111 protein-coding genes and 2 tRNA genes (2 of these 113 cut by a window edge) are annotated in these 113269 nt (G+C 61.6%); 62 read left to right on the top strand and 51 right to left on the bottom strand.

Going from position 1 to position 113269, the window contains the following annotated elements; all coding sequences use genetic code 11:
- The 3 genes from GJR99_RS12700 to GJR99_RS12710 form a co-directional block, all read right to left on the bottom strand.
- On the bottom strand, window positions 1-71 hold the 5' end (the start) of the coding sequence (locus GJR99_RS12700; protein ID WP_151112715.1) for a precorrin-2 dehydrogenase/sirohydrochlorin ferrochelatase family protein. It extends 574 nt beyond the left edge of the window; 71 of the gene's 645 nt are visible here — the first part of the coding sequence; it begins with the start codon at window positions 69-71; its stop codon lies off the left edge, out of view.
- A 1-nt stretch (window position 72) separates the two neighbouring features.
- Window positions 73-1134: a siroheme decarboxylase subunit beta gene (gene ahbB / locus GJR99_RS12705; protein WP_151112717.1), complete on the bottom strand. Its 1062-nt coding sequence runs from the start codon at window positions 1132-1134 to the stop codon at window positions 73-75.
- Between the two features lie 139 nt (window positions 1135-1273).
- A complete protein-coding gene (locus tag GJR99_RS12710) occupies window positions 1274-1672 on the bottom strand; it encodes a DUF5778 family protein (RefSeq protein ID WP_151112719.1) in 399 nt (132 codons plus the stop codon).
- Between the two features lie 211 nt (window positions 1673-1883).
- Here GJR99_RS12710 and uppS point away from each other — a divergent pair, with 211 nt between their 5' ends.
- Complete coding sequence (gene uppS / locus GJR99_RS12715; protein ID WP_151112721.1) at window positions 1884-2813, top strand: polyprenyl diphosphate synthase; 930 nt, start codon at window positions 1884-1886, stop codon at window positions 2811-2813.
- A gap of 23 nt (window positions 2814-2836) precedes the next feature.
- Here the strand turns inward: uppS and GJR99_RS12720 are convergent, their stop codons facing one another.
- Window positions 2837-4177, bottom strand: coding sequence for a serpin family protein (locus GJR99_RS12720; RefSeq protein ID WP_151112723.1), 1341 nt, complete (start codon window positions 4175-4177; stop codon window positions 2837-2839).
- Window positions 4178-4323: 146 nt separating this feature from the next.
- Between GJR99_RS12720 and GJR99_RS12725 the strand changes: the two genes are divergently transcribed.
- The gene (locus GJR99_RS12725) at window positions 4324-4512 is read left to right on the top strand and encodes a hypothetical protein (protein WP_151112725.1); all 189 of its coding nucleotides are present in this window, start codon (window positions 4324-4326) and stop codon (window positions 4510-4512) included.
- A 120-nt stretch (window positions 4513-4632) separates the two neighbouring features.
- Here the strand turns inward: GJR99_RS12725 and GJR99_RS12730 are convergent, their stop codons facing one another.
- Entirely contained in the window at window positions 4633-5241 is a 609-nt protein-coding gene (locus tag GJR99_RS12730; protein WP_151112727.1) for an undecaprenyl diphosphate synthase family protein, read from the bottom strand.
- Between the two features lie 177 nt (window positions 5242-5418).
- Here GJR99_RS12730 and GJR99_RS12735 point away from each other — a divergent pair, with 177 nt between their 5' ends.
- Window positions 5419-6732, top strand: coding sequence for a DUF92 domain-containing protein (locus tag GJR99_RS12735; RefSeq protein ID WP_151112729.1), 1314 nt, complete (start codon window positions 5419-5421; stop codon window positions 6730-6732).
- Between the two features lie 44 nt (window positions 6733-6776).
- Window positions 6777-7136 carry a GNAT family N-acetyltransferase gene (locus tag GJR99_RS12740; protein WP_154326106.1) on the top strand — a complete coding sequence of 120 codons (360 nt, stop codon included), beginning with the start codon at window positions 6777-6779 and terminating at the stop codon, window positions 7134-7136.
- A gap of 76 nt (window positions 7137-7212) precedes the next feature.
- Here GJR99_RS12740 and dnaG read toward each other — a convergent pair whose 3' ends face one another.
- Both dnaG and GJR99_RS12750 read right to left on the bottom strand, forming a co-directional pair.
- Complete coding sequence (gene dnaG, locus GJR99_RS12745; protein ID WP_151112733.1) at window positions 7213-8589, bottom strand: DNA primase DnaG; 1377 nt, start codon at window positions 8587-8589, stop codon at window positions 7213-7215.
- A 170-nt stretch (window positions 8590-8759) separates the two neighbouring features.
- Complete coding sequence (locus GJR99_RS12750; protein ID WP_151112735.1) at window positions 8760-9503, bottom strand: sugar phosphate isomerase/epimerase family protein; 744 nt, start codon at window positions 9501-9503, stop codon at window positions 8760-8762.
- Between the two features lie 220 nt (window positions 9504-9723).
- On the opposite strand from GJR99_RS12750, the gene GJR99_RS12755 reads away from it, so the two are divergent.
- The 7 genes from GJR99_RS12755 (at window position 9724) to GJR99_RS12785 (ending at window position 15164) form a co-directional block, all read left to right on the top strand.
- A complete protein-coding gene (locus GJR99_RS12755; protein ID WP_151112737.1) occupies window positions 9724-9939 on the top strand; it encodes a DUF3311 domain-containing protein in 216 nt (71 codons plus the stop codon).
- A complete protein-coding gene (locus GJR99_RS12760; protein WP_151112739.1) occupies window positions 9939-11438 on the top strand; it encodes a sodium:solute symporter family protein in 1500 nt (499 codons plus the stop codon). Before GJR99_RS12755 ends, GJR99_RS12760 begins: the two co-directional genes overlap by 1 nt.
- 71 nt (window positions 11439-11509) lie before the next feature.
- Complete coding sequence (locus GJR99_RS12765) at window positions 11510-11794, top strand: amphi-Trp domain-containing protein (protein ID WP_151112742.1); 285 nt, start codon at window positions 11510-11512, stop codon at window positions 11792-11794.
- Window positions 11795-11863: 69 nt separating this feature from the next.
- Window positions 11864-12337, top strand: coding sequence for a GNAT family N-acetyltransferase (locus tag GJR99_RS12770; protein ID WP_151112744.1), 474 nt, complete (start codon window positions 11864-11866; stop codon window positions 12335-12337).
- A 109-nt stretch (window positions 12338-12446) separates the two neighbouring features.
- Window positions 12447-13265, top strand: coding sequence for a YqcI/YcgG family protein (locus GJR99_RS12775; protein ID WP_151112746.1), 819 nt, complete (start codon window positions 12447-12449; stop codon window positions 13263-13265).
- On the top strand, window positions 13265-13837 hold the full coding sequence (locus tag GJR99_RS12780) for a cysteine hydrolase family protein (RefSeq protein WP_151112748.1): 573 nt from the start codon (window positions 13265-13267) through the stop codon (window positions 13835-13837). Before GJR99_RS12775 ends, GJR99_RS12780 begins: the two co-directional genes overlap by 1 nt.
- Window positions 13838-14039: 202 nt before the next feature.
- Window positions 14040-15164 (top strand): putative sulfate/molybdate transporter, encoded by a 1125-nt coding sequence (locus GJR99_RS12785; protein WP_151112751.1) that lies wholly within the window; start codon window positions 14040-14042, stop codon window positions 15162-15164.
- A 172-nt stretch (window positions 15165-15336) separates the two neighbouring features.
- Here GJR99_RS12785 and GJR99_RS12790 read toward each other — a convergent pair whose 3' ends face one another.
- Window positions 15337-15531, bottom strand: a complete 195-nt coding sequence (locus tag GJR99_RS12790; protein ID WP_151112753.1) for a hypothetical protein — start codon at window positions 15529-15531, stop codon at window positions 15337-15339.
- A gap of 130 nt (window positions 15532-15661) precedes the next feature.
- Here GJR99_RS12790 and GJR99_RS12795 point away from each other — a divergent pair, with 130 nt between their 5' ends.
- On the top strand, window positions 15662-16588 hold the full coding sequence (locus GJR99_RS12795) for an HFX_2341 family transcriptional regulator (protein ID WP_151112755.1): 927 nt from the start codon (window positions 15662-15664) through the stop codon (window positions 16586-16588).
- Window positions 16589-16837: 249 nt separating this feature from the next.
- On the opposite strand, the gene GJR99_RS12800 is transcribed toward GJR99_RS12795, so the two are convergent.
- Together GJR99_RS12800 and GJR99_RS12805 are read right to left on the bottom strand one after the other, a co-directional pair.
- Window positions 16838-17893: an enolase-like domain-containing protein gene (locus GJR99_RS12800; protein WP_151112757.1), complete on the bottom strand. Its 1056-nt coding sequence runs from the start codon at window positions 17891-17893 to the stop codon at window positions 16838-16840.
- A gap of 53 nt (window positions 17894-17946) precedes the next feature.
- Window positions 17947-18684: a DUF1405 domain-containing protein gene (locus tag GJR99_RS12805; RefSeq protein WP_151112759.1), complete on the bottom strand. Its 738-nt coding sequence runs from the start codon at window positions 18682-18684 to the stop codon at window positions 17947-17949.
- 123 nt (window positions 18685-18807) lie between these two features.
- Between GJR99_RS12805 and pdxS the strand changes: the two genes are divergently transcribed.
- Window positions 18808-19716, top strand: a complete 909-nt coding sequence (gene pdxS, locus GJR99_RS12810; protein ID WP_151112761.1) for a pyridoxal 5'-phosphate synthase lyase subunit PdxS — start codon at window positions 18808-18810, stop codon at window positions 19714-19716.
- A 271-nt stretch (window positions 19717-19987) separates the two neighbouring features.
- Here the strand turns inward: pdxS and GJR99_RS12815 are convergent, their stop codons facing one another.
- The 3 genes from GJR99_RS12815 to GJR99_RS12825 all read right to left on the bottom strand — a co-directional run bounded on the left by GJR99_RS12815 (window position 19988) and on the right by GJR99_RS12825 (window position 23348).
- On the bottom strand, window positions 19988-20497 hold the full coding sequence (locus GJR99_RS12815; RefSeq protein WP_151112763.1) for a universal stress protein: 510 nt from the start codon (window positions 20495-20497) through the stop codon (window positions 19988-19990).
- A 133-nt stretch (window positions 20498-20630) separates the two neighbouring features.
- Window positions 20631-21512: a homoserine kinase gene (locus GJR99_RS12820; protein WP_151112765.1), complete on the bottom strand. Its 882-nt coding sequence runs from the start codon at window positions 21510-21512 to the stop codon at window positions 20631-20633.
- A gap of 57 nt (window positions 21513-21569) precedes the next feature.
- The gene (locus GJR99_RS12825; RefSeq protein WP_151112767.1) at window positions 21570-23348 is read right to left on the bottom strand and encodes a sensor histidine kinase; all 1779 of its coding nucleotides are present in this window, start codon (window positions 23346-23348) and stop codon (window positions 21570-21572) included.
- Between the two features lie 96 nt (window positions 23349-23444).
- Between GJR99_RS12825 and GJR99_RS12830 the strand changes: the two genes are divergently transcribed.
- The 3 genes from GJR99_RS12830 to GJR99_RS12840 all read left to right on the top strand — a co-directional run bounded on the left by GJR99_RS12830 (window position 23445) and on the right by GJR99_RS12840 (window position 27067).
- Entirely contained in the window at window positions 23445-24764 is a 1320-nt protein-coding gene (locus tag GJR99_RS12830; RefSeq protein WP_151112769.1) for an NAD(P)/FAD-dependent oxidoreductase, read from the top strand.
- Between the two features lie 162 nt (window positions 24765-24926).
- On the top strand, window positions 24927-25592 hold the full coding sequence (locus GJR99_RS12835; protein WP_191967124.1) for a TetR/AcrR family transcriptional regulator: 666 nt from the start codon (window positions 24927-24929) through the stop codon (window positions 25590-25592).
- The gene (locus GJR99_RS12840; protein WP_151112771.1) at window positions 25589-27067 is read left to right on the top strand and encodes an MATE family efflux transporter; all 1479 of its coding nucleotides are present in this window, start codon (window positions 25589-25591) and stop codon (window positions 27065-27067) included. The genes GJR99_RS12835 and GJR99_RS12840 overlap by 4 nt, the downstream gene beginning before the upstream one ends.
- 20 nt (window positions 27068-27087) lie before the next feature.
- Here the strand turns inward: GJR99_RS12840 and GJR99_RS12845 are convergent, their stop codons facing one another.
- The gene (locus GJR99_RS12845) at window positions 27088-27681 is read right to left on the bottom strand and encodes a DUF6149 family protein (RefSeq protein ID WP_151112773.1); all 594 of its coding nucleotides are present in this window, start codon (window positions 27679-27681) and stop codon (window positions 27088-27090) included.
- 309 nt (window positions 27682-27990) lie between these two features.
- On the opposite strand from GJR99_RS12845, the gene GJR99_RS12850 reads away from it, so the two are divergent.
- The 5 genes from GJR99_RS12850 to mptA all read left to right on the top strand — a co-directional run bounded on the left by GJR99_RS12850 (window position 27991) and on the right by mptA (window position 31862).
- Window positions 27991-28344 carry a hypothetical protein gene (locus GJR99_RS12850; protein ID WP_151112775.1) on the top strand — a complete coding sequence of 118 codons (354 nt, stop codon included), beginning with the start codon at window positions 27991-27993 and terminating at the stop codon, window positions 28342-28344.
- Window positions 28345-28453: 109 nt separating this feature from the next.
- On the top strand, window positions 28454-29695 hold the full coding sequence (locus GJR99_RS12855; RefSeq protein WP_151112777.1) for an NAD(P)/FAD-dependent oxidoreductase: 1242 nt from the start codon (window positions 28454-28456) through the stop codon (window positions 29693-29695).
- Between the two features lie 219 nt (window positions 29696-29914).
- On the top strand, window positions 29915-30154 hold the full coding sequence (locus GJR99_RS12860; RefSeq protein ID WP_154325995.1) for a hypothetical protein: 240 nt from the start codon (window positions 29915-29917) through the stop codon (window positions 30152-30154).
- A gap of 156 nt (window positions 30155-30310) precedes the next feature.
- Window positions 30311-30706, top strand: a complete 396-nt coding sequence (locus tag GJR99_RS12865) for a DUF7124 domain-containing protein (RefSeq protein WP_191967152.1) — start codon at window positions 30311-30313, stop codon at window positions 30704-30706.
- Between the two features lie 229 nt (window positions 30707-30935).
- Complete coding sequence (gene mptA / locus GJR99_RS12870; protein ID WP_151112781.1) at window positions 30936-31862, top strand: GTP cyclohydrolase MptA; 927 nt, start codon at window positions 30936-30938, stop codon at window positions 31860-31862.
- Window positions 31863-31924: 62 nt separating this feature from the next.
- On the opposite strand, the gene GJR99_RS12875 is transcribed toward mptA, so the two are convergent.
- Together GJR99_RS12875 and GJR99_RS12880 are read right to left on the bottom strand one after the other, a co-directional pair.
- Window positions 31925-32728, bottom strand: coding sequence for a TrmB family transcriptional regulator (locus GJR99_RS12875; RefSeq protein WP_151112783.1), 804 nt, complete (start codon window positions 32726-32728; stop codon window positions 31925-31927).
- Window positions 32729-32811: 83 nt separating this feature from the next.
- Window positions 32812-34452, bottom strand: coding sequence for a DUF255 domain-containing protein (locus GJR99_RS12880; protein WP_151112785.1), 1641 nt, complete (start codon window positions 34450-34452; stop codon window positions 32812-32814).
- A gap of 134 nt (window positions 34453-34586) precedes the next feature.
- Between GJR99_RS12880 and GJR99_RS12885 the strand changes: the two genes are divergently transcribed.
- From GJR99_RS12885 to yciH, 6 genes are all read left to right on the top strand, one after another.
- Window positions 34587-35108: an FxsA family protein gene (locus tag GJR99_RS12885; RefSeq protein WP_191967125.1), complete on the top strand. Its 522-nt coding sequence runs from the start codon at window positions 34587-34589 to the stop codon at window positions 35106-35108.
- Window positions 35109-35335: 227 nt separating this feature from the next.
- A tRNA-Ile gene (locus GJR99_RS12890) sits at window positions 35336-35409 on the top strand.
- Between the two features lie 206 nt (window positions 35410-35615).
- Complete coding sequence (locus GJR99_RS12895; protein ID WP_151112789.1) at window positions 35616-36230, top strand: hypothetical protein; 615 nt, start codon at window positions 35616-35618, stop codon at window positions 36228-36230.
- Between the two features lie 580 nt (window positions 36231-36810).
- The gene (locus GJR99_RS12900; RefSeq protein WP_151112791.1) at window positions 36811-36996 is read left to right on the top strand and encodes a DUF1059 domain-containing protein; all 186 of its coding nucleotides are present in this window, start codon (window positions 36811-36813) and stop codon (window positions 36994-36996) included.
- A 173-nt stretch (window positions 36997-37169) separates the two neighbouring features.
- Window positions 37170-37298, top strand: coding sequence for a hypothetical protein (locus GJR99_RS17730; protein WP_255518306.1), 129 nt, complete (start codon window positions 37170-37172; stop codon window positions 37296-37298).
- 188 nt (window positions 37299-37486) lie between these two features.
- Window positions 37487-37792, top strand: a complete 306-nt coding sequence (gene yciH, locus GJR99_RS12905; RefSeq protein ID WP_225317639.1) for a stress response translation initiation inhibitor YciH — start codon at window positions 37487-37489, stop codon at window positions 37790-37792.
- Between the two features lie 73 nt (window positions 37793-37865).
- On the opposite strand, the gene GJR99_RS12910 is transcribed toward yciH, so the two are convergent.
- Both GJR99_RS12910 and GJR99_RS12915 read right to left on the bottom strand, forming a co-directional pair.
- Entirely contained in the window at window positions 37866-38888 is a 1023-nt protein-coding gene (locus tag GJR99_RS12910) for a sodium:calcium antiporter (RefSeq protein ID WP_151112795.1), read from the bottom strand.
- Window positions 38889-39006: 118 nt separating this feature from the next.
- Window positions 39007-40224: a GNAT family N-acetyltransferase gene (locus tag GJR99_RS12915; protein ID WP_151112797.1), complete on the bottom strand. Its 1218-nt coding sequence runs from the start codon at window positions 40222-40224 to the stop codon at window positions 39007-39009.
- Window positions 40225-40347: 123 nt separating this feature from the next.
- On the opposite strand from GJR99_RS12915, the gene GJR99_RS12920 reads away from it, so the two are divergent.
- From GJR99_RS12920 to GJR99_RS12930, 3 genes are all read left to right on the top strand, one after another.
- Entirely contained in the window at window positions 40348-40569 is a 222-nt protein-coding gene (locus GJR99_RS12920; protein WP_151112799.1) for a hypothetical protein, read from the top strand.
- 116 nt (window positions 40570-40685) lie between these two features.
- The gene (locus GJR99_RS12925) at window positions 40686-40937 is read left to right on the top strand and encodes a hypothetical protein (protein WP_151112801.1); all 252 of its coding nucleotides are present in this window, start codon (window positions 40686-40688) and stop codon (window positions 40935-40937) included.
- 84 nt (window positions 40938-41021) lie between these two features.
- Entirely contained in the window at window positions 41022-41552 is a 531-nt protein-coding gene (locus GJR99_RS12930; protein ID WP_151112803.1) for a DUF5815 family protein, read from the top strand.
- 44 nt (window positions 41553-41596) lie between these two features.
- Here GJR99_RS12930 and GJR99_RS12935 read toward each other — a convergent pair whose 3' ends face one another.
- Window positions 41597-42619, bottom strand: coding sequence for a S66 family peptidase (locus GJR99_RS12935; RefSeq protein ID WP_151112805.1), 1023 nt, complete (start codon window positions 42617-42619; stop codon window positions 41597-41599).
- A 144-nt stretch (window positions 42620-42763) separates the two neighbouring features.
- Between GJR99_RS12935 and carB the strand changes: the two genes are divergently transcribed.
- Window positions 42764-45997, top strand: a complete 3234-nt coding sequence (gene carB / locus GJR99_RS12940) for a carbamoyl-phosphate synthase large subunit (protein WP_151112807.1) — start codon at window positions 42764-42766, stop codon at window positions 45995-45997.
- Between the two features lie 95 nt (window positions 45998-46092).
- Here the strand turns inward: carB and GJR99_RS12945 are convergent, their stop codons facing one another.
- Complete coding sequence (locus GJR99_RS12945; RefSeq protein ID WP_154325996.1) at window positions 46093-46239, bottom strand: hypothetical protein; 147 nt, start codon at window positions 46237-46239, stop codon at window positions 46093-46095.
- A gap of 67 nt (window positions 46240-46306) precedes the next feature.
- Here GJR99_RS12945 and GJR99_RS12950 point away from each other — a divergent pair, with 67 nt between their 5' ends.
- Window positions 46307-47032, top strand: coding sequence for an SDR family oxidoreductase (locus GJR99_RS12950; protein ID WP_151112809.1), 726 nt, complete (start codon window positions 46307-46309; stop codon window positions 47030-47032).
- On the opposite strand, the gene GJR99_RS12955 is transcribed toward GJR99_RS12950, so the two are convergent.
- Complete coding sequence (locus GJR99_RS12955; RefSeq protein WP_151112811.1) at window positions 47029-47850, bottom strand: NAD(+)/NADH kinase; 822 nt, start codon at window positions 47848-47850, stop codon at window positions 47029-47031. The genes GJR99_RS12950 and GJR99_RS12955 overlap by 4 nt on opposite strands.
- Window positions 47851-47997: 147 nt before the next feature.
- Here GJR99_RS12955 and GJR99_RS12960 point away from each other — a divergent pair, with 147 nt between their 5' ends.
- Window positions 47998-49068, top strand: coding sequence for a KaiC domain-containing protein (locus tag GJR99_RS12960; RefSeq protein WP_151112813.1), 1071 nt, complete (start codon window positions 47998-48000; stop codon window positions 49066-49068).
- 224 nt (window positions 49069-49292) lie between these two features.
- Here the strand turns inward: GJR99_RS12960 and GJR99_RS12965 are convergent, their stop codons facing one another.
- The 3 genes from GJR99_RS12965 to GJR99_RS12975 all read right to left on the bottom strand — a co-directional run bounded on the left by GJR99_RS12965 (window position 49293) and on the right by GJR99_RS12975 (window position 52481).
- Complete coding sequence (locus tag GJR99_RS12965; RefSeq protein ID WP_151112815.1) at window positions 49293-49964, bottom strand: nitroreductase family protein; 672 nt, start codon at window positions 49962-49964, stop codon at window positions 49293-49295.
- Between the two features lie 133 nt (window positions 49965-50097).
- Window positions 50098-50532 carry a universal stress protein gene (locus GJR99_RS12970; protein ID WP_151112817.1) on the bottom strand — a complete coding sequence of 145 codons (435 nt, stop codon included), beginning with the start codon at window positions 50530-50532 and terminating at the stop codon, window positions 50098-50100.
- 56 nt (window positions 50533-50588) lie between these two features.
- Window positions 50589-52481 (bottom strand): ATP-binding protein, encoded by a 1893-nt coding sequence (locus tag GJR99_RS12975; RefSeq protein WP_151112819.1) that lies wholly within the window; start codon window positions 52479-52481, stop codon window positions 50589-50591.
- A gap of 116 nt (window positions 52482-52597) precedes the next feature.
- Here GJR99_RS12975 and GJR99_RS12980 point away from each other — a divergent pair, with 116 nt between their 5' ends.
- Entirely contained in the window at window positions 52598-52954 is a 357-nt protein-coding gene (locus GJR99_RS12980; protein WP_151112821.1) for a DUF7113 family protein, read from the top strand.
- 1 nt (window position 52955) lies between these two features.
- On the opposite strand, the gene GJR99_RS12985 is transcribed toward GJR99_RS12980, so the two are convergent.
- Complete coding sequence (locus tag GJR99_RS12985; protein WP_151112823.1) at window positions 52956-54230, bottom strand: DNA double-strand break repair nuclease NurA; 1275 nt, start codon at window positions 54228-54230, stop codon at window positions 52956-52958.
- A 109-nt stretch (window positions 54231-54339) separates the two neighbouring features.
- On the opposite strand from GJR99_RS12985, the gene GJR99_RS12990 reads away from it, so the two are divergent.
- Window positions 54340-54999, top strand: coding sequence for an HAD family hydrolase (locus GJR99_RS12990; protein WP_151112825.1), 660 nt, complete (start codon window positions 54340-54342; stop codon window positions 54997-54999).
- Between the two features lie 86 nt (window positions 55000-55085).
- Here the strand turns inward: GJR99_RS12990 and GJR99_RS12995 are convergent, their stop codons facing one another.
- Together GJR99_RS12995 and GJR99_RS13000 are read right to left on the bottom strand one after the other, a co-directional pair.
- Window positions 55086-55493: a hypothetical protein gene (locus GJR99_RS12995; RefSeq protein WP_151112827.1), complete on the bottom strand. Its 408-nt coding sequence runs from the start codon at window positions 55491-55493 to the stop codon at window positions 55086-55088.
- Window positions 55494-55593: 100 nt separating this feature from the next.
- Window positions 55594-56040, bottom strand: coding sequence for a DUF2240 family protein (locus GJR99_RS13000; RefSeq protein WP_151112829.1), 447 nt, complete (start codon window positions 56038-56040; stop codon window positions 55594-55596).
- Window positions 56041-56168: 128 nt separating this feature from the next.
- On the opposite strand from GJR99_RS13000, the gene GJR99_RS13005 reads away from it, so the two are divergent.
- A complete protein-coding gene (locus GJR99_RS13005) occupies window positions 56169-56546 on the top strand; it encodes a 30S ribosomal protein S8e (protein ID WP_151112831.1) in 378 nt (125 codons plus the stop codon).
- A gap of 231 nt (window positions 56547-56777) precedes the next feature.
- On the opposite strand, the gene GJR99_RS13010 is transcribed toward GJR99_RS13005, so the two are convergent.
- The gene (locus tag GJR99_RS13010; RefSeq protein WP_151112833.1) at window positions 56778-57779 is read right to left on the bottom strand and encodes a phosphate uptake regulator PhoU; all 1002 of its coding nucleotides are present in this window, start codon (window positions 57777-57779) and stop codon (window positions 56778-56780) included.
- Between the two features lie 340 nt (window positions 57780-58119).
- Here GJR99_RS13010 and GJR99_RS13015 point away from each other — a divergent pair, with 340 nt between their 5' ends.
- The 5 genes from GJR99_RS13015 (at window position 58120) to phoU (ending at window position 63479) form a co-directional block, all read left to right on the top strand.
- Entirely contained in the window at window positions 58120-59151 is a 1032-nt protein-coding gene (locus GJR99_RS13015) for a PstS family phosphate ABC transporter substrate-binding protein (RefSeq protein WP_151112835.1), read from the top strand.
- A gap of 62 nt (window positions 59152-59213) precedes the next feature.
- Window positions 59214-60173, top strand: a complete 960-nt coding sequence (gene pstC / locus GJR99_RS13020) for a phosphate ABC transporter permease subunit PstC (protein ID WP_151112837.1) — start codon at window positions 59214-59216, stop codon at window positions 60171-60173.
- Window position 60174: 1 nt separating this feature from the next.
- Complete coding sequence (gene pstA, locus GJR99_RS13025; protein WP_151112839.1) at window positions 60175-61797, top strand: phosphate ABC transporter permease PstA; 1623 nt, start codon at window positions 60175-60177, stop codon at window positions 61795-61797.
- A 51-nt stretch (window positions 61798-61848) separates the two neighbouring features.
- A complete protein-coding gene (pstB, locus tag GJR99_RS13030) occupies window positions 61849-62697 on the top strand; it encodes a phosphate ABC transporter ATP-binding protein PstB (protein WP_151112841.1) in 849 nt (282 codons plus the stop codon).
- Window positions 62698-62798: 101 nt separating this feature from the next.
- A complete protein-coding gene (phoU, locus tag GJR99_RS13035) occupies window positions 62799-63479 on the top strand; it encodes a phosphate signaling complex protein PhoU (protein ID WP_151112843.1) in 681 nt (226 codons plus the stop codon).
- 106 nt (window positions 63480-63585) lie between these two features.
- Here phoU and GJR99_RS13040 read toward each other — a convergent pair whose 3' ends face one another.
- Window positions 63586-65814: a CDC48 family AAA ATPase gene (locus GJR99_RS13040; RefSeq protein WP_151112845.1), complete on the bottom strand. Its 2229-nt coding sequence runs from the start codon at window positions 65812-65814 to the stop codon at window positions 63586-63588.
- Window positions 65815-66011: 197 nt separating this feature from the next.
- Here GJR99_RS13040 and larC point away from each other — a divergent pair, with 197 nt between their 5' ends.
- Window positions 66012-67454, top strand: a complete 1443-nt coding sequence (gene larC / locus GJR99_RS13045) for a nickel pincer cofactor biosynthesis protein LarC (RefSeq protein ID WP_151112847.1) — start codon at window positions 66012-66014, stop codon at window positions 67452-67454.
- 41 nt (window positions 67455-67495) lie between these two features.
- Here larC and GJR99_RS13050 read toward each other — a convergent pair whose 3' ends face one another.
- The 4 genes from GJR99_RS13050 to GJR99_RS13065 all read right to left on the bottom strand — a co-directional run bounded on the left by GJR99_RS13050 (window position 67496) and on the right by GJR99_RS13065 (window position 70567).
- The gene (locus tag GJR99_RS13050; RefSeq protein ID WP_151112848.1) at window positions 67496-67900 is read right to left on the bottom strand and encodes a VOC family protein; all 405 of its coding nucleotides are present in this window, start codon (window positions 67898-67900) and stop codon (window positions 67496-67498) included.
- Between the two features lie 179 nt (window positions 67901-68079).
- Window positions 68080-68541, bottom strand: coding sequence for a hypothetical protein (locus tag GJR99_RS13055; RefSeq protein ID WP_225317640.1), 462 nt, complete (start codon window positions 68539-68541; stop codon window positions 68080-68082).
- Between the two features lie 200 nt (window positions 68542-68741).
- The gene (locus GJR99_RS13060; RefSeq protein WP_151112850.1) at window positions 68742-69677 is read right to left on the bottom strand and encodes an alpha/beta fold hydrolase; all 936 of its coding nucleotides are present in this window, start codon (window positions 69675-69677) and stop codon (window positions 68742-68744) included.
- Between the two features lie 152 nt (window positions 69678-69829).
- Entirely contained in the window at window positions 69830-70567 is a 738-nt protein-coding gene (locus GJR99_RS13065; RefSeq protein WP_151112851.1) for a hypothetical protein, read from the bottom strand.
- A gap of 105 nt (window positions 70568-70672) precedes the next feature.
- On the opposite strand from GJR99_RS13065, the gene radB reads away from it, so the two are divergent.
- Window positions 70673-71362: a DNA repair and recombination protein RadB gene (radB, locus tag GJR99_RS13070; RefSeq protein ID WP_151112852.1), complete on the top strand. Its 690-nt coding sequence runs from the start codon at window positions 70673-70675 to the stop codon at window positions 71360-71362.
- A 78-nt stretch (window positions 71363-71440) separates the two neighbouring features.
- Here radB and GJR99_RS13075 read toward each other — a convergent pair whose 3' ends face one another.
- On the bottom strand, window positions 71441-72583 hold the full coding sequence (locus tag GJR99_RS13075) for a CBS domain-containing protein (protein WP_151112854.1): 1143 nt from the start codon (window positions 72581-72583) through the stop codon (window positions 71441-71443).
- Between the two features lie 378 nt (window positions 72584-72961).
- On the opposite strand from GJR99_RS13075, the gene GJR99_RS13080 reads away from it, so the two are divergent.
- The 6 genes from GJR99_RS13080 to GJR99_RS13105 all read left to right on the top strand — a co-directional run bounded on the left by GJR99_RS13080 (window position 72962) and on the right by GJR99_RS13105 (window position 81949).
- Entirely contained in the window at window positions 72962-75103 is a 2142-nt protein-coding gene (locus tag GJR99_RS13080; protein WP_151112856.1) for a type II/IV secretion system ATPase subunit, read from the top strand.
- Entirely contained in the window at window positions 75093-77228 is a 2136-nt protein-coding gene (locus GJR99_RS13085) for a type II secretion system F family protein (RefSeq protein WP_151112858.1), read from the top strand. Before GJR99_RS13080 ends, GJR99_RS13085 begins: the two co-directional genes overlap by 11 nt.
- Window positions 77229-77231: 3 nt before the next feature.
- On the top strand, window positions 77232-79508 hold the full coding sequence (locus GJR99_RS13090) for an Ig-like domain-containing protein (RefSeq protein ID WP_191967126.1): 2277 nt from the start codon (window positions 77232-77234) through the stop codon (window positions 79506-79508).
- The gene (locus GJR99_RS13095; RefSeq protein ID WP_151112860.1) at window positions 79505-80749 is read left to right on the top strand and encodes a hypothetical protein; all 1245 of its coding nucleotides are present in this window, start codon (window positions 79505-79507) and stop codon (window positions 80747-80749) included. Before GJR99_RS13090 ends, GJR99_RS13095 begins: the two co-directional genes overlap by 4 nt.
- A gap of 75 nt (window positions 80750-80824) precedes the next feature.
- Complete coding sequence (locus tag GJR99_RS13100) at window positions 80825-81508, top strand: haloacid dehalogenase type II (protein WP_151112862.1); 684 nt, start codon at window positions 80825-80827, stop codon at window positions 81506-81508.
- Window positions 81509-81577: 69 nt separating this feature from the next.
- The gene (locus GJR99_RS13105) at window positions 81578-81949 is read left to right on the top strand and encodes a hypothetical protein (protein WP_151112864.1); all 372 of its coding nucleotides are present in this window, start codon (window positions 81578-81580) and stop codon (window positions 81947-81949) included.
- 128 nt (window positions 81950-82077) lie between these two features.
- Here the strand turns inward: GJR99_RS13105 and GJR99_RS13110 are convergent, their stop codons facing one another.
- The 6 genes from GJR99_RS13110 to GJR99_RS13135 all read right to left on the bottom strand — a co-directional run bounded on the left by GJR99_RS13110 (window position 82078) and on the right by GJR99_RS13135 (window position 89224).
- Window positions 82078-83742, bottom strand: a complete 1665-nt coding sequence (locus GJR99_RS13110) for a DUF7282 domain-containing protein (RefSeq protein ID WP_151112866.1) — start codon at window positions 83740-83742, stop codon at window positions 82078-82080.
- Between the two features lie 438 nt (window positions 83743-84180).
- Window positions 84181-84255 (bottom strand) — tRNA-Val (locus GJR99_RS13115).
- Between the two features lie 77 nt (window positions 84256-84332).
- The gene (locus GJR99_RS13120) at window positions 84333-84587 is read right to left on the bottom strand and encodes a hypothetical protein (protein ID WP_151112868.1); all 255 of its coding nucleotides are present in this window, start codon (window positions 84585-84587) and stop codon (window positions 84333-84335) included.
- A gap of 267 nt (window positions 84588-84854) precedes the next feature.
- Complete coding sequence (locus tag GJR99_RS13125) at window positions 84855-85388, bottom strand: cob(I)yrinic acid a,c-diamide adenosyltransferase (RefSeq protein WP_151112870.1); 534 nt, start codon at window positions 85386-85388, stop codon at window positions 84855-84857.
- Window positions 85385-85627 (bottom strand): glutaredoxin family protein, encoded by a 243-nt coding sequence (locus tag GJR99_RS13130; RefSeq protein ID WP_151112872.1) that lies wholly within the window; start codon window positions 85625-85627, stop codon window positions 85385-85387. Before GJR99_RS13130 ends, GJR99_RS13125 begins: the two co-directional genes overlap by 4 nt.
- A gap of 81 nt (window positions 85628-85708) precedes the next feature.
- Entirely contained in the window at window positions 85709-89224 is a 3516-nt protein-coding gene (locus GJR99_RS13135) for an Eco57I restriction-modification methylase domain-containing protein (protein ID WP_151112874.1), read from the bottom strand.
- A 264-nt stretch (window positions 89225-89488) separates the two neighbouring features.
- Between GJR99_RS13135 and GJR99_RS13140 the strand changes: the two genes are divergently transcribed.
- The 4 genes from GJR99_RS13140 to GJR99_RS17500 all read left to right on the top strand — a co-directional run bounded on the left by GJR99_RS13140 (window position 89489) and on the right by GJR99_RS17500 (window position 92740).
- A complete protein-coding gene (locus GJR99_RS13140) occupies window positions 89489-90574 on the top strand; it encodes a metal ABC transporter substrate-binding protein (RefSeq protein ID WP_151112876.1) in 1086 nt (361 codons plus the stop codon).
- Between the two features lie 5 nt (window positions 90575-90579).
- Window positions 90580-91365 (top strand): metal ABC transporter ATP-binding protein, encoded by a 786-nt coding sequence (locus GJR99_RS13145; RefSeq protein ID WP_151112878.1) that lies wholly within the window; start codon window positions 90580-90582, stop codon window positions 91363-91365.
- Window positions 91362-92375: a metal ABC transporter permease gene (locus tag GJR99_RS13150; RefSeq protein ID WP_151112880.1), complete on the top strand. Its 1014-nt coding sequence runs from the start codon at window positions 91362-91364 to the stop codon at window positions 92373-92375. Before GJR99_RS13145 ends, GJR99_RS13150 begins: the two co-directional genes overlap by 4 nt.
- A 194-nt stretch (window positions 92376-92569) precedes the next feature.
- Window positions 92570-92740 carry a DUF7838 family putative zinc beta-ribbon protein gene (locus GJR99_RS17500; protein WP_191967127.1) on the top strand — a complete coding sequence of 57 codons (171 nt, stop codon included), beginning with the start codon at window positions 92570-92572 and terminating at the stop codon, window positions 92738-92740.
- Window positions 92741-92762: 22 nt separating this feature from the next.
- Here the strand turns inward: GJR99_RS17500 and gcvPB are convergent, their stop codons facing one another.
- From gcvPB to GJR99_RS13175, 5 genes are all read right to left on the bottom strand, one after another.
- The gene (gcvPB, locus tag GJR99_RS13155) at window positions 92763-94184 is read right to left on the bottom strand and encodes an aminomethyl-transferring glycine dehydrogenase subunit GcvPB (protein ID WP_151112882.1); all 1422 of its coding nucleotides are present in this window, start codon (window positions 94182-94184) and stop codon (window positions 92763-92765) included.
- Window positions 94184-95527 (bottom strand): aminomethyl-transferring glycine dehydrogenase subunit GcvPA, encoded by a 1344-nt coding sequence (gcvPA, locus tag GJR99_RS13160; RefSeq protein WP_151112884.1) that lies wholly within the window; start codon window positions 95525-95527, stop codon window positions 94184-94186. Before gcvPA ends, gcvPB begins: the two co-directional genes overlap by 1 nt.
- 1 nt (window position 95528) lies before the next feature.
- A complete protein-coding gene (gene gcvH / locus GJR99_RS13165) occupies window positions 95529-95909 on the bottom strand; it encodes a glycine cleavage system protein GcvH (RefSeq protein ID WP_151112886.1) in 381 nt (126 codons plus the stop codon).
- Window positions 95909-97003, bottom strand: a complete 1095-nt coding sequence (gene gcvT, locus GJR99_RS13170; protein WP_151112888.1) for a glycine cleavage system aminomethyltransferase GcvT — start codon at window positions 97001-97003, stop codon at window positions 95909-95911. Before gcvT ends, gcvH begins: the two co-directional genes overlap by 1 nt.
- A gap of 363 nt (window positions 97004-97366) precedes the next feature.
- Complete coding sequence (locus tag GJR99_RS13175) at window positions 97367-98632, bottom strand: aminoacyl--tRNA ligase-related protein (protein WP_151112890.1); 1266 nt, start codon at window positions 98630-98632, stop codon at window positions 97367-97369.
- A 677-nt stretch (window positions 98633-99309) separates the two neighbouring features.
- On the opposite strand from GJR99_RS13175, the gene tuf reads away from it, so the two are divergent.
- Complete coding sequence (tuf, locus tag GJR99_RS13180) at window positions 99310-100572, top strand: translation elongation factor EF-1 subunit alpha (protein ID WP_151112893.1); 1263 nt, start codon at window positions 99310-99312, stop codon at window positions 100570-100572.
- A 37-nt stretch (window positions 100573-100609) separates the two neighbouring features.
- On the opposite strand, the gene GJR99_RS13185 is transcribed toward tuf, so the two are convergent.
- Window positions 100610-100867 carry a hypothetical protein gene (locus GJR99_RS13185; protein ID WP_151112895.1) on the bottom strand — a complete coding sequence of 86 codons (258 nt, stop codon included), beginning with the start codon at window positions 100865-100867 and terminating at the stop codon, window positions 100610-100612.
- Window positions 100868-101225: 358 nt separating this feature from the next.
- Complete coding sequence (locus GJR99_RS13190; protein WP_151112897.1) at window positions 101226-102518, bottom strand: ATP-grasp domain-containing protein; 1293 nt, start codon at window positions 102516-102518, stop codon at window positions 101226-101228.
- 182 nt (window positions 102519-102700) lie between these two features.
- Here GJR99_RS13190 and GJR99_RS13195 point away from each other — a divergent pair, with 182 nt between their 5' ends.
- From GJR99_RS13195 to GJR99_RS13210, 4 genes are all read left to right on the top strand, one after another.
- Window positions 102701-102904, top strand: a complete 204-nt coding sequence (locus GJR99_RS13195; RefSeq protein WP_151112899.1) for a hypothetical protein — start codon at window positions 102701-102703, stop codon at window positions 102902-102904.
- A gap of 418 nt (window positions 102905-103322) precedes the next feature.
- Window positions 103323-103802, top strand: a complete 480-nt coding sequence (locus tag GJR99_RS13200; protein WP_151112901.1) for an NYN domain-containing protein — start codon at window positions 103323-103325, stop codon at window positions 103800-103802.
- Between the two features lie 75 nt (window positions 103803-103877).
- Window positions 103878-104726, top strand: coding sequence for a TatD family hydrolase (locus tag GJR99_RS13205; RefSeq protein WP_151112903.1), 849 nt, complete (start codon window positions 103878-103880; stop codon window positions 104724-104726).
- A 177-nt stretch (window positions 104727-104903) separates the two neighbouring features.
- Entirely contained in the window at window positions 104904-105491 is a 588-nt protein-coding gene (locus GJR99_RS13210; RefSeq protein WP_151112905.1) for a DUF2150 family protein, read from the top strand.
- Window positions 105492-105635: 144 nt separating this feature from the next.
- Here GJR99_RS13210 and GJR99_RS13215 read toward each other — a convergent pair whose 3' ends face one another.
- Window positions 105636-107333, bottom strand: a complete 1698-nt coding sequence (locus GJR99_RS13215) for an Ig-like domain-containing protein (protein WP_191967128.1) — start codon at window positions 107331-107333, stop codon at window positions 105636-105638.
- 230 nt (window positions 107334-107563) lie between these two features.
- Between GJR99_RS13215 and hmgB the strand changes: the two genes are divergently transcribed.
- Window positions 107564-108901, top strand: a complete 1338-nt coding sequence (gene hmgB / locus GJR99_RS13220) for a hydroxymethylglutaryl-CoA synthase (RefSeq protein ID WP_151112907.1) — start codon at window positions 107564-107566, stop codon at window positions 108899-108901.
- 72 nt (window positions 108902-108973) lie between these two features.
- Here the strand turns inward: hmgB and GJR99_RS13225 are convergent, their stop codons facing one another.
- Window positions 108974-109276: a DUF5789 family protein gene (locus tag GJR99_RS13225; RefSeq protein ID WP_151112909.1), complete on the bottom strand. Its 303-nt coding sequence runs from the start codon at window positions 109274-109276 to the stop codon at window positions 108974-108976.
- Between the two features lie 91 nt (window positions 109277-109367).
- Window positions 109368-110075, bottom strand: a complete 708-nt coding sequence (locus GJR99_RS13230; RefSeq protein WP_151112911.1) for a helix-turn-helix domain-containing protein — start codon at window positions 110073-110075, stop codon at window positions 109368-109370.
- 164 nt (window positions 110076-110239) lie between these two features.
- Here GJR99_RS13230 and GJR99_RS13235 point away from each other — a divergent pair, with 164 nt between their 5' ends.
- Both GJR99_RS13235 and GJR99_RS13240 read left to right on the top strand, forming a co-directional pair.
- Window positions 110240-110878, top strand: coding sequence for a metal-dependent hydrolase (locus tag GJR99_RS13235; RefSeq protein WP_151112913.1), 639 nt, complete (start codon window positions 110240-110242; stop codon window positions 110876-110878).
- 111 nt (window positions 110879-110989) lie between these two features.
- Window positions 110990-111511: a GNAT family N-acetyltransferase gene (locus tag GJR99_RS13240; protein WP_151112915.1), complete on the top strand. Its 522-nt coding sequence runs from the start codon at window positions 110990-110992 to the stop codon at window positions 111509-111511.
- Between the two features lie 73 nt (window positions 111512-111584).
- Here GJR99_RS13240 and GJR99_RS13245 read toward each other — a convergent pair whose 3' ends face one another.
- Window positions 111585-112166: a transporter gene (locus GJR99_RS13245; RefSeq protein ID WP_151112917.1), complete on the bottom strand. Its 582-nt coding sequence runs from the start codon at window positions 112164-112166 to the stop codon at window positions 111585-111587.
- Between the two features lie 131 nt (window positions 112167-112297).
- On the opposite strand from GJR99_RS13245, the gene GJR99_RS13250 reads away from it, so the two are divergent.
- A protein-coding gene (locus tag GJR99_RS13250; RefSeq protein ID WP_151112920.1) for a metal-dependent hydrolase family protein crosses the window boundary here: on the top strand, window positions 112298-113269 show its 5' portion. Its footprint extends 201 nt past the window's final position; the window shows 972 of its 1173 coding nt (coding positions 1-972); it begins with the start codon at window positions 112298-112300; its stop codon lies beyond the right edge, outside the window.

A 113269-nucleotide genomic window follows, 5' to 3' on the forward strand; every position in this document is an offset into this window, starting at 1 on the left:
CGTGCCCCGACGGGACCGCCCCCAAACACGAGGACCGTCTCGCCGGACAGGTCGTGAACTAGTGGAACCATCTCACTCTGTGTGTGCGTCTGCTCGCTCGTCCAGTCGGATTCCAGTCTTCTTCAAGATTCGCGTCGAAAACAGCGAATCCCAGTCGTCGTCGTCCACATCCCAGTACTCGCTCATGACCTCGCGGACACGCTCGATTCGAGCGTCGCTCTCTTCTTTCGACCGGCCGTGGGTCATCGCGAAGAAGTTGTACGGCCACACGCCCTCGTGCCGTGGTCGGCGATAACAGTGGGTGACGAAGTCGAGTGCGGCGATTTTCGGGCCGACGTCCATCACGATGTCGTCGGGGATGTTCCAGACGGTCATGCCGTTTTCCGAGTAGCCGAGGGCGTAGTGGTTCGGGATGACGCCGACGCGACGCACCTTCCCCTCGAGATTGAACCGCTTGATGGTCTCGACGACCCACGCGGTCTCCTGCCCGAGTGCCTCGGCCACGTCGGCGTAGGGCGTCTCCGTTATCGGAAGCCCACCCTGTATCTCCAAGACGAGGTCACGTTCGTCGGGCGTGAGTAGTCGTTCGCCCGACGGTTCGACGTCTGGGCCGAGGTGCGAGAGGTCGAGGTCGCCGTCCGAGACGGGGCTGTCGAGGAGGAACTTCGCACCGACGTGGAACTCGTGGATTTTGGGCATGTTGTACGTCGGTTGCCCGGTCTCGTCTTCTATCGCCGCGAGCACTTCGTCTACACGTGACTCTGTGGCGACAGAGACGACGAACCACATGTTGAGGTGTGGATGTTCGCGCTCGTAGTTGTGTGCGACTTCCCGGTGTGCGTTCACCTGTTCTGCGACCTCGTCGAAGCGCTCAGGTGGCGCGTGCATGGCGACGAGCGTCGCCGTGCCACCGATTTCTTCTGCGTTGACGAGTGCACCGAACCGTGAGAGTGTTCCCTCTTCGTCGAGGCTCCGAACACGTTCACAGAGTTCCGACGCCGTCACGTCCACGCCGCGTTCCCGGAGCGCGGCAGCAGCAGGTTCGAACGGACGTTCGACGACGGGAAACCCGCCCTGAAAGGCGTTGACGATGGCGCGGTCGAGACGAGAGAAGTCCGCGTCCGCCTGTATCATGGGCGTGAGTCAGGATGCGAAGGCAATAAGCACCTCGCTTGTTCTCGCTCCGAGAACGCACTGGTGTCGGCCATCGAAAGACCCGAACGTCGGTGATTCGAGCAGTGTGCCGCGTCGGATAGGTGGAGAAAAAGACCGTTCAGGGAACGGGCGTGACTTTCTCGACGTTGTCGAGTGCTTCGAGGTCTGCGACGATGGCGTCGTGGTCGGCGGTCGCCTCGTAGTAGAACACGAGGTCGAACGTGCCGTCACGGACGAGTTGCTGACACTCCCAGACGAACTCGTCGTCGTCGACGCTGAGTCCCTGGAACTGGTTCGACGAGAAGTCCGTGTCGTCGTTGCCGGCGTAAATCCACGCGTCTCCTTTCCCGGCGTGGTCGGCGATGATTTCGTTTATCGCCACCGTCATCTCCTGCATCTCGAGGTCCTCACGACCGCTGAGGTCCGTGTGAACGATAGCGCCGACTAGCTCGATGTCGCCCGGTTCGAGCAGTGCGAGCGTTCGCTGGTAGAGGTCGTCGTCGATGGTCTCGCTCATGTCCACACCTTCTCGGCGAAGTACAAACGGATGGCGATTCGTCTGTGGGATTCCAGGCACACTCGTTTCCCTCGTTCACTCCCGCGACGACTTTCGACTCGCATTGCTCGTGGGGAACCGGTTCACACCGGCTCGGTCGGGTCGACACGGCGGCGACCCGCACCGATACGAACCCACAAGACACATAGGCTGTCCATGCCACCCACGATACATGTTCGGGTGGTTCCGCCGTGGGTTCAGACGCGCCTACGAGCGTGTGCTCCGCCGCGAGATTGGCGAGGGGCCGACACACGTCGCAATCATCCAAGACGGGAACCGCCGCTACGCGAAAAAGCGCGGCGACGACGCGCCCGACGGCCACCGTGCGGGTGCGCAGACGACCGAGAACGTCCTCGAATGGTGTGAAGAACTCGGCATCGAGGAGTTGACGCTCTACGCCTTTTCCACCGAGAACTTCGAGCGCCCGCCTCACGAGCGAGAACCGCTGTTCGACCTCTTCGAGAACAAACTGTACGAGTTCGCCGACGCCGAACGCGTCCACGAACGAGAAGTCGCCGTCCGCGCGATTGGCGAGGTGGATATGCTCCCGGAGCGTGTCCGCGACGCCATCGACTACGCCGAATCGGAGACCGCCGACTACGACACGTTCACACTCAACATCGCCCTCGCGTACGGCGGCCGAGCGGAACTCCTCAGCGCCGCCCGTGACGTCTGTCGCGAAGTCCACAGTGGCGACCTCTCGCCCGAGGACGTCGACGTCGAAGCGGTCGACTCCCACCTCTCTCGACAACCCGTCCGCGACGTAGACCTCATCATCCGCACCGGCGGCGACGAGCGAACCTCGAACTTCCTGCCGTGGCACGCCAACGGCAACGAAGCGGCCGTCTACTTCTGTGCGCCCTACTGGCCGGAGTTCTCGAAGATAGACCTGCTTCGCGGGATTCGAACCTACGAGTCACGCGAGAAATCGTGGCAACGGACGCGAACCGAGCGGGCCGTCGCCCTCGTCCGCGCCGTCGCAGAAGTCGAGTTCGAAGACGCGAGAACTGTCGCCGGCCGACTCCGTGAACAACTGCCGTCGTCGGGTGCCGACGAAGTCTCCGCCGAGTTGGCGAAGCGGACCGACGAGACGGCGGACTGAGGCCAGTACCGCGGTTCTGCGACCTACTCCGACCCTTGTGCAGCGCCGGCGTCGGTGACGCGACCCAAGAAGAGAATCGCGTCGGTCGGCCGGTCACGAATACAGAACAGGAACGGCCGGTCGAACCGGAGTTCGCCCCACGAGGGTGGTAACGATTCCAGCATGACGACGGCCGTCGCCGCCGCCGCTTCGGTTCCATCTTCGTCCACTGACACGAACGACTTGTGGAACACCTCGTCGATGAAGAGGCCGCCCTGTCCCCCTTCGACCATCCCGCCGAAGTCGGCACCCCCGCCGAACGCGATGGGCATCCCGAGTTCCGAGAGCGCCTTCGACAACTGCACCTCTGTCTCGAACTCGAACCGCGGGAACACGAGCGACCCCGTCGCATCGCTCATCTCCTCGAAGATGCCGAACAACTGCGCTGCGGTGAGATTCTGCTCGAACTCTTCGAAGGTGCCTTCGTCGGGGAGGATGAGCACCATCGACACGTCTTCGCCGATATACGGGAGTTCGACGGCCTGTGCCCCCGGAATCGACGCGTAGTTCACACGGTCCATCTCCTGGTGCATGAGCGGAACCGTCGATTCGGTCCCGTCCAGCGCGGTAAACGTCCCGTCTTCGGTGTTTTCGGGGTCGAACTTGTGCAACCAACTCGCCATGAAGTAGATGGCGTTGGTGAGGACGAGCACCGTCTGTGGGGTGATAGAGCCTGCTGGGAGCAGGTCTTCGATTCGGTCTTCGGTCTGGTCGGCGACCCAGTCGTTGATTCGCTCGCGTTCGCCATCTGGGTCGCCCGCGAAGTCTGCTTCTCGGAGGCCTGCACCGTAGTGTTCCTCCAGCAGTCCGAGGTAGTCGTCGGAGAACGGGTAGCCATCTGCTCCCCACAGCGTGTTCGCCACAGACAGTTGGAAGGCGTCGACTTCGGAGTCGTCGACGGGGTCGGTGGCCGTCTGCCGACTGTCGAGTTCGGCTTGCAGGTCGGCGAAGGCGGAGTGAATCTCCTCGCCCAGCGTGTAGTGGAGCACGTCTTCCATCTGCTGGCGCGTGTCGCCACGAGCGCCGGCGTAGGTCATCGCCAGTGCCACCGAGATGCTGTACGGCGAGAGGAACTGGTTACCGCCCGTGTTAGCCGCCAGATGGTTGTGGAGTTCGAGGGCGAACTCGGCGTTTCCAGCGGCGAGTGCAGCGAGTCGTTCGTCGTCGACACCGGGTTCGCCAGTCGGCGGTTCGTCGGTCGGTGTGTCTGTGGAGGGCGGTGCTGTCGTGTCCGTCTCGGACGGGGGGTCCTCGGTGCCCGTGCATCCGGCCACCGTTGCGGCGGCGAGTGCACCCGAGAGCGCGAGCAGTTCGCGACGGTTCATGTCGGACGATTCACACAGCGAGGAATAGGTCTTCTGTAGACCCAAGCGGGTCTTTGTGTTATTTTCGCCGCCGCCAGTGAAGTAGAAGAAGCTGGAGACTCGCTGTCACGAATACGAATAAGAGCTCACCTGGCGTACACGTGGGCATGAACGCCCTGATAAAATTCGTCGGAAGTGCCCTCGTCGCATCCGTCCTCGCCGCCTTCCTCTCACTCTTCATCTTCCAGATGCCCGTGAGTTCGGCAATCCAGACGGCATTGCTCGCAGCGGTGGTCGCATTCGTCATCGTCTACCTGAACACCCGTCAGTCGGACTCACCGACAGAGGCGAGATAGCAGACTGGGTTCCTATCGCCCGAACTTCTGTTGCGCCCGAAGGGTGCAACAGCGTTTGGACGGTGAGCGTCAGCGAACCGTCCAAACCTCCGTGTCGGCATAGCCGCCACGTGATTCGGCCTATCGGCCGAACCGCCTCTGTCTGTCCTGATAGTCCCGCAACGCCCGCAGATAGTCGCGCCGTCTGAAGTCTCGCCAGTTCACGTCGGTAAAGTAGAGTTCTGCGTAGACGGACTGCCAAATCATGAAGTCCGAGAGTCGCTCGGCACCCGTCTTGACGACGAAGTCGGGTTCGTCGGGAAACACCAGTCGCTCTTCGATGTCGGTGCCGTCGATGTCGTCGGGGTCCAACTCCCCTGCGTCGACTTCTTCGGCGAGCGACCGAACGACGGCGGCGAACTCGCGTTTTCCGCCGAGACCGATGTTCACCTGGACGGGGGCGTCTGCCGGTTCGGTGTCACCGGGTTCACGAACGGCGATTTGGTACGGGGTGTCGAGGTCGCGGAGTTCGCGGGAGAGCGTCGGGACGACTGCCTCGTCGAGGACGCTCACCGAGACAGTGACGCGTTCGCTCCCGTACTCGAAGGCCCAGCGGATGACGTCTTCGAGCGTGGCGTACGCGCCCTGTTCTAACAGGTCGCGCTCGGTGATGACGAGTGCGACGTGTTCGGGTGCGTCCGCGTCGTCGAGGCGGAATCGGAGGGCGAGATAGTAGTCGTACAGTCCCACGGGAGTTCGTACTCGCGCCGGGGGCCCTAACGCTTCGGATTCGACGAGATGGCAATCGATTCGAGGAGATGACCGGATTCGACGAGGCGGCACAGATGTGGAACCCCCGCATTGTGTGGGACCGCGTGGGTCACCGATGTCGGGAGGGTTAAGTGCGAGTCGGGGATACCGAACGATGTGACTTCCACGCTACGGCGAGCGGGTGGATTCGCGGTCGTCGGGACGTTGGCCCTCGCGGCCCCCAGTCTCGGTACGGCCGCGTTCGCCCCGTTCGCCGCAGTCGCGCTCTTGGCGGCGTTCGTCATCGACGACGGGCCGCTCTTCGAGTTATTCGCGCGACCCGGAGACCGCAAGGATGGCCGCCTCAACGGGTTGGCTGGATTCTCCCTTGCGGCGACGGGCTTAGCACTCTTAGCGACGGTTCCGCGGGCCAGAATGCCGATTACCGTCTTCGTCGCTTCCGTGCTGATACTCGCGTACGGCAACCTCGGGGCGCGACTGGTGGACACTCGTGCCGACGACGAATTCCTCCGGGCCGCTGGATTCGTCAGCGTCGGCGTTCTCGCCGGCACAGTTGGACAGGCGGCCGTCGTCAGCCTAACCGACGAACCATTCGCACTCTCTCGGTTCATCTTCATCGCCGCACTCGGTGCGCTCGTCGCCGCACTCTTGCGGTCTGCGCTCTACGAACGTGACGACCCTGTCGTCATGCTCACCGTCGGCATCGCACTCTGGGGTGTCGACGGGTTGGTCGGTCCCGTTACTCCTGCACAGACGGGCGTCGCCATCGCGATGACCGTCGCACTCGGCTATGCCGCCTACGCCCTCGGAACGGCCTCTGTCGCCGGCATGATTACCGGCGTCCTTCTCTTGCTCGTCGCCGTCGGATTCGGCGGGTTCGGGTGGGCTGTCGTCCTCGCTTCGTTCTTCGGCATCGGCGCACTGGCGACCAAATTCCGGTACGAGCGCAAAGCAGAACGCGGCGTCGCCGAGGACAACGAAGGCGCTCGCGGCACTGGCAACGTTCTCGGAAACTCGGCCGTCTCACTCCTCGCAGTCGTCGGGTACGCCACCATGGAGACCGTCGGCCAACCACTCGGAAGCGACCTCTTCGTCCTCGCGTTCGCCGGGTCCGTCGCGGCCGCGATGAGTGACACACTCTCCAGTGAAATCGGAGGGCTGTTCGACAACCCTCGACTCATCACGTCGCTCAAGCCAGTCCCCGCGGGGACCGACGGAGCGGTCACGTGGCAAGGCGAAGTCGCCGGTGTCGCTGGGGCGGCGCTCGTCGCAGGCAGTGCGATCGTGTTGCTCCCGCTCCCCGACACGGCCGCCGCGGTCGCCATCCTCGTCGGCGGCGTCGTCGGGATGACCGTCGATAGTCTCCTCGGTGCGACAGTCGAAGGTGACCGTCTCGGCAATCAGGCGGTCAACTTCCTCATGACGCTCGGCGGCGCACTGGGTGCTGTGGTCGTCTGGCTTCCGCTGTGACAGTCCGAGTGGCCCGACCGGCCGACGAGACTGCCATCGAGTCGATGCAATCGCTCGTCTCGCACCCGTCTCCAGAACTGTTCGACGCCTGGCCGGCAGTCGGGACGCTTCTCGTCTCTGTCGACGACGACGACCAGCCAGTCGGATACGTCCTCGGTGTCGGAACCCACCTCGCCGAACTCGCAGTTTCGCCCGACGCCCGTCGAGAAGGCCGTGCGACTGCCCTCGTCGAAGCGTATCACGACCGACACCCTGGGTCGTCACTCACGCTGTTGGTCCATCCAGAAAACGAGGGCGCACGAGCGTGTTACGACGCGTTGGGGTTCCGTCACGACGACCGAATCGGCGGCGCGTTCGACGGTGAAGACGCGATTCGACTCGTCCGCAGCACCGACTGCGTGTGAAACACGAGTGAAAAATACGGGCGAGCGTGTCGAGTATGTGGGCGAGTGTGCCGATTATGTGGGCGAGTGTGCCGAGTTACGTCAGCAGTTGGTCAGCGGTCCTGACGCGCACACTGACGGGTTTCTTCACGTACTCGCCGGTCGAGCGGGCGACCACGTCTCCGACACCGCGTTGGGCCGCGATGTCGATGAGTTTCTGGCTCGCTTCGCCATCGACGACGACGAGTCGCGGAACCGGGTCGGCGTCTTCGAGCGTGTCGTATATCTTCTCGACTGCGACTTCGTCCAGCAGGCCGAAGTCGGCATCCAGTAATCGTGCAAGCCCACTTCCGTCGGAGATGGTCTCACGGACGTGGTCCGAAAGTGACCGCGTCTGTTGGACCGGTTCGACCGTTTCCGCGACGGCCTCGACGGTCGAATCACTGAACACGTCGGCCTCGGCAGTCGGGTCGCTACCGGTGTCTGCTTCGACCGTCTTCTCGACGGTGACTGTTCCGTTGTTGTCCGAACTCGTCTCGCCGACCGCGTCGGTGGTGACGTCTGCGGGTGGAGTCGACGACGTGTCAGTCGTCGGCGACTCCGGACGAGGGTCCGGCGCAACACCACCGGTGTCGTTGGCGTCGGCGACGGCCGACCGGAAGTCGCCTTCGTCCGGCAGTCTGGAGAGCGGGACTTTGTTGCGGAGCGCGCGGATAACCGCTCCTCGGTCGAGGTCCTCGACGGACTGGCCTTCGGGCGCGAAGGCGACGTAATCGACGTCACCGACCTGCGAGAGTTCGCGGAGGATGAGTTCGCCGCCACGGTCGCCGTCGAGGAACGCCGTCACGGTTCGTTCCTGTGTGAGCGTCGCGACGTCGTCGGGAACGTTCGTCCCCTCGACGGCGATGGCGTTCTTGATGCCGTATCGGAGGAGTGTCAGCACGTCGGCGCGGCCTTCGACGACGATAATCGCGTCGGAGTCGGTCACACGGGGTCCTGCCGGGAGGCCGTGATACTCGGTGATGTCTTCGACGCGGACGCTCTCTTTGACCTCTTCGAGAATCTCGGTCGAGGTCATCACGGTGTCGTCGAACGACTCCGTGAGCAGTTCCTTGGCGCGCTCGACGACCATCCGGCGTTTGGCCTCGCGAACGTCTTCGATGTTCGTGATTTCGATGACCGCCTGACACGGGCCGACGCGGGTGAGCGTCTCCAGTGAGGCGGCGAGAATGGCCGTCTCGACCTTGTCGAGACTACTCGCGATGGTCATCTGACCGAACGAGTGGCCGTTTTCTGAGTCTACCTGTACGTCTATCCGACCGACCTTCGAGGATTGTTGGAGGTCACGGAGGTCGAGGTCGTCGCCGAGGAGGCCTTCGGTCTGGCCGAAGATAGCCCCGACTACGTCGCTCCGTTCGACGACCCCGTCGGCGGAGATGGAAGCGTGAATGAGATATTTTGCAGTGTCGTCCATTGGTGATGTCCTCCCGGAGGAGGTGATGATGTGGTGATAGTGATGGCGTCATGGGTGGAACCCACGAACGTGTTTATATAAGTAGCGCCCGAGGGAAATATCTATCGTGGCCGACGAATCGAACGCGAACGGTGGTCGGTCTCGGTTTTCGGTTTCGGCCTGGTTCTCCGCTACTCTTCGCTCCGAAGGTCGGCGATAGCCGCCCCTGCCGACTGACAGAACTCGGCCGGGTTTTCGGGGTCGTCGTGTTCGACGATGACCCACTCGACGAACTCGTCGCTGGCGGCGGCGAGACAGCCGTCGACGTCCAACTCACCCGCTCCGAGTTCGACGGGGCGGCCACCTCGGTCGGCGCTCGAATCGAGGACGACGTCTTTCAGGTGGACGAGTGGCGTCCGGTCGGCGTACCGGTCGAGATAGTCCGCAGGGTCGTATCCGGCGGCCAGTATCCACGCGAGGTCGAGTTCGAAGCCGACTCCGGATTCTTCGGCGAGTCGGTCGAGGGCCGGTTCGCCGGCGACAGTCTGCAGTTCGTGTTCGTGGTTGTGGTACAGCAGTCTGAACCCTCGGTCGTCACACCGTGCCGTCAGGTCGTCGAGTCGGTGGGCCGTCTCGTCGACGGTGTCGGCGTCGGCGAACTCCTCGGGCGGCAGATAGGGGACGACGAGTGTCTCCACACCGAGTGCCCCGTACCGTTCACAGACGGCGTCGAGGTCGGATTCGAGTTCCTCGATAGGAACGTGTGCGGATGGTGCCGTGAGTCCGGTCTCGTCGAGGGCCGTTCGCGTGTGCTCGTCGTCGTCCAGGCCTGCGAACTCGACGCCGTCGAATCCGGCGTCTGCGGCGCGCTCTACTAACGACCCTGTCGGTTCGTCGAGATTCCGAAGCGAGTACAGTTGAATACCGAAGTCCATACCTGTCGGGTCGATTGCAGGGTGGGAAATTGTTCCGGGAGCGGTGAATCTTCTCTGGAGCGCTGGTCGTCGAGTACTGGCCACATCGCAATTGTTCCACCCATTATGAGTGGTCAGTAAGATTCACAACTCGTGTTTGAAGATTATTTTTCTTCAATAGGGGTTGACGTAGGTCTGTAGAGTAAGATTTACGTTCTAATGTTAACTATCGTCTCCAGAGATGACGAGAACGAGCATCGATTACCTCTGGATTGTGACGTTCGCAATCCTCGTGACGTTCGCAGTCCCGTGGTTCCTCTGGGGAGATAGTCGGGTCTTCGCCGGCCTTCCGCTGTGGCTCTGGTGGCACATCGGGTGGATGGTACTGGCCGCGGTGGTGTTCCACCTGTTCACCCGGCGTGCCTGGGACCGTGGCATCGTCGAGGGGGGCCGCTGATGGTCTCTGCACTCGGGATTCAACTCGGCGTCGTCGGTGCGTACCTCCTCGTCGCCCTCGCCGTGGGGTTACTCGCGTATCGGCTCACGAGTCGAGACGCCGAAGACTACTACCTCGCCGGGCGCTCTATCGGGACTGTCGTCTTGCTGTTTACCACCTTCGCCACCCTCCTCTCTGCGTTTACGTTCTTCGGCGGGCCCGACCTCGCGTACCGTGCTGGCCCCGAGTGGATTCTCGTGATGGGCGTGATGGACGGCGTCCTGTTCGCTCTCCTCTGGTACGTCGTCGGCTACAAACAGTGGCTCGTCGGGAAGGCCCACGGCTACGTGACCCTCGGTGAGATGCTCGGTGACCGCTTCGGGTCGAAGCGACTGCGCGCCCTCGTCGCCGGTATCAGCCTCTTTTGGCTGTTCCCCTACGTGATGCTCCAGCAGATGGGCGCGGGTGAAGCAATCGTCGGCCTGACGAACGGAATCGTCCCATACTGGGCCGGTGCCGCCGGTATCACGGTGTTCATGATTGCCTACGTCGTCATCGCCGGCCTCCGTGGTGTCGCGTGGACCGACACGCTCCAGGGGCTGTTCATGCTCGGCGTCGTCTGGCTTGCAGTCGGCTGGGTCGCCACTGCCGCCGGCGGCCCCAGTGCACTCTCGAACGCGCTCGCGACGAACAAACCCGAGTTCCTCGCACTCGGCGGCGGCCTCTACTCCCCACAGTTCATCATCTCGACGGCCATTACCATCGCCTTCGGCGTGGCGATGTTCCCGCAAATCAATCAGCGCTTCTTCGTCGCCAAATCCGGCGCGGTCCTCAAGCGCTCGTTCGCGCTGTGGCCGGTTCTCGTCGTCCTCCTGTTCGTCCCCGCGTTCATCCTCGGCACGTGGGCCGCCGGCCTCGGTATCTCGGTCCCCGAGGGCGCGAACGTCTTACCCGTCCTCCTCAACGAGTACACTCCAGTGTGGTTCGCGGCGCTCGTCGTCGCCGGCGCGATGGCCGCGATGATGTCGTCGTCGGACTCGATGCTCCTCTCGGGGTCGTCGTACTTCACTCGTGACCTCTACCGGCCGTTCGTCGACGCCTCGCTGTCAGACGCCCGCGAGGCGTGGATTGCCCGTATCGGCGTCGCCCTCTTTGCGACGCTCACGTTCGTCGCCAGTCTGTTCCGCCCCGGCACGCTCATCGAAGTCGGCGACACGGCCTTCGGTGGCTTCGCACAGATGGCACTCCCCGTCATCATCGCGCTCTACTGGGCGCGAACGACCCGCTCGGGAATGTTCGCTGGAATCGTCGGCGGACAGCTGTTCTATCTCGCTCACGTCTTCGTTCCGGCGTTCGAAATCGCCGGTATCACCGTCCTCGGGGGGACGTACCTCACGTGGGACTTCGCCCTCTGGGGGATGGTGCTGTCCGCGCTCTTGACGCTCGGCGTCTCTTCGCTGACCGCCGCTGCACCCGAGGAGAACCAAAGCCGGTTCTCCGAAGGACTGCGTGCCGACTGAGAGGGCAGACTGGGTCGTCGTCGCCTCCGACCGTGGCGAGATTTATCCCGCTGTGTTACGATATTCGAGTCATGCCAGAAGAAGTTCTGTTCAAATCCGAGGCCCGCCAGAGCCGAACCGAAATCGCCTCTTACCTCCGCGCCATCGCCGACAAACTCGACGCAGGCGAACCGATTACGCTGAAAGCTGGGTCGCAGTCGGTGACGATGGACCCCCCGGCGTCGCCGACGTTCGAAGTGAAAGCCGAACGCGAAGGCCCCGCCGGCCAACCGGGCGAACTGAGCGTCGAGTTCGAACTGGAGTGGGACGAAGACGGTGGCGATGGTGGCGACAGCGGCGAGTTACAAATCGAGTAACTGAACGGGGTCGTCCCCGAGAACGCCGCTCAGATACCTTTTTGACACGTGTCTCAGTGTTCACGTATCATGCACATTCGTCCGATTGCCGAGAGCGACGTCACCGCACTCATCGACGACCTGTGGCTTCCGTTCGCCAGGGAGATGGGTGCCATCGACGACTACGACGCGCTTGCCGAGGACGTAGACGCCCGAACCGAAGCAATCGACTACCGACGGGCGCAACTCACCGACGACGACGTGCAGACGTTCGTCGCCGTCGACGACGAGGGATTGGTCGGGTATACGACCGTCTCGTACTCGGAGGCACCGCCGGTGTTTGCCCGAGATGCGGCGGCGAAGGTGAAAGACCTCTACGTGGCTCCCAAGGCACGGGGGGCAGGTCTCGGAACCTCACTCCTCGAACGGGCACACGAGTGGGGACGAGAACGTGGGTGTACTCGCGTCTCGTTGAGCGTTCACGCTCGCAACGACGCCGCCCGGTCGTGTTACGACTCGATGGGCTACGAGACGCGCTACGTGAAGATGGACCGACCGCTGTAACCGTCTCTCTCGGTGTAACGTCGCAACCGTGCCGGCGACGACCCACGGTTCGAGCGGGATTCGACCGGTAAACCCGAACCCTCAAATCTACCCACGCTAACGCCCGGATATGAACGAGACGGGTCACCAAGTGCTCGTGGAGCAGGACGTGCTCCGCCGCCGACTGGACGACGGGGCCCTCCCCGAATGGGCAGTCCAGCACTACGAGACCTTCCGTGAGACGATGCTCGGTGACGACGACGGTGCGCCCTTCCCCTGTTACTTCGGCGTCGAATCCGAACGCAACGGCGACGCCCTCTACACTTTCGTCGATTCGATGACCGACAAAGACGCCTTGCTCGCACTTCGTGACACGCTCGTCGAATATCTCGACGTCTACCGCGACTACTCGGAGGCGGCCTCGCTCGTCGCGTTCTTCAAACCGCCCGAGCGGGACCTGACGGAGGCTGACTACCACGAACACTTGTGGCACATCCTCCAGTTCCTCCACGTCCACGACCCCGAACCGTGGCCCGACGAGATTCCGACCGACCCCGACGACTCGACCTGGGAGTTCTCCTTCGGCGGCGAACCCATCTTCCCGACGACGCGTGCCCCGTTCTACGACGAGCGCCAGAGTCGCTACTGCCCGTGGGGTCTCGAAATCACGTTCCAACCCCGGTCGCTGTTCGACGGTCTCACCGCCGACACCGAGGCCGGACAGAAGGCACGAGCGGTCATCCAGAACCGCCTCGAAGCCTACGACGGTGTCTGCCCCCACGCCGACCTCGGTGACTGGGGGGTCGACGGCGACCGCGAGTGGCCGCAGTATATGTTCTCGTCGGACGAGTCGCAGGCACCCGACGAGTGTCCGATTCGCGTCACGCGCGAACACCCGAAAGTCCCCATCGTGTCGGCTGACGACACCATGTCGCCGGCGGACGACTGATGACCGACGTCGACCTCCCCGAAGACGCCGTACTCGTCTGTATCGACATGCAAGTCGGGTTCGACGACGACGCGTGGGGTGACAGAAACAATCCCGAGATGGAAGCACGAGTCGCGGGCCTGCTCGCGGCGTGGCGCGAGGCGGGCGCCCCTGTGGTTCACGTCCGACACGACTCGACCGAACCGAACTCCCCACTCCGGCGTGACGCCGCGGGATTCGACTGGAAACCCGAGGCCGAACCCGTCGAGGGCGAAGTCGTCTTCACCAAACACGTCAACAGCGGATTCGTCGGCACCGACCTCGAGTCGTGGCTCCGTGACCGTGACTACACGACGCTCGTCGTCTGCGGACTCACGACAGACCACTGCGTCTCGACGACGACGCGGATGGCCGAGAACCTCGGCTTCGACGTGTTTCTCCCTGCAGACGCGGTTGCGACGTTCGACCGAGAAGGCTACGACGGGACGCAGTTCTCCGCAGACGAGATGCACCGAACTGCACTGGCGCACCTGCACCGGGAGTTCGCGACTGTCGTCGAGACGGGAGACCTACTGGGCGAACGCGGCGTCTGAGAGCGCTGTCGAACACACCGAGCGTTATCGAGCACACCCGGCACTATCGAACCATCGAGCGCACTCGCATACGCAAAGCTGTACGGCCGCAAATCTGACGTCTTCCGTGGCTGGGCGTAATCAAATATAGTTTCTCAGAACGTGAGCGAATCAGATTCTGATTACACAAACACATTTGTTTCCAGACCGAAATCTGGTAGACATGGGTGCTTCGTTTCCACATCGAGAGAATCTCGCCCCAACGTTCGCGTGGAACGAGTTCACGGGCGCGGTAGGAGATTCGGTTACGGTCCTCCCGCTCGTCGTGGCACTCTCGGTCTTGACCGACCTCTCGCTTTCGTTCGTCCTCCTCTGGTTCGGTATCTTCCAAATCGTCTGGGGTCTCTACTACGCGGCCCCGATGTCCGTCGAACCGATGAAGGCGCTGGCGGCGCTCGTCCTCGCCGGCACGGTTTCGACCACCGAAGCGCTCGTCGCCGGCCTCTTTCTCGGTGTCGTCTTGCTCGGCGTCGGTCGAACCAACTCACTCGCACGCGTGAGTCGGTACATCGGGTCGCCCGTCGTCCGCGGCGTCCAGTTCGGTGTCGCCCTCGTTCTTCTCGAAACCGGTCTGCAACTCAGTCTGTCGAACCCCGGATTCGCCGGCATCGCCGCCGTCGTCGCCGTCGCCGCAATCGCCCTCGGCCGGTGGAAGGTGAGTGCGCTCGCAGTGCTCCTCGTCGGCGGTGGAATCGCCGCGTTCCACACCGGCGTCCCCTCGCCGACGCTCCCCTCGATGGACGGTCTCTTCCTCGTCGACGTCTCGGGGGTCACCATGCCGGCGTTCGAAGCGGCGTCCGCCCAGATTGCGATGACCGTCGGCAACGCCGCGTTGGCTACGTCGGTGCTGATGTCCGACTACTTCGACCGGGATATCTCGGCCGACGAACTCGCGTCGAGCATGGGCGTGATGAACCTCGCGGCCGTCCCCTTCGGCGCGTTTCCGATGTGCCACGGCAGCGGCGGCGTCGCCGGCAAGTACGCCTTCGGCGCTCGCACCGCCGCCGCGAACGTGATTCTGGGTGTGGGCTACCTGCTCGTCGCGCTCGTCGCCGTCGAACTCGTCGCCGCCTACCCACTGGCGATGCTCGGCGTCGTGCTGGCGATTATCGCGCTCCAACTCGCCCGGACCAGCATTCGAGAAACCGAGGCGTACGTGCTGGTCGCCGGGATTGGGGTTCTGGGGGTCGTCGTGAATCTGGGTGTGGCGTTTGTTGTGGGGATTGTGGTGTGGTTGATGTGGGAACGGCGGCGTGGTGCGCTCTCGTGGCTGGTGTCGGGTCTATAGAACAGGACGTCTCCGACTTCGCTATCTTCTCACCTATTCGGCGTCCGTAATCTCGTCGTTGGTTTCCTGTGGTGCTCCCGGTCTGCTCCGCCTACCGTTTCACAGAACGGGCAGTATTGGGTCGGGTCGTCTTCCCACTCCCACGCACTCCAGGCACAATGTACCGTGGTCGTCACTCCTCACTCTGAACGTCGCTGTCTTCGCTCTTCGACTGGCTTCGGTCTTCGGGTTTGAGCACCCCGACTAGTTCTGCCTGTTTGAGGGCGAGTTCTGCGTGTTCCTCAGCGTACTCGCGTCCTTTCCGTTCGGCGACGATGTCGATTATCTCCTGTTCGGCGGGCGTCCACTCTGAATCGTTCTCTCCCATCTGTCGTCTCTCAGATAGGTGTTGAACTGCTACGTTCAATACTATTTGCCCGTCTACCTGTGAGTAACCGTGTCCGGTCAACGGTAAGGGAACTGGTGCTTTTTATAAGCGCCGTACCCACGTACCACGTATGCAGACGCACATCGTTCCCGTCGGGTTCGACTACGACCGGCTCATCGCGCCGCTCATCCGCGATCAGTTGGACGTCGACCGCGTCATCCTCCTGGAGGGTGCCGTCGGGAGCGAGGCGAACGTCGAGTACTCGCGAAACCTCTCGAAGAAACTCGAGAAGGACTTCGAGAACCTGCTCGGTGCGGAGACGGCGCGCGTCGTCGTCGACGACGTCTACGACTACGACGCCGCCTTCGAGCAAGCCTACGACCTCATCAACGCGGAACTCGACGCCGACGACGAGTTGCGAGGCGACGGCGACGAACCCGGAGAGGTGTGGGTGAACGTCAGCGCAATGCCGCGTCCTGTCTCCTTCGCCTTCGCCACCGCTGCTCACTCCATCATGGTGGAGCGGCAGGCCGACAGAGACCGCATCCACACCTACTACACCGCCCCGGAGAAGTATCTGGAGTCCGAACTGGCCGAGGAGCTCCGAACCGGGCGTGACCTCTTGGCCGACATCCTCGAATCTGGCGAGATAGACGAAGACCGAATCCGCGAACGCCTCGACGTGTCGTCCGACCTGCTCTCGGAGTTCGACGAACGCGGGACCACCATCGGCGCGAAGCAAATCGGTTCGCGTCACATCGTCGAACTACCTGTCGCCTCCTTCTCGAACGTCAAACCCTTCGAAGAGGTCATCCTGTTCAAACTCGGCGAACACGGCGAGTTCGGGTCGGTGTCGGAACTCGCGGAAGCACTCGCCCGCGAGATGAACGAAGAGTACACCGACTCCTTCCGGTCGAAGGTCATCTACAACGTCGACCGCCTCGGCCCCGGTGGGAAAGGCTACATCGAACAGGAAGAACGCGGGAAGTCCTACCGGACGCGACTCTCCCGAATCGGTGAGTTGTGGGTCCGCGCTCACGCAGACAGCGACGAGTAGGGAGAGTACACTGGCGACGAGTGTGGCAAATGGGCGAGCGAGTGTCTTCGGGGCGAGTACCTGCACGAGTCTGTGCGGTCTGGCCGCCCACCAGTATATGAATCTACGGGGGCGGTGTGAGCGTCGAACCCCGCCGCGCCGTGTTTAATCCCTGTACGCACGGACGGTAACGTGGGTGAGCGACACGTCGTCTTCACCCTCCTGTACACTGCCCCTCCCCTCTCTTCCCCCTATCCCACAGACCGACGCTCAGAAGTCGAGACCCGACGGGTCGTCGCCCGGCGTCAGCGGACTCACGGCGAGGTCCGCCGGTGGGTCGGGAAGGTTGTACCCACTCGGTGCGACGTCGTTCGGTCCGTCAGGGTAGAACACCGACGCGAGCAGTTGGATGTGGTCGCGGCCAACGCCGAGTTCGAACTGTCCGCCGCCGTAGAGTGTCATCCCTCGCTCGTCGGCGTAGTCGATGGTGTCGAAGAGCGACTGGACGGTGCCGAACCGCGAGGGCTTGATATTCAGCCACGCGGGTTCGAACGGCAGTTCCTCGACGGACTCGACGCCCGTAATCGGATAGTCCCACGAGACACGTGTTTCGTGGCCGTCGAACAGCGGTCGCGTCTCGTCGGTGAACGCCGGGTCTTCGATGACGGCGTCCGGGAACCCGGAGACGACGCGCTCGTAGAGTTCCGGGTCGGGCGCTTGGTCCACGTCGGTTCCCTCGTACTTGCCTTTCAGGTCGAGGATTCTGACGCAGTCGTGGTCGGCGAGTGACGCGACGAGGGCGTCGTCCCACTCCGACGTAGGGTCGAGTTTGAACTCACAGTTCGGGTCGCGTTCGAGGAGCATCTCTACGCGGTCGGCAGACGGCGGGTCACCGAGGCGTGTGCTCACGACGAATCGGACCGGGTCGCGTTCGCGGCCAACCGCGGTTGCGAGGTCGGTGCCGTTCTGGCGGAGTGCGAGGTCTAGTCCGGCGGATTCGAGCGCCCACCGCCGATAGTGTCTGGACGGTTCGCGTTCTGGTTCTTTCGTCGGAAACAGGTCGACGTCGTCGAGTGCGGCCGAGAAGTCGGCGAAGGAGTCGTAGGTTCCGTCGATGCCGAACACGTCCTCGGGGGCATCTGCGAGTGCGTCGTGGTCTTCGGCGTCGTAGGTCACGTCTTCACCACGCCCCACGTCGCCGTCGCCTGCGAGCGAGAAGATGGTCGTCTTTCGGAGGAATCCACTCGACGTATCGCTCTCGCGGCGGTCACGAGAGACGGATTCGACGGTGAGTGGCAGGTCAGCCACACGGTCGAAGGTGTTCATTGGAACACAGGTTGGGAACGACAGGGGAAAAACGTGTGCGCCGTATTCGAGGTTCAGACCGCGCCGCGTTCGACTTTCTCGACTCCCGTGGCGAACGCGAGGAACGTGGCGGTCAGCGTCAACACCACGGCACCTGCGGCAGCGAGTTCGTGGGCCGGAGCGACGTGCTGGACGACGCCATCGACGATTGGTTCGGCCGGGATGAGCGTGTGGTGTGGCGTTCCGACGAGTGGGACGAAGTAATCGACGAGGTCGTTGAACCCGTACCAGACGACGGCGACGAAGATGGCGACGGTCGGAAACTTCGCGTAGCGCTGGATGAGAAACGCCTCGACGACCATCGCGAGGTGGCTCCAGAAGAGGAAGTTGTACATCGCCCAGTGGAGGTACGAAAAGTCGCTCTTGAACGCGAGCAGAACGTACGGCGTCCACAGGCCGAGTTTGAGACAGCCGAAGAACGCGAGCGCGTTGAGATACTCGTTCGAGCGGCCGAGTTTCCACAGGGCGAGCGAGAGGGCGATAAAGAGCGTCGCGACGGGACTGTCGGGGACGAACGGCCACATCACGAGCGGTTCGATACTGAACTGGAAGCCGTAGTACCAAAAGCCGAACGCGGTGCCGACGAGGTTGATGACGACGACCACCCACGCGACGTTGAGGCCGAAGTTCTCCAGCCACTCGGGGAGCGGACTCAGCCAGCGGGGGAGCTCCGTCGTCGCGGGGAGACTATCGTCACCAAAGAGTCGTCTGGGGTCGTCGAGTAGTCGGCGCAATCGCGTCACCGCGTCCATACCCACGCGAAAGTATGGGGGAGGGAAAGCGATACCGGTCTCCCCCATGAGAGGGAGTGCCGGATGCGAACGACTGCCGTCCGGAAAGGACTGCTTAAGTGTACCCAGTCGCAAGCCCTCGATATGCCTGAGGAGACCGACCTCGCGGAACTCCGACGTGGGACCGAACTGGTCAAGCGTGGGTTCGCGCAGATGCAGAAAGGCGGCGTCATCATGGACGTCGTCAACGCAGAACAAGCGAAGATTGCAGAGGAAGCAGGCGCAGTCGCCGTCATGTCGCTGGAGGCGGTCCCCGCGGACATCCGCAAGCGCGGTGGTGTCTCTCGGATGGCCGACCCCGAACTGGTCAAAGAGATTATCGACGCCGTCTCCATCCCGGTGATGGGGAAGGCCCGTATCGGCCACTACACCGAAGCCCAGATTCTCGAATCAGTCGGCGTCGACATGGTGGACGAGAGTGAGGTGCTCACTCCAGCGGACAACGAGTACCACATCGACAAACGAGAGTTCACCGCTCCGTTCGTCTGCGGCGCACGGAACCTCCCCGAGGCCCTCCGCCGCATCAACGAGGGTGCCGCGATGATTCGCACGAAAGGTGAGGCTGGCACGGGCGACGTGAACCAGGCAGTCACCCACCAGCGCACCATCAAAAACCAGATTCGCACGCTCACCGGACTGAACTTCGACGAACGCGAGAAGTGGGCACGCGAGCACGAAGCACCCGCCGAACTCGTCCACGAGACGGCGGAGATGGGCCGACTCCCCGTCGTCAACTTCGCTGCCGGTGGTATCGCGACGCCCGCCGACGCCGCGCTCATGATGTACCACGAGTGCGACGGTATCTTCGTCGGGTCCGGTATCTTCGGTGCCGAAGACCCGGAGAAGATGGGCAAGGCAATCGTCGAGGCAGTCAACAACTGGGACGACCCGGACAAACTCGCAGAAATCGCCTCCGGCATCGGCAAGGGCATGAAAGGCGAAGCGAACGTCGACATGCCGGAAGAGAAGAAGATGCAGGGCCGCGGCGTCTAAGCCCACGCCTTCGACTCCGTCTCGGTTCTACGCTCTGTTATTCTCTCTTGCTCACCGGTGAGCGCTCCGCTCGCCGCTCTGTCTCGAAAAAGTGTGCCGCTTCGGTGGGTTTAGACGTGTTGCCGCTTCGGTGGGTGTCGACGCGGGTGGTGGACCGCGTGTGGGAGCGGTCGAACGGTGGTGGGTCAGCGGTAGGTCGGCGGTGGTGGGTCAGCGGTAGGTCGGCGGTGGTGGGCCGACAGTGGTGGACCGACCGCGACCTGTGGTGTGATTACGCCAGCAGACCTTTCTTCTTCTTCTTTTTCGCGTCCGCTTCGTCTTCGGCGTCGTCTTCGTCTCCGAGGAGGACCGTCACCGGGCCGTCGAAGTTGAGCATCAGCGTCTGCGTCAGGTCACGGGTGAGGAGTTTGCCGGCAGGCGACCGACGGCGACCAGAGACGAACAGGTGGTCGCACGCTTCCCACTGCGCCGTCTCCAGGACGGTGTCGACTTTCGGTCCGATGTCGGCGACGATGCGGAAATCGACGTCGAGTCCGTCGAACGCCTCTCGGGCGAGCGTCTTGGCGTCGCGTGTCGCCGATTCGAGCGCCTGGTCGAGTCCGTAGACGACGTCAGACGACCCCACGCTCGCGAGGGCCGAACGCGTCCGCTCGAACTCGTCTTCGGGCAGGATGGTCAGGACGATGAGTTCCGCTCCGCTCCCGGCGGCGAATTCGCCGGCCTCACGAAGGATTCGATGCGACTGCTCGTCCGGTGTCACGACGACGAGTGCTCGGTTCATGTTTCGAACTTATCGCGTGTGTGAGAAAAGTCTTCTCGGAATCGTGATAACACGGACCGTGAGGATTCGTTACGAAGCTTCAAACGTGCGAAATCCGGGCTTCTGGAGGTGTGGTAACTGTTCTCAACAACGCTCAGAAATCGAATACTTCTGCGCCGCTGCCGACACGAGTCTTGTAGGCTCGAGCGGCCACGCCCGCGTCGTCGAAGGCTTCTATCATCGCGGCGGCGACGCGGGTTCGAGCGTGTGCTCCGCAGACAGCGAGCACCGCCGGTCCGGCCCCGGAGACGGTGACACCGTCCGCACCTGCGGCGAGTGCGGCGCTTCGAACGTCGTCGTACCCGGTGATGAGTTTCGCTCGCGCTGGCGTGACGATTCGCTCGTCCATTCCGGCCCCGACGAGTTTCGGGTCGCGGCGGCACATCCCGACCGAGAGCGTCGCCGCGCGACCGACGGTGTGGACGAGTTCTTCCATGCTCGCCGTCTCCGGGACGACTCGACGGGCGTCGCGCGTCGAGACGGCGATTTCGGGGAGACAGGCGACGAGCGGGATATCCGCGTCGATGGTGGTGACTCGTTCGGGGGTCGCGACGGTGAAGCCGCCGAGAAGCGCGGGGGCGACGTTGTCGGCGTGGGCCTCGCCAGAGACGACTGCTTCACCCTCTGCGGCGATTGGGACGAGTTCTTCTCGGGAGAGCCCGCGGTCGTACAGTTCGTTCAGTGCGAGTGCGGCGCCCGCGGAACTCGCGGCCGACGACCCGAGACCGGACGACGGGCGGACGCCCTTGTCGATGCGGATGTGTGCCGGTGCGTCGAGCGCCTCCGCGACGGCACCGACGACGTTCCGGCCGGGGTCTGTCGGGATGTACTGACTGCCGACACCAGTCACTTCGATTGTTGTGCGGTCCGCTCGTTCGACGTGAACGACGTCTGCCGGGCGGTCGAGAGCCACACCGAAAACGTCGAACCCACTTCCGAGATTGGCGCTCGTCGCGGGTGCGCGGACCGTAACCATGCCCCGCAGTTGCCCTATCGCAGATAAAAATGTGGCGAACGTCGAAGCAGACGGGGGTCAGTTCCCCGAACTGTCTGTCCGTTCTTCGACCGCCCCCGTTTCGACATCGGTGAACTCGAACCGAGCACCGCCGGACGACGACGACGTCAGTGTGACCGTCCACCCGTGTGCGTCGGCCACCGACTTGACGATTGGAAGACCGAACCCGGTTCCGTCTTCGTGCGTCGTGTAGCCGCGTTCGAACACGTCTTCGGACTCCGATTCAGGGATTCCGGGGCCATCGTCTTCGACGTAGAAGCCGCCGGTGATGGGGCCGACGACGACGGAGACGGCGTCGTCAGACGAATCGTGAGTTTCTGTGGTGCCATGCTCGACGGCGTCGTCAGGCCTTGCCTGACTGCCTGCCGAACCGTGCTCGACCGAGTTCCGAAACAGGTTCTCGAACAGTTGGCGAAGGCGGCCTCTATCTGCGTCGACCGTCTGGTCGATTCGAGCGTCGAACGTCGCCTCCCCGACGGCGACGCTGTCCCACGCCTCGGACGCGACGGTGGAGAGTGCGACGGGAGAGCGGTCGGTGAGCGTCTCTCCCTGTCGGGCCAGCGTGAGCAGGTCATCGATAATCGTCTCCATCCGGTCGTGGGCGTCCTCGACGCGGGTGAAGTAGTCGTCGTCGTTCGTCTCTCGTGCGAGTTCGAGATATCCTCGGGCCACCGTCAGCGGATTTCGCAGGTCGTGAGAGACGACCGAGGCGAACTCTTCGAGGCGGTCGTTCTGTCGCTCGAGTCGTCGCTCGCGTTCCTTTCGTTCGGTGATGTCACGGACCAAGACGAGCGTCCCGGACGTCGCCGTGTCGTCACCGAGCGGAGTCGTGTTCACCAGCAGGTCTCTGTCGTCACCGCCGATAGTCACCGACACCTCAGCGTTCGGAGCGTCGTCGATGGCCGCCACGAGTTCGGGTTTGAGGACGGATTCGACGGGTCGGCCGTAGGAATCGACGAGTGACCGGTCGAGAACCGACTCGCTGGACGGGTTTGCGTCGAGGACGAGACGTTCGTCGTCGAGGACGATAGCCGCCCCTTGCATCGACTCCACGGCCGACTCCCACGCGATGGGGACGACGGTGAACAACCGATGTCGGAAGACGCTCCACGCGACGGCACTCGCGGTGAGAGCGAAGGCCAACGCCGGGAGATTCAATCCGGGGACAGGACTCGCACCGGCGACGTAGACGAGACCACCGACCGCGGGGGCGAGTCCGCCGACGAGCAATCCGACGGTCTGTTTCCGGTAGATTCCGTCGGCGTGAGAGAGCGTCCGAACGAGGACGGCGAGTGCGACGACGACGAGGATGTACGCGTAGACGACGAACCCGACGAACGCGATGCCGTGGTCGTTGACGAGGACGACGTAGCCGTCGTGTTCGGTGAGCAATAGGCCGTCCCAGATGAGATTGTGCCACCGGTTCGTGAACACGAGTCCGACGGTGACGACGGGCACCGTTCCAAGTGCCGCCCACGCCTCTCGTGGCAGTGAATCGAGGCCAGCGTGGCGAAGCACGTACGCCAGCCAGAGCAGCGGGAGCGGTGCGACTCCGAGATAGGCGAGTTGATTCAACAGAACCTTCGCCGCGAAGTCCGTCCGTGAGAGTTCGAGCGCGTACAGTCCCATCCAGAATCCCGACGCCAACAACAGGAGGGCGCCGAGCGTCGCTCCGGGGACGAGTCGGCGCTCTGTCTGGCGCCGGAGTAAGTAGACGGCGAGAATCACGAAGAGGCCCGCACCGACTCCGAGCGGAATCGTGTAGGGTGTGACCTGCCAGTGGGGCGCACCGTGCATGGAAGGAGTGGGGAGAGGGGGGTTAAAATTCTCACCGTCGGCGTCCGAGACAGAGCAATCAGAAAGGACTTTCCGACGCCCAGCGAACCCCGGTCTATGATAGGCATCGTCGGCGGCGGCATCGCGGGCCTCGCCGCGGCGCACCGACTCCGGAAACGGGGTCACGACGTTCGAGTCTTCGAGGCGTCCGACTCACTGGGCGGCCTCGCAGCAACGTACGAGACGAGCGGTGACGACATCGAGAAATACTACCACCATCTCTCGAAGTCCGAAGAGACCATCGTCGAACTGGCCGAGGAACTCGGCCTCGGAGACGACTTGGAGTGGCGTATCGGCAAGAACGCCTACTACGTCGACGGCGTCGTCCACCCGCTGGACACGGCGTGGCAGATTGCGGCGTATCCGCACATGAGCCTCTACGACAAGTTCCGACTCGGTATGCTCACCCTCGGAATCGACGTCCGTGGTGGGATTCCCGATTTCGACGCCTACGAAGAACTCGCGGAGTACGAACACACGCCAATCGAGGAGTTCGTGGTCGAACACACCTCACGGGGCGTCTACGACAACTTCGTGGACCCGCTGCTCGACGGCAAGTTCGGCGAGCGAAAACACGACGTGTCGGCGGCGTGGTTCCTCGGGCGAGTCCGGTTCCGCGGCGAGCGTGACCTGCTTCGCGGCGAACTCCTCGGCTACTTCGACGGCGGATTCGCACCGCTCATCGACGCACTCGTGGACGCTGTCGGCCGCGAGAACATCCAGACTGGGTCTCGTGTGACCGCACTCGACACCGACGGTGACGGTGAGGAAGTCGAGACAATCACCGTCGAGACAGCAGACGAAACCGAAGTCTACGACGTCGATTCGGTCGTCGTCGCGGCGATGCCGAACGTCCTCGAAGACCTGACTGGGTTCGAGTGCGACATCGACTTCCAGGGAGCAGTCTGTGGCCTCGCGACGATGTCCGAGTCGCTGATGGACACCTACTGGCTCAACATCGCGCACGACGCACCGTTTGGCTCTCTCATCGAGCACACGAACTTCGTCCCGCCCGAGAAGTACGGCGGCGACCACCTGCTCTACGTGGCGAGTTACGTCCAAGGCCCGGAAGAAGACCTCTGGCAGCTGAGCGACGAGGAAGTCGAAGACGTGTGGTTCGACGAAATCGAGGACATGTTCCCCGACTTCGACCGCTCGGTCGTCGAGGAGTTCAAAATCGCCCGCAACCCGCGCGCTGGCCCCGTCTACGAACGCGGCTATCTCGACCTCGTGGTCCCCTACGACCTCGCCGACGACGTCGCCGATGGCGTCTACTACGCTGGGATGGCTTCGGAAGCACAGTACCCAGAACGCTCCCTCAACGGCGGTATCGTCGCGGGCTACGAAGTCGCCGACCGCATCGACGACACACTCTGAACCGAGCGGCGAGCGCCGAACTCTCCCTCGGTTCTCCCACGCGATTCTCCACTCCGTTCTCTCCCTCGATTCTCTGCTGCTATGTGACCGTCAGTCACGCTTTCCGGCAATCGACTTCGTATCCGTAACCCCTTTTGGCACCACTGACTGACCAGTCAGTTAGTGAGCGCAGACACCGACAACTCGGTCCCCGCCGAGGTCCACGACGAGTTGATGCAGGCGACGTATCGGGCGTTGTGCGCCGAAGGGTACGCCGACCTGACGATGCAGCAAATCGCCGACGAGGCAGGCAAGAGCAAGTCGCTCCTCCACTACCACTACGGGACGAAACGCGAGTTACTCGTCTCGTTTCTCGCCTACCTACTCCAGCGGTTCGAAGAGAAAGTCGACGCAACCGAAGGTGACGCTCCCGACGAGCGCCTCCGGTTCCTCCTCGACAAGATGTGCCCCAGTGCAGACGGTGACGACGAGTACGACCGCTTCGGCCTCGCACTGACGGAACTCCGGGTTCAGGCCCCTCACGACGAGGCGTACCGCGAGCAGGTCGCACGCAACGAGATTGCCATCCGAGAGCGCTTTGCGGATATCATCCGTGACGGCATCGACGACGGAACGTTCCGAGCGGTCGACCCCGAGCGGACGGCGTCGCTTCTGTTTGCCGCGCTCGACGGGGCGCGACTCCAGCGCGTCGTCGTTTCCCCGACGAACGATGACGACTCGCCGGGGGCAGCACACGACGTTCCCACCGACGTTCGTGCCGCGCTCGAAACGTTCGTCGTCTCCGACCTCCTCGCTGACGACGGTGCCACGACAGAAGGTGCCGAATGAGCGCCCGCGACGTCGAACTCACCGAGGGCGATATGCTCAAACCGCTGTTGACGCTCTCGGTTCCAATCGTCCTCTCACAGCTCATGCAGGTCGGCTACAACCTCGCCGACACCTTCTGGGTGGGTCGCGTCGGTGAAGCGGCAGTCTCCGCGTTGTCCTTTTCGTGGCCGCTGGTCTTCCTCATGATCTCCATCGGGATGGGGTTCACCGTCGCCGGAACCGTCCTCGTCGCCCAGAACAAGGGCGCGGGCAACCACGACAGGGTCGACCACGTCGCCGGCCAGACCATCGCGTTCGTCACGCTCCTGTCGATATTCTTCTCGGCCGTGGGCTACCTCCTCGCGCCGGTGATGTTGCCGCTCATCGGGACGACACCGGGCACAGAAGTCCACAATCTCGCCGTCGAGTACACGCGAACCATCTTCCTCGGCGTCTACTTCATGTTCGGCTTCTTCATCTTCCAGGCGCTCTTGCGTGGGTGGGGCGACACCCGCACGCCGATGTTCCTCATGGCGTTCGGTGTGGCCATCAACGTCGTCATCGACCCGTTTCTCATCCTCGGGTTCGACACGAACCCAGTATTCGGACTGCTCGGTCTGGACGCCCTCCAGTCGCAACTCTTTGCCGCGACTGGGTTCACCGGATTCGGCGTACAGGGTGCTGCTATCGCGACGGTGTTCGCCCGCGGTATCGGCGCACTCGCCGGGTTTTTCTTGCTGTTTTCGGGACGGGTCGGTATCCAACTCTCACTGCGTGACCTCGTGTTGAAAGCGGAGACGGTGCGGAAAATCGTCAAAATCGGCGCACCGACGAGCGTCGAACAGTCGACTCGTGCGCTCGGCGTGACTGCGCTGACGGCCCTCGTCGCCTTCGCCGGGGCCAAAACGGTCGGTGTGGACACCTCTGCGGCAGTCGCAGCGTTCGGTATCGGAATCCGTCTCAACTCGCTCGTCTTCCTGCCGGCGATTGGACTCCAACAAGGTATCGAGACGGTGGTCGGTCAGAACCTCGGCGCAGAGAAACCCGACCGCGCAGAACGTGGCGTCCACCTCGGCGCTGGTCTCATCACTGGCGCGTTGGTCTTCGTCTCTGCGGGGGCGTACTTCTTCGCAGAACCGATATTCTCGGTGTTCATCCCCGGCGAACCGAACGTCATCGCAATCGGTGTGGACTTCTTGCGAATCGTCGCACCGACGTACATCTTCCTCGGCATCTTCCGGGTCGTCTCCGGCGGATTCCGCGGCAGTGGCTCGACGCGGACGGCCATGATATTCACCCTCCTCTCGCTGTGGGTGTTCCGCATCCCGCCCGCCTACCTCCTCGTCGAGTACGGCGGGATGGGCGTGTCGGGCGTCTGGTGGGCAATCGCACTGTCGAGTGTGATATCGGCGGTTCTGGCCTACGCGTGGTTCCTGCGCGGAACGTGGAAAGACAACGTCGTCGACTCACCGCGGATGGCCGCGGCGGACGATTGAAAAAGAACGGAACGACGGCGTCAGGCCGTCTCTTCGTCGACGTCCTGTAGACCGGGGGCCGCGTTCAAGTCGACGTCCTCCGGTTCTTCTGTGCCCCCGACACCGACTTCACCACTCTCGTCTTCGACGTAGACGTCGTCGGCGAAGCCACCCTCTGCGTGTGGGTGTTCTGGGTCGTCCAACTTCTCCATCGTCGCGGGCGCGTCGGGAATCTCGATAGTCCGGAACTCACCCAGCGGATTCGCGATGTCGATGTCGTAGCGCTCGAAGAACTCCTCGTAGCGCTCGTAGTGTGTTTCGAGTTCGTCCGTCGGGAACTCCATCATCTCGGTCCACCCGTGATTGTAGAAGTCGAAGTTGGCCTGGATGTGCGTTATCTCGCGGGCCTCCGCTTCCGGGAATCCAGCGTCGAGGGCGGCCAGATACGTGTCGAACGTACACTCGAAGAACGCCGCCATGTGGGCTTCGCGCTCTTCGCGGTGGTCGGGGTCCGCGCGTTCGCCGAAGATACGAACGTGGAGGTCCACCATCTTCTCGGTCGCGATGTCGCCGATGACCGGCATGGTAAGCGCCTTCTTCGTCGCAAAGTGGCGGATGTTCTGACGAATCTTCATTCAGTCGCCCGCTTAGGGTCGAATATACGTAAAGACCACGCCCATGGAGGGTATCGAACGACATCTCACGACCAACTATCGCCGTTTCCATTTCACGGGCCGATTCATCGTCGTGTACACGTGTGCCTCGTGTGAGGGTCAGACGGTTGGGGTCGTCTCGCTCGACGAGTCGCTGCCCACACGGTCGGCCCACGCGCCAAAATGTCGACGGGTTTGCATAAATTCGGTACGGTAAGCCGGCTTACAAAAATATCATTCTGCTTACCCTTTTACGGTCTTGGGTCGTCTCACTAGGTAAGGAGAACGACGATGACTCACGACAACGAACTCGGACTTCCAGACCCACGAGACCAGCACCCCAGTGGGATTGTAACGCTCGCAGACACGGTATTCGTCGCACTGGCGACGATAGTTGGGGTTCTCGCGGCGGCACTCGCAGCGACGTTGGTGGCCCCACTCGCGCCGGGCCTCGGCCTCGTGACGCTCTTCGTCGGGTGGCCACTCGGACTCGTCCTCGCGGTGTTCGTGCTTCGAACTGGGGCCGGGGCACTCGTCCGAAGCGGCATCCCTGCGTCCGTCCGGACTGTCATCCGACGGGGTCGAACCCCCAAACGCGTCGTTCCAGACGGTGGAACCCCCGACGAAACGGCGTCTCGCTGCTAGAAACTGACCGTTCGCCCCGAATCGCCCTCTCTTCTCGCTATCCTTTCGGCTGTAAACAATCATGAGAGAGATAGCAATCCACATTAACCCCGAATACAAACCACGGGTTATGAGTCAATCGTACGTGATCGTCGGCGACGGCATCGCGGGGGCCTCAGCGGCCGAGACACTCCGCGAGGAGGAACCCGATGCCGACATCACAATCATCACGGACGAGGGTGAACCCCTATACAATCGCATTCTGATCAAAGAATTCGCCAAGGGCAAACTTCCCGCGGCACCCATCTCGATCCACGAAGAATCGTGGTACGACGACCGGGATATCGACCTCGTTCTGAACACGCTCGTCACGAACATCGACCCTGAAGGGCACACGGTCACCGCCCACGACGGGACCGAATACGAGTACGACAAACTTCTCCTCGCCATCGGTGGCACCCCGACGCAACTCCCCGTCGAGAACTCCGACGCCGAGGGAATCCACCACTTCTGGACGTTCCAGGACGCTCGCGACATCAAAGAGCACATCGAACAGGCCGACAACTCCGTCGTCATCGGGGCCGGTCTCCTCGGTATCGACCTCGCGGCAATCACCGCCGCACAGGACGTCGAAGGCAAGTACCTCATGCGCGGCAAGGCCTGGTGGCGCTACGCGCTCTCGCAAGACGGTGCAGAGATTATCCACAACGCGCTCCGCGAGCGCAACGTCGAACCCGTCTTCGACTCCGGTGTCGACCACTTCGAGATGGACGACGACGGCGTCGTCACGGCCGCAATCGACCCCAACGGCGACCGCTACCCCGCCGACTTCGTCGGCATCGCTATCGGCCTGAACTTCAACACCGAAATCGTCGAAGGCACCGATATCGAGTGCGACACCGGCATCCACGTGGACGAGTACATGCGCACGAACCACGACGACATCTTCGCGGCCGGTGACATCACCGAGTTCCACGACGTCATCCTCGGCGAGCGCGCACAGAACGGTGCGTGGGGCTCTGCCAAAGAACAGGGAACCATCGCGGCCAAGAACATGGTCGACTACGGCAGCGAGGAGTTCCGCTGGGTCTCGTCGTACTCCATCACGCACTTCGACTTCCCGTTCCTCTCGTTCGGTCACCCGACGCTCGGCGACGACAGCGTCGAAGCGAAGTACTCCGACACCGAGTGGCGGCGGCTCGCCATCAAGGACGGCAAAATCGTCGGCGGCGTCCTCATCGGCGACCTCTCGCCGCAGACGAAGTACAAGAAACTCATGCGCGAGCAGGTCGACGTCAGTGGTCAGCTAGACACCCTCGTGAAGCAGGACTTCCAACTCGAAGACCTCGAAGGCGCGGCCGCCGAGCAGTAATCGGCTCCCTCCGACGCAGATTTTTGGCGACGGGAGACACGAGAGACACACCCCTCTGAGCCGACGTCGCCTCTTTGCTGACAGCTTTTCCCCCGACGTCCCCAGTCTCAGCGCTGCCGACGCTCACGACTCGTGTGTTTCCTATCTAGTCATTTTAGCATTTTAGGCTGTGTTAACGTACCACAAACATTTATACTCTAGAAGGACATGTGTTACCACATGTCATCGAAGGATGGACGGCCAGCACCGGCGACGGAGTTCAAAGCGTCTCCTGCCGTCGTGCCAATCACGGACGTACCACCGGGTGCTCGAGTTCGGCATTTCGACGAACTGAGCGACCGAACACAACACGCACTCGCAACCGCCGCACCGTCGGGTCGCCTCGACATCGACCCGGCGACCACGAGGCTCTCTCGTGGAGACGTGGTCGTGTTTACAGAGTACGTCCGTATCCAGTAACCCCTTCGTCGAGCCGCTGGCGCTCGACTGAGATTTCTCGTCGTCTCGATTTGGTACTCACCTCGTACGGTTCTCACCGTCCGGAGAGGACCGAAGTGGTTTTCCACGCCTCGCCGCCTATCGCCGGACATGGCAGCAGGTGGCGGACAAGGGACGATGACGCTCGCGTTCGAACTAGAGGCACTCAAGCGACTCGCAGAGCCGAGTGCGGCGTTCGCGGACGCGCGGACGTGGACGAAGTACGTCGGCGTCGTGAGTGAAAAGCCCACGTACGTCGTGACCAACTTCACCCGAAAAGAACGCATCCGTCAGGACTTCTTCTCGGGGCCGCGCGGTGTCAAAGAGAGCCTCGAAAACGTGATGGGACAGTTCGACACCGACAGACACGTCTTCGTCGGTACGACCGACGAAGACCGTTCGCTCGCCGAGCAGACCGACTGGGAGTACCTCCCCGTCGAAGAGGCGGCAGCGGCGGCCGAGTGGCCACTCGCCGGCGACGACGAACCTGTCGAAGACCCGTTCGAAGACGATAGCCGGGACGACTGGCCGTAGCCGGGACGACTGACCGTAGCCGAGACGACTGGCCGTAGCCGGGACGACTGGCCGTAGCCGGGACGACTGGCTTAGTCGAGACGACTGACCGTAGCCGGGACGACTGGCCGTAGCCGGGACGACTGGCTTAGTCGAGACGACTGGCCCTAGTCGGGGCAACTGGGCGTCTTCCGCCGATTTTGTTCGTCTATCGAAAGCACTAATCAGCAACAGCACTTCTCTTTCGCTGATGAGTCACCAGTTGCCTGACGTACAGGCCTCTCAACCGGACGTGACCGTCGGGTTGAGCCAGGTCGGCGTCACAGGCGTCGAGAAGCTCGTCAAGATCGCCCGTGACGGAAAGCGTCCACTCGTCTTGATGGCGGAGTTCGAAGTCTTCGTCGACCTCCCGAGTGGCCGAAAGGGCATCGACATGAGCCGAAACATGCAGGTCATCGACGAGGTGCTCGAAGCGGCCGTCTCCGAACCCGCTTACCGAGTCGAGGACATGTGTGGAGACGCCGCCGAGCGCCTCCTCGCAAAACACGAATACACCACGACAGCCGAGGTTCGGATGACCGCCGAACTCGTCGTGCGTGAAGATACGCCCGCCAGTGGACTGTCTACCCAGAGTACCGCACAGATTATCGCGAGTGCGACGGCGACCGAAGACGGAACCCGTGAGGAAATCGGGGCCGAAGTCGTCGGGATGACGGTCTGTCCCTGCTCGCAAGGGATGTCGGCGTCCCGCGCCCGAGACGTCCTCGGGGACCTCGCTGTCGACGACGACACCATCGAGGAGTTCCTCGACAAGGTTCCCCAACCCGGACACTCACAGCGCGGCCACGCCACGCTCACCGTCGAGACAGAAGGGTCGCCCGACGTGGACTTGATGGACCTCATAGACATCGCCCGCGACTCGATGTCCGCACGCATCTACAACCTCGCAAAGCGTCCAGACGAAGACCATATGACGTACCACGCCCACGCGAACGCGAAGTTCGTCGAAGACTGCGTTCGCTCGATGGCGGAGATGGCGGTCGACGAACTCGACCACCTCCCCGACGACGCCGTGGTCCACATGAAGCAGTCGAACGACGAGTCGATTCACCAGCACAACGCTCACGCAGAGCGTGCAGTGACGCTGGGGCAACTCCGAGGCGAACTCGACGCCTAGCGCGGTATCTACCGGGGTAGCCACCCGTTTCGTCGGGTGGCGACGAAAACTACGTCTTTGGGTTACAACGGGAGCGGTGCGGCCGCTTCCCACCGGGGGTCGAACGTCGACCTGAGGTCGGCAGCGAACTCGGGGTCTTTCAGGTCTATCATCGCAAACGCCTGGCCGGGGTCGAGGGGGTTGGGGACCTCGATACAGACTTCGACGTCGTCGATGAGGTTGAACACACCAGTGAGGTTCTCGGCCGTCCGTACGTGGAACGCGGGATGGTCCGACAGACGCTCCATGTAGCGCTGCCCGACGCTCTCGGGGAGGCTATCGACGAGGTCCGGCGACATGAGAATCGACACTTCGACGCCCCGTTCGAGCGCCGCCTCCAGTTCTTCGACGACGAGGTCACCGACCATCCCGAGGTCGAACTGTGGTGACGGCGTCCCTGCGACCATCGCGAGCGAGTCGTCGGCCGCTGCCAACCGCTCGACGAGGAGGTCGACCGTTTCGTCGTCACCGACCGCCGCCGTCCAGAACTGGTCGTGGACCGGTTCTGCGGTGTCGAGTTCGTCGTTCAGTTCGTCGACGACGGCTTCGTACTGCTCCGCCTTCTCTTCTAACTCCTGTCGCTTGCTCTCTAGGAGACGGTCCAGTGCCATGTCCGGTTCGACGGCGACGTACTTCTTCGGCCGACTCGCCGCCTGGCTCCGGATGAGGTGGTACTGTTCGAGACTGTTCAACACGTCGTAGATACGCCCCATCGGAACGTCACTCGCCCGCGACAGTTCTTTCGCTGTCGTCGCCCCCGTTCGGAGGAGTGCGCGGTATGCCCGCGCTTCGTACTCAGAAAGTCCGAGATCTCGAAGACTCGCCATGCTCCGTCTATCTCGGTTCTTCGTTATAAACAAACCGGATGTTTACACAATGTTTCGGTTGCAAGCGAACAGACGAACGCGTCCTATGTGACTGAGGACACCGCGTCCATCAACTCGTCGGGAGTGGTTGCTTCGTGTGTATCGGACCCGACGCTGACACGTGCGGTCCCAGCGTCGATATCGGCCGCTGGCACGACGAGTGCTTCGTGGTCCGCGACACGGAGTGCTGCGCGGTGGAGGTCTGACCCTGCTTCGTCACCGATTTCGACGACGAGTGGGTCGCGTAGTAATCGTGCGGCGACGGCACCGTATTCGGCAACTTGGACTCCGATACGGTCCCATGCACCTGCGAAGGCACAGATGGTCTGTTCTGCAACGTCGCGGTAGTCGTCGGTCCCCGTGAGCAGTGCGAGGTCGATGAGTGCGTTCGCCATCTCGACGTTGCCGTCGAGCGGACGGAGTGGTAACGACAAGAGCCCTTCGCCGGTCGCCGGTCCGTCGAGGAACGACCCGTCTTCGAAGAGTTCCTCGATGGCGGCGTCGGCGACGGCGGTCGCGAACTCGAGGTAGGTCTCGCCCGCGACGGTGTCGTCTCCGAGGACTTGTCGGGCGCGACAGGCGGCGGCGACGACGCGCGCGTGGTCTTCGAGGAGAAGAGACTCGCCGACTGCGCCGCCCGAGTGGAAGTGGGTCACGACGCCGTCGTCGACGAGGTCTTCGGCGATTCGGTCGAGTGCTCGAGTGGCGAACTCGCGGGCCTGTTCGTCGTCGGTGAGTCCTGCGAGGACCAACAGTGCGTCAACTGCGAGTGCGTTTCCACCGGCGTAGACTGTGAGGTCGGTCCGTGGACCAGGGGCGCTCGCTCGTCCTTCTTCGCCGAGTAGGTAGTAGTCTGTCCCGGCCGCTGGGCCCATGCTCCCACCGAATCCTGTGCCGGTCCACAGCGAGTCGACGAGGAATCTCGCGGTCCCGGCCGCCGGGTCGAGGTAGGCGTCTTCCCCGGTGTACCGATACCCGTTGGCGAACGCGCGGAGGAGGGCAGCGTTCGATTCGAGCGTCTTCTCGCGGTTCGGTTTCGACCACCTCGGGTCGTCGGCGTAGCGGAAGAACCCGCCCTCGACGGGGTCGAACAGTCCGTCTCGAATCGCGTCGAGCGAGCGGAGCGCCCGCGATTGGTCGCGCTTGAGTGCGAACTCGACGGTGCGCGGGAGCGGGAACTTTGCGGCGTCGCCCCACCCGCCGTTAGCCTCGTCGTAGGTGACTTCTACCTGCCCGGCGAGGTGTGCCTCGATTTGACTGGAGAGTTCGCCGGCGGGCGGGAGGTCGCCCGCGAGTGCGCGCGGAAGTCGCCCTGCGTCTGCACCCTTCTTCTCCCACACCTCGCGGACGCGGTCGATGACCTGTCGCATCCCATCGGGGCCGATGAACGTCGCGCCCGTGATTGGCTTGCCGTCCGGTGCGAGGAACACCGTCGAGGGAAACCCACCCATGTTGTATCGCTCGCGGATGCGTGGGTGGCGGTCCACGTTCACCCGAATGGGGACGAATCCGTCGTTGAGGTTCGCTGCGATACGCGGTTCTGCGTACGTCTCGGCGTCCATCTCGTGGCAGTCTTCACACCACGTCGCGGTGAGCGACAGGAGAATCGGCTTGTCCATCGCCGTTGCCTCGGCAAACGCGTCGGCACCCCACTGCCGCCATTCGACGCGCGTCTCGTCAGTCATGTTCCACCATCCGCGGTGGATGCGGGTAAGCGCTTCGAGGCCACGTCGCACGGTGATTACTGGCGGGTGACGACGGGTGGCGGATTCTGTGTCGGGACAAAAGGGCTATGGGCCGGGACCGGGTAGGGACGACCATGCGAACGCGCACGTTGCTCGCGCTCTTGCTCCTCATCCCCCTCTCTGACGCGTTGTTGCTCGTGGTCGTCGCGCAGTACATCGACCTCGTGCCAACCGTCGCGTTAGTGGTACTGACGGGTCTCGTCGGCATGCTACTCGTCCGTGCAGAGGGGCGACACACACTCCGAAATCTCCAGACGAAGTTCGCTCGAGGCGACCTGCCGACGAACGAACTGATGGACGGTGGACTCCTCATCGCGGCCGGCGCGTTTCTCCTCACGCCGGGCCTCGTCACCGACACCATCGGCTTCCTCATCGCCATCCCGGTGACGCGGTATCCCATCCGCGAGGTTCTCAAACGGGTCGTCGTCAAACCCTACCTCGACAAGCAGACCGATGGCTTCGTCACGGGCAACGTCTGGACGGCTGGGTTCCCGCAAGAAGAGTTCGGTGACGACCGGGCTTACGACACCGGCGGTGACGGCGTCTACGACGCCGACCCCGATTCGTACCGGTTCGGCGGCCAGGACTCCGAATAACGCGTCTTCTCTCGTTTCGTTCGGTCCGTCCGAGCGGCAGCGCCCGCACCCAGTCGTCCGTCTATCCTCGACTTCTGCCAGTTCGCGCTGCGAACGCCCTCGTTTGGTTCCCCTCGTGACCGGAGGGGAATCGACGGACGACGGCGACATTCACTAACACGCACCAACGCCGGTCCGAAAAGAAAGTCTTAAAATCAACAGCGCACAACGAGTGAATGCGCTTACCTGGGCCAATAGCTCAGTCAGGTTGAGCGCTCGGCTGATAACCGGGAGGCCCGCGGTTCAAATCCGCGTTGGCCCACTCCCATTGGCAACGATTCGTCGCCGATGCGAGTTGGGGCTTGAACTCCCCGGCCACCCAACTTCTGACGAAACTACACCTGAAGAGAAGTATCTTTTTCCGATGAGCTCGACCGTAACACTCCGCCTGTGGTCATGGGAGTGACAGAGTTGACAATTTATTAACATGTGAAAAATTATAACTATGTTTACTCAGATTGTCGTTTAATGACAGATAGACTCCTTGTTCTTCTCCAAGTAAGTTCATCACCGGTATTAACCGTGATCCAGGTTGTTGCTTCAATTCTCACTATTCCCCTCGCCGGCATCCAGTTGTACGATTACGTATCGGAGAACGACATATACAATCAGGAATCGGGTCGAAGTTCAGCAAGTAGAATGAATCAACAATCAGAAATATTTTCTACCAATGAGAATCTCTGGGAGAGGATTCAACGCCAAGAAGACATACGGTATCTGACCTTGTCTCTTTTCTCATTTGTCTCTATATCGGTTTCAGCGGTGGTTGACTCGGGGATTTTGACATATCTCTCGGTAGTTCTCGTAGGAACGTTGTTGATAAATGAATATTCGAACAATATTGCTCGCCCTCTTGGATGGTGGTCGAACCGGAGATTTGTAACGAAATTAATTTTCGGGAATATCTTCTTTGTTTTTGTCCTCCTTATCGCCAGTCACCTCTCTGAATCTATGGAAATCGGGATTTCAGATTCTCTATTGGCTATCTCTTTTGTCTTCTTACCTGCGGCAATTTGGTTTGGATTCACGTCTATTGTCAAAATAATATCCACTGAGGGAAGGCACTCCACAGGCAGATACTGAACGAGCGTCGGCGGCGATACTCGAATAATCGACGTGCAGAGAGTTTGTTCCTAAATGGCACGAACAGACAAACTCAGTAGAATGAAGAGTAGCCACTTTTGAATACCCGTTTAGCGGGCCGAAATTGTGATTATGGTCTCTTGTCTCGCCTAACATGGAGTACAATCCGGAATTCAAACTCTTGACCCACCAGCGACCAGCAGGACTTCGATATCGTGTATCACAAAATACATAAGTAACTTGGTGACGAATTAGGATTTGCCGTTGTCAGGGCGCACCCACCTGGCGGATATCACTGTCCACTGATGTCTGCCAAAATCCTCATCCCCGACTGAACGCCACCCTCCGACGAACCTGCCCACCCATGCGACCGGGTGTGCCCATCAATCGGTAGGGACTGTTCAGAGACACACTCCGCGAACGCGGTCATCCACTGTCCAAAAATCAGGTGAGGTTGTGTACAAATACGTCATCCCATCTCGAACTCGGTGAAAATCTGTATCTAATCTCTGCGTATATAGTATATCCGAGTGAATATTGAGCAACGTATAAGACAGACCAGCATCTGTTACCATTTGTCATGCCTTTCACGTTAACTTGTCTCTCAGGTTGTGGATTTAGTACGACTGCCGACTCCCGAGAAGACGTCGGCGTACTCGTGATGGAACACATGGACGACGAACACGACACGCCAGTCGACCCGTTCGAAGCGGGCGAACTGGCGCTGAAGCGCGACAACGGACCTCCAGATATCCGGTCGAACTAAAACGAATCTATCAGGTCACGAGCTGTGTGTGTCTCGAACGACACGAGGTCAGTTCGGTTGGATTGGGCGCTTCGTCACCCGATTATCCGACTCGTGTCAGCGCAAATTCGGATAAATTTACTCAGTTCTGTATTCCAGTAGTATTAAAGTCGTACACGACATATGAACTGGTGATGCCAACCATCGACGTCTCCGAACACCTGTACCGCCAGCTTCAGTCTGCAGCCGAGGGCGACGACCTCGACGCAACGATGTGGAAGATGGTCGGTCGCTACCAGCGCGGTAACACGCCCGGCGACTGAGCAGGTTCGAGACACCCCCTCGACCCCCGGCCGCCCTCGCGGTCAACATCAACCCCGCTCGTCGCGACACGCCCTTTTCGCGACGAGTACATCTACGATTCTATAGCGGCGGCACTGCGCGACCACCGATGTCCTCAGTGTTTCATCTCGCAGATAACCACTTATCCACAGAGCGCGTCCGAGAGCGTGTGGAAAAAGAGAAGAAAGACCTCTCGTCCATCAGCGGCCTCCCCGACGAACTCGGCATCGACGCCGACCTCTCGAAGGTCGGACAGACGCTGTCGATTCGCAAAGACACCCGACGGTACGGCAAACCGATGACCATCGTCTCCGGGTTCACGATGGACCGTGCCGACATCAAGCAACTCGCGTCGGAACTCAAGCGACGACTGGCCTGTGGTGGAACCGTCGAAGGCAACGAGATAGAACTCCAAGGAAACCACGTCGAACGCGCCCGCGACATCCTCCTCGAGTTCGGGTACCAGGTCGCCTGAGCGTCCTCGAGTACCAGATCGCCTGAGCGTCGTAGTTTTCTCGTCGTCCCCCGGCCAGAGAGTTCTCTCTTTCTCACCCGACGAAGGACGTGACACCGAGGCTCTCGGCGATTAGCCACAGGATGAACAGACCGTACGTTCCGAGGAGGACGAACGACTCGCCGCGGGTCAGCGCCATCTCGGTTCGGAGGACGGCGAAGAAGACGATGGACGCACCGGTCAGAAAGCTCATCATCGGCACGACTTCCTGGAAGGCGACGATGGTTCCGCCGGCCACGAGGATACCCACCGGGAGGGCGACGAGCAAGGCGAAGACGTTGCTTCCGAAGACGTTTGCCAGACTCATCGGTGCGTTCCCCTGTCGGGCGGCCGTGACGCTGACGAACGTATCGGGGAGGCTCGTTCCTGCAGCCACGACGGTCAGCCCCCAGAGGAACGGGGAGGTTCCAAACACGTCTCCGAATCCCACTGCCGCCCGGACGAGCAGTTCTGCCCCGGCGAGGATGATTCCGAGCGACACGACGAGTGTAACCCACTGGCGCCGTGGGTCGATGTCGGAGGCGACCACCGGAACCGTCGCACGGTGGTCCAGCGTGTCGTGATACTGCATGAAGAGATACAGTCCGTAGAGTGAAAGCGGGATGAGCGCGAGAGAGCGCGTGACGAACCCTTCGAGGTCGGCCGGACTTCCACTCGGCTGATAGATGACGGCGAGTGAGAACGTGAGGACGAGGACGGCCAGTGCGAGTAGATAGAACTGCGCTTCTTTGTACACTAAGTCGCGACTCGACGCGAGTCGTTGCCCCTCGCCAGCGAGCGCGGACACCGCTGGAATCACGAGGATGTTGTAGACTGCCGACCCGACGACCGCACCGACACCGATATCGAATGCGCCGTACCGTACCGTGGCGATGATGATACTCGACAACTCCGGAAAACTCGACCCGACGGCGGCGATGACGGCTCCCTGCACGATAGCCGGGAGGCCGTAGTACGCCCCGAGTCGGTCAGACGCTTGCACGAGGTAGTCACCACCTTTCCACGCGAGGACCGCGCCGACGATGGTGAACACCACGAGAACTGGAACCGATGCCACAGCGGACGTTCGTGTGGTGTGACAAAAAAGCGAGTGGTGAAAAGTGCGTGGTGAAAAGTGCGTGGTGGAGCACGTGTGAGTCGACGAGGCGGACGCGAGACGAGACGCCGCGGTGCCGTCAGAACCGTTCTCTGAGGAAGGTGTCTCGCTCGGTGAACACCTCTGCCAAGCCGTCGAGCGCGGCGGGTTCGTGGATGGTGAGGGACTCAGTCCGCGCCAGTTCGTCTGCCGACCGTGCACCGACGAGTAGTTGCGAGAGTCCCCCGATTTCGACTGTCGCGTCCGGGTCGTCAGTCGCCGGTTCGACGGACGCCTCGCCGCCGGTGACGACGACGCGGAACGTGTCGTCGTTCCACGCACAGCGGTCGTCGGAAACGCCGAGGACGACGTCTGTGTCGGCGTCGGCAGAGAACGTCACTGCTTCGAGCGCCGCTGAAACGTCGACGATTCGAACCATCGGCCCCGGTTTGATCTCGACCGTCGCCGCCAGTGGGTCGGTCAGGTCGTCGATGAGACGGGTTCGCTCGTGCTCGCGTTGGATGACGACTTCTTCGACCTGTGAGTCGTGGTCGCGGAGGAACCGAAGGAGGTGGCCTCGCGCCTCGGCGTCGACGCTGGCCAGTTCGGAGACGTGCATCGTCCGCTCGTTCCAGTCACCGTCCATGCGGTAGACGACGTAGCCCCGCAAGTCGCCGTCGCGTTCCCACCCGTATACGTACGGGTTAGAGCCCCACCACCGGAAGGTACGGTTTCGCCACCAGCCTTCCGTTCGGTCCAGTCCGAGGTCTTCGGTGGCCCACTCGGTGTAGACGGCGTCCAGACGCTCCCAATCGTCTGGGCCGAGGCGGACGAACTCACCACTCACGTCCGGACTGACTGCGGTGAGTGCTTCGGGTGGAACCGTCGTCTTCGCGTAGTCGTTGGTTTTCGCCCATCCGAAGCGACGGTAGAACTCGTATTTGAACGGCCAGAGTGCCGAGAGATACCGACCGGAGTCGCGGAACTCGACGAGGAGTTCGTCGAGCATGGTCGCGATGTGTCCCTGTCGGCGCGCCTCCGGTGGTGAAGCCACGACGGAGATACCAGGGAGTGGATGCCACGTCCCGCGGGCGCGTGCCGTGAAGTCGTAGAACGCACAGACCGCCACGAGGTCCGACGAATCGAGCGCGTCGGCCGAGACGTCGGCCGAGGTGTCGTAGAGGCCGCGGGGATAGTAGATATCTGCGTCTGGTGGGCTCGTATCGTCCCAGTCGGGACCGTCTTCGGGACTGAAGGCGTAGCTGATGAACTCGCGATACGTGTCGCGGTGCTCTTCGGGGAGCGGGTGGAGGTACATGTTATCGGTCCGTCGTCTGCCGATATATGTTTTCGGAGACTGTCGAGACGAGTCGACCAAACGGCCTCTCACGTCGGTTCGAGAACCGTGCGATTCACGTCGTCGCGTCCCTGAGCGGTCACCATGAGCGAGACGCAGAGTTCGTTTCTGAAGCGCAGGAATCTGCTCCTCATCGCCGTCGTGGCGCTCGGAATCGTCATTCCGGGCATCGCGCGCCGACTCCTCGGCGAGGCAGGATACAACACTCTCGGGATGGTCGTGTTCGTCCTCGGGTACGCCGGGATGATACTCCTCGTCTGGTACGGGTGGATTCGCCCACTCGACATCTCTGGACCGTCGCACTAGCCCCGTCTACTCAGCTGTTCGACACATCACCCAAATATCGCGGGCACCAGGGGGAAATAGCCGAGCGGGAATAACGGAACTTTGATAGTCGATTCGAACCGACCGAGAAAACAAGAATGCTTCCCCTTCAACTCATAGACAGCTTTCTGCTCAATTACAACATTGGGCAGGCGCTGTTGCTCGTGTTCATCCTGACGACGGTCGGGGCACTGCCGCTGAAATCCCGGCGCGTCATCGGAGCCAACTCGGTCGTGTTCGGACTCATCTTCCTGCTGACGCCGCAGGCACTGGCGAAGCCGCACTACATGTTCCTCGGCATCGCGCTGCTCGTCGTCGGGCCCATCCTCTACGTGACGGGCAACCGCTGACCGGCGCTTCGACCACCACCACCGATTCTTTCACAGACTCCGAAGAACGCGACGTTTAAACAGTGAGACCCGTAACCCACGGGTATGTCTGAACCGAGCGTTCCCGGCGGACGCGGGGCAGTGTTGGACCTGCCCTGTGGCGAACAAAAGCGCGTCCGGGAACTCGACTTGGGCAAACGAGAGTTCGACTGTTCCTGCGGCGGTAGTCACGCCGTGGTGATGGACGTTCACCCACCGGACCGGTTTCTCCCGGAGTTCCTCGTCGACATTCTACAGAGCACCATCGAGACGACGAGCGAGGACATGCCCGAGTTCGGCACGGCACATCTGATGGGAATCGTCCTCGAAGAGTTCCCGCAATCGGTCGTCTCCGAAGACGTCTCCGACGACGGCGAACTCGGCGCGGGCATCGTCTGGGTCACCGACTTCGATTCTCGAAGACTCCACGAGATAGTCGTGGAACTCGTCGTCGAACTCATGGAACACGCCGTCAGCCACGCAGAAGACGACGGCGTCATCTCGGAGTTCGAATCCAAGATGCTCCAGTTCGACGTGAGCGAGTTCGTCGACGAGTATCGCGCCCAGCGCGATTTAGACCCCGAACCGTACATGTAACGGCGGGGCCGTGAGGCCCTCTCGTTACGCTCAGCGGAGTTCTGCTACGCTACTCGGACTTTTTCAGCACTCGGGTCGAGCGTCGCCCTCGCGCCGAGCGGAAGCGGCACGCTCGGGGCCGCGTGGCCGAACTCGACGTCGAACACGGCAGTCGCATCCGGGTTGTACTCACTGAGAACAGACAGCACCGCTTCGCGGAGTTGCTCACCGTAGTCCCCTGGCGGTTCCCACTCTAATCCAGGTGAGTACGTTTGGGGACGGCCCACGACGAGTCCGTCGAAGCGTTCGAGCAATCCACGCTCGCCCATCGTTCGCAACGTGTATCTGACCTCACGCGGGAGCGGCACGTCTTCAGAGGTTTCGAGCGCCAGTATCGACCCGTCGAGTTCGTCCATCTCTGGGAGATAGCGGTCGGTCTGGAGGTGCCACTTGACGATGCTGAAGCACCCGCCCCAAAGTGTTCCAGAGACGCGTTCGTCGCCGTACCACGTCCGACCGGGATTGTCTCGCCACTCGCGGGGTTCCTCGGTGTCGAAGTCGAACCACTCGTCGGTCCACTCGGTGGTCTGTTCGACCACGCCGAGTGAGTCGTCGAAGAACGCGCGTCGCAGATAGCGCTCGACGTAGGGGTGTATCTCGGGGTCCACAGTGAGCGTCGGATGGAGGGTCGCCCCGTAACTCACGATACCCTGATTCCAGAGGTAGAGCCGGAGATTGTCGTTGTCGCTGTAGCCGTAGAACCGCGTCGGGTTTGCGGTCAGCCGTTCCGGGTCGAGATAGTTGAGGACGCGAATCTGGTCGTCACCACCAGTCGTGGCGATGATGCCGTCGATTTCGGGGTCCTCGAACGCATCCATCACATCCTCTGCGCGTGCCCGCGGGTTGTCGCTAAGCCACTCCCACTCGCGTCGGGCCGTCTCGAAGACGACGGGGTCGAGGTCGAACGTCTCTCTGAGGCGACTGCACGCTCGGTCCAACTTCGACTCGTCGATTGGTCGCGATGGGGCGACGACTGCGATTCGACTTCCGGGTTCGAGTGGTGGCGGGGCCGTGGGCACACGGGACATAGACACGGAGTCGTCTCACGTGCTTGAAAACCCTTCCCCGGCCCGTAGACGGACGCTCGGCAACTTTTTCGATATTCGCAATACAGCTTCGTACCTCGTAATTTTTCGCCGGACTTATTACGATGTGCGGATTGGATTGCATCGATGACCGACGAGGACACCACACCCGGGACTCAGACAGGAACCGAGGACCGGACGATTTTGCTCATCGGAAGTGGCCCAATCCAAATTGGACAGGCGGCCGAATTCGACTACTCCGGCGCGCAGGCCTGCCGCGCGCTCCGAGAGGAAGGCGCACGAGTTGTCCTCGTCAACTCTAACCCCGCGACGATTATGACCGACCCCGAGATGGCCGACAAGGTCTACATCGAACCTATCACGACCGAGGCTATCTCCGAAATCATCCGGAAGGAACGCCCCGACGGCGTCATCGCCGGACTTGGCGGCCAGACGGGGCTGAACGTCACGGCCGAGTTGGCGGAAGAAGGTGTCCTCGACGAGTTCGACGTCGAAATCATGGGGACGCCGCTGGACACCATCTACGCGACGGAAGACCGCGACCTGTTCCGTCAGCGCATGGAGAAGATTGGACAACCCGTCCCACGTTCGACGACCATCTCCCTCGAAGAAGGCGAGAAAGTCTCGAACATCACCGAATCAGCCCTCGAAGGACGTGTCGAGGACGCCGTCGACGAAGTCGGCGGCCTCCCCGTCATCGCCCGCACGACCTACACGCTCGGTGGGTCCGGGTCTGGCGTCGTCCACGAGATGGACGAACTCGTCGCCCGCGTCCGCAAAGGACTCCGCCTCTCGCGCAATAGCGAAGTGCTCATCACGGAGTCCATCTCCGGATGGGTCGAACTCGAATACGAGGTGATGCGCGACGCAAACGACTCGTGTATCATCATCTGCAACATGGAGAACATCGACCCGATGGGGATTCACACCGGCGAGTCCGTCGTCGTCACCCCATCGCAGGTGATTCCGGACGAAGGACACCAAGAGATGCGCGACGCCGCATTGGAAGTCATCCGTGAACTCGGTATCCAGGGTGGCTGTAACATCCAGTTCGCGTGGCACGACGACGGCACGCCCGGCGGCGAGTACCGCGTCGTCGAGGTGAACCCCCGTGTCTCTCGTTCCTCTGCACTCGCCTCGAAGGCGACTGGGTACCCGATTGCCCGCGTGACCGCCAAAGTCGCCCTCGGCAAGCGTCTCCACGAGATTACCAACGAGATTACCGGCGAGACGACGGCGGCGTTCGAACCCGCAATCGACTACGTCGTCACGAAGGTTCCCCGGTGGCCCAAGGACAAGTTCACCGACGTCGACTTCACGCTCTCGACGGCGATGAAGTCCACCGGTGAGGCGATGGCTATCGGCCGGACGTTCGAGGAGTCGCTGATGAAGGCGCTTCGCTCCTCCGAGTACGAACCCGCCGCCGATTGGGACGAGGTGTCCGACGAAGAACTCGAAGCAGCGTACCTCGAAAAGCCGACTCCTGACCGCCCGTACGCCATCTTCGAGGCGTTCGAACGCGGCTACACCACGGAAGACGTGGTCGAACTCACCGGCATCGAAGCGTGGTACGTCGAGCGCTTCGGACGCATCGTCGAATCCGTCGAATCCGCATCGGAAGGCGACTTCGCCGCCGCCGCGAACGCCGGCCACACGAACGCTAGCATCGCCACGGCGACCGGAACGACCGTCGACGAAGTCGAACAGAACGTCCCCGGCCGCACGTACAAACAGGTCGACACCTGTGCTGGCGAGTTCGCCGCACAGACGCCGTACTACTACTCCGCCCGCAAACCGGAGTTCTTCCGTGGCCCGTTCGAAGGCGACGCCGCAGGCAACGAACTCCGTGTCGACCGTGACATGGAGAGCGTCGTCGTGGTCGGTGGTGGCCCCATCCGCATCGGACAGGGTGTCGAGTTCGACTACTGTTCTGTCCACGCCATTCAGGCGCTCCGCGAACTCGGTATCGACGCGCACGTCGTCAACAACAACCCCGAGACGGTCTCGACCGACTACGACACCTCCGACGGCCTGTTCTTCGAACCCATCACGGCCGAGGAAGTCGCAGACGTCATCGAGGCAATCGACGCCGACGGCGTGATGCTCCAGTTCGGTGGACAGACCTCGGTCAACATCGGTCACCCGCTGGAATCCGAACTCGAGCGCCGTGGCGTAGACTGTGAGATTCTCGGCACCACCATCGACGCGATGGACCTCGCCGAGGACCGTGACCGGTTCAACCGCCTGATGGACGACCTCGGGATTCTGCAACCGCAGGGAGGGTCTGCAACCAGCGAGTCCGAAGCGCTCGGCCTCGCGAACGACCTCGGCTACCCCGTCCTCGTCCGCCCCTCGTACGTCCTCGGTGGCCGTGCGATGGAAGTCGTCTACTCCGACGCAGAACTCAAAGAGTACATCGAGGAAGCAGTCCGCGTCTCGCCGGACAAACCCATCCTCATCGACGAGTTCCTCGCCGACGGCGTCGAACTCGACGTGGACGCCGTCTCCGACGGCGAACGCGTCCTCATCGGCGGCGTGATGGAACACGTCGAGGCCGCGGGTGTCCACTCCGGCGACTCGGCGTGTATGATTCCGCCGCGCTCGCTCGACGACGAGACACTGACCCGCGTCCGCGAAGTCACAGAAGACATCGCGAAAGCGCTCGACACGGTCGGCCTGATGAACGTCCAACTCGCCGTGAAAGACGGTGAGGTGTACGTCCTCGAAGCCAACCCGCGTTCGTCGCGCACGGTCCCGTTCGTCTCGAAGGCGACGGGCGTCCCGATCGCGAAAGTCGCAGCGAAGGTCATGGCCGGCCACACGCTGGACGAACTCGACGTACACGAACAGATTCCCGACCAGGTGTCTGTCAAGGAAGTCGTCCTGCCGTTCGACCGCCTGCCGGGTTCGGACCCGCGTCTCGGTCCGGAGATGAAGTCCACCGGCGAGGTCATGGGCACGGCGACGACGTTCGGCAAGGCGTACGAGAAAGCCCAAGAGGCAGCAAACGACCACATCCCGCGCGACGGCACCATCTTCGTGGACCTCACCGATGCGGAGTTCCCCGAGGCCGACAGCGAGGCGGGTCAAGCGCTCCTCGACGGGTACGAAGAGTACTACGAGGTGCTCACTCCCGGCGACGTCGACGACCTGCTCACTGCACTCCGCGAGGGTCACATCGACTTCGTCGTCTCTCGGAACCGCGAGACGCTCATCGACTGCGTGGAAGAAGAAGTGGGCTACTTCTCCACCTACGCCTCCGCGAACGCAGCACTCGAAGCGCGTGGCGCGAAAGACGAAGATATCGACGTTCATCCCATCTCCGAGCGTAAGCGGACGGTCGCCAACTGGGGTCGGTAACTGCGCTGAACACCGCCTCACCAGCCTCACACACCTACCCTCACCAGCCTCACACACCTACCCTCACCAGCCTCACACACCTACCCTCACCAGCCTCACACACCTACCCTCACCAGCCTCACACACCTACCCTCACCAGCCTCACTACTTCTCCTCTCGCTGACCGCTGACTCCCTCCAGCTCTCGCCTTCGGCCTGCCACTCCTCGTGTGTCCTCGTCTCGTCGTAGACGTACCTTGTCACCACCTCTCTGTGACCGGACTTTTGACACCATCACGAAGGTTAATGACTCTCGTCTCTATGCGCGAGTATGACACGGAAGCGCGGTCGCGTCCTCGTCGCTGGAGCGACGGGTCGGACGGGCCGACTGGTCCTCGATGCGTTGGCGGATACTCCATTCGTGGTTCGGGCCCTCACTCGCGACTCCGACGCGGAAGACGGACTTCGAGCACGGGGCGCGGACGAAGTCGTCGTCGGTGACCTACTCGACCGAGACGACGCGACGAAAGCGGTCCTCGACGTCGACGCAATCATCTCGACTGTCGGCGTCGCCGCGGGTCTCGAAACGATTCGTGGTGACCTCGTCGATGGCGCCGGTGTCGTGAACCTCGTCGACGCGGCGACTGCCGGCGGCGTCCAGCGATTCGTCCTCACGTCGTCTATCGGCGTCGGAGATTCGAAAGGTGGCCTCCCGCTTTCCCTCCGCGCGATTCTCACGGCCGCCGGCGTTCTCTCTGCAAAAGAACGGGGTGAAGAACGACTCCGAGACGCCCCACTCGACCACACGATTATCCGACCGGGGGCGCTGACCGACGCTCCGGCGACCGACGACGTTCTCGTCGGCGAAGGCGGTGACTCCGTCTGTGGAAGCATCTCGAGAGCGGACGTCGCGAACGTCCTCGTCCGGTCGCTGTTCACGACGTCGACGGAGAACCGGACGTTCGAAATCGTCTCTCGCCCTGGACTTCGCGGCCGGCCGAACCATCTCGTCGATATCCAGTGGGAACCGGTGCCGCGCGTCGAACCCGCCGACTAGTCGAGTTTTCCGAGCGCTTCGAAGAAATCAGACGTCGGGCCAGCGAGTCGAACTGGCGAATCTGACCGCTCGATTCGAATCTCGGTCGGCGACGAGATGGTCCGTCTGGTTCGGCCGTCACCGACGACGACGGCAGATTCGGCATCTGTGACCGTCACAGTCACCGTCGCGTCGAGTGGGACGACGAGCGAGGGCATCCCCTCTCGTGCGGCCATCTCGGTGACGACGAGTCCTTCGACGCCGGGATGGACGAGTGGTCCACCCTCGCTGAGATTGTAGGCGGTGCTTCCCGCGGGTGTCGTGACGAGTACACCGTCGGCGTGTCCACCGGAGTAGAGCGACCCATCGACGCGGACTTCTACCCCTACACCGCCGCCGTGGCCCCGCCGCGGGCCGTGGACGACGACTTCGTTCATCGAGGGGTCCATCTTCCAGTCGTCGCTCTGTGCGACGATTCGAGGGACCTCGCGGACTGATTGGGTTCCATCTCGATATGCGGAGACTTCGGCGAGTACCTCGTCGATCGCGTCGTCGGGTGAGACTGCGTTCAAGAACCCAACCTCGCCGAGGTTGACGCCGAGGATAGGGACGCCGTCACCTCCCCGTGCGGCGTAGAGAAACGTCCCGTCTCCACCGATGCTCACGATGAGGTCACACTCGTCGAACGATTCGACGGGAACCCCGTCGACACCGAGTTCGTCTGCCGTCGCCGCATCGACAACCGCTTCGACATCGACGGCCGCCAGCGCCTCACCCATGTCTGCGGCGAGGTACGCGGCCCGACTGTTGCCCTTCTGCGCGACGATGCCGACCTTCATAATCCGCGATTTGACGCCACTGGGCAAAAGCCCACCGTCACGTCACCAGAAAGTACTGACACGGGAAACGTTCATCACAGTCGCTGCCGACGTTGAACTGATGGCAGGTACGGGCGTCGGCTACCCGCAAGAACAGTGGTGGTCATCGTGAGCGACGAAGACGACTGGTTCGAGCGGGCGCTCCGCGAGGAGAGTGACGACGCAGACGACACCGGTGAGGGAACCGAACCGGACACGGCCGACCCTGGAAGCGGTACGGACTCCACCGACGTCGCCGAGGACACTGAACCACCCGAACACACCGACACCGAACTACCGGGTCCCGACGGGTCGGCGGACGCCGCCGCCGACCCATTCGCAACGAGTTTCGCGGAGGCTCTGTCGAACGCGCCACTGCCGGATATCGGCGATGACGGCGAGCGGGGACACACGCCAACTGACGACGTAAACAACGAGTTTCGGTCGGGCGGTACCCAGAGCAGTGACTCACTCCAGTTCGACGACGAGGAGTTCGAGTCGGACATCGACCGCATCGACATCGGAATCGGCGGCCTCGACGAGATGATTCTCGGCGGGGTTCCAAAGCGGTCGCTCATGGTAACAATCGGGAGCGCCGGGACCGGGAAGACGACGTTCGGGCTTCAGTTCCTCTACGAAACCCTCCAAAACGGCGGTTCTGGCGTCTTCATCACGCTCGAAGAGAGTCGCCGTCGCATCCTCGACACTGCCGACGAGAAAGGCTGGGAGTTCTCGGCGTACGAAGCCGACGGCCAGTTGGCTATCGTCGATTTGGACCCGGTCGAGATGGCAAACAGTCTCGCGAGCATTCGCAACGACCTGCCGCGTCTCGTCGAAGAGTTCGGCGCGGACCGCCTCGTCCTCGACTCCGTCTCGCTCTTGGAGATGATGTACGACCACCCCTCGAAGCGTCGAAGTGAGGTCTTCGAGTTCACGCGCTCGCTGAAAGACGCCGGCGTGACGACGATGCTGACCTCCGAGGCGGACCAGTCGAACCCCTACGTCTCCCGACACGGTATCGTGGAGTATCTCTCAGACGCGGTGTTCGTCCTTCAGTACGTCCGCCCCGACGACTTCCGCGAGACACGACTGGCAATCGAGATTCAGAAGATACGCGACGCCAACCACTCTCGGGAGACGAAACCGTACGAACTCACGAACGACGGAATCAGCGTGTATCGACAGGCGAATATTTTCTAACCCACCTTTTTCCGGTTCGGGTTCGCTCCGCTCACCCTCACCGCAAAAACCTGGAGGGAAAAAGGCCGAACCTCGCTTCGCTCGGTTCGGTGCAGTAAACTTGTAGATTACTCGAGAGCAGCAGTACTCAGCAGGTGGGAATGGTACGTTGAGTGCAACCGCTCACGACCTGAACGGCGGGAAAAGAGGGGAGAGAGGAACGTGCGCGAGGCGACTGTCTGGCGTCAGTCGTCAGCAGGTGCGGCAGCGAGTTCTCGCTCCGGCGCGAACTCCTCGTAGTGGACGACTTCGTCCACGGGGCGGCGGTACTTCGCGTCGGCCTGCAGTTCGCCGGCGTCTTCGGCGGGGATACCCATCGTCAGGAGCATCACCGGTTCGTACTGGTCGCCGTCGATGTCGAACGCGTCGAGGACGGCGTCGGGGTCGAAGCCACCGATGGGGCAGGTTGCGACACCTTCGTCCCACGCGGCGTGCATGAGAGACATGGCGACGAGTGACGTCGAGCGGACGGTCCAGACGCGGCGCTCCTGTTCGGGCAGGTCGGCCATCCCGGCGATGTTGCCGAGGATGTCGTCACGGACCTCCTCGCTCGGGAGGTAGCCCTTCTCCAGCATGTCGTCGGCGACGGTTTCGGCGTGTGCTTCGGGGTCTTTGTTGCCGAGGATGATGACCGACGCTGCGGCACCGCTGACGTGTTCTTGGTCGTAGGCGGCCGCACGGAGCGCCTCTTTGGTCTCGTCTTCGCGGAGTACGACGAACTCCCAGGGCTGGAGATTGTAACTCGACGGGGCCTGGATGGCCTTCTCGAAGATGGTCTCGAGCGTCTCGTCGTCGAGCGGTTCGTCGGCGTACTCGTGAATCGAGCGGCGGGTCGTAACGACCTCAGTGAATTCCATCGTTCCCTTCCAAGGACGACACAATAATAGGGTGATGCAAACCGGGCGAAACCGCCGATTTCAGTGTGCTCGCAGTACTCATTCCACCGATTTCACCAGGTGGCATCGGTGTTACTGAGTGGTCAAATTAGGTTCATCTCACGATGGTGACCGGCACGGGTGCGCGTCTGACGACTTCTTCTGCGACACTGCCGAGAAGGATTCGTGAGACGCCAGTCCGCCCGTGACTCCCCATCACGACGTGGTCGTAGTCGGCGTCGTCGGCTTTCAACAGGTCGATGATGACCTTCGCTGGGCTACCCACACTGATCGTCTCGTCGACGACGTCCTCGCCATCGACCAATCCAACCTCGGCTTTCGCTTCGGCGAACGTCTCCCGCGCTTCGCGTTTCTCCTCTTGGTACCACTCTTCTGACCCACTGAGCGCACGTTCTCGGTAGTCGGCGTCGGCAGGGTTGATGACCTTCACGAGTGTGAACTGGGCGTCTGGCCACTCTGCTGTGGCAAATCGAAGTGCAGCGACCGACTGAGGAGACCCATCGACGGGGACGAGAACGTGTTCGGCCATAGTACACACTACTCAGGGGTGGGACAAAAACCCGCCCGGCGATACGGGGTTCGTGGTCAGTCTCCGTGTCGGGTCACACAGGTCGAGAGCCCTTTCAGTTCGACCGGTTCGGAGTTGTCCGGCGAGTAGACGACCATCTGCCCTTTCTCCATGTACGGTACCTTGTCTTCGAGGTTCGGCGGGATGTTGACGCTCTTGATGGCGTCTTCGTCACCGAGGTTGAGGACGACTTTCGTGTTGACTTGCTTGAACACCGGGTCGGCGATATCCTGTGGGTCCTGCGTGATGAGGAACAGTCCGAGTCGCTCTTTTCGGCCCTGTTTGGCCGCGTCGGTGAACTTCTCGATGACTTTCTTCGCCTGTACGGTGTCGGCGTTGGTCAGGAAGTTGTGCGCCTCGTCCATCCCCAGGACCAGCGGCGTCTCTTTGATGCGTTCGCTCGACGGGTCGTTCGAGAGTTTGTCGTCGATGAGCATCGTGGAGACGGCGAGGACGAACAGTTCTTTCGCCCGACTCGACGAGAGGTGGTAGGTCGGCACGACGGTCAGGCCGCCGGGGCGGACGAGTTCGTGGTCGAGTTCCGTGATGGGGCGTGCGTCCTGGTCGAACACGCCGTTGGGAACACCCCGGACTCGACGTTTCACCGCGTCGAACGTCGCTTCGTGGACGTCACCCGATTCGTCGAGTTCCTCTTTGAGTGCTCGGTCGTCGAGGAACGTCAGGAACTCTCGGTAGGTGCCGCCGCCGCCGTAGTTGCGGAAGAATCGGTTCAGCAGTTCGAGGAGTGCAGCGTACTGGTTGTCGTTGAGACTACTGCCGGCGACCAACCACGGCATATCGCTCGCCATCGAGAAGGGGATGGTGAACTCCAACTGCTCTGCACGGTGGTTCGACCCAGGGTACGACGCGCCGCCCATCTTCGGAACGAGCGCGAGTGTGTCGTCGTGGCCACCGTGAGCGATGCCCTCGCGTTCGTAGCGCCGGGCGATGTCAGTCTCCATGTCGGGGTTGTCGTCGTGCATCTGTGCGTACTCGTCTTGCGGGTCGAACTGCACGACTGCGGCCTGAACCTCGCGCCCGTCGTCCATCTCGTAGGTTCGGTCCGACGAGAGATACTGTCGAAGGATGTTCTTCGACGCGTGCGTCTTTCCGGACCCCGTGCCACCGGCGACGAGCGTGTGTCGGAATACGAGTGGGTCTCCCTCCGTGTAGTCGTCTTTGAGTCGGTAATCGATGGTCGGCGGTTGTGCCGCGGTTCGAACTTTCTCACCACCGACAGAGAGGTGACCGAGGAAGACGCCCTCTTCTGGAATCTTCAGTCCGGTCTTGATCTGTGTCGCGTCGTCGGCCTCACCGACCGTCGCACCCGGTTTGGGGACGCGGTCGACCATCCGGCGTTTGAGTTCGCCGCCGTCAGAAAAGAGGACGGCGATAGGTTCGAGTTCGGCCATGAACTTGTAGTCGCGCTCTTCGAACTCGTCGACGGGTCTGCGCATCGCCCGGCGGGCGTGAATCTCGGTGGCGTCGTCGGCCTGGAACTCCTGGCCGTATTCGAGACCGACGATTCGGCAGAACAGCAACTCGTCGTCGGGGTAGGGAACGATGAGATACTTTCCGAGACGGACGTGTTCACGGTTTCCGGCCGTGACGAAGGCCCGGAGCGTCGTCCGTTCGTGGTCTTCTGAGACGCGGAGGCCCTGCGAGACTGCGATCGCGCCGATGCCACGTTCGGTCCCGATCGGGTCTGCGTCGTACTCGTCGAACTGGAGTCCGCGTTCGTCGCCTGTCGTCGCGCCTGCCGTGGTCGAGTTCGACCCGCTATCACCGTCTCGTCGCGGGGTCTCGTCGCTCTCGGTACTCCCCGAGGAACGTCGACCCTCGCGTTCGCCTCGGTCTGTTTCGTCGGCGTCGTCTCCGACGAAGTCGCTAAAGTCCCCCAGGTCAGTCATGTTCCAACGCTTGCAGTCAGCGAGTAAAAATCCTCACGTCGCGTCGTCGCCACGGCGACCAACTCACGTCGCCTACTCGCGGACAACTTTTCTGTGTCGCTCCCCTATGGATGTCTATGCTGTTGGTCCGCGGACACGGTGGAGGGACGGCGCTCACGGGAACGATATTCGAGCGGGGTGAAGAACCACCGACGTACCGTGGCGCGCCCAACGAAGCGGCACCGTACGTCTGGGTCTGCGACGAGTTCTATCAGGTCGAAAGCGGAGGTTCCGAAACCGAAATCGACGGGCAGTCCATCAGAGTGGCGTTCGACACGCCGATGCCCCGCGGATTCGACACGCGCGAGCAGGCGCTCGAGGCCGCGAAAGAACACATCCGTACGCAGTTCGCGCGCGTCGGCGTCTCCACCGACGACGTTCGCATCGAAGTAATCAGACCAGACGAAGAGGGGCAACCCGAAGAGACGGCGTAGGTTACTCGTCGGCGTCGGCCCAGCGGACGTTGTCGTAACTCTTCATCGGGTCCGACGAGAGTCGGTCCGAGAGTTTTCGTCTGAGTGCGGCTTTCTCACCGACGCTCACCCGCGCCAACTCGTCGGCTTTCTCGACTGCGAGTGGTGGGCCGCGAGTGGCGGCTACGTCGCGGACGACGTGGTGCATCAGGTTCTCGCGGGTCTCTGGGTCTTTCGTGAACGCGTAGGGTGCTTCGACTCGATAACAGACGTCGGTCCGCGGGTCGTACAGGACGAAGAACGTCACCGTGTACGATTCGGGGTCGAGCGAGCGGTCGATACCGAAGGCGTCGCCGTCGGCGCTCATCTGCCGGTCTGACCCACCGCGTGAGACGAACCAGTTCGTGAACGTCAGCGCTTCTGTTCGCCGGTCTTCGCGCTCCGGTCCGTCGCGTCGTTCGAGCAGGTTGACGAAGAAGGAGGCGTCGTCGACCCACGGAATGTCGCCCGACCCGTCCTCTCGGAAGTGTTGCTGGAGGGTTCGGACGATGTGTTTCGCGCCAGGGTTTTTGACGAACCCGGCGAGTGGAACGTCGCGCTCGACGAATCGCTCGACGAGACGGACGTAGTTCTCGACGATTGCCTTCGGTTTCGCCTCGCGGGCGAGGTCTTTGAGTTCCGCGTCTCGGTCGCGCCAGTTGAGGAGTTCTTTCGGATACACTGGCCCGTCGAGGATGAGGAGGTCAGAGACACGGTCGGCGTGGTAGAGTGCGTGTTCGCTCTCGGCGAGGTACAGAGAGAGCGCGTGGACGACTCCCTCGGCGTATCGATTGACTCGTGGTGCGCGAAGGATGCGCTTGCGGACGTATCCCTGGTCAGACTTCAACCACTCTCCGGTGTCGAACACCGAAAACGAGTCGCGGGTGTGGGCCGTCATGACGATCGATCGAGCGCGATGCAGGTCGAGGTCCGATGGCTCGGCCGCCATCGCGGCGTGTGCCACGTCGAGAACGAGGCCGTTTTTGAACGTCGTCGGGTTGATAGTCCCCGAGTCGAGGCCGTGGACGGTCGGAAACGGCGTGTCGGTGAGTGCGATATCGTCCACGTCGGCGGCGTTGAGTCGTTGCTCACCGAGTGGTTCGATAATCGGACGACCCCCACCGGGCGGCGAGAGCGGGTCGAGCCACGATTCCCAGACCGTCCGCGCGATGTCCTCGTAATCGGTGTCGTCGACCGAGTCGGCGATGGAACTCGCCATCGAGGCGATGTCGTCCACGTGGACGGGGTCGAGAGTCATATCTCGGCGTCGTCCCCGACGGTGAAAAATCCGCCCGTCTCCCGACGTGTCGGTCCAGCGCCTGTTCCCGGCATGCTCATGTCGGTTCGTTACCAACCAGTCGATGACGATGTCTGTCAGCGCGGTCGGGTTCGACCTCGACTACACACTCGCCGTCCCGACGAGGGACCGCGAGACAATTCTTTCGGAGGCTGCGGCGGCAGCAGGTGCACCGCCACTGTCTCGGGAGGCGTATCTCCGAGCACACCAGAATAACCTCACGGGGGAGACCCGGACGCCTATCTTCGAGTCCCTCCTCTCAGAACACGACTCACCAGTCGACCCTGAACACGTGGCGACTGCGTACCGTGAGCGCATCACGGACGCCGTCGTTCCAGTCGATGGCGTCGAAGCGATGCTCACTGGCCTCCGGACGACCTACCGTGTCGGCTTACTCACCAACGGACCGGTCGTCGCACAGGAGGACAAAATCGACAAACTCGGGTGGCGAACCCACTTCGACACGGCGCTCGTGACCGGGTCGCTCCCCGCCGGAAAACCGGACGTCCGAGCGTTCGAAGCGCTCCTCGACGGACTCGGCACGTCACCAGAAGAGACCGTCTACATCGGGGATAGTGTTCACCACGACATCGCCGGTGCGCACGACGCCGGGATGATTCCGGTGCAGGTGGTCGGACCGGACTGTGACGACCCAGACCCACGTGCAATCGCGCACATCCCCCGCGACGTGTTGCCGACGAAACTCCCCGAACTACTCGCAGACCTCTAAGCACGCAGTTCGTTTGCGTCTCGTTTTCACCGCGCCAGTCTCCGTCTCGTGTTCGTCGCTTCGGCTCCCGGCTATCTCTCACCGATTCAGACTTCGTTCTCGTCGCCTTCGTCGTCTCTCTCGAGCGCCTCGACCAGTGCACGAAAGGCAGGAAGTATCCACTTCACCTGGGCACCGTCTTCGACGAAGACGAGCGTTCGTGGAGGGCGCACTGCTTTTGGGCGGACTCGAAGGTCCTGCTCACTCGCTGCGTCGGCGGTCACGTCCGGATGTGTGAGGAACTCGACGCGCGCACGGTCTGGTTGGACGTACACCTCTGCGACTCGGTCGTCGTTGGCGGCGACGGCGTAGGCGAGTGCGCCATCGTCGGTCGGTTCCACGTCGGTGTCGGCATCGACGACCGAGAGCAGCGCGAACGTCTCTTCGTGACCGGTCAGTTCGGAAGCGAGCAGTTGTGCGATTCGCTTTCCATCGGCGAGTCTGTCGACGACCATACTCGTAGTATACTGGGGGATGGTTTCGGCGTGTCGTTTCGTCGGACGACTGTCCTCCTCGCCGGCACCTCCTCCGGTGACGATGGAGCGTCGAATCGCGCTACTCAGACAGGCCGTGTTTCGCCTTCGTGGCCGCCTCGTCCACGTCGACACCGTTTTCACGGGCAAAGAGGACCGCGGCGGCCTCTGCGGTCACGCCGAGTGTCGACTGTCGTTCGTTTATTCCGGCGACTGCGTCCTGTTTCGTGAGGCCGGCAGCGACACACGCGTCGAGAATCTGTTCGAAGGCGGACTGCTCGCGGAGCACCGACGCGTCGGGTTCGAACTCTTCGGGTATCTGTACGTCTGCGGGGTCGAACGTCGCAACGACGTCGTCGTCGTCGCGTTCGACGAGGCCGCGACCTGCGGCCAGGTCGATGAGACGCTGTGCCTGGTCGGGTGAAAACCAGTCGCGGTCGAGGGACAGGGCGACGACGAACTCGCCTTCACCGAGACGAGTTGTCCCGTGCTGGCGGAACGGAACGGCGACGGTAACGTCGAGACTCATCGGTTCGACGGCGGGTGCGAGTGACCTAAACGGTTTGTGTTGCTCGCGGCGCGACCGCATGTCGTGTGACACCCACCGACGAGAGCCGATTCGAGCGATTCAAGTAGTCACCGACGTTTTTACCCCGTATGAAGGACCAAGGACGCTCCAAGCGGAAGCGGACCGGTGGACGGCTCAAACCGGCATCGAACAAGAAGCGCTACCAGCTGGGTCGTGAACCCGCCGCCACGACGGTCGGCGAACCTCGATTCCAGGTCATCGACTCCCGCGGTAACAACGAGAAGTTCCGCACGCTCTCGACCAACGTCGCACAGGTCGCTGACGGTGCAGAGGTCACGCAGGCCGACATCGAAGGCGTCATCGACAACCCGTCGAACGTCAACTACGCACGCCGGAACATCATCACGAAGGGCTCCATCATCGACACGAGCGCCGGTCAGGCCCGCGTCACGTCCCGCCCCGGACAGGACGGTCAGGTCAACGCAGTCCTCATCGACGAGGAATAACTCTCTTTCACCGCGTCGGTTCTCGGCGCGGACCCTCCGTTCGACACTCATAGAGCAACAGCAGTCGGTGTGTGATGCAACAGCAGTCGGTGTGATTCGAGTCGGTGCACACACGCGACGAATTCCTACCCCTAGCGGGTCGGACAGTGCCGAAATAGAACAATCAGCAGAACAACCAACAGAACAATCAACAGAACAATCAGCGCAAAGATATCGGTCGAACCGCGTGAATCAGGGTGTCGGTGCGGCTTTCTGGAGTGCCGTCTCGGCGATGTTCCCACCGTAGTCGGCGCTCCGAGAGATGGAGTCGACGATGAGTCCAAGTAGTTGGGCACGGGCGGGGTCGAGGTCACGGAGTAGTTCGTCGATGCTGCGGGCGCGTTCGTCGATTGCCTGGACGGACTCTCGCGCTTCGTTCGCGAGACTGGCCGCCTCGGTGCTGTCTTCGGCGAAGAGGGCGTCCATCCCACCGTTGACGACTTTCTCGGATTCTTCGAACAGTTCTTCCATCGCTTCGATGATGTCCTCACCGACCGGTTGTTCGAAGTTCAACGAGAGGTGGGCAATCTTCGTCGCGTGGTCCGCGATGCGCTCGAGTTGGCGCGCGGCGGACTGGTAGTCGAAACACACCTCACGGGGTAAGCCGAGTTCTTCTGCCGCCTTCGGGGTGCGGAGCGTGGCGCGGAAGATACGCGAGACGACCATCCAGAGCCGGTCGACGTCGTCGTCACGTTGGATGACGTCGTGTGCGAGGTCTTCGTCCATCTCCGCGATGGCGGCGATGGCGTCTTCGAGCATCGAGAGTGCGATGAGGCGCATGCGCGTCACTGCGTTGTGAATCGAGAGTTCCGAGGAGTCGAGCAAGTCGCGGATGACGACTCGGTCACGAGTCTCTTCGAGAACTTCGAGGCCGACGAGACTCTGTGTCGCCTCACGGATGGTTCGTCGCTGGTCGGTCGTGATTCGACCACTCTCCAATGCGATGATGTCGAACCCGCTGACGTACATCGTCATGACCGCACGCGTGAGTTCGTCGCCTTCGAGGTTCGAGATGTCGAGGGTGCCTTCGGTTCGTTCCTCTTCAGACCGTGGGGTCAAGAACAACGAGTCACCCTCGGGATAGAACTCGACTTCGCTCCCGGCGGAGACGCCGTTCTCGGTCGCCCAATCTTTGGGAATAGAGACAGTGTAGGTGGAACCGCCCGTCACCTGCACCTTTCGGGTTTCGACCATACGGGCCTCTGGTGCTCAGCACACAATAAAACTGTCTATCACTATATATCAGGTGGCCAAAATACTATCTTGTCGTTGGTTGATTCGGAACAAAACGTGTTTGCGGGATAGTACCTCTGCCTCTGGAGTTTTCTCAGTATCTCCGGTGGTGGGCTCCCCGTCCGTCCTACACGTACTGTGTCATCGGTTTACGTACGATGTTCTGCCCATGGTGCTGTTTTATTCTCTCTCGGTTGGGAGGCCGCTCGTGTGAAATATCCGCATGACACACATTACAAAATGTAGCACTATATAGTTGTCATAGCAGGGTATTTACCCGTAACTCGACTCGAAATTGGTGATGACGCGTAACTCGGATGTCTTGTCCCGGCGTAAATTCCTAATTGCTTCGGGTGCGGCCGGTCTCGCTGGTCTGGCTGGCTGTACCGAGAGTAACGAAGGCGGCTCGGACGGCGGTTCTGGCGACTCCGACGACTCGGGTTCCGACGGAAGCGGAGAGCTCTCGGGAGCAATCGACATCGCGGGCTCGTCGACCGTCTTCCCCCTCGCGACGGCGATGGCCGAACGCTTCCAGAAAGAGAACACGGGAGTCAACATCAACATCCAGTCCACTGGCTCCGGTGGTGGCTTCGCGAACTACTTCTGTACCGGCCAGACGGACTTCAACAACGCGTCGCGTCCCATCAAATCCGAAGAAGAAAGCCAATGTTCCAGTGAGGACATCAACCCGGTCGAACTGAAGGTCGCGACCGACGCGCTGACGGTCATCGTCAACAACGACAACGACTTCATCGGCGAGGGCCTCACCATCGAGCAACTCGAGACCATCTTCTCTGCCGAGACGGCACCCACGACGTGGGCAGACGTCAACTCCGAGTGGCCTGACGAAGAAATCGAAATCTTTGGTCCCACTGACGCCTCCGGTACCTACGACTACTTCATCGAGGCAATCCTCGGCGAAGAAGGGCCGGACCACCGGCAAGACTACTCCGCAACCGAACAGGACCGCACCATCATCCAGGGTGTCGAAGGCTCCGAGTTCGCCATCGGCTACATGGGCTACGCCTACTACAGCGAAAACACCGACGCTGTCCAGGCGGTTGCTATCGAGAACGACGCCGGCGAGTTCGTCGCCCCGTCGCTCGACACCGCGCTCTCTGGCGAGTACAACCCGCTGTCGCGCCCGCTGTTTACCTACCCCGCCCAGGAATCGCTCGCAGAGGACCACGTCGCCGCGTTCGCACGCTACTGGATGGAGAACTCTACGAGCAAAGAAATCGTCGCCGACGAAGTCGGCTACGTCCCCCTGAGTGAAGACGAGCAGTCCGAGATGCTCGACAAACTCGATTCGGCTATCGAAGCGGCTAACTGACGCTCTACTGGAAGAATAGGCTAACGAAGTGCTTTTTCCACATCCCACAATCATACAAAGCAATGAGTACAGATGACCTCGAAACCGACCTCACGCGGAAGACCGAGAACTCACCGCGTGAGTTGCTGACGCGGTCGTTTTTCTTCTTGTGCGCGGCGTTATCCGTCGTGACGACCGTCAGCATCGTCGCACTCCTCGTCACCGAGGCGGCGAAGTTCTTCAGTATCACCGCCCCGTTGATGGGTGTGACGGGCGAAACAGCCTCTCTCGTCGACTTCCTCACGGGAACGACGTGGCAGATTCACAACCAAGAGTTCGGTGTGCTAGCGCTCGTCTCGGCCACGTTGATGATCACCATCGGGTCGGCAATCATCGCGCTCCCACTGGGTGTCGCGACGGCGATTTACCTGAGTGAGTACGCGAGCAAACAGGCTCGTTCCGTTCTCAAGCCCGCACTGGAGATTCTCGCCGGTGTCCCGACTGTCGTCTACGGGTTCTTCGCACTCATCTACATCACACCCGCGCTCGGGGTCGTCTTACCTGGCATCGGGACGTTCAACATCCTCTCGGCGAGCATCGTCGTCGGCATCATGATTATCCCCATGGTCGCGTCCATCTCGGAAGACGCGATGTCCGCCGTCCCGGACGACCTCCGACAGGCGGGCTACGGCATGGGTGCCACGAAGTTCGACGTCTCGACCGGAATCGTCGTTCCGGCCGCGCTCTCTGGCATCTTCTCGTCGTTCATCCTCGCCCTCTCGCGGGCGATTGGTGAGACGATGGCCGTCACCGTCGCGGCAGGTGCGCAAGCGAAGTTCCTCAACCCACTCGACCCCACCTCGTATCTCGAAGGTGCGCTGCCGATGACGGCGGCGATGGTCCAACTGCTCACCGGTGACATCACCGGCGGTGGCCTGGCCTACCGCAGTCTGTTCGCGATCGGTCTCGTCCTCTTCGTCATCACGCTCATCATGAACATCATCAGCGACTACGTCGCACAGAAATACCGGGAGGCGTACTGAGATGGCAACCCAAAGTGACACCATCGAAGGATTCGGTCAAGTCAGCCGCCGGGCCGGCATCATCTTCCGATACCTGCTGATGGGTGCGACGATGTTCGGCATCGTCACGCTCGCCATCCTCCTCGTCTACGTCGCAAACGACGCACTGCAACCACTCACCGCAGACCCCGGTTGGTACCTCGTCTTCTTCGCCACGCTCGTCGCACCTGCGACGCTCGTCGGCGCGTACCTCGCTCGGACGAACCTCGATGCGCTCAAACTCGGCGCACTCGTCGTCGGGACGTTGGCGGTGACACTGATGTTCAGCGGCGGTGCGGCTATTCTCTTCGTGGACATCGTCCCACCACTCGTCAGTCTCTCGTACGCTGTTGGACTCGTCGTCCCATTCGCGGCAGTCGTCCTCATGACGAAGTACGAAGACCAGATTCCGTTCACCGTGCGTGTCGCGGCGACCGGTGCCATCTTCTTCCTCTCGCTGTTCGGCATTCCGGGCTACTACCACAGCATCCCGGAGATGGTGCAGAAGATTCCGGTCGTCCCAACCGAATGGGTCATCGTCACGTTCCTCCTCGGCGGTGGTGTCTCCGTCGTCGTCGGTCTCTACTTCGCTCGCCTCCGTGAGAACACGCGGGCGGGAGTCGTCGCAGGCGTCGCGGCGCTCGCGGCGACCGGTCTGTTCGCTGTTTCGGGTCTTTTCACGGGCGTCAACCCGACGGCGCTCGCCGTCGTCACCGCGGGCGCGTTCGTCCCGACTGCGGCGTACGCCGGCGGGGCCGCACTGACCCGTGAACACGAGCGAGTTGGACTGCTCTTCGCGGCGGTCGTTATCTTCGGGGCACTCGTCGGTGCTGTCGCTGTCGACGTGCTCGGATTCGCCGGCCCACAGTCGTGGGTCGACTGGCAGTTCCTCACGAGTTCCCACAGCGGGACCGCCGAGAACGCCGGTCTCTACCCCGCTATCGGGGGCTCGATTCTGCTCATGATTACCGTCGCAGCACTGTCGTTCCCGCTCGGTGTGGGTGCGGCGGTGTACCTCGAAGAGTACGCACCGGACAACGTCTTCACCCGCTTTATCGACGTCAACATCTCGAACCTCGCTGGCGTCCCCTCTGTCGTCTACGGACTGCTCGGACTGGGTGTGTTCGTCACCTACCTCGGCCAAGCCACGGGGACAGTTCTCATCGGCGGGGCGACGCTCGCACTGCTCATCTTACCAATCGTCATCATCTCCTCTCGCGAGGCAATTCGCTCCGTTCCGAGCGACATGCGACAGGCGTCGTACGGGATGGGCGCGACCCGGTGGCAGACCGTCAAGAACGTGGTCCTTCCCGAGGCGTTCCCCGGTATCCTCACCGGGACGATTCTCGCACTGGGCCGGGCAATCGGTGAAACCGCACCGCTCATCATGATCGGCGCGCCCAACGTCCTGTTCAGCCTGCCGACCGAACTCAGCTCGAAAGTGAGCGCGATGCCACTGCAGGTGTACGCGTGGTCGAGTCTGTTCGCCAGCGAGGACTTCTACACGAAGGCGGTACCGGCGGGCGTCGTGGTGTTGCTCGCGGTTCTCCTCGCGATGAACTCGGTTGCAATCGTTCTCAGAAACAAGTTCGAAAGTGAAAGCTAATTCAGACACATGAGCCAAAAAGACAAATCAGCAGCGGTCGAAACGTCAGCTATGACCGGGACAGAGGACCCGACGAACGACGATATGCTCGTCCAGACGGACGTCAGCGATGGACTGTCGGCGTCCGCGTCGGGTGGGGCAACGAGGGCAAAGACGATAATCCGAGCAGAAGACGTCAACGTCTGGTACGGTGACGAACAGGCGCTTCAGAACATCTCGATGGAGATTCCCGAAAACAGTGTCACTGCGATGATTGGCCCATCGGGGTGTGGGAAGTCCACGTTCCTCCGGTGTATCAACCGGATGAACGACCTCATCGACGTCGCACGCGTCGAAGGGAAACTGTCGCTCCGTGGAAAGAACGTCTACGACGACGACGTCGACCCGGTCGCACTCCGTCGCCGCGTCGGGATGGTCTTCCAGAAGCCGAACCCGTTCCCGAAGAGCATCTACGAGAACGTCGTCTACGGACTGAAGATTCAGGGCATCGACGCCGACTACGACGAAGTCGTCGAGGAGTCGCTGAAGCGAGCCGCTCTCTGGGACGAAGTCAAAGACCGGCTCCACGAGTCCGGTCTCGACCTCTCCGGTGGCCAACAACAGCGTCTCTGTATCGCCCGTGCTATCGCGACCGACCCGGAAGTTCTCCTGATGGACGAACCGGCGTCTGCACTCGACCCGGTTGCCACCTCGCAAATCGAGGACCTCGTCGAAGAACTCGCCGAAGACTACACCGTCGTCATCGTCACGCACAACATGCAGCAAGCCGCACGTATCTCGGACAAGACCGCCGTGTTCCTCACGGGCGGTGAACTCGTCGAGTTCGACGACACGCAGAAAATCTTCGAGAACCCCGAGAGCGACCGGGTCGAAGATTACATCACTGGCAAGTTCGGATAATCCCCTCCCTCGGTCGCTCGCGTCGCCGCGTTGGAGTCCCGAAATTCTCCACCACTGAGACCAGCACAAGTAATTTTACCACCCCTAACTGAACATAAAATATGGCCCGCAACACATACCAAACCCGACTCACGGAACTCGAAGAGGACGTCCTCTACCTCAGCGAACTCGTCGCAGAGCGCGTTCGATTCGCGCTCGACGCGCTCGAAGACAAGGACACAGACAAAGCACAGGAAGTCATCCAGGGCGACCACGAAATCAACCAACTCTACTTGGACCTCGAAAAAGACTGTATCGACCTGCTCGCGCTCCAGCAACCCGTCGCAGGTGACCTCCGATTTATCACCGCCTCGTTCAAGATTATCACCGACCTCGAACGCATCGGTGACCTCGCGACGAACCTCGCTGGCTACGCCATCGACGCCGAAAAAGACGTCTACCCAGAGGTCGACATCCGCCGAATCGGTGACGCCGCACTCGACATGGTCGACCAGGCCATGGACGCCTACGAGAGCGAAGATTCGGACCTCTGTCGGTCGGTCGCAGAACGCGACGACAACATCGACGAGATGTGTTCGAACGCCTCGCAAACCGTCGTCCGTGACCTGATGACGGGCAGCGACTTCGAAGGAGACGGTGACCTCGAACCGGAGGAGTTCCTCGTCGACGTTCGTCGGCTCCTCTTGACGATTCGTGACCTCGAACGCATCGGTGACCACGCGGTCAACGTTGCGGCGCGGACGCTCTACATGATCGACAACGACGACTCGCTGCTCTTCTAACCCCGACACGGCCGTTCCGGGTGAGCGTTTCTCGGCCGGTATCATCACTGCTCGGCGAGAACGAAGACGGTAAAAAAGCGGTGTGACTCGCGCGAGGGCGTCCGGGTTACTGGAAGCCGAGACGGCCGTCGCGGGTGTCGGGCGAGAGTCCCTCGCGGGCCCCGCCTTTGAACTGGTCTTGTATCTGTTCGTAGTACTGCATCAGGTCCTCGGTGATGGTCGGCCGGACCGACTCCATCGCCTTGCGGAAGTGCCGCATCTCGATTTCTTTGGCATCTCCATCTTCTCTGAGTGCCTCGATGGCGGCCTCACGGCAGATGGACTCGAGGTCGGACCCGACGTAGCCGTCGGTAATCTCTGCAATCTCGCGGAGACTCACGTCGGGGGCGAGCGGACTCTCTTGGGTGTGGATGTCGAGAATCTGCTCGCGGCCTTTCTCTTCGGGTTGGCCGATGAGGACGAGACGGTCGAAGCGACCCGAACGGATGAGTGCAGGGTCTATCATGTCCGGGCGGTTCGTCGCCGCGATGACCATGACGTTCCCGGCGTCTTCGAGGCCGTCTAACTCCGTCAAGAGTTGGTTGACGACGCGCTCGGAGACGTTGTTGCCCATGTCTTGTCCGCGAGCGGGCGCGAGTGCGTCCAACTCGTCGAAGAAGATAATCGTCGGCGAGACCTGCCGCGCCTTGCGGAACGTCTGCCGAATCGCCTTCTCTGACTCACCGACCCACTTCGACAGCAGTTGCGGGCCACGAACCGAGATGAAGTTCGCGTTCGTCTCGTTGGCGACCGCTTTCGCAATCAGGGTCTTCCCGGTCCCTGGCGGGCCGTAGAGGAGGACTCCTTTTGGCGGTTCGATGCCCATCCGAACGAACTTCTCGGGCGTGGTCAACGGCCACTCGACGCTCTCTTTGACCTTCTGCTTGGGGTCTTCGAGGCCGCCGACGTCCTCCCACGTGACCTTCGGAATCTCGACGAGCACCTCGCGCATCGCCGACGGTTCCACCTCGCCGAGTGCACCGCCGAAGTCGTCGTTCTTGACGACCATCCGGTCGATGAGACTCGGTGGGATGTCCTCGCGGTCGAGGTCGATTTCGGGGAGGTAGCGCCGGAGCGCTTTCATCGCGGCCTCTTTGGTGAGCGCCTCGATGTCGGCACCGACGAACCCGTGCGTGTCGTCCGCCAGGTCGTCTAAGTTCACGTCGTCCGACAGCGGCATACCGCGGGTGTGAATCTGGAGAATCTCCTTGCGGCCTTCCTCGTCTGGGACGCCGATTTCGATCTCACGGTCGAACCGACCGGGGCGGCGAAGCGCGGGGTCCACGGAGTCGACGCGGTTCGTCGCCGCGATGACGATGACCTGACCACGTGCCTCGAGGCCGTCCATCATCGTCAGTAGTTGGGCGACGACACGGCGTTCGACTTCGCCGGTCACGTCCTCGCGCTTCGGTGCGATAGAGTCGAGTTCGTCGATGAAGATGATACTCGGTGACTCCTCTTTCGCGTCTTCGAATATCTCGCGGAGTTGTTGTTCGGACTCGCCGTAGTACTTCGAGATGATTTCGGGGCCAGCGATAGAGAAGAAACTGGCAGACGTCTCGTTGGCGACTGCGCGGGCGAGAAGTGTCTTCCCGGTGCCCGGCGGACCGTGCAGAAGCACCCCTTGCGGCGGTTCGATGCCGAGTTTCTTGAATATCTGCGGGTGCTTCATCGGCAGTTCGACCATCTCGCGGACGCGCTGAATCTCGTTGGTCAGGCCACCGATATCTTCGTAGGTGATGCCGCCGCCGGTCTTCTCGAATCCGGAGATTGGCTCCTCACGGAGTTCGACGTCGGTGTCCTCGGTGACGAGTGCGACACCGTCCGGTTTGGTCTCGACGGCGATGAGCGGAATCGCCTGTCCGGGCGACCGCATGAACGGGTGGTTCGTACTCGACATCACCGGGACGATGTCGCGTTCGACCACTGGCCGTTTGAGAATCTGCCGTTTGACCATTCCGGCCGCGTCGGACCCGAACTGGACACTCGCCTCTTCCGGCGGTGCCAACACGAGTTTGTCGGCCTTCTTCGCGTCTGCTTTGCGGATGGTCACGCGCTCGCCGATGCTCACGTCGGCGTTCTGCCGAGTGAATCCGTCGATGCGGACCGTATCCGTGTTCCAGTCTTGCCGGTCTGCCCGCCACACCTTCGCGGCGGTCGTCTTTCCTCCCTCGATCTCGATGATGTCTCCCGGCGAGAGCTTGAGATGGAGCAAGGTGTCCGGGTCAAGACGGGCGATACCGCGCCCCGAGTCGTTCGGGTACGCTTTCGCCACTTCAAGTTGGACTTCGTTCATATGATTACCTCGCGGGGATGCTGATACCTGTGGGAGGCCATCGGATAAGTCCTTCCCCGGTCTGACCGGGGCGGCGTTTCCCGCGGGTGACAGCTTAGCACACAATAGGGCGGGTGGCTACTAATCCCTACCGACTAAACTGATTTCGCCACGGCGATGGCGGGCGTTTTTACCTCTACACGCCGACCAGTAGTACCATGAGACTCCTCGCGTTCGACGGCCGGATGGGTGCGAGCGGAGACATGCTCCTCGGAGCGCTCGTTTCCGCTGGTGCTGACCCATCGGTTCTCGACCCCGTCGAAGACGCACTCGACATCGAATACCGAGTCCACGAAGTAGACAAAAACGGCATCGTCGCCACCAAAGTAGACGTCCTCGTCCCCGAGACAGACGGTGGTGACCCGCGTGGCGAAGGCCACGGCGACGACCACGGACGGGACACCGACGACGGACAGACCGCCCACGACGACGGAGACGACGGTTCCACAGGGACGAGGCGACATCGCGTGCGTGGGACGCTCTCTTCGGACGACGGCCATTCGCACTCTTCGGACGACGGCCATCACCATAGCCACGACCACTACCACTCACACGACCACTCACACGACCACTCACACGACCACGAACACACACACGCCGAGGGTCACGGCCCCCACCGAACCTACCCCGAGGTGGTCGAACTCGTCGAATCGATGTCTCTCCCGGCGGGTATCGTCGACGACGCGACTGCCATCTTCCGCGTCCTCGGAGAGGCCGAAGCCGAGGTTCACGGGACCGACCTCGAAGACACTCACTTCCACGAAGTCGGTGCCGACGACGCGATTGCCGACGTGGTCGGGACCTGCCTCCTTCTCGACGACCTCGACGTCGACCGGGTCGTGACTGCACCAATCTCTGTCGGTGGCGGTGAGACGACGATGAGCCACGGAACCTACCCGATTCCCGCACCTGCGGTTCTCAACGTAGTCGAGCGGGCAGACTGGGCCATCCGTGGCGGCCCCGTCGAGGCGGAACTGCTCACGCCGACCGGAGCGGCTATCCTCGCACACGTCGCGGAGGGTGTCGAGACACTTCCCTCTCTGTCCGTCGAGTCGTCGGGCTACGGTGCCGGTGGGTGGGACTTCCCCGACCACCCGAACGTCCTTCGGGCCATCGTCGGTGACGGCGGGTCGCGACTCGTCCGCGACGAGATTTCGGTCCTCGAGACGAACCTCGACGACGCGTCACCCGAGATACTCGGGAGTCTACAGGAGACGCTGAAAGACGCCGGCGCGCGCGACGTCTCTATCATCCCCACGACGATGAAGAAGGCCCGCCCCGGCCACCTCGTCAAAGTCGTCGTCAAACCAGAAGACGTCGAGCGCGTCGCCTACCGTCTCGCCGTCGAGACGGGGACGCTGGGAATCAGAGAACACGGTGCGGGCCACCGCTGGACTGCCCACCGCGAGTTCGAGACGGCGACCCTCGACATCGACGGCGACACCTACGAGGTGACGGTGAAAGTCGCCAGCGACGCAGACGGTGTCGTCTACGACAGAAGCGCCGAGTACGACGACGCACTCGCCGTGGCGAAAGAGACGGGAGTCGCGGTTCGTGAGGTCATGCGGCGAGCAGTGGATGCGGTCGCGACAGACGAATAAGGGACTGCTCTCACGTTGGTCGCCGAAGAGGATGGACCGACTCAGTCGGCTGTCAATCGTGGGTACGCGACTTCCCATAGATGGCCGTCCGGGTCGGCAAAGTACCCCGAGTAGCCACCCCAGAACACCTCTTGTGCCGGCTTGACGATTCGACCGCCGGCCGCCTTCGCTTCCTCGAGCACCTCCTCGACGGCCGCTTTCGTGGAGACGTTGTGCGCGAGTGTGACTCCGGAGAAATCGCCGCTAACTTCGTCCGGGACAGTCGCATCTTCGGCGAGTAACTCCCGCGGGTAGAGCGCTAACCACGTCCCTTCGAGCGTGAAAAAGGCGATATCACTGTCCGGTTCCCGGTCACGGAGCGGTAAGTCGAGGCCGTCACGATAGAACCGAATCGAGTCGTCGAGGTTCGAGACGCCGAGGGTCACGACTGTGATACGAGGGTCCATTCGACGACAGTCGCTGGGACTGGTGATAAATTCATCCGGGGCTTCACGTCCCTCACAAGTTCACGAGGGAGTACGTTTCTCACAACTCTACGAGGTCGTCCCGAACCTGCGGTGCGAGGTCAGTCCCGCGTCAGTTTTGAGGTCGGTACGAAAAGCTGAGTGACCGAATCACCCGACACTCACGGGTTGAATAGCCGGCGTGGGTTGCTGTGGTAGAAGTACCCCGCCGGGTTGTGGGTGTGGACCCACACGTGGAGCGCCCAAACCAGGAAGGATTCCCCATTCTCACCCAGGTCGACGACTTCCCAGTGTTCGTGGTTCCCGCTGTCGTGGTCCGGGTCGTCGTGTGCGAACAGGTCCGGCGGCGAGTTCGCGTACGGCCCCGCTTTCGGGACGAGGTACTCGATGGAACCGAGGACTGGTTGCCCGTCTGCTGCTTGTCCGTACGTCAGTGCCTGCGGTTTCGTGCGGTCGAGCGTCCCGACGAGGTCGAACTTTGCGTAGTGATAGCCTTGTCCGGGGTAAAACGGCGTCACCTGCACGTACCCGTCTGCCAGTGCGTTCTTCAGACTGTTGTAGCTCGCAGTGGCCGACCTGACTTCTGCGAGTTCGCTCTTGAGTCCACCTCCATGTGCGGCCACCGACCCGGAGAAACCCCCCACAGCGAGTGCCCCTACGCCGAGAGATTTCAGATATGCTCTGCGCCCAACCGCGTTCGTTTGTAATCTCATGCCTGTGGCTTCTGGAACGCGACACGGACGGTTAGGTATGAACTAGCGACCCAGTGTCTCGCGAATTGGTGTTCTGTTTACCAGAGAATTATCGTCCCTGCGGAATGTCCTTACTTGTAATCATGTCCTCTCGCAAGAAACTCCCGAACCAGCGGCACGAGGTCAGCGCCGAACTCCTCTTGGACGTCGTGGCCCACACCGTAGAGTCGGACTGTCTTGGAGTCTTCGAACAATCCCTCGAACGTCCGTAACTCGGCCGGCCTGAAGGCAGCGTCGTCCATACCCCAGACGAGTCGCGTGGGGATGTCGGCGATGTTCTCTCGGCGTTGCCAGAGCGACGAGAGCCACGCCTGTGACCCGATAATCTCACGTGGGAAGACACCCGTTCCGGTGCGCCCGGCACGGTTGGCGGCGAGATATTGCTGGCGTGCCGCCTCGGTGAACTTCGAGCGGTCTGCGAAGCCCAGTGGCATAATCACCCGCGTGAGCAGGTCGAATCGTTCACAGAGTTCGCGGCCGATTCGTCCCCCGACGAGTCGGGAGTAGCGCGCGAAGTGCGGGTCGTCGTTGACGGGCCACAGCCACGTGTTCATGACGACGAGGCCGGCGACGTTCTCAGGATGTTCGATGGCGTACGAGAGACCGATTGGTCCGCCCCAGTCCTGAACGACGAGGACGACGTCTTCGAGTCCGAGTTCGTCGACGAACTCCTCGACGACGCTGGCGTGGTCTTCGGGTCGGTACGAGAAGTCGGGTGGGCGCTCAGAGAGACCGAATCCGAGATAGTCGATGGCGAGACAACGGTATTCGTCGCGGAGGCCACGAATCAAGTGGCGGTAGATAAACGACCACGTCGGGTTCCCGTGGAGCATCAAGAGCGTCGCCTTCCCACCGTCGTCGGGTCCTTCGTCGACGTAGTGGACTGCACCGGCGGAGAGACCGAGACATTTCGATTCGAACGGATACGCGGTTCGGTCGACCCATCCCGTGTTGGTGTGTGCCATCGAGATAGCGCCGTCTATCGTGGCCGGACTGATGGAAGTCATGGACGAACTACGCGCGCAATCGGCATAAAATACGAACAGGTCGAGACTCCCGTTTCGGCCGTTTCGGGTGCTAAGCGAACGATTAACGCCTGTTTCGACTGTGGCGCGGGAACCGTATATGGTCGATATAGTGCTATCGCTGGTGGTCGTCGCTAGGTCTGTCGCGTCCGGTGTTCGTCCAGTGCCTCGTCGATACTCAGTTCCCCGCCGGCGACCCGGCGAGCGAGTTCGTCGTCGATAGCTCGGTTATCGTCCGAGACCTCGCGCGAGCGAGATTTGATGCGCTGGAGTTCGCCTTCGGTCGGTTCTATCTCTCGGGACTCGATTCGCTCACCTTTCATCCGGGCGATGTTGACTGCGGCGAGAACGTCTCCCATCCCGCGAGCGCCAGAGCCGAGATACGGTGTCGTCCCTGTCTCGTCTACGAGTTCGACCGGAATATCGTCGAGTTCGTTTATCAGTTTCGCGCCCTGCAGGCGTGCGCCATCTCCGATTCGGACCACTGGGTCGACGGCGTCACGGGTCTCGCGTCGGATGACGTCGACCGCATTCGCCAGCGGCACGTGGAACGCGGCGACGACCGTCGTCCCAGAGAGAATCGCGATGCCCGGCCTCGTTCCGGGGTCGACGCCGACGACCGTCCGTCCGCCGCCGCCACGAAGCGTTGCGAGTGCTTCGTCCACGGCGCGACGCGCTTCGTCGCCAGTTGCCGTCACCCGCGAGACAGCGGCGTCTCTCTCGACGTCGTCGTCCTGCCCGGTGATGAGGACACGTGCCTGTTCGGGGAGTGGGTCACCCGGTTCGATGGTCGTGAAGGTGACACCTCGACTCCGTAATTCTGCCACGGCTTCGTGGTAGAGTTCGAAATCCGTGGTCGCGACGACTATCACGAGTGGGGGTTGGCGACGGTGACGAATAAAGCGTGTTGCGTCGGTCGGGACACTGCTGTGGGGTGGACCGAGGACTTTTTCGGTCGGTGGCGCACACTTCCGTCCGTGACAGACCCAGTCTCCACCGGATGTGCCTCGCTCGACGACCTGCTCGACGGTGGGTTCGAACGCGGTACCGTCACGCAGGTGTACGGACCGCCCGCTGCCGGCAAGACGAACGTCGCGCTCTCTGCGGCCGTCCACGTCGCCGCCGCAGGCGGTACCGTCGTCTACATCGACACAGAAGGGTTGTCGGTCGACCGCTTCCAGCAACTCGCGGAAGCCGTCGCCCCCGCCGACGTGGAGACTGTGACCTCGCGGTTGATGATTAGCGAGGCGTACGACTTCGAAGACCAAGAAGAGGCCGTCCGCGACGCTGCCGAGTTCGTCGACCGCGCCGATTTGATCGTCCTCGACTCCGCGACTGGCTTCTACCGACTCGAACGAACCGCCGAAGGAGACGGCGGTGAGTCGCTCCGCCGTGTCGCCCGGCAGGTGACACACCTCCTGTCGCTGGCGCGGAAACACGACCTCGCCGTCCTCCTCACGAATCAGGTCTACTCCGACCCCGAGAGCGACCGGACGCGCGCACTCGGCGGCCACACACTCGAACACTGGACCGGCACCGTCGTCCGACTCGACCGGTTCCGCGGTGGCAATCGCCGAGCGACGCTCGAAAAACACCGCGCGAAACCTGCCGGTGAGACGGCGACGTTCAAGATAACGGACCGCGGGCTCGCCGGCACGGACTTATAAAAGAGGTCGACGGGGCCGAACGCGGTCGGCCCGGTGTGGTTCAGGGTCTATTCGAACGGTTGTGAACGTGGTGTCCGATTACAGTTCGTTCAGTTTTCGCAGTAGTTGGCCGCGGTAGCGTTCGTCGGCTTCGAAGCCTTTCACCTCGAGCACGTTGCGTTCGAGTTTGTCGAGTGCGACGTGGAACGCGTGTTCCGAACCGTAGCCTTCGCCACTTCCGGCCAGTTGGCCGTGACTCGTGCGGAGGCGAATCTGGCACTGGATGAGCGGCGTTCCGCGGAGTTTCTCTTTGTGTTCGTGGAAGCGGACGTGGGCGTGAAGGACGCTCATCCGCTGGTATTTGTCCGCCACCTCGGTGATGGCCGAGATGATGTCCTGGCGACTCAGCGTCTCCAAGAGACCGATGTTCGTGACCTGCACGTCCATCCGCTCTTCTTCCGTGTAGGTGAGCGCGCGGAGCACGTCGGTCTTCGTCAGCACGCCGAGCACCTCACCATCGTCGTCTTCGGGGGTGACGACGAGACCAGCGATATCGTTTTCGAGCATCCGAGCGACTGCGTCGCGGACGGTCTCTCCGGGCGACGCCGTGAGCGCCGGACTGGTCATCAGGTCGTAGACCGGCAGGTCTAACATCCGGTCGGTGTCTCCGCGGCGGTCCTGTTTGCCCTGGCGGCCCTCGTCGCGAACCATGAACTCGACGAGGTCGTAGGTGGTGAGAACACCCGCGAGCCGGCTGTCCGTGTCGACGACCGGGAGGCGCGAGATGCCGTGTTCACGGAGTTTGTTGATAGCCTGTCCGAGGTGGTCACGCTCGCCGATGGTGACCACGTCGTCGGTGTAGATTTGTTCGACAGTCAGTGCGTCGAGATTTTCGAGGACGGCTTCGAGGATGCCGTTCTGGGTGACGACACCGTACTGTTGTTCGCCCTCGTAGACGGGGGCGACTTTCGTATCTCCCTCGACGAGCATCCGCGCGACTTCACGCACGTTCTCGTGTCGGTCGATTTTGGGGACCGCCTTCGTCAGTGCGGCCGCCTTGGTGTTGTCTTCGACGTGCGAGTTGATGAGTTGCTTCTCACCGATGACGCCCGCGTACTCGCCGTCTTCCATGACGATAATGGCTTTAGGGTTTTCCCGCTCGAAGATGGAGCGGACTTTGCCTAATCGCTCGTTAACGTCGACCTCGATGAAATCAGGAGTGGCGATATCAGCAATATCCATAATACATCCTGATATACAACGCGTCCTATCTTGAAACTTCGTCCCGTTTCCAGTGGTCAAGAAGCACCGAAATCGCAAGGCGACGGTGACCAGCAACGGCCGTATTCCGACGAATGACGGCCTGTGTTGGTGTTTAGCACACATATGGCAATTGATAACATGGCGCTACAGAGACATCACGCCGGCCACCGTTCGAATCGCTGCGCGCGGTTTTCCCCGAATCACAGCGGATTTCGGTCCGGACACCGATCGACCACAGCATAATCACTCATTGAATATTCTCCTAATTCGGCGGGTAGGAGTATCCTAACGCTACGATTCCAAACATCTAGCCTCTCCATACTTACACGCTTTCCAACCGTTCTCCTTTTCGAGAGTATGGTGACTCCTGACAAGAACTCTGAAACAGCTCGCCACGACGGCGAAGAATCGGTCCGAGCAGACGGCTCGGGACGTGCAGAACTGGTCCCGACGACCGGCTTTAGCGCAATGGCTACGCGTGCAATGGAGCTTCCAGTTGCACAGACAGACCGTATCGAGTATGGGCCGTCCGAGGTGCAAACCGAGGACGAAGAAGCGGTAGACGAAGAACCACCAGAGACGCTCCGCGAGGCAGTCCTTCGCGAGGTCAAGGCGTTCTTCGCGGACCTCGACGAGGAGACGGCCTTCGCGCCGGCACCGAGCGAGGAGTTCATCGAAGCGAACTTCTTCGACTTCTCGTTCCTCGAAGGCGTCCAGGATATCGAGCACTACTGGGTGAACAAACCCTTCGCGTTCGTCTCTATCCTGTACGACCACACCCAACGCGAGTACCGCTACCACGTGAGCGAACCCGTTCTCGACCACTTCGAGACGTTCGTCCGCGACGACCTGACGAAGATTCTCCGAAACAGCTTGCTGTACCGTGATTTGGACCACGATGGAGACCGAGAAGACGTCTTCGACGACGAAGCACGGGATATCATCTCGGAACACGCCGCGACGGTCGAAGACGGCTCTCTCTGGAAGTTGTTCTACTTCTTGCTCCGCGACTTCATCCACTTCGGCCGTGTCGACCCGGTGATGCGTGACCCCGGCATCGAAGATATCTCCTGTGACGGTGACGGCGTGCCGGTCTACATCTTCCACGGTGTCTACCGCGACATGCCGACGAACGTCGTCTTCGACGACGGCGACCTCTCGTCGTACACCATCCGCCTCGCACAGCGTGCAGGCAAGCAGGTGACCGTCTCCGACCCACTCGTCGACGCGAGTCTCCCGGACGGGTCTCGTGTCCAACTGACGCTCGGGTCCGACATCGCGACCCGCGGGTCGAACTTCACGATTCGGAAGTTCGCTGACGAACCGCTGTCGCCAGTCGACCTCGTCCGCTGGAACACCTTCAGCGTCGAACAGATGGCGTACTTCTGGCTCGCCATCGAGAACAACCGCTCGCTCATCTTCGCGGGCGGGACGGGGTCCGGGAAGACCACGTCGATGAACGCGGTGTCGTTCTTCGTCCCTGGATACGCGAAAGTCGTCTCCATCGAAGACACCCGCGAAATCACCCTGCCGCACGACAACTGGATTCAGTCGGTCACGCGTGACACCTTCACGGCCGACGGCCGCGGCGAAGTGTCGATGTACGCGCTCCTGCAGGCCGCGCTCCGACAGCGCCCCGAGTACCTGCTCGTCGGTGAGATTCGGACGGAAGAACGCGTCGCTCTGACGTTCTTCCACTCGATTGCGACTGGCCACACCGCCTACACGACGTTCCACGCCGACTCCTCGGAGGGCGTGGTCCACCGGATGCGGAACGAACCGCTCGGCGTCCCCGCACAGATGCTGTCGGACCTCGATATCATCTCCGTCCAGAAACAGATCCACCTCGAAGGAGACCGGACTCGCCGCAACATCGCGGTCACCGAAGTCGTCGGCGTGGACGAAGACGGAGAGGTCCAACTCCGAGACGTGTTCAAACGGAACCCGACCAACGACGTGCACGAACGAGTGGGCGACTCGAAGGTTCTCGACGACATCGCGGCCGAACGTGGCTGGACCAAGGCCGAACTCCAGTACGAACTGGACGTTCGCGCCGACGTCCTCCGGTACATCGCCGCACAGGGTATCGAAGACTACCGTGCGGTGTCTGCGATGATTCGCCGCTTCGAGCGTGACCGCGAGGGCCTCCTCGCTCGTGTCTACGAAGAGACCGACCTCGTGACCGTCGAAGCAGACGACGACGTTGCAGGCGACGACTCCGACGAACCAGCCGACGAGAGCAAACTCGCAGAAGAGGCCGAGGAGATTCTCTCCGACCTCTTCGACATCGAAGTTGGCGACACGACCGAATCGAGCGACGATGCCGACGGTGAGGCTGCAGACACCGACGACGCCGACAGCGACGATGAGGCTGCAGACACCGACGACGTCGACGCCCACAGCACGGCGACCGACAACACGTCCGAGGAAGACGCTGACGCGTCTGCTGATGAAGACGTGACCGACGAAAGCGATTCGGAGGAGTCCGATGCCCGCTGATTCGCCGGCCTCGGTCCCGCTGCCCGACTACGAAGTCGAGCAGTACTTCCCACGCGAACACTTCGACGAATCGCCAGAAGACGTTCGTCGGCTCCGTGCCCGCTACGGGTACGTCCGAACGTACTTCAAGCGCCACCCGGCAGGTCACCGCGACCTCCAGCGCTGGCTGAACCAATCCCGCGTCGGGATGACCTACGACGAGTATCTGACCGACTCGGTCAAGTTAGCGTTCGTCGCTGCTGTCGTCGGGTCGCTCATCGGTGTCGGTGTGACGTACCTCCTCACCCAGATGGGCGTGCTGGCTAACGCCAGTAGCCCAGTGAGCTTTGGCGTTGGCTACAACCTCATCGCCCCGCTCCTCCCGTACAAGGTTCCCATCCTCGGCACACTGCTCGTACTCGCCCTCAGCGGCCTGTTCGGTGCAGGGACGTACTACACGCGGTACTACCTCCCGAAACAGCGTGCCGAGATGCGCGGTCGGAGCGTCGACATCCTGCTCCCGCACGCCATCGTCTACATGTACGCGCTCAGTCACGGTGGGATGAGCTTCCTCGAAGTCATCCGCTCTGTGGCAGACGCCCCCGACTACGGAGAGGTGTCCCGCGAGTTCGAGATGATCGACCGCGACATGGACCTGTTCGGGAACGACCTGTTCACGGCCCTCCGCAACGCGCGGAACCTCACGCCGTCTCTCAACTTCGAACAGTTCCTCGACGACTTACTGTCGGTTCTCGACTCCGGTGGCGACGTCTCCGCGTTCTTGGACCGCGAGTCGTCGACCTACCTCGAAGAAGCACGTGACGAACAAGAGGACTTCATCGAGACGCTGTCGATGCTCTCGGAAGTGTTCGTCGCGGCGTTCGTCGCCGCACCACTGCTGCTCATCGTCACGCTGATGGTCATCAGTTTCCTCGGCGGCGACACCATCGGTCAGCTCTACGCCCTGAACTACCTCATCTTCCCGCTGGGGATGCTGTTGTTCTTGCTCCTCATCGACGTGCTGTCGGCACCGTACACGCAGGACACGGTTCGGACGAAACACGACGTGACCATCGTCGAAGAGATTCGCACGGCTATCGTGAACTTCGGTCGCATGGTCCGACGCGAAATCGAACGCGCCCGCGAGACCCGGTGGGGAACGAACACGGACGTCGCTTCCGACGGCGGCGTCGTAGACGCCCGCCTCGACCACTACCGCCGAGCGAACGTCGTCTACGACCTCCGCAGACTCATCGGGAATCCTCTCGACATCATGCAGCGACAACCGTACCTGTCGGCGATTATCACCGTGCCCATCGCCATCGCGGCACCCTTCGTCGCCATCAGCCTCGGTCTCGCGACGCCGAGCATCGACGCCATGCTGGCCGACCCGTACAACACGACGGTTTGGCTCGTCGTCCTCCCGTTCGCCATCGTCGCTGTCCCACTCACCGTGTTCCACGAACTGCGAACGCGCAGAGAACGGACGCTCGAACGGCGCTTCCCCGACACGCTCAACCTGCTGTCGAGTGCGAACCAGATGGGCATCCCACTCGTCGAAGCACTGGCACTCGTCTCGCGATGGTCGAGTGGTATCCTGGCAGACGAACTCCGCTCGCTCCGAAACGACATCCGCTGGAACTACGACGCCCACTCGGCGCTCATGGCATTCGCCGGTCGCCTCGGCGTCCCGCAACTCTCGCGGGTCATCCGCCTCATCGCGAGCGGTGGCCGAACGAGTGGTGACCTCTCGCGAGTCCTCAGCGTCGCTGCCGAAGACACGCGGAACCGCTACAAACTCGAGAAATCCCGACGTCGCGCGATGGGTTCGTACATCGCCATCGTCGTCATGGGATACCTCGTCTACCTGTTCGTCATCCTCATGCTGGGTGCGAGTTACCTCGCTCCCCTCGCCGAGATGTCTGCGAGCGGGCAGACGGGTGGCGTCAGCGGGCAGGGACTCCCCATCGGACTCTCTGCTGTCCCGCTGGCTAACTTCCACGTGGTGTTCTTCCACTCCGCGCTCATCCAGGCGGTCGGCAGTGGTCTCCTCGCAGGAAAACTCGCAGACAACAGTGCCCTCAGTGGCCTGAAGTACGCACTCGGACTGTCCGCGCTGGCGCTCGTCGCCTTCGCATTGGTGTAAACAATGACCCACAAACAACCCTCCAAACACATACTGTCGCCACTCAGGCACGTATCGCGCGAGCTCGCTGCCCGCTTCGGCAGCGACCGCTCGCACCTCCGAACTGACGACCGAGGCGCGTCCGCGATTCTCGGGACGATGTTCGCGTTCGCGCTCGTCGTCTCCGTCGTCGCGATGGTGCAGGTCTCGGCGGTTCCCGCGTGGAACCAGCAGACTGAGTTCGAACACCTCCAGACCGTCGAGGGAGAGTTCGCCACGTTCGACGAACGTATCGCGAAAGCCTCGTCGGGAACGCCCAGCAGGGTGTCCCTCGAAGCGGGTGTCGACTACCCGACTCGCGCGCTGTTCGTCTCTCCCGCTGCAGGGTCAGGGACGATTCGGACGACCGACCCTGCGACGGTGACGATTCGAAACGCCAGGGCCATCGATGAGCCCACGAAAGAGTACTGGAACGGTGACGCCCACGAGTTCGACTCGCAGATGCTCCTGTACCAGCCCGACTACCGCTACCTGCAGAACGACCCCGTCCTCACCCACGAGGGCGTCGTTCGCTACACGAAGTACGAGTCGGGTGAGGTCGGTGCGTCCCAGTCGCTAATCGATGGGAAGCGCATCTCGCTCGTCCTGTTAGAGGGAGACCTCGACGTCGGTGTGAAAGACGCCACGACGTTCAGCGTCGTTCCGCTGAGTGCCGGCACTGAGTACATCAGTGTCAACAGCAACGGGACGCCGATTCAGATTTCGGTTCCGACCCATCTCTCGAACGAGACGTGGTCCGACCTGCTCGAAAGCGAGCGGTACGCCGACGTCGTCGACTACAACGACACGACCGGGGCCGACTACAACCTCGTTACCGTCGAGCTCGTCGGCGGGCCGGTGTACGACCTGCACATCGCTCGCGTGGGTATCGATACGCCTGGGACGCCGCAACCCCCCGAGTACATCGTCGACATATCCGGGAACGGAGATACTGTGCCAGCAAACGCACGGCACCTCGCCGTCGTGGAAGTCCGCGACGCACAGAACAACCCCGTCGCGAACGCACCCGTCGTGGCCGGGACGATACTCACCGACCCCGCAGCGAACGTCGAAGCACACGATACCGGTACTTCGACAACCGTGACCGACGAGAACGGCCGTGCGACGTTCGAATACACGTATCTGGGCTCGCCAGACGGTATCGTCGACGACCAGTTCGACGTTCACGTGATGAACTCGTCTGGCCCGGACGCGTACGTCGTCGACACGGTGACGTTCACGGTCGAGATTCGGGAGAGCAACGAGGAGTCCATCCCGCGCGGATTCAAGACGAAAGCTGCTGGTTCGACTCCCTACGCCGACCTGAACGGTAACGGACTCTACGATGGTCCGAACGAATCTGTCACGCCTGTCAGTCGGAAGATTGGCAAGGAAACGTATGTGGCGTACGATGCAGGGTCGTCACGACTCGTGGTTCCCTCAGACATCGGGACGGTCGTCGCAACCGACGGCCTCCTGCTGGAAGGCAACGGTGTCTCGCTACACACTGACCTCGTCTCGACGAGCGGAGATATCTGGATTAACGGAGGAAGTGGACCGGTCCACGCCGTCGGAACCCGGATGACTGCAATTGGCTCGAACGGTGATATCACCATCGAGACGGACGATTCGATCGATTTCACCGGTGCGTCGGTTATCTCACAGGGTGACGTCACGATCTACTCGAAGCAGGAGATGACGCTCGACAAAGCCGGCATCACGTCTGAGAAAGATGGTGGCGTCCTGAGCGTCACGTCCGACAGTGCCATCTCTGGAATCGATGCAGACATCTCTGGGAAGGGTTCAGTCTCCGTCGCCGGAAGCGAAGTCGACCTCTCGGGTGCTGGAATCTCGTCCACGAAGGACACCCAGATTCTCGAGGTGAAGTCGACGAGTGGGGGCCTCACCCTTACTGGCGTCGTCATGGACGGCGATGGTGGTATCTCACTCGACTCTGCCGACGTCGTCGAACTGCGAGGCGGAAGTCTCGCGTCGTCCAAGACGGGGTCCGATATCGTGGTCCAAGCCGACAACTCGATAAACGGTGAAGAAGTCTCCATCGTCGCCACCCGTGACGTCAAGTTACTCGCAGGAACGTACGTCTACCTCGAGACTGCGACGATTGTCGCAGATAGCGACAGTTCGAACGATGGGAAAGGCGGGAACAAAACTAACAAGGGAGATGTCACAATCTCACCCACCGGTGCCGATTGCACTGGTGCGACCATCTCACCCGCCGTCGACCCAGGAGTGTGTACGTGACGCCGATTGCCTCTCTCGGTGAGGGCCGTGCGACCTCCGAAATCCTCGGACTCGTATTCGCGTTCGCTCTCGTCATCTCGGTTATCGCGACGGCACAACTGGCTATGACGCCAGTGTTGACCGCCGGTGACGAAGCAGACCACCAGCATCGGGTCACGTCCGACCTCGCCGAGTTGGATGCCGCGCTCTTCACCGCCGCCGGTACCGACGCGTCTGGCCGTGTCGCTGTCGAGACAGACGTCGTGTACCCAGAGCGATACCTCATCGTTTCACCGCCGCAAGCGACCGGCACCTTCGACACCACGGTGAGTGGCACTGTCACAGTCTCGAACGCCACGGCCCTCGGCTCTTCGAAGGTCTACTGGGATGGGTCGAAGCGTCCGTTCACCACGAAAGCGCTCGTCTACCATCCGAACTACGCCGAACGGAACACGGAGACGCTGTACGTCGAATCGGGCGTCTCCTACCTCCGCACCAACGACGGAACGGAGGTCGTCCACCGGCAGTCGCTCGTCCGCGGGAACGACATCACGTTGGTCCTCATAGACGGTGAACTCGAGGGTCAGACCGTCGCCGGACAGACAGTCGGGTTCACCCCGGTCACAGCGAGTGAGCGAACGCTGATGGTCCAATCGACGACAGACGAGAGACTCACCATCGAAGTCCCGACTACCCTCTCGAACGTGACCTGGACGAGACTCCTCCTCGACGACGAGAACTCGACGGTCTACTCGGTCAACGTTACGCAGGAACCGGGGAACGACTACAATACCCTCACGGTCGTCCTCGAACCTGGTCTCTACGACCTGCACATCGCCCAGGTGAGTGTCGGAACACCCCCCGCTGGTGAAGGGGTCGGAGTCATGGGTGCCGGTCCGGGTGTCCCTGTCGACCCAGACGACGCCAACGCCTCCGTCGCGTATCTCGTCCTCGAATCAGCCAACGGGACGTGGGTACCGACCGGCGGAAGCGAGAAATTCGTGGTTCGAGCGCTCGACGAGTACGGTTCCCCGGTCGCTGGTGCGACACTCAACGCGACCGACGGAACGTTCGGTGCGGTGACAGCGTCGAACGGTGCGGTCACGAACGAAGACGGGGTCGTCACCTTCCGGTACACCCCCGACGGAGACAAGATGGACAAGGACGCTACTCTCGCCGACGATACGGTCAGCATCTCCATCGGAATGGGTGCGTCGAAGAAGGAGGTACTCGTCGAGTTCGAGATTCGACGCTTCGGCTGAACCCGTTTTTCTCCCCCCACCCAGTCACCATACCTTGGGGGAAGATTAACACGCCTCTTTTCGTACTATTCTCTCATGTCATTCGACCCAACTCGCGTTTCGACCGTCACCTTCGACTCCTACAGCACGCTCGTCGACGTCGACGCCGCCGAGAAGGCGCTCGCAGACCGCGTAGACGACCCAGAACCCGTCTCGAAACTCTGGCGGTCTCGCTCACTGGAGTACACCTTCGTCGGAAATCACGTCGACGAGTATCGCCCCTTCTACGAGGTGAATCGCGACGCGCTCCAGTACGCACTCGACGCGCACGACGTGCCAGTCTCCGAGGCTGAACGAGACGAGATTCTCGCCGTCTACCACGAACTCGACGTGTTCGACGACGTTCGTGACTCCATCGAGCGACTGCGTGATGCAGGCTACGCCTGTTACGTCGTCTCGAACGGGAACCCGGAGATGCTGGATTCGATGGTCGACCACGCGAACATCCGCCCCCTCCTCGATGGCATCGTCAGCGCCGACGAAGTCGAGGTGTTCAAACCCGACGCCGAACTCTACCGCCACGCCGCCGCCAGAACCGGCACGCCGATAGACGAGATTGCACACGTGACCGCCGCGTGGTTCGACGTGATGGGGGCACAGCACGCAGGAATGCAAGGCGTCTGGGCCAACCGAAAGAACTCACCGTGGGAACCGTTCGGTCCGGAACCGGACCTCACAGTCCCCGGAATCGCCGAATTTGCCGACGAACTCGGCGTCTAAGCACACTCTGGACGTGGGTTTGTGTTAGCCCATAGCAACGTTATTCCTGTTGAAGGCCCAATGAGTCGCATGGAGACACGACGCGTCAAGGGAGGATTCTTGGCACTCGTCGGGTTCATCCTCTCGCCGTTGTCGTGGTGGAACGACCTCGTCGTCAACCTCCCGTTAGCCTACGCGTTCGGTGTCGGTGTGGCCCTCATCTCGCGAGAGTGGTTTCTGCCGGGAGTCATCGCAGGCTACTGGTTGACGAACGTCGTCGGATTCGTCTTGCTCCACAAGGGCGCAATCGACGTGGTTTCCGGTGAGCCAGAGCCATACACGACGCGTCGTCTCGCCAAAGACTTCCTCATCTCTGTCGTCTACACCGGCCTCGTCGTCGTGCTCGTGTTGTTCGGCATCTTGACCGTCCCCGACGGTATCCTGTCGGCACTCGGCAAGTAGCGCCGTTCTCGTCAGAGTCGGTGGTAAAAAAAATCGACCGAACAGCAGTGGGGCGATTCTGCAGTTCGCATTTCGTGGCCGAAACGCGTCCGAATCGTGCTTCGTCGGTTTCGTTTCAGCAGCGTCGGTTATTGAGTCACCCCAGGAGCCGTCTCGACGGTCACGTTCGCGTCGTCGGTGACTGGGTCACCGTCTTCGGTGTACGGTCCGTCTTCACTACTCCCCGAACCATCGAAGTCGAACTGTTGGTTGTCGTTGGTGTCGAGGTGTGGCATCGCGGTGAGTGTCGCGTTCTCGGACAGCGGTTCGTCGAACGTCACTGCGACGTTCTGCTGCTCACCGGGTGGGAGATACCCGGACGCACCGAGAACTGCCCCACTCTCGTCGTGGACGACGAGGAAGCCTCCTTCAGAGAGGTTCGCACTCGCGACGAGTACTGCAATTCCAGCCGTCGACTGGTCGTCGAACTGGACTGAAGCCGTCGGTTCTTCGGTCGGCGTTTCGGTCGGTGTTGCAGTCGGCGTCTCTGTTGGTTCTGTGGTTCCGACGGTCACGTTCGCGTCGTCGGTGACTGGGTCACCGTCTTCGGTGTACGGGCCGTCGTCAGCACCGTCAGACGTGACGAAGTCGAACCGTCGGTTGTCGTTGGTGTCGAGGTGCGGCATCGCGGTGAGCGTCGTGTTCTCTCCCAGGTTGTCCGAGAGAGTAACTTCCACGTTGAAGTGCGGGCCGCCTCCGAGATACTCGGACACACCGAGGACGTCCCCGTTTTCTGCGTGGATGACGAGGAACCCACCCTTAGAGGGGTCCACACTCGCAACGGTCACCGTAGTCCCGTCGCTCGCCTGGTCGTCGAAGACGACGGATGCAGTCGGTTCATCGCTCGGCGTTTCGGTCGGCGTCGCAGTCGGTGTTTCGGTCGGCGTCGCAGTCGGCGTCTCGGTCGGCTCCGTCTCGACAGTCACGTCCGCATCGTCGGTGACGGGCGTCCCGTTTTCGGTGTACGGGCCGTCCTCAGCACCGTCGGACGTGATGAAGTCGAGTTGCTGGTTGTCGTTGGTGTCGAGGTGCGGCATCGCGGTGAGCGTCGCGTTCGCAGTCAGCGATTCTGACAGCGTCACCACGATTCGCTCGTGGGCACCGGGTTCGAGGTAGTCGGAAGCACCAACGACAGCACCGCTCTCGTCGTGGATTGCAACGAACCCACCCTCAGAGAGGGATGCATTCGAGACGATGACCGCAGACCCGTTGCTCGTCTGGTCGTTGAACTCGACGGAGGCCGTCGGTTCTTCGGTCGGTGTCTCGGTCGGTTCACTGGACACGCTCAGCGTGGCCAGTTCGCCCATGTCGCGCGTCTCGACGCCGTGGATGTACGTCCCCTCAGCGAGGCCGGAGGTATCGACTTCGAACGTTATTGTCTCCGTCTCACCGGGGTTCAGCGCCCACCCCCGCCGCTCGACGACGTCACCTTCGAGCCGGAACTCGACGCACTGAATGAGTGGTGCGTCGTTCGGGTTGGAGACGTCCGCAGTGACCGTCACTGTCTCTCCGGGTTCTACTGCCGGTGGTGCACTGAGATTACTGACGTCGAACGATTCGTACGTTTCGTTCGCCGGATACGTGCATTGCTGGTTTTGAACCTGTAGCTGTGCTCGTTGCTGTTGGAATGTCTCGGTCGGCCCTGTACTCGCCTGTGTGTTATTCGTAGGCGCTGCAAAGCCGATTCCTGTCGCTGCTACTGTGATGAGTGCAGCGACGACGACGACACCCACAATCTGTGGTCGGAGTTTCATGTGTTTGCAGTGACAGAGACACCAAGGGTGAGCAAAAGGTGACGAGATTGTTTCAGTAAGTGGTTGACATGAGTGTCAATTTACGTGAACACATTTTGGCGTTAGTAGGTGTTTGATGGGACTACGGGTTCGAATTAGAGGCTTCGCAAGACATTTCAGGAGTCACGATTGTTTCTGCAAGACTGTTCTGTTTAACTGTCAAGACCTCGTTTCAGTGTCGGATTCTGATACGCTCCATCCGTCTTTTTGAGATATTCTCGACGAGGTTACAGTGGTCTCTCGGGTGAGACTCGTCGTGGTAGTGTTCTGAAAAGTGGGTTGGGGCAGATTCGAACTTTGGTCACTCCGCGTTCGCTTCGCTCCCGAGTTCGAATCTTTGTGAACCATGCACTTTGGCATACGCTCCTCGCCCCGCTCGTCGGTAGTGCCAAAGAGAAATGGGTTGGGGCAGATTCGAACTGCCGACCTGCTCCGTGTGAAGGAGCCGTCATAACCTGGCTAGACCACCAACCCGGCTACGAACGTTGGTTCCCTGCGCCGCCAATTAAGGCTTACGTTGTGCCCCGATTACGGGCACGGAACCAACCTTCTCACTGGCTGGTTCGCCCGACACGGCCGCGAATCTTCCCGGCGGCAGCTCTACTCCGAGTCGCCGCCTGGCGAGCACCGTACTCGACACGTTCACGACGCGTCTGCGGGCCAACCTCCACCTCAGGTTCCATCTCGCGGTTCATCCGCTCCATGAGGCGTTCTCGGTACGGCTCCGTCTCCTCGTCGATTCCTGCGTAGAGGTGCTCGAACCCTTTTCGGAAGTAGTATCTCGCGTCGGTGAAGTGACGGTTCATACACTAAAATACTCTCGCAGACGAGAAAACAATTACGTTGGTTGCTACCGAGTGTCATGCCCTCGTGAACAAGCGACACATTTTAGTGATTCTTAGGTATACCTAAAGTACGGGCATCCGACCGCGTCTCGGTCGGCCACCCGATGACGTCTGTTCCCTCAGGACGGCGATACCGTGGGCACGATTCGTCCGTCCTGAACAGTTATCTTCGACCGAGGAGCGACGGTGATCCGACCGACGAGTGGCGGTGAGACAGGTTCGAGACCGTCAGTACGTCGGCGATTCTTCGCGGACGTCGTCGCGTTTGTTGACTAGACGGGCGAAGACGAACAGCGCGTCGGACAATCGGTTGAGATAGGCGACGACCTCGGTGTTGACGGGTTCTTCGGCCGCCAGTGAGACGACGCGTCGTTCGCCCCGACGAGAGACGGCGCGGGCGTGGTGGAGTTTGGCCCCCGTCTCACTACCACCCGGAAGGATGAACGACGTGAGCGGGTCGAGTTCGGCTTCGGCGTCGTCTATCCACGATTCGAGGTCGTCGACGTGGTCAGACCGAATCTGTGGGTCGTCCTCGTCCGGGTCGGGGTTTGCGAGGTCCGCTTGGATGATAAAGAGGTGGTTCTGCACCGCTTCGAGTACCTCGTCGACGTCGTCGTACCCCGTTGGCCGAACCGTTCCGATGAGCGCGTTCACCTCGTCTACCGTTCCGTACGCTTCGATTCGACTGCTCGTCTTCGAGACGCGGGTCATGTCTCGCAAGTCGGTCATCCCCTCGTCGCCACGTCCGGTGTATACCTTCATCGTGCTAGTGTTCGGTCGACGTACTCGATAATGTTCTCACTCTCGTTCATCGTCACACCGTGGTCTTCGTCGACGAGAACGGGGACGGCACGTTGACCACTCACTCGCTTTACCTCGTCTCGGTCGGAGTGAAGTGGTTCGACCCAGTGTGTCTCGTAGTCGACTCCCGCCTCCGAGAGCGCGTCGTGGACGTTCACACAGTACGGACAGCCATCGAGTGCGTACAGGACGATTCCCATGAGTCGTGATTCGGAGTGACCGGCCAAAGAGATTTGGTCGGCTCACGGGTGGTTTCGTACTACTCCCTCGTGGTGGGGTAGTCAGTCATCCTGGCGGTCTTCTGCTCCCCGCTGAAACGTCTGTCGACGCGATTTTCCTTCGTCGACGAGTTCGACCCGGTCGTCGCTGTGCACTTCTCGTGCGAGAGTGACGAACTCCGAGTCGTCCAGTATGCTCTCGACTCGCTCTGTGGCAGATTCGACGTCGTCACCCGAGTCTCGATACACTGACTCGACCCGGCTAACGAGACCGTCGTACTGCTCTTTGTCGAGATACAAGGCGTACACGAGAACGTCGATTACGTTCTCGATGGCGTCTGAGACGCCGTCGTCGACGCCGGATTCGACTACCGACCGAAGGTCGTCGACCAGTGACTCGAACGCAGCTGTGTGGTTCGTACTCGCTACCGGGAGCCCTTCGATGTACTTCTTCCCGTAGGAGTAGTATCCACCCCTGAACTGACTGCTCGTCTTTTGAACCATCCACTCCAGCAACCGAGAGTTCAGAACCGACAGGAGGTACTCGTGACTGATGTCTGCACTCTCTGGGAGACGTACTCCGTATCCACCTGCATTTCCACCTCCGACGAAGACGTAGGTGTCGTCGCGGTCTAACGCGAATTTAGACGCTTTGTTCAGCACAGAGGTCATAATCTTCTCGTCTGTGAACTGCGCGAGGTTCTTCGGATACGGATAATGCCACCAGTGGTCTGGGTCGACGGCTGCACGTTCGAGGAGCACGTCTTTGTTCTCCGTCAAGTACGCGAACGCACGTGGATAGTTGGCTTCCAGTTCTTCTTTACTGACCAACTCGACGTGGGGCCTCTCCTCGGTGTCCTCGATTCGATAGGGGAATAGTACGACCTTCGAGTGGGTGTTCGTGACCCATTTGTCGAACTCGTTCCCTTTCAGGAGAGGTTTCGTCACTCCCTTCTCGATTGTTACGCACTGGTCCAACGCCGACGAGTAGCAGACGAAGTGGTCGTCTAGTTCCGCTTCGATTTCCAGGACGTAGACCGGGTCTTTACTCGTCTGTATGCCAACGAATATCTTCTCTACGACGTCTCCCAAAGACGGGTACGACGACAATTCGCCTAGCAGTTCAGCTTCTGGTTTGGAGACGAACGCCCACGGCGTTTCACCCAGCGTCTCGTACGACGCCTCGAAACTCTGTACTCGCTCCGATGCTGCTTCGGTTCCAATCTGCCTGATAGTCTCGGCTACCGAATCACCGATATCGCTCACTTCAGAGTACCGGATAGACTCGTTGTGGGCTGCAGTGAGGAACAAGATGAGGACGTACGTAGAGATTCCCTCGAACACCTGCTGGTCTGTGAAGTCCACGAGTCGTTCGATAGACTGCTCTCTTGCGAGACGGCCGCGGAGTTTCGCGCCGTATCTCGACTGAATCCACTTGTTCGTCATAATGAACGAGAGTCTCCCAGAGTCGCTTAGCAGACTCTCGCAGCGCTCGACGAACGGAATCGCGATGTCGTAATTGTAGTACGGTGTCTCGAACGTCGCAGCGTCGTTCAGGTACGTCACCAACGCTGGCTGACTCTGCTTCAGTTCTTGAATTCGAATGTAGGGTGGGTTTCCAACGATTACGTCGAACCCGCCGTTCTGATACACGGACGCGAACTCGAGAGGCCAATGAAACGGACTGTACTCCGACAGCTCTGCGGTCGTGAACTCGGAGACACCTGCTTCGGTAAACTGCGTGCAGAGTTCGTCGTCTAACTCCTCGCTGTGTGTCTCTATCAGTGCCTCTGCAGTTCTCCGTGCTTCTGTAGCCTCTCGACTACACCTCGCAGTTCGGTGCCGGTCGACTGCTTCGATAACGTCGTCGTACAGTTCTTCGACGGTGGCCCCTGCACCCCGTCCCCCGTTCGCGGGTGGGATGACATCTCCAGTACTCGCGTCTCCAGAACTCACTTCGCCCACGGTGGTGAATCCGACGAGCGAATTCCCTCGTCGAACGTTGAAGTCGATGTTGGGGAGGGGTTCGACCTCGTCGGGGTCGTCTTCGACGTCGGCGACTATCGACAACCAGAGGCGAAGCTTACAGACCTCGACTGCGCCCTCGTCGACGTCGACACCGTAGAGGTTGTTCAGAACGGCCGACCGTTTCGCGTACAGCGACACACCGCCTCCATCGCCGGTGAGTTCCGCTAACTCGTCTCGAGTTCGGGGGCCTAACTCCCGTCTCCTGTCTTCTGCCTCGAACTGCTGGAAGAACTCGAGACACTGTACGTAGATGTCCACGAGCACGTCCTGTGCGGCGAGCAGAAACGCACCACTCCCTACTGATGGGTCGAGAATACGCACCTCTTTCAGAACGTCGTGGTAGAGCGTTTCGACGTGCTTCGTCTCCACGCTCTCGGTCGGAAGCTGTCGGGTCAACGTCTCTTCGTCGCCGACTGACGTCCGTTCGCCGCTGGCTTCGGTATTCGAGAAGCCGAACACGTCGTCGATACTCTCGTAGTCGGCATCGACAGCGTCGTCGAGTTGCTCGAGTAGATACGGGTGAATCGTCTGTCGGCACACGAACCCGGTGACGTCTTCCGGTGTGTAGTACGCCCCCATCTCTTTCTGGTTGACCGTCTGCTCGAAGATGTGGCCGAGAATGGCGGGCGAGAGGTTCTTCGGACCCCCGACGTCGAGTCGTTCGTCGAGGTTCCACCCCCACTCCGACAAGAAGTCCAGGATGTCGTCGAAGAGTTCGTTCGTCTCTTCGGCAGTGTCTCCGAGTTTCGCAGTCGGGAACGCCTCTTCGACCGGACTCTTGACGAACAGTCCACTGTTCAGGTACGGAATACTCCCGAAGTCGGGATTTTGCTCGTCTCCTGTGAGATAGTGGAAACACAGTGGTCGATAGAAGTTCTCGTATCGGTCTTCGCCGTCGCCAACGACCGTTCTGGGCTGTTCGTGTAGGTAGTTCGTGTTCCGGTCCAGCAGGCGTCTCTCCTGGATGAAGTAGAGGAACATCATCCGGTCGAGGACGACCTGCACGTAGCGCCGTTTTTCCTCACTGCGGTCGTCGGGGATACCGGAGACCGCTTCGACGAGGTCAGTTCGGAGCTCCTCGAACTGTCGGTAGAACGCTTCGACGACCTGCTTCGTGTCGTACAGCGTGTCGAAAATCGCTGCGGAAGAGCCGTATTCGACCGAGTTCAGTTTCGTCAGGACAGTCTGTTTCTCACCGCTCGCACGTGTGAACTGATTTTTGGTGAACGAGAGTCTCTGGTACTCGATGCGGCCGTGACGGTGGCCATCCCACCCCGATGTCCGAGTGAGAAACGTGAACTCCTCGAAGTCGTTCGTCGCGACGAGGTTCGTGTGTCGGGTGTGACTGTCTGGCTTGTAGTCGGTCGCTGATTCGCCGTCCTCTGCGTCGACGAGCACGACGAACTCGTCGTCAGCGAGTTGGAGGACGAGTTCGTTGCTTTCTCCGAGATTTGGACGCGGTATCAACCCGCGTTTCTCGAACGAGTTCGCGATGTCCTGTAGAGTGCTCCAGCCTGCGATGTCGTCCGCAGTAATCTGCTGGAGGGTCATACTCCCTGAACGTCGCCTTACTCTTAAGAAGGTGTGGGAACGAACACTTCGGAGTCCGGTGGTTTCGACCTCGTCGCTGGCTATCTGGCTTCGACTCTGAATCGGTCTCCGTTCGTCGTGAGCCACCTCCAGCGTTTAGGGTGCCGTCACAAACGGCGTTCTGCGTACTGTTGCATCACTCACGAGCACCGTGATTTAGACTAGTCTAATTTCAAACTTAGAGCAACACATCTATATGCTAGGTCGCGTCTTCTACAGGTAGTTATGGCAGCCGAATCTATTTCGGAACGCGAACGAACTTTGTCGCGGCGGAGTGTACTCGCTGCAGGTGCCGGATTCGCGAGTTTCGGACTCGCTGGATGTCTCAGCGGTTCTGAGGGCACCGTGGGCAGTGGGGGTAGCTCGAACGCCGAAGAGTCAGAAGATGGTCCTGTCGTCGTCGCGTCGTTCTTCAGTTTCTACGATTTCGCGCGGAAGGTGGCGAAAGACACCCCAGTAACGCTGAAGAACCTGGTACCGACTGGCCTTCACGGCCACGGGTGGGAACCCGACGCGAGCGTCACGCGGGACATCATCGAGGCGGACGCGTTCGTCCACGTCGGCGAAGAGTTCCAGCCGTGGGCGGACCGCGCGATTCAGACGCTCGAAGACGACGACGTAGACACCCAACTCATCAACGTCCGCGAGGGCGTCGAACTCGTCGAACTCGCTGCGAGCCTCGACCGAGAAGAAGAAGGCGTCGGTGAAAACCGCGGGAGAGACCCCCACTTCTGGCTCGACCCACAGCGCGCGAAGACGGCCGTCGACAACATCACGGAGGGCCTGGTCGAACTCGCACCCGAGTACGAAGACACGTTCCGCGCGAACGCGTCGACGTACAAGACCGACGTTCTCGACCGAATCGACAGTGACTACCAGGACATCTTCGACAGAGCAGAGCGGAAAGTCGTCCAACTGGCCGCACACAACGCCTTCCAGTACATCGGCGTCCGCTACGGCGTCGAGATGCGGCCACTAGTGGTCAACCTCGCGGCGAGTGGCGACGTGAAACCGACCGACATCACGGAGGCGAAACGCGTCATCGACGAGAACGACATCAAGTACATCGGTGCCGGGGTCTTCGAGACGCGAAAACCGGCGAAGCAGTTGATCGCCGAGACGAACGTCGAAGCGTACTACCCTGTGACGCCGTACGCGGGCGTCCGTGAAGACTGGGTGGAGAACGACTGGGGGTACGAGGAGATTGCGTACAACATCAACATGCCGACGTTCGAGGTCGTCCTCGGCAACAAGTCGCCGGACGAAGTCGGCTACGATGGGTGGAGCGACGAGTGGAGAAACTTCGAATGAGTACGATGACTACCGCAAGGGACCCTACTGAAGAACAGGCCGAGTCGAAACTGGACGACGCCGTCGTCGAACTTTCGAACGTCGAATTCGGCTACACGGCCAGTCCAGTCGTCGAAGACATCTCGCTCCGCATCGACTCCGGTGAGTACGTCGCCGTCGTCGGCCCGAACGGGTCGGGGAAGTCGACACTGATGAAACTCATGTTGGGCCTCCTACGACCAGACGAGGGGACTGCGGCCATCTTCGGCGAACCATCACACGTCTTCGACGATGGCGCTCGAATCGGCTACGTCGCCCAGCACGCGAGCGCATCGAAGGAGATGCCGATTACGGTCCGCGAAGTCGTCCGGATGGGTCGCTTCCCACACGTCGGGTTCGGACGCCTCTCTGCCGAAGATAACCGAATCGTCGACGACGCGCTCGAGACCGTCGGCATGACGGCGTTCGCCAACCGGCGCGTGACCAAACTCTCGGGTGGCCAGCGCCAGCGAGCGTTTATCGCTCGGGCACTCGCGAGCGAGGCGGACCTGCTCGTGCTCGACGAACCGACCGTCGGCGTCGACGCCGAGTCGGTCGAAGCGTTCTACGACCTGCTCGCATCGCTCAACGAATCGGGAATCACCATCCTCCTCATCGAACACGACCTGAGCGCCGTCACCGAACACGCGGACCGCGTCGTCTGTCTCAACCGCGAGATATACTTCGACGGCCCGACCGAGGAGTTCGTCGAGAGTGACGCCCTCGCTCGCGCGTTTGGCACGGCAGCGACGTTCGTGGGTACGAAAAGATGACGACTGCGCTGTTCGTCGCGTTACAGACGGGTCTCTTGGACACGCTCCTCGCCCCGATGTACGGCTTCCTCGAGTTCTGGTACTGGCTGTTGACGCAGTTGTACTACGTGACGGGACTCGAACTCATCAGCCCGCAGTACAAGTTCATGCACCGTGCCATCCTCGTCGGTCTCTGCATCGGCGTGATGGCCCCGCTCATCGGGACGTTCCTCGTCCACCGCCAACTCGCGCTCATCGGTGACGCCCTCGCGCACACCGCATTCGCTGGCGTCGCCGTCGGGTTGTTCCTCAATGGCGTGTTGAGCCTCGGCGTCTCGCCGTACCTTACCGCAGTCGTCGTGGCCGTCATCGCCGCACTGCTCATCGAACTCATCTCAGAAGCGACCGACGCCTACAACGACGTCTCGATGGCTATCGTCCTCTCGACGGGATTCGCGCTCGGGACGGTCCTCATTAGCCTCAACGCCGGTGGCCTCGCAGTCGGTATCAACCAGTACCTCTTCGGGAACCTCTCGACCGTCTCGGCGGAGAACGCGGCCATCCTGTTGGTCCTCTTCGCTATCATCGTCGGCACCGTCGCGCTCACCCGGAACCAACTGCTCTACGTCACCTTCGACGAGACGGCAGCAGCAGTCTCTGGACTCTCTGTCACGTGGTACAACCGCGTGATGGTCATGCTGACCGCGCTCGTCGTCGTCGGCGCGATGCAGATCATGGGCGTCATCCTCGTCGCCGCCATGCTCGTCGTCCCCGTCGCTGGTGCGGCACAGGTGTCGCGGAGCTTCAACGAGTCGCTCCTCGTCTCCGTCGTCCTCGCCCAACTCGCCGTCCTCCTCGGTATCGGTGTGTCCTACTACGGTGAGGCAACTGCGGGTGGTGTCATCGTGCTGGTCGCCGTCGGCATCTACGTCGTCACGATATTCGTCGGAAAACTGCAGGCACGCGTCCGTGAGGACACGGCACCGGAACTCGGGAGCATCGACGCCGGCGACACCCCCGGTTCTGACTGACCAATCCGTCTTCTGCTGCTCGCTCGTCTCCTCACGTCGTCTCGCCTCGCTTCGTACAGTCTCGCCTCGCTTCGTACAACCTCCCCGCAGGTGGCGCACGAGGTCATTTTGTATCGCAGTATTTGGTTTATCTCCTCGTCGACTGCCGCCCACGAACCAATATCTTCAACAACGACCCCGACGGATTCGCTCGTATGAGCGACCTCGAGATCGAACGCGACTGCCCGGTCTGTGACAACGACACGTTCTACCTCGCCGCCAGCATGATGATTCACCTCGGCAAGAAAACCAAGTGGCGCTGCACCGAGTGTGGCTACGGCTACATCCACATCACGGACGACGTAGAGACGTACGCGAAAGCGTAAGCCGAAAAAGCAGCGTTTTCCGTTATTCGCTGTCGTCGAGCGATTGCCAGGAGAGTCGCGGGTTCCGGGCCGCAGACACCTGGTCGATACGCCGGGCACTGGTCTTCGAGGGCGCGGTTTCGAGTGCCTCGTCGGAGTCAGCGTACGCGGCGTTGAACGCGTGTGCTAAGTCGTCGAGCGACGCCTTGTCTTCGACTTCCGTGGGTTCGGTGAGCATCGCCTGTGAGACGAGTTCGGGCCACTTCGTCGTCGGTGGGTGGACGCCGTAGTCGAGCATGCGCTTTGCGACGTCTGCTGCGTCGCGGTCACCGGACGTGGCCGCGAACTCGTGGTGGAACGGTCCGTACGGAACCTCGAGGTCGATCTGCGAGGCGAGATAGTTCGCGTTCAGCACGGCCTTCGCGCTGGCGTCTGCGAGGCCCGCGTCGCCGAGGCGGGCGATGTAGGCGTACGCCTTCACGAGGACGAGCCAGTTGCCGGCGAAGCCGTGAACCTTGCCAATCGTGGACTCGGGTTCGTACTGTTCGTAGCCGTGGGCCGTCTCGCGGACCATCGGACTCGGAAGATACTCGGCGAGTTCGTCTACGACACCGACTGGGCCAGCACCGGGACCACCACCGCCGTGTGGCGTGGCGAACGTCTTGTGGACGTTGTAGTGCATGATGTCGAAGCCCATGTCGCCGGGGCGGGCGCGTCCCAAGAGCGCGTTGAAGTTCGCGCCGTCGTAGTAGAGCAAGCCGCCCGCGTCGTGGACCATCTCCGATATCTCGACGATGTCTCGCTCGAACAACCCGAGGGTGTTCGGGTTGGTGAGCATGAGTGCGGCCGTCTCCTCGGAGATTGCGGCCTCCAGCGCCTCGATATCGACGCGGCCCTCCTCGTCAGAGGGGAGTTCGACCACGTCGTACCCGGCCATCGCGGCGGACGCGAAGTTCGTCCCGTGGGCGGACGCCGGGATGATAATCTCCGACCGGTCGTCGTCTCGGGCCTCGTGGTACGCCTTCGCGATGAGGATGCCGGTGAACTCGCCTGCAGCACCTGCTGGCGGTTGGAGCGTCACCGCGTCCATGCCACCGATGTCAGCGAGATACTCTTGGAGGCCGTGGAGCAAGCCGAGCGTCCCCTGAATCGTCCGGTCAGACCGGTCGGGGTGGACGCCAGCGTTGGGGTCGGCGGCGACGTCTTCGGTGAACGACGGGTTGTACTTCATCGTACACGACCCGAGTGGGTACGGCCCCAGTTCGACGCTGTAGTTCATCTGCGAGAGGCGCGTGTAGTGACGCGCCAGTTGGGGCTCCGAGAGACCTGGGAGCGTGAGTTCGTCACGCGTCAGGTCGTCGGGGAGGACACCGTCTGCGTCGACTTCGACGGTGGTACTGTCCTTTTCGGACAGGAGCGGTTCGTAGACGTCTTCACGGCTGAATCGGGCTTGATCGAAGTTCATCAGGCTACCTCCTCGAAGGCCGCGACCAGTTCGTCCGCGGCGTCGGCGTTCACCTCGGTGATACAGACCTGGATGTGGTGGTCGTCGAGGGCGTGAACCGCGAATCCGCGACCGGCGAGGTCGTTCGTGATGGCCGGTGCGGGTTGGTCGGTGTAGACGACGAACTCGCGGAAGTGATGCCGGTCGTGGACCGGTGCCTTGACGCCCGAGATGTCGTCGAGACGGTCTGCGAGGTCACGAGCGTCGGTGACGGCGTCTTTGGCCATCCCGACGAGGCGGTCCGGACCGAGCCACGCCATGTGCATGGCGGTTCGGAGCGCGACCCACGCCTGGTTCGTACAGATGTTCGACGTCGCACGCTCCTTGCGGATGTGCTGTTCGCGGGTCTGGAGCGTCAGCGTGAACGCTCGCATGTCTGCAGCGTCTTCGGAGACGCCGACGAGACGTCCCGGAACCTGTCGGAGGTAGTCGTCGCGGGTCGCGAAGATACCGAGTCCCATGCCGTAGGCCGTTCCGACGCCGAGGGCGTCGGCTTCACCGACGACGACGTCTGCACCGACGCTCGCCGGTTCTTGCAGGAGCGACAGGGCGACCACGTCGCTGCCGAGGCAGAACAGTGCGTCGTTGTCGTGAGCGATGTCACCGATATCGGCGAGTCGCTCCTCGACGACGCCTCGGACGGTCGGACTCTCGGCGTAGACCATCACCGTCTCGTCGTCGACGAGGTCAGAGAGGGCGTCTACGTCGGCCGCGCCATCCTCCATCGGGTAGGACGCGATCTCCATGTCGGCACCGTCGAGGTAGTTTTCGAGGACACCCAGTCGGCCCTCTTGGATGTGCTCGGGGACGAGCACGCGGTGACCGCTCGCACCGCGACGAAGGCGATTCGCGAGGAGTGCGGCCTCGGCGAGTGCCGTCGCAGCGTCGTACATCGAACAGTTCGCAACCGGCAGCCCGGTCAGTTCGACCAGCATCGACTGGTACTCGAAGAGTGCCTGCAGGAAGCCCTGGGCAATCTCCGGTTGGTACTGCGTGTAGGAGGTGAGGAACTCAGAGCGGCGCGAGAGGTCGTCGACCAGCGCCGGCACGTAGTGGGCGTGGTGGCCGCGGCCGAGGAACTCGGTCAACTCCTCGTTTCGAGCGAAGAGGTCCGCGAGGGTCTGTCTGAGCTCTCGTTCGCCAGTGGGGTCGATACCGAACTCGTCGTCGAACCGGACGTCGTCGGGGATGTCGAAGAGCTCTTCGACGGACTCCGCTCCGATGGCGTCCAGCATGGCGGCTTCGTCGGCGTCAGTGTGAGGCGCGTAGGGACTTCCGTCCCGGCGTCCGTTTCCAGTCGTCATCTCACTCCGTCTGTTCGCGGTACTCCTCGGGCGAGAGGAGGGCCTCGAACTCGTCCGTGTCGGACGGTTCGAGTTCGAGCATCCACCCGTCGCCGTACGGGTCGTCGTTGACGAGTTCGGGGGCGTCGAACAGTTCCTCGTTGACGGCGACGACCGTCCCCGAAACCGGGGCGTAGAGGTCGGAAACCGCCTTGATACTCTCGACGACACCGAACTCGTCGCCGGCAGCGACTTCGTCGCCCTCGGCGGGGAGTTCGACGAAGACGACGTCGCCCAGTTCGTCCTGTGCGAAGTCGGAGATGCCGACGCGGACGGTGTCGCCGTCGGTGGTGGTCCATTCGTGCGATTCGAGGTACTTTCGGTCGTCTGGAATTTCGAACATTATCGGTCGATAAAGGGTGGTGTGACTATCTTTGCGCGCTTCTGTCGGCCACGGACGAGGATTCGGATGGCAGTCCCCGAATCTGCGTACTCGACGGGGACGTAGCCGAGTCCGATGGGTTCCGACAGCGTCGGACTCATCGTTCCACTCGTCACGACGCCGATGGTCTCGCCATCTTGGGTGGCGATATCGTAGCCGTGTCGGGGGACTCCTCGGTCGAGAAGTTTGAACCCGACGAACTTCTCGTCGACTCCTTCTTCTTTCTGGTGTTCGAGGGCGTCACGGCCCACGAACTCGGTGTCTAACTTGACGACGAAGCCGATTCCGGCCTCGTACGGCGTCCGCGGTTCGTCTTCGGGGTCGAAATCTTGCCCAGAGAGCAAGTAGCCCATCTCCATACGGAGGGTGTCGCGGGAGCCGAGCCCACACGGTGTGGCGTCCAGCGACGACCACACCGAGGTGGCGTCGTCCCACGGACAGAGGACCTCGAAGCCGTCTTCGCCGGTGTAGCCCGTCCGGGCGACCCAGCACTCGACGCCTGCCACGTCGGCGAACGTCGCTTGGAACTTCGAGAGGTCACCGAGACTGGCGTCAGGTGCCGCAGCACTGACTGTCTCGAGTGCGTCGGGGCCCTGTACTGCGAACATGGCCCACTCTTCGGTGACGTCTTCGACGGTCGCGTCGAGGTCCCACTCGTCGCGGAACGAGGTCCATCGGTCGTACATCTCCTCGTCGTGCCCAGCGTTCGGGATGAAGAGATACACCCGGTCGTCGCGGTCGGGTAATCGGTAGACGACGGTGTCGTCGATGATGACGCCCTCGTCGTTTACGATGGCCGAGTACTGCGAGTCACCCGGGTCGAGGGCCGTCACGTCGTTCGTCGTCAGGCGTTGCATCAACGCAGTCGCATCCGGCCCGGACACCTCGATCTCGCTCATGTGCGAGACGTCGAAGATGCCGACGGACTCTCGGACTGCCGCGTGTTCTGCCTTGATGGAGTCGTACTCCACAGGCATGTCCCATCCGCCGAACTCCGTGAAACGCGCCCCGGCGTCTGCGTGGGCGTCGTAACACGGCGGCTTTCGAAGGCCCATACGGGCCACTGCGAACCGCGATAAGTAATGCTTTGGTATCTCCTCTCGGGGTATGTGCACGGTTGTGCAGTATTTGGTGCCTCTTTGCGGGTGAAAACACCACAAACCCGCAACACGAGGGGCGAAAACTGCCACACCGGATGTCGAGGTGTGACGGTCGCATCAGCACGGATAAACCAGATACTGCGATACAGAATCGACGTATCCCGTCTTCACCCCCGTGGTTACCACCGCTTGCTCGGGTCGAGTTCTAACTGCTTTCCGGCTGTCGTTCGCGACGACCACGAACAGGCGAACTGCTGACTCGCCGGTTAGTCGGAGAGGTTCTGAAAGAAGCGATGTCGCGGTCCGTCGCGAACGTGGTCAGTTGCTGGACCGACCGACGATTTCGGCCACGTCGTCGAGTGCGACGAACCGTTTTTTGCCGTCTCGTTTCTCGAGTTCGACCTCACCCGTCTCTCGGTAGTGGTTCCCGAGGATGGCTTTCCAGGGGATACCCAGCAAGTCACTCTCGGCGAACCGTTCGCCGATAGTTTGGTCGTCGTCGTCGAACAGCAGGACGGCACCGCGCCCGCACGCGTGATGGAGTTGGTCGGCGGCAGCAGCGATGTCCTCGTCGTAATCGAGGGGGACGATTGCGAGCGTGTAGGGAGCGACTGACCCGTGGTCTGTCACGGGCCACCGAAGACCGGTCTCGCCACCGTGTTGTTCGACCAGCGTGTGGACGAGTCGGTCCACGCCGATGCCGTAACTCCCCATCTGGACCAGTCGTGTGGTCCCGTCGGCGGTGTCGACGGTGAGTCCTGCGGGGTCGGAGTACCGCGTCCCGAGTTTGAACACGTGGCCAATCTCGATCCCCTCGCCCGCGACGAGCGTCTCGCCGCAGTCGGGGCAGGCGTCACCGGCATCGATACCACCAGTGGGGGACTCGTCCGTCACACCGAACCGACAGCCGACTGCTTCGCAGTAGACGAGTTCGAGACTGCCGTTCTCGACGGGCGCGACGAACTCCTCGGAGGCAGACCCACCCATCACGCTGTTTTGCGCGTCGGCGACGACGAAGTCGACGCCGACTGCGTCGAAGATGCGACAGTACGCCTCGCGGAGGCGGGTGTACCATTCGTCCAGGGATGCTTCGGTCGCGTGGAGGCTGTAGGCGTCTTTCATCGTGAACTCCTTCGTCCGGAGGAGTCCGTTTCGGGGGTGGTCGTCGCGGTGTTTTCGCTCGACTTGGTACAGGAGTACGGGCAGGTCGTCGTACGACCGAACACTCCCTTCGACGAGGTGGACGATACCCTCCTCGTGCGAGGGCGCGAGACACATCGCCTGTCCGTCGCGGTTCTCGAAGGTGAACATCTCGCCTTCGAAACTTCCCCAGCGACCACTCTGTTCCCAGATGGGTTTGTACTGCAGGGTGGGAAGACTCACCAACTGTCCACCGATGGCGTCCATCTCTGCTTCGATTCGCCGGATGACGTTCCGCCGGACGCGCTCACCGGTAGGGGTGAACCCGAATAGGCCACCCCCGAACTGGCGGACGAGGCCTGCACGAACGGTGAGTTGGACCGTGTCGTTCTCCCAGCCCTGTGCCTCACGGCTCGTGAACAGCGTCACGTCGCTACGCCGCACTGCACTCACCTCCAGCGGCGCAGTCGCTAGCCGTTGCAGGGCCAGCCTGAGAGCCGTTCGTCAGTAATCGGTCAGAAACAGCGTCGGTACAGCTATCGCGGAACCCAGCCGTGAGTCGCGCCGGACCCACGGCTTCGAGTATCGGTTCGATGGTCTGTTACCATACGATTGTCAGGTGTGGCGGTGTGAAAATAAAGCTATCCGCTGGGTAACGAGGACTCACCACATGGCGTCTGCGTCGGGTTCGTGTGGTGTTCACACGGCCCGTTTCGAAGTCGGAGATAGATTTATTAGGGTAGGAATAGAAATAGTTACTATGATTGTTGTAAGTTCTGAGAAACAGACGAACGTCCGCTCGCCCCCCGTTCGCCGCACCGCCACCTTCGCAGAGATGTCCGCCGCGATGCGTGACCTGTGAATCTGGGTTTTCGAATCGACTTCACTCTCGTACGTACACTAACTCGTCTACTGCAGGCGTCTTCTCTCAGACGTGACGTCTGATTTCCGCCGACCAACTGAGACTCTCCTAACGTGTAGTTTGGTCTAGCATTCCGTGAATATCTGGCTTCTGAGTGCCTCTACCCCCAGAATTCGGGGGCAGAGAACTGAGTTCTGGGAAAACGGATATACGCTTGGGTGTCATATTCTACCAAACTGGGCAACAGTGCCCTGATACCATGGCAGACAAACCACACCAGAATTTAGCCATCATCGGACACGTCGACCACGGGAAGTCCACGCTCGTCGGCCGACTTCTGTTCGAGACAGGCAGCGTACCCGAACACATCATCGAACAGCACCGTGAGGAGGCGGAGTCCAAGGGTAAATCCGGTTTCGAATTCGCCTACGTCATGGACAACCTCGCAGAAGAGCGTGAGCGTGGTGTCACCATCGACATCGCCCACCAGCGCTTCGACACGGACAAATACTACTTCACGATCGTGGACACGCCCGGTCACCGTGACTTCGTGAAGAACATGATTACGGGCGCGTCGCAGGCTGACCACGCCATTCTCGTCGTGGCGGCCGACGACGGTGTCGCCCCGCAGACCCGCGAGCACGTCTTCCTCGCCCGGACGCTGGGTATCGAGACGCTCATCATCGCGGTCAACAAGATGGACGTCGTCGACTACAGCGAAGACACGTACAAGCAGGTCAAAGAAGAGGTTCAACAACTCCTGAAGCAGGTTCGGTTCGACAGCGACGACGCTCGTTTCATCCCCATCTCGGCGTTCGAGGGAGACAACATCTCCGAGCACTCGGAGAACATGTCGTGGTTCGACGGCCCGACGGTGCTGGAAGCACTCAACAATCTCCCAGAACCGTCACCGCCGACAGACGCACCGCTCAGAATTCCGATTCAGGACGTCTACACCATCTCCGGCATCGGGACTGTTCCTGTCGGCCGCGTCGAGACTGGCATCCTGAACGTCGGTGACAACGTGAGCTTCCAGCCGTCGGATATCTCTGGCGAAGTGAAGACCATCGAGATGCACCACGAAGAAGTCGGCCAAGCCGGCCCCGGTGACAACATCGGGTTCAACGTCCGCGGCGTCGGCAAAGACGACATCCGCCGTGGCGACGTCTGTGGCCCGGCCGACGACCCGCCGTCCGTCGCCAAGACGTTCAAGGCGCAAATCGTCGTCATGCAGCACCCATCGGTCATCACTGCTGGCTACACGCCGGTCATCCACGCGCACACCTCACAGGTCGCGTGTACGTTCGAGTCACTCGACCAGAAACTCGACCCCGCGTCGGGTGAGGTCGCCGAGGAGAACCCAGACTTCATCAAAGCAGGTGACGCCGCAATCGTCACGCTCCGGCCACAGAAACCGCTCAGCCTCGAACCGTCGTCAGAAATCGCCGAACTCGGAAGTTTCGCAATTCGTGACATGGGCCAGACCATCGCGGCTGGCAAAGTCCTCGAAGTCAACGAGTAGGCCCACCCTGCCGTTTCTTTTCGCGCACAGTCTCGCTTCAGGCCTGGCTTTCGATGCCGGGATAGAGCGCAGAGACCTGCCAGACGTTCGCCCGGACGCCCGCACGTTCGATGTCCATCCGCACCTGTTCACCCGGACGGTGGTCCGCGAGGTGTTCACGGAGTACGTCGTCGTCGTACGACGTGATGTGATACGTCGAACCGTCTTCGTCTCGGACTGTCGCCGCACCGTGGTCGTTCACCGAGTTTACGACCGTGTACGATTTCACGCTGTTTGTGGAAACCAACTCGGGCATGCTCGCTAATATGTGTGAATGTAGCATAAAACCGGCGATTCGTTCAATAAATAATTATAAACTAATTAATGATTTTCGCGTCGCTAGACGTGTTTTTGGCGACGAACGCGGTGCCGTCCCGCCACTCGCACTCTCTAAAGCGGCTCGGAACTCGGCTGGCAACGTAGTCGTTCACGCGCCGGGCGTTGGAGCCGGCGTGGGACGTGGCGCAGTCGGTCACACCTCGTGAAGGGGCGTGGCTGTCCTGAGAATCGACAGTGACTACGCGAGTGTGAACTGTCGTTTCCAGCGAGTCGAGCGCGTCTAAAAAATCGTCCTCTAATTAGTTAACGGACTGGCCTGATATAACAAGGGATACTTACACCTCCGACGTTTCGCTGATTCGCCGGCGAACGTCGACGTAGTAGTTCCGGAGCACGTCGCGACCGATTCGAATTGGTGTCTCGCCTCCGACGCCGTCGTCGAGGACGGCAGTCACAGTCCGTCGGTCACCAGCGAGTTCGACGACGACGTCGACGCGGGGAGCGACGTCGTCGGTGATGACAGATGGTGGCTCGGTGCCGACTTCGATGGCTAACGCGGGGTCGATTCTGGTCACATCCGACGCCGTGTCGATGTGCGCGAGGACGACTTTCGAGCCACTGATTCCGGTGACTGTCACCCGTTCTGTGTATCCGACGACTGGCACACGGTCGTCGCGGACCGTCGACGGCGCGTCTTCGGGTGGGGTCCCGTCGAGTTCACGACTGAGTTGGTCGACCAGTGCATCGTCGACAGAACCACCAGCCCGTTCGATGGCGAGTCGCGCGATAGCGGCGGCAGGCGAGCGACCAGTCGCACGGAAGAGTCCACGGAAGCCAGCGGTCGGGTTGACTTCGAGGACGACCCACCCGTCTGGGCTCTCGATGAGGTCGACACCGGCGAAGTCGAGTTCGAGCGCTCGCACCGCACGGAGCGCTGCCCCGGCGGCCTGTTGTGAGAGGTCGGTTGTCGCGTCTTCGACCTCACCACCGAGTGCGACGTTCGTTCGCCAATCACCTGCCGGTGCGTACCGATACATCGCGCCGACTATCTCGTCGTCGACGATGTAGACTCTCAGGTCTCGGTGTTCGTCGGCCTCACTGAGATACTCCTGTATGAACGCGCGGCGGCCGTCGACGCTCACCGACAGTTGCCGGTCGTGGTCGACGAGCCACGTTCCACCGCCGTTGGTTCCGATGGCCGTCTTGTAGACGACCGGCGTTCCGAACCCCGCTCGTCGCTCGTTCAGTTTGGCGTCTCCTGTCGACATATAGGTGTGCGGAACCGGAACACCTGCTGCTGCCAGTCGACACGCCGTCGCGTGTTTGTGGACGGAAAACAGGACACTTCGTGGGTCGTTGAGGACGGGACAGACAGCGGCGAAACAACTCGCGATAGAGAGGTCTTCGAACGGTGCCGTCGATTTCGAGAGCAAGAGTCGGTTAATGACGACGTCGACGTCGGGTTCGAGTACTACCCCGTCCGTCGAAACGTCGATGCCGACCGCCTCCTCGTGAAGCCAGATTGCTTCGTGGCCCAACGAGGAGATCGTGTTACTGAGTGCTTTGGTCTCTCGACTGTCGTGGAACCCGAGAATGCCCACTTTGATTGTTGGTTCACCTCCCACCATACCCACTATACGCGGTCGAGTAGTATCAGCGCATCGTGGACTCTGTGAGTACGGAAGCCACGACTTTCTCGGTGGCAAGAGCGCACTGACACGAAAAACGGCGGTAGTAGACCGAGTAAGAAAAACGGCGATAGTGGGCCGAGTGCCGACCGGCGCGTGGGGGACTCCGTCCCGTCGTGCTCATGAAGGGGTGGGAGTACGGTCGATGCTTGCTCGCGGCGTCTACGGTGGCACTCTTCCACTCGGGGTCCGCCTCTGGGAATGCCCGTTCCGAGAGGTCTGACGAAGGGACGACGCCGTCGTTCCCTTCGTCGTCGAACCACGAATCCGGCGACGAGGCCTGCAACTTGGGTTCCGCGATGGTTGGATTTCGGTTGACGCTCTGATGTGGTTAGTTGGGTGCCTCTGTAGGGGGTACGACCGCGACGGGGCTTGCACAGCGTTCTTTTCTGGGCCCGATACCACCGTCGTCGCAGCGGTCGAACCAACGATGCCGGAGCAGTCTCCTGTGACGGAACGCCACAGTGAGAGCTGGAGTCCGGCATGAGTGTCACCTACCATGGGCACACTCACCTCAGGAGGGTGCGATAATAGGTACTTGCTTGACTGAAATCGAGATTTCACTAACTAACTGGGAAGCCGTTCGGAGCTCTGCCCGGAACTCTGCAAATGAGTCAGTCTACTCTGCCGACCGTCAGTCGTCTACTCGGCCGACCGTCAGTCGTCTACCCAGGGCGGAGACCACTGCCAGCTAGTGGGCCGCCACCTCGAAATTTATAAACGCGAAACCGGGCGAGGTGATGTATGGACCTCCTGCGGCGGATGTTCGGTGCCGACGACGCACCATCGGGCCGAGTTGCCCTCTTCGTGGACGGACCCAACGTCCTCCGAGACGAGTTCGACGTCGACCTCGACGATATTCGTGAGGCAGCACGGGCGCTCGGTGGCCAGATGAGTGCGACGCGTCTGTACGTCGACGAACACGCGACGCCCGGACTGATTCAGGCGGCCGAAGCCCGCGGGTTCGAGGTCATCGTCACCAGCGGTGACGTAGACGTGAAACTCGCTGTAGACCTCACTCAGTTCGCCGTCGAGGGTCGTGCGGAAGTCATCGCCATCGCCTCCCGTGACACCGACTTCAAGCCCGCACTGGAGACGGCAAACGAGTACGGAATCCGAACTGTCGCCATCGCACCCGGCAGTTACGGTCGGTCCGACGCCCTCCAAAACGCTGCGACCCACGCGGTCACACTCGACGAATTCGTCGACGAACAGCACGACTGACCGGCGTCTCACCCACTCCGCTCCTCGTCGCACCCGAACGGTTCGCTTTTTTCCCGCCCGGTCGACCACTCGACCATGCAGGAGTTCGACACGCCGGTACTGGACAACCACCTCCACCTCGACCCGGACCACGGGCGTGGTGTCGAGGCGGTCAAAGATTTCGCCAGAAGTGGCGGGACGCACCTCCTCGTCGTGAACAAACCCTCGTGGCTCTTGGGCCACGAAGTCGAGACGGGCGAGGACTTTCGCCCCGTCTTCGAGACGACCATCGACGTGGTGCGCGAGGCATCGGAACTGCTCGACGGCAGAGCGTGGCCCGTCCTCGGCGTCCACCCCGGTCTGGTCTCGAAACTCGTCGACGACAGGGGATACAGCCCCGAAGCCGCGCGTGACCTGATGTGTGCCGGCCTCGATACCGCCGCCGAGTTCGTCCGCGCGGGCGACGCACTCGCTCTCAAGTCGGGACGGCCACACTACGACGTCTCCGACGCCGTCTGGGAGGCGTCGAACGACGTGCTCAAACACGGCCTGGAACTCGCCGCAGAGTGCGACTGCGCGCTCCAACTCCACACCGAATCGACGACCGACATCTCGGACGTCGCGTCGTGGGCCGACGAACGCGGTGTTCCTCGTGAACGCGTCGTCAAACACTACGCGCAGGGGCACCTCACTGGCGGCACCCCGAGCGTCATGAGTAACAGAGACCGTCTCGAAGTCGCTGCCGACCGGGGCGACCCGTTCCTCATGGAGACCGACTTCATCGACGACCCGGACCGACCTGGCGCGGTGATGGGGCCGAAGACGGTTCCCCGCCGCGTGGACTGGTTGCTCGACGAGGGACACGACGACGCGGTCCGAAACGCACACGTCGAGACACCGGCGCTCGTCTACGACATCGACACCGAAGCGACGCTCGACCGCTGAGAACCGACTCTGTTACTGGAACCTGACTGTCGGCGCTCCGTGAACGAGTCGTCGTGTTCTGTGATGGCGTCTCACTGTCGTCGGCGTGTTTCGTGGTGGAAACTCACACGTCTCGGGGTCGCACACAGTGCCATCGGATAAGAAAGGCATTTGAGTCCGGCACGGGAGGATGTAGGTATGACCGAGGCCGAGGAACGATACTACTCCCCGGAACGCTGGCAGAACTGGTTGACACGCGTCGAAGAAGAGGACCTGGACCTCGAAAGCGAGGAAACCGGACGCCTCTTGATGAACATTCAGAACGACGCGGCCATCGCGCTCGCGAAGATTCTGACCGCGTACGACGAGGGCACACTCTCCGAAGAAGAAGCACTCGACGAACTCGCGACCGTCCACGACATCGTCATGGCGGAAGCCGAGTTCGAGTCTGAGAACGAAGAAGGCGAGATTCTCATCGGAAGCGTTCAGACGAGTCTCACGTGTGCGTTCTTCACGGCCGAAGAGTACCTCATCGCAGGTCCGTCCGAACTCGAAGACGACGTCGAAGCGTACGTTCTCGCTGCCGCAGACGCCGAAGCGAACGACGACCTCGACGCCGCACTTGGCTACATCGTCCAGATGGGGACGAACGTCGTCGACGGCGAGGAACTCGACATCTCCGTCCTCGACGACATCGAGTTCGGTCTCGTCACCGAGTGGGTCGACGGCATCGAGAGCCTCAAGAGCGGTCTCTCAGAGCCCGAAGTCGTCGAAGAAGAAGACTAAACTCGGCCTCACACGCTCTGATTCTCTTCGTTTTCGACTCAGAGAGCGTGTGCGCCGCGCTCACGTGGTTCAGTGACGACGAACAGGCGGTCCATCAGCGTGAGGTGAGTGGATATCGAACGTCGGATTTTACGTTCACGCGTTTCAGTTTCCATTTCCGCTTCCGTTTCCGTTTCCAGTTTCGGTTCCGCTGGTTGGTTCTTTCGCCGGAACGGCGACGAAATAGGTCGCAGACTCACCGGTGTCGAATTTTACGGAGAGGATGAAGAAGTCACCGTCAGCGTTCACACTACCGCTTGGACTGAACGCGAGTGTGACGTTCTTTTGCTCCCCGGCGACGAGTTGGACACTGTGTTCTTCGAGTTCGTACTGCTGTGCCCCGATATCCTGCTCGGGAGACCCGTTGAACTGGACACCACTCGCGAACTTATCAGCGCTGTTCGGATAGTGGAACGACACTCGGAAGCTGGAGATAGTCCGTTCTTCGCCGGTGTTGTTGAGCGTGATATTCACTTCGTTCTTCGAGCTTAACTCCCGAGCACCTTCGAGAATCACGTCGCCCTCCTGGTCGTTCGGCGGGTTGATTTCGTCGGTCGACCCACCGTCGCCCGACCCGGACCCACTGCCACTTCCTCCACCGCTCCCGTTCGTAACCGGAATCGTGTACGTCGTCGATTCGGTGGACTCGACCGTTCCGCTGTCGTCGAAGTCGCTCGATGCTTCGATGGTGATGTCACCCGAGGCGTCGCTGTCGACAGTGAACGTGAATTTGGCCCGGCCATCGTCGTTCGTCGTGATGGTTTGACTCGTCGGCGTGGCGTCACCAGTTAGCTCGAAATCGATTGCCTCGCCTTCGACGGGGTTGTTGTACCCGTCGCGTGCTTCGACGACGACCGAGGCAGTTCCGCCGGGAACGGCAGTGACGCCGGTCGTCGCCGGAACGATGTACTCGGCCGCAGGATTGTCGACCGACGGTGTCGCAGACGCCGACGTCAGTTCGACTTTTGCGAGGCGGAGTTCGTACGTCTCGTCGCCATCGAGCGTGATTCGAACGAGCGTGTTCGACGCGTCGGTTGCGTCGTCGAGGTCCGAAATCGAGACGACGCGGTCGTTTTCTCGCATTCGGTCTGCTGCGACCGACCGGTTCCACGCCGTCGCGTTCGTCCCGACGGGGGCCGTGACTTCGATATCGTCGCCGCTCGAGTTCGTCACGGTCACCGTTCGCGCGGCCGACGTCACGGGCGTGACGGCGAGTGGTGTCTGGACGCCCGCTTGGCCGAGTCGACCATCGAGTGCGACGACAGTGAGACGGTCTCCCGAGAGGAGTGTCTGCCCACTGAGTGGGACGACGTTCGTGCCTGTTTCACGCTGGACCGACAGCCCCGTCACCGAGACAGACTCTGCGTCGAACTCGTTGTAATCGGGCGAGTAGCGAAGCACCTTGGTCTGGTACTGTCGGGGCGACCCGTCCCACACCGCCTCGACCGAGTCCGGTTCTCCGTCGACAGCGTCCGCACCGGCAACCGTAATGGTTCGAGCGTCGGACAGTGAGAGACTCCCTGTCGGTGGTCCGGGGTTCACGAAGAGCGCGCGCGGGCGGTACCGAACACCAGTCTGAACGACAGTCCCCGACTGCACGTCTTCTGTCGCACCGGTGAGAATGTCGTTGTGCAACGAGACGAGGTCGTCCGAGGCGTCGAGATACGCCTCGAACTCCGTCGATTTCGTCTCCTGCGGGACGACCGTCGCCTGGTAGAGCGACAGGCCGATGACGAGGATGCCGAACAGGAGGATTGCACCCACCTGCACCGACTGCCCTCGTTCACTGTCGAGAAACTCCATTGGCGGGGAAAACCGCGTGGAAGCGTATAGGTCTATTGCCGTGACTCTCTGTCGGCAGAGATGGTCGACCGAGTGCAGAACTCGTGTGGACAGATGAGCGGACACCGACGAGGTGAGACAGCAACCAGGAGACCTGCAACCCGACGGAATCGCAGAACCCCACCGATTATCGACGAACGACGTAACTCCCTATCGACAAAACCATATGCCCCCACTCTGAAGAATCATCCATGACTTCCGTGGGCATCGATGCCATCGAGATTCGGACGGGTAAACTGTTTTTAGACCTCCCCAACACCTTCGCGCCAGTCAAGGGTGAAGACCCAGAGAAGTACACGAAGGGACTCGGACTCTACACTTCGTCGTTCCCAGACGTGTACGAAGACATCGTCACGATGGGGGCGAACGCCGCCAAGTCGCTGATGGACCGAAAGGGCCTCGAACCCGAGGACATCGGCCGAATCGACGTGGCGACCGAGTCTGCGTTCGACAACTCCAAGCCGGTGTCGACGTACATCGCTGGCTGTCTCGAACAGGTGTACGACGGTGACTTCCGCCACGCCAACAAGGGCGAGCGCAAGTTCGCGTGTATCGCTGGCACGCAGAGCCTCGACGACGCCTACAACTGGATCAAGGCAGGCCGCAACCGTGGCCGTGCCGCGCTCGTCATCGCGACGGACACCGCACTCTACGAACGCGGTGACCCAGGTGAGGCGACGCAGGGTGCCGGTGCCGTCGCCATGCTCATCGACGAAGACCCGGACCTCGTCGAACTCTCGACCGAACAGGGCTACGGCAGCATGGACGAGACGGACTTCCTCAAGCCGAACCAGCAGTTCCCATCTGTCGACGGCAAGCGCTCCATGCAGGTGTACCTCGCTCGCATGCGCGAGGCGCTCGAAGATTACGAGAGCGTCGCGGGTCGCACCCACCCCGCCGACTTCGAGTACATTCCGTTCCACACGCCGTTCCCCGGCATGGTCCGCAAGGCGGCGCTCCTCGGCTTCCGTCACATGAGCCGCGACACGGAAATCGAAGACGAACTCGCAGACGAAATCGGCCGCCAGCCGCGTGAGGCCGACTTCGAGACGTGGGACGACTACGAAGAAGCCATCCGTGGCTACATGGACGACCTGAAGACGACCGAACAGTACCGCGACTGGTACGACCGTGTCATCGACCCGACCATCGACATCTCGAGTCGCGTCGGCAACTGGTACACCGGGTCTGTCCACATCGCTCGCCTGTCGGCGCTGAAGATTGCCGCCGAAGAGGGCAAAGAGATGGCCGGGAAGAAGCTCCTCGTCGGTTCCTACGGTTCTGGTGCACAGGCCGAGATTCACGCCGAGACGGTCCAGGACACGTGGCTCGACGAAATCGACGCCGTCGACGTGGACTCTCAACTCGAAGACCGGACGGAGATTACGTTCGACGACTACGAACTCATCCACGACGTGCACAACCACGAAAAGGAGATCGAAGTCGAGGAGTTCACCCAACCCGAAGGCGAGTTCGTCTTCACTGGCTGGGGCCGGATGAACGAGCGCCGCTACGAGTACGTCGAGTAACGCGAACCGTTCACGCTTCGTTTTTCTCAGTCGCTCTCACCGAATCGGAACAGCGACTGCTCGGTTCGAGATTCAGAACGACCGCGCACGACCGGGGGCCATCGTCCACGACTCTGCTGGGTCGCCCCCACGGTCGTCGTAGAACTTCCTGCCGATGTAGTCGTCACTCACGTTCCCGATAATCGTGTTGTACAGGTCGTCTGCTGATTCGTACGTCCCAGCGGCCACGCGTGAGAGGATGGTCTCGATGGTCTCGGAGTCGTCGTCGTCGGGTGCGTCGACGGGGACGGTACCAGCCTGTTCGACGACGTCGTCGGTGCTGACCGGATAGGCGAACTCAGATTCGAGGAAGGCCGATAGCTCTCGGAACTTCATGCGAGAGCATAGTCGCTGGTGGGGTTTCGCTTTTTTTGCCCCTCAGGAGGACACTCAGAAAAACGAGGAGGTTCGACTCGACGTCGACCGTTCAGGGGAGTTTTCGCAGGTCTTCGAGCATCTCGTCTAAGTCGCGGTTCGTCACGGCGAGGCCGAATCCGTCTATCGTCGCGAGCGACGGGGCGTGTTCCCACAGTTCGTCTTCGGAGAGTCCGTGGAGGACGACTGCGTTCGGCGTCGGCGTGACGACGCGCATGGCGACGAGTGGCGACTCGCCGCGAGTGACGTCGGTGAAGACGAGCGCACGACTGGTCGATTGGCCGTAGAGGCGGTAGAACTCCTCCGACGAGAGACGGGTGATGGCCTGAATACTGTTGATGACGGTGTGGCCGCTGATGCGGTCCTGGTCGCCATCGACGATTTTGGTCGCGCCGATGGCGTCGTAGAACGTATCGAGCGGAATCGACGTGGGGTACTCGCGGAGGTCCTGGACGATGTCGCTCTCGAACCCGGCCGAGAGAACGCGAGCGTACTGTCGGATGCGACTGCCGCCGCGTGCTTCGTCGATGTCGAGCAGTGCTTCGACCATCCGGCGGATGACGCCGATTCCGGGACTCTCGCGGCGGCCGCTCTCGTAGTCCGAGACGACCGACGACGAGACGTCGAGTTGTTCTGCGAGTGCGGTCTGCGAGATATCGAAGTCGGTACGCCACTTGCGGAGCGTCGCGCCTGGGTCGTCAGAGAGGGTAATCTCTCCCGCGATTCGGCGGGCGAGGTCGTCGCGTGGTGCCGCGGTCATCGGCCGCACCTCCATACGACGGGGGGGCTAGACATGCGATAACGTGCGGGAGTCCATCGCAAAAGGGTGTCGAAAAGGGAAGTCGTCGCGTGACGAACTCGGTGGCCGTCGCGACGGACGACCCCTAGGGAAACCTCAAGTTTGTCCGCTGGTGAGTGTGAGATATGCCATCGACCCTCGTTCACGTCGCCGTCGGCGGACTCGTCGGCGCGGCCCTCCTCGGTCGCTGGTTCGACCTCCGGGCGATTCTCGTGGTGCTCGCGGCGGCTTCGATTCCGGACCTCGACTCGTTTACCAGCACGATTCTCCCAGGCAGTCATCGGTCGCTCTTCCACTCGCTCGTGTTTCCGCTGGTGCTCGCTGCACTCCTCGTCTACGACACGCGCATTCGAGAGCGGTCGATGATTCGTGACCAGTGGGGGACGCGCGGCGTCGTCGTCGCGTGGGTCGCACTCGCGGCCCTCCTCGCCGGCGGTATCATGCCCGACCTCTTCACCAACGGCGTCAACGTCTTCTATCCATTCTACGACGCGTTCTACGCCATCAACGGGGAAGCGCTGTGGTCCAGCACACGAGGGTTCGTTCAGACGTTCGTCGAACTCCAGTCGGAGTCACCACCACGGACGACAGAGACACTCCACTACAGCACCGTCGTAGACCCCTCGCCGGGGGCCGAACCCGAGAACGTCGAGCGGATTGCGCCCCTGGCGTCGTCGGGGTTAGAACTCATGCTCGTCATCCTCGGTGGGTTCGTCGTCGGTGGCCGACTCGTCGCAGAACGAGTGTGGTCGCCACGCAACTAACTGGGCAGCGACGAGAGCGAACTCACACTCACACTCACACTCACACTCACACTCACACTCACACCTTCGCCACTCCGAGGGTTCATAACCGATGCCGGCGCACGGCCTCCTATGAGCGAGACAGCGGACGGCGTCGAGATTCGACCGTACGAGTCGGACGACACCGACGGGTTCTGGAAACTCAAGCGCGGGTTCGAACTCGGGATTGGAGACGGTACTGGCGGCGAGGACAAACTGTCGAAGTACGAGGCCAAACTCACCGACGACTACCGAGCGCGGTATCTCTCGTGGGTCGAACGCTGTACGACCGAAGACCCTGGGTGTGTCGTCGTCGCCGACGTATCGACCGAAGACGAGGGCAGTGAACTCGTCGGCTACGCGTTCGTCCTCCCGGAAGCGATGACGTTCATCTGGGACGCCGCGGTTCTCAACGAGATATTCCTCGCACCCGACTACCGGGGGACCGGCGTCGCGGACGACCTGATGGAGGCGGCACTCGACCACGCGCGGTCACAGGACCTCCCACTCGACCGAATGGTACTCGACGTCGACGAGGCGAACGACCGAGCCAGAGCGTTCTACGACCGGTACGGATTCGACCACTGGGGAGAACTCGTCGCCCGCGACCTCTGAGTGTCGGCTACGCGTTCGTTGGCCGACTGACGCACTGTAGCGTTATCGGAGTGCCGCAGTGACCGCGCCGGCGTTATCGGAGTGCCGCAGTGACCGCACCACCGACTGTCCCCAACGCGAGTGGGTACACCACTCCGGCGAGAAGAGTCGCAGTCAGTGGGTCCGGGCGAGCGACGGCGTCGCCGATAGTGACCGCAAACAGTGCGACTCCCGCGACGGCGACCGGGAGGTAGCCGGCGACTGTCGTCGCACCCGCGATTGCACCAGATTTCACGGTGGACGCGCCACGTGCGACTGCGACGGCGGCACCCGCACCGACGAGGGCGACGGCGGGAACGGCGTAGAGGAGTGTCGAAAACGCCTCGAACTGTTCGACGAGGTTGGCCGACGAGGTGGTTCCGAAGATTCCAGGGAACGTCGTCACGACGCCGTGGGTGTTCAGGAACACCCATCCGACGACTTTCCACGTCGGGAGGCCGGAACCGAGCGCTTCGAGCAGTTGGCTCGCCGTCGAGTTCTCTATCGTTCCAGACGTTGCGATGTAGGTGGCGAGATAGCCGAGGAGGGCGGCACCGAGGCCGGAGACAGCACCGACGCCGGTAGTTCGAAGTCGTGTCTTTGTCGATTCGGAGACCGATTCAGTTGCCGCTGACATGGTCGTACGTCCGAATGGTGGTCTCCAATATATGTCTCGTGGCCGTCGTGTTCCCCGTGAGCAAGCCACGCATCCGGCTCACGCCACCGAGAAAGGGTACGTTCAAGGTCCGCGGAATGATACCGCCTATCATGCTCTTTCGCAGCGCTCGAATACTCGACGGCGGTCACGTCACCGAAGCGACCGACGTACGGACTGACCTGGAGTCGGGCCGAATCCAGTCGGTCGGTGACCTCACCGCCCAGCGTGACGAGCGCGTGGTCGACCTCTCCGGGAAGACGGTCACACCTGGATTGGTCGACGCTCACGTGCATTTTTCTCTCTCTGGCGAACGAAGCGTCGAGGACGTCGTCGGCCTCTCGGACGCCGAACTCACGCTGGTGGAGGTTCGGAACGCGCGGAAGACGCTCGAAGCAGGCGTCACCGGCGTTCGAGGAATGGGCGCACGCGATATCGACGTCGTCCTCAAACGAGCAATCGACGCCGGGGAGGTCGCGGGGCCACGAATGGTCGCAAACTGCCGGTCGATAACGATTACCGGCGGCCACGGCCACCACATGGGCCGAGAAGTAGACGGGGCGGACGACGCCCGTCGAGCAGTCAGAGAACAGGTGAAGCAGGGTGCAGACTTCATCAAGTTCATGACCACTGGCGGGGTGACGACGCCCGGAAGCGACCCCGGTGCAGTCGCGTTCACCGACGAAGAACTCCACGCACTCGTAGACGAAGCCCACAGACGCGGCGTCCACACCGCGACCCACGCACACGGTGCCGAAGGTGTCAAGGCCGCCATCCGAGCCGGTGTCGATACGGTCGAACACGGGACGTTCCTCGACGACGAAGCCATCGACCTCTTTCTCTCACACGACGTGACGCTCGTTCCGACGCTCTCTGCGCCGTACCACATCTCCCGCAACACCGAGGCAGCGACCCGAGAAGACGTCTCGAAGGTCGAATCCGTCTACGACAGACATCTCGACTCGTTCCGTATGGCGGTCGAAGCGGGTGTCACCATCGCCGGCGGAACCGACGCAGGAACCCCGTTCAACTTCCACGGTGGCAACGCCTCGGAGATTCAGTTCATGGCCCAACACGGGATGGAC

The sequence above is a fragment of the Haloferax marinum genome (genome assembly GCF_009674625.1).
Classification (GTDB): domain Archaea; phylum Halobacteriota; class Halobacteria; order Halobacteriales; family Haloferacaceae; genus Haloferax; species Haloferax marinum.

Coding starts and splice junctions, on each gene's coding strand:
- pstA (WP_151112839.1), top strand. CDS start 60,175: ATGGCAACCCAAAGTGACACCATCGAAGGATTCGGTCAAGTCAGCCGC.
- GJR99_RS13195 (WP_151112899.1), top strand. CDS start 102,701: ATGAAGGGGTGGGAGTACGGTCGATGCTTGCTCGCGGCGTCTACGGTG.
- pstC (WP_151112837.1), top strand. CDS start 59,214: ATGAGTACAGATGACCTCGAAACCGACCTCACGCGGAAGACCGAGAAC.
- GJR99_RS13125 (WP_151112870.1), bottom strand. CDS start 85,388: ATGAAGGTATACACCGGACGTGGCGACGAGGGGATGACCGACTTGCGA.
- GJR99_RS13085 (WP_151112858.1), top strand. CDS start 75,093: ATGCCCGCTGATTCGCCGGCCTCGGTCCCGCTGCCCGACTACGAAGTC.
- gcvPB (WP_151112882.1), bottom strand. CDS start 94,184: ATGAACTTCGATCAAGCCCGATTCAGCCGTGAAGACGTCTACGAACCG.
- GJR99_RS12760 (WP_151112739.1), top strand. CDS start 9,939: ATGGTCTCTGCACTCGGGATTCAACTCGGCGTCGTCGGTGCGTACCTC.
- phoU (WP_151112843.1), top strand. CDS start 62,799: ATGGCCCGCAACACATACCAAACCCGACTCACGGAACTCGAAGAGGAC.
- GJR99_RS12860 (WP_154325995.1), top strand. CDS start 29,915: ATGTCATCGAAGGATGGACGGCCAGCACCGGCGACGGAGTTCAAAGCG.
- GJR99_RS12725 (WP_151112725.1), top strand. CDS start 4,324: ATGAACGCCCTGATAAAATTCGTCGGAAGTGCCCTCGTCGCATCCGTC.
- GJR99_RS13225 (WP_151112909.1), bottom strand. CDS start 109,276: ATGAAGTTCCGAGAGCTATCGGCCTTCCTCGAATCTGAGTTCGCCTAT.
- GJR99_RS13215 (WP_191967128.1), bottom strand. CDS start 107,333: ATGGAGTTTCTCGACAGTGAACGAGGGCAGTCGGTGCAGGTGGGTGCA.
- GJR99_RS12845 (WP_151112773.1), bottom strand. CDS start 27,681: ATGAAGATTCGTCAGAACATCCGCCACTTTGCGACGAAGAAGGCGCTT.
- GJR99_RS12865 (WP_191967152.1), top strand. CDS start 30,311: ATGACGCTCGCGTTCGAACTAGAGGCACTCAAGCGACTCGCAGAGCCG.
- GJR99_RS12750 (WP_151112735.1), bottom strand. CDS start 9,503: ATGGACTTCGGTATTCAACTGTACTCGCTTCGGAATCTCGACGAACCG.
- GJR99_RS12830 (WP_151112769.1), top strand. CDS start 23,445: ATGATAGGCATCGTCGGCGGCGGCATCGCGGGCCTCGCCGCGGCGCAC.
- GJR99_RS12710 (WP_151112719.1), bottom strand. CDS start 1,672: ATGAGCGAGACCATCGACGACGACCTCTACCAGCGAACGCTCGCACTG.
- GJR99_RS12740 (WP_154326106.1), top strand. CDS start 6,777: ATGCAATCGCTCGTCTCGCACCCGTCTCCAGAACTGTTCGACGCCTGG.
- GJR99_RS12955 (WP_151112811.1), bottom strand. CDS start 47,850: ATGAAGGTCGGCATCGTCGCGCAGAAGGGCAACAGTCGGGCCGCGTAC.
- GJR99_RS12855 (WP_151112777.1), top strand. CDS start 28,454: ATGAGTCAATCGTACGTGATCGTCGGCGACGGCATCGCGGGGGCCTCA.
- GJR99_RS13145 (WP_151112878.1), top strand. CDS start 90,580: ATGACTACCGCAAGGGACCCTACTGAAGAACAGGCCGAGTCGAAACTG.
- hmgB (WP_151112907.1), top strand. CDS start 107,564: ATGACTTCCGTGGGCATCGATGCCATCGAGATTCGGACGGGTAAACTG.
- GJR99_RS12935 (WP_151112805.1), bottom strand. CDS start 42,619: ATGTCCCGTGTGCCCACGGCCCCGCCACCACTCGAACCCGGAAGTCGA.
- GJR99_RS12895 (WP_151112789.1), top strand. CDS start 35,616: ATGACAGATAGACTCCTTGTTCTTCTCCAAGTAAGTTCATCACCGGTA.
- gcvT (WP_151112888.1), bottom strand. CDS start 97,003: ATGGGCCTTCGAAAGCCGCCGTGTTACGACGCCCACGCAGACGCCGGG.
- GJR99_RS13205 (WP_151112903.1), top strand. CDS start 103,878: ATGCAGGAGTTCGACACGCCGGTACTGGACAACCACCTCCACCTCGAC.
- GJR99_RS17500 (WP_191967127.1), top strand. CDS start 92,570: ATGAGCGACCTCGAGATCGAACGCGACTGCCCGGTCTGTGACAACGAC.
- GJR99_RS13150 (WP_151112880.1), top strand. CDS start 91,362: ATGACGACTGCGCTGTTCGTCGCGTTACAGACGGGTCTCTTGGACACG.
- GJR99_RS12975 (WP_151112819.1), bottom strand. CDS start 52,481: ATGACTGACCTGGGGGACTTTAGCGACTTCGTCGGAGACGACGCCGAC.
- GJR99_RS13040 (WP_151112845.1), bottom strand. CDS start 65,814: ATGAACGAAGTCCAACTTGAAGTGGCGAAAGCGTACCCGAACGACTCG.
- GJR99_RS13240 (WP_151112915.1), top strand. CDS start 110,990: ATGAGCGAGACAGCGGACGGCGTCGAGATTCGACCGTACGAGTCGGAC.
- gcvH (WP_151112886.1), bottom strand. CDS start 95,909: ATGTTCGAAATTCCAGACGACCGAAAGTACCTCGAATCGCACGAATGG.
- GJR99_RS12995 (WP_151112827.1), bottom strand. CDS start 55,493: ATGGTCGTCGACAGACTCGCCGATGGAAAGCGAATCGCACAACTGCTC.
- GJR99_RS13130 (WP_151112872.1), bottom strand. CDS start 85,627: ATGGGAATCGTCCTGTACGCACTCGATGGCTGTCCGTACTGTGTGAAC.
- GJR99_RS13060 (WP_151112850.1), bottom strand. CDS start 69,677: ATGACTTCCATCAGTCCGGCCACGATAGACGGCGCTATCTCGATGGCA.
- GJR99_RS13120 (WP_151112868.1), bottom strand. CDS start 84,587: ATGAACCGTCACTTCACCGACGCGAGATACTACTTCCGAAAAGGGTTC.
- mptA (WP_151112781.1), top strand. CDS start 30,936: ATGAGTCACCAGTTGCCTGACGTACAGGCCTCTCAACCGGACGTGACC.
- GJR99_RS12880 (WP_151112785.1), bottom strand. CDS start 34,452: ATGACTGACGAGACGCGCGTCGAATGGCGGCAGTGGGGTGCCGACGCG.
- uppS (WP_151112721.1), top strand. CDS start 1,884: ATGTTCGGGTGGTTCCGCCGTGGGTTCAGACGCGCCTACGAGCGTGTG.
- GJR99_RS13005 (WP_151112831.1), top strand. CDS start 56,169: ATGAAGGACCAAGGACGCTCCAAGCGGAAGCGGACCGGTGGACGGCTC.
- GJR99_RS13090 (WP_191967126.1), top strand. CDS start 77,232: ATGACCCACAAACAACCCTCCAAACACATACTGTCGCCACTCAGGCAC.
- GJR99_RS13210 (WP_151112905.1), top strand. CDS start 104,904: ATGACCGAGGCCGAGGAACGATACTACTCCCCGGAACGCTGGCAGAAC.
- GJR99_RS12785 (WP_151112751.1), top strand. CDS start 14,040: ATGGGTGCTTCGTTTCCACATCGAGAGAATCTCGCCCCAACGTTCGCG.
- GJR99_RS13235 (WP_151112913.1), top strand. CDS start 110,240: ATGCCATCGACCCTCGTTCACGTCGCCGTCGGCGGACTCGTCGGCGCG.
- GJR99_RS12900 (WP_151112791.1), top strand. CDS start 36,811: ATGCCTTTCACGTTAACTTGTCTCTCAGGTTGTGGATTTAGTACGACT.
- GJR99_RS13200 (WP_151112901.1), top strand. CDS start 103,323: ATGGACCTCCTGCGGCGGATGTTCGGTGCCGACGACGCACCATCGGGC.
- GJR99_RS12885 (WP_191967125.1), top strand. CDS start 34,587: ATGCGAACGCGCACGTTGCTCGCGCTCTTGCTCCTCATCCCCCTCTCT.
- GJR99_RS12795 (WP_151112755.1), top strand. CDS start 15,662: ATGCAGACGCACATCGTTCCCGTCGGGTTCGACTACGACCGGCTCATC.
- pstB (WP_151112841.1), top strand. CDS start 61,849: ATGACCGGGACAGAGGACCCGACGAACGACGATATGCTCGTCCAGACG.
- GJR99_RS12780 (WP_151112748.1), top strand. CDS start 13,265: ATGACCGACGTCGACCTCCCCGAAGACGCCGTACTCGTCTGTATCGAC.
- GJR99_RS13100 (WP_151112862.1), top strand. CDS start 80,825: ATGTCATTCGACCCAACTCGCGTTTCGACCGTCACCTTCGACTCCTAC.
- larC (WP_151112847.1), top strand. CDS start 66,012: ATGAGACTCCTCGCGTTCGACGGCCGGATGGGTGCGAGCGGAGACATG.
- gcvPA (WP_151112884.1), bottom strand. CDS start 95,527: ATGACGACTGGAAACGGACGCCGGGACGGAAGTCCCTACGCGCCTCAC.
- GJR99_RS13105 (WP_151112864.1), top strand. CDS start 81,578: ATGGAGACACGACGCGTCAAGGGAGGATTCTTGGCACTCGTCGGGTTC.
- GJR99_RS12800 (WP_151112757.1), bottom strand. CDS start 17,893: ATGAACACCTTCGACCGTGTGGCTGACCTGCCACTCACCGTCGAATCC.
- GJR99_RS12980 (WP_151112821.1), top strand. CDS start 52,598: ATGCTGTTGGTCCGCGGACACGGTGGAGGGACGGCGCTCACGGGAACG.
- GJR99_RS12805 (WP_151112759.1), bottom strand. CDS start 18,684: ATGGACGCGGTGACGCGATTGCGCCGACTACTCGACGACCCCAGACGA.
- tuf (WP_151112893.1), top strand. CDS start 99,310: ATGGCAGACAAACCACACCAGAATTTAGCCATCATCGGACACGTCGAC.
- pdxS (WP_151112761.1), top strand. CDS start 18,808: ATGCCTGAGGAGACCGACCTCGCGGAACTCCGACGTGGGACCGAACTG.
- GJR99_RS12920 (WP_151112799.1), top strand. CDS start 40,348: ATGAGCGAGACGCAGAGTTCGTTTCTGAAGCGCAGGAATCTGCTCCTC.
- GJR99_RS12925 (WP_151112801.1), top strand. CDS start 40,686: ATGCTTCCCCTTCAACTCATAGACAGCTTTCTGCTCAATTACAACATT.
- GJR99_RS13080 (WP_151112856.1), top strand. CDS start 72,962: ATGGTGACTCCTGACAAGAACTCTGAAACAGCTCGCCACGACGGCGAA.
- GJR99_RS13245 (WP_151112917.1), bottom strand. CDS start 112,166: ATGTCAGCGGCAACTGAATCGGTCTCCGAATCGACAAAGACACGACTT.
- GJR99_RS13230 (WP_151112911.1), bottom strand. CDS start 110,075: ATGACCGCGGCACCACGCGACGACCTCGCCCGCCGAATCGCGGGAGAG.
- GJR99_RS13140 (WP_151112876.1), top strand. CDS start 89,489: ATGGCAGCCGAATCTATTTCGGAACGCGAACGAACTTTGTCGCGGCGG.
- GJR99_RS12820 (WP_151112765.1), bottom strand. CDS start 21,512: ATGGTTACGGTCCGCGCACCCGCGACGAGCGCCAATCTCGGAAGTGGG.
- GJR99_RS13050 (WP_151112848.1), bottom strand. CDS start 67,900: ATGGACCCTCGTATCACAGTCGTGACCCTCGGCGTCTCGAACCTCGAC.
- GJR99_RS12790 (WP_151112753.1), bottom strand. CDS start 15,531: ATGGGAGAGAACGATTCAGAGTGGACGCCCGCCGAACAGGAGATAATC.
- GJR99_RS12875 (WP_151112783.1), bottom strand. CDS start 32,728: ATGGCGAGTCTTCGAGATCTCGGACTTTCTGAGTACGAAGCGCGGGCA.
- GJR99_RS12840 (WP_151112771.1), top strand. CDS start 25,589: ATGAGCGCCCGCGACGTCGAACTCACCGAGGGCGATATGCTCAAACCG.
- GJR99_RS12720 (WP_151112723.1), bottom strand. CDS start 4,177: ATGAACCGTCGCGAACTGCTCGCGCTCTCGGGTGCACTCGCCGCCGCA.
- GJR99_RS12770 (WP_151112744.1), top strand. CDS start 11,864: ATGCACATTCGTCCGATTGCCGAGAGCGACGTCACCGCACTCATCGAC.
- GJR99_RS12965 (WP_151112815.1), bottom strand. CDS start 49,964: ATGGAATTCACTGAGGTCGTTACGACCCGCCGCTCGATTCACGAGTAC.
- GJR99_RS13135 (WP_151112874.1), bottom strand. CDS start 89,224: ATGACCCTCCAGCAGATTACTGCGGACGACATCGCAGGCTGGAGCACT.
- GJR99_RS13075 (WP_151112854.1), bottom strand. CDS start 72,583: ATGGATATTGCTGATATCGCCACTCCTGATTTCATCGAGGTCGACGTT.
- GJR99_RS13185 (WP_151112895.1), bottom strand. CDS start 100,867: ATGCCCGAGTTGGTTTCCACAAACAGCGTGAAATCGTACACGGTCGTA.
- GJR99_RS17730 (WP_255518306.1), top strand. CDS start 37,170: ATGCCAACCATCGACGTCTCCGAACACCTGTACCGCCAGCTTCAGTCT.
- GJR99_RS13110 (WP_151112866.1), bottom strand. CDS start 83,742: ATGAAACTCCGACCACAGATTGTGGGTGTCGTCGTCGTCGCTGCACTC.
- GJR99_RS12990 (WP_151112825.1), top strand. CDS start 54,340: ATGTCTGTCAGCGCGGTCGGGTTCGACCTCGACTACACACTCGCCGTC.
- GJR99_RS12915 (WP_151112797.1), bottom strand. CDS start 40,224: ATGTACCTCCACCCGCTCCCCGAAGAGCACCGCGACACGTATCGCGAG.
- GJR99_RS12755 (WP_151112737.1), top strand. CDS start 9,724: ATGACGAGAACGAGCATCGATTACCTCTGGATTGTGACGTTCGCAATC.
- GJR99_RS13190 (WP_151112897.1), bottom strand. CDS start 102,518: ATGGTGGGAGGTGAACCAACAATCAAAGTGGGCATTCTCGGGTTCCAC.
- GJR99_RS12985 (WP_151112823.1), bottom strand. CDS start 54,230: ATGACTCTCGACCCCGTCCACGTGGACGACATCGCCTCGATGGCGAGT.
- GJR99_RS13010 (WP_151112833.1), bottom strand. CDS start 57,779: ATGGTCGAAACCCGAAAGGTGCAGGTGACGGGCGGTTCCACCTACACT.
- GJR99_RS12775 (WP_151112746.1), top strand. CDS start 12,447: ATGAACGAGACGGGTCACCAAGTGCTCGTGGAGCAGGACGTGCTCCGC.
- GJR99_RS13000 (WP_151112829.1), bottom strand. CDS start 56,040: ATGAGTCTCGACGTTACCGTCGCCGTTCCGTTCCGCCAGCACGGGACA.
- carB (WP_151112807.1), top strand. CDS start 42,764: ATGACCGACGAGGACACCACACCCGGGACTCAGACAGGAACCGAGGAC.
- ahbB (WP_151112717.1), bottom strand. CDS start 1,134: ATGATACAGGCGGACGCGGACTTCTCTCGTCTCGACCGCGCCATCGTC.
- dnaG (WP_151112733.1), bottom strand. CDS start 8,589: ATGGACGACACTGCAAAATATCTCATTCACGCTTCCATCTCCGCCGAC.
- GJR99_RS12825 (WP_151112767.1), bottom strand. CDS start 23,348: ATGCACGGTGCGCCCCACTGGCAGGTCACACCCTACACGATTCCGCTC.
- GJR99_RS13015 (WP_151112835.1), top strand. CDS start 58,120: ATGACGCGTAACTCGGATGTCTTGTCCCGGCGTAAATTCCTAATTGCT.
- GJR99_RS12815 (WP_151112763.1), bottom strand. CDS start 20,497: ATGAACCGAGCACTCGTCGTCGTGACACCGGACGAGCAGTCGCATCGA.
- GJR99_RS12765 (WP_151112742.1), top strand. CDS start 11,510: ATGCCAGAAGAAGTTCTGTTCAAATCCGAGGCCCGCCAGAGCCGAACC.
- GJR99_RS12930 (WP_151112803.1), top strand. CDS start 41,022: ATGTCTGAACCGAGCGTTCCCGGCGGACGCGGGGCAGTGTTGGACCTG.
- GJR99_RS12950 (WP_151112809.1), top strand. CDS start 46,307: ATGACACGGAAGCGCGGTCGCGTCCTCGTCGCTGGAGCGACGGGTCGG.
- GJR99_RS12850 (WP_151112775.1), top strand. CDS start 27,991: ATGACTCACGACAACGAACTCGGACTTCCAGACCCACGAGACCAGCAC.
- GJR99_RS12970 (WP_151112817.1), bottom strand. CDS start 50,532: ATGGCCGAACACGTTCTCGTCCCCGTCGATGGGTCTCCTCAGTCGGTC.